This is a genomic window from Mesorhizobium loti (assembly GCF_003148495.1).
GTDB classification, from domain to species: domain Bacteria; phylum Pseudomonadota; class Alphaproteobacteria; order Rhizobiales; family Rhizobiaceae; genus Mesorhizobium; species Mesorhizobium loti.
The window spans coordinates 375805-491147 of the sequence record NZ_QGGH01000001.1; the positions used below are offsets into that span (position 1 = coordinate 375805).

Sequence of the window (115343 nt, forward strand, 5' to 3'; positions counted from 1 at the left end):
GATCTACATCGACCCGGTGGCGGATTTCGCGGCGGTTGTCCTGTCGAGCTGGCCGGAATTCGTCAGCTCGACGAGGATGCGGACAGCGCTGGCGGCGGTCAGGGCTATCCGAGGGGCGCTGTCGTCGTAGCGAGCGGGCTATTCCCCGTTCGGGTCCGCAGCCGCGCTGGCTGCCCGGGATCGTCCAGACGCGGAGCGTGTGACATGGGACACGCCGATGTGGTCGGCCATGGCCAGTTCGTGCTGGCGCGGCTGAGGGATCGACCCCATCAAGCGAAAGAAAGCTGCCGAAAAGCGGCAAATTGAACTCGAGCAGCCTCCCAAGGCGCCGATGCTCTAGCTTGATGACTGTTCACGCGACTATGGGTAATCATTGTCACCTGCTCTAGATGACCACCTTCAGGTGACTCGATAGCACCAAACCTGCCGCCCCTCGCAGTGCCGTGTGGCCCTCGCCAATACCGTTCACTGTGATGGAAATTTCCTGGTTTGGTCTCATCATCACCAGTTGTTCGACGTGCTGCCTGACACGCTCTGCAGCCATTTGGCCGCCGCCCGCGACGTCGCCATGAAGGACATAGGAGTTAAGAGATAGCGTCTGCTGCAGGTTGACGATTCCGAAAGCCACATTTCGAGTGTAGCGGTCGAGGAGGGCATCTGCCGCCTTCGACCCGTCGTCCGCCTCTTTCACAAGACGCGCGCATGTAATGTTGCCCGGATCCCGCAACCCCAGTCGGCCAGCCTCTCGTCGTAGCCAAGGCAAGGCAGCCACCGTTTCCCAGCAGCCGCGTTTACCGCAATTGCAGGCCTCGCCATCGATTTGAACGACGGAATGGCCAAGTTCGCCGCCAGAGCCGGCAAGCCCACGATAGACCTTCCCCTCGATATAGAACGCTCCTCCCAGAACCTCCCCGGTGTAGATCGCCGCGAAGGTCTGCAGTCCGCGCCCAGGTCCAAACCATCGGTCGCCGACAAGCAAGGCCCGGGGGTGGTGATCAATGACGACTGGTAGCGAGAAATGTTCCTGCAACAGGTCTACCAGGGGCAGTCCCGTCAAAACAGGCGCGAGATTTACGGCAAGGATAACGCCATTGTCACTGTCGATCATTCCCGCCGAGGCAACACCAATCCCAAACGGTGCCTGAGGGGCTTGAGAAAGCGTCGACGAAAGCGTTTCCCTCATTACCGACAGGAAGGCATCCCTGTCGCCAAGCGGATCGAATTCGGTTTTCATATGCGCCTTGATTTCCCCGGTCAGCGTTACAAGGCACGTCTGGATCTTACCGGGAAGAAGGAGCACCGCTCCGAGCATGGGAGCATCAGGATTGAAGAAAAGCGGGCGGGCAGGCTTGCCCCCTTTGACGTCCGAAGGGGCTGCGTCCCCTTCTACCAGGAGTTTCTCCTCAATCATCGGCTGAACGATGCCGGTTATCGTCGTACGGTTCACCCCCGCGAGGCGCGCCAGGTCCACGCGGCTTTTGGGCCCATTGTCATACAAAGCCTGCAACACGCGCCCGCGATTGATGGCACCGAGAGTCAATTGCGAGATAAGGGTCACGTTGGTGCCAGCCTCGCCAGGCGCAACGTCTTTGGTGGAGAGCGTGCGGCGGCCTAACGAGTAGGAGGGCTGGTTCTCGAATTTCAACTTACATCTCCAGTTTGGCCCGTTGGACTTTGTACGCTGCGGCGTTGTGCCCGACCAGTATACCCTATGGGCTCTGGGGGGCGCGCTTTCCAACTTCGACGCCAAATTGCGTCCTGCTAATTTTCATCATGACGGCTTCTTGACAGTATCATAGGTTTGTGCGAAGTACAAACTAACTGCTGAAAAGGCAGATCGAGGGACGACCGCAAGCTCCTGGCACAAGCATGTGCAGGGCCGGATCGGATTAAAAGCAACTGGAGGAGTGTCCAATGCCCATTGATATCGCAAACATTTCGCGCCGCAACATGCTGAAAACCGTATCCGCCGCGGCTCTCGTGGCCGGCGTCGGGACCCTGTCTGCTCCCCGGCGCGCCGCCGCACAAGACGCCAACTCGGTTCGCGTCCTGTCGGTTGAAGACCCGTTCTTCTTTGCAATGAAGGCGATGGTTCCCGAATACGAGAAGGAAACCGGCATCAAGGTCGAATTGGAAAGTCTTTCCTATGACGCGCTGCAGTCGCGTCTTGTGTCCTCCTTTGTTGCCAAAACTTCCGATGCCGACGTCATTGTCGTCGATCAGATGTGGCTTGGGCAGTATCTGGACAACGGTTGGATCGTGTCGCTCAGCGATTTCATCGCCAAGGATGGCGATATCGACCTTTCGGACTTCATCCCCGAGGTCCTCTATTCGTGCAACATGTGGCGCGGCCAGATCGGGACTTTGCCGATCGCGGCGTATGCGCAGGGCGTCATGTACCGCAAGGACATGTTCGACGAGTTTGGGCTTGCCGCACCGCCGACGCAGACGTCGGAAGACTGGACCTGGACGAAATACGTCGAGACCTTGCAGTCGCTGGAAGGCAAGTCCTTCGGCGGGCAACCGGTTTTTCCGACAGTGGTTTGCGGCTCGCAACCTTCGCCGATTGTGCACATGTTTACCCAGCTCTCTGTGAGCCACGGTGCGAACTGGTTCAAATCATTCCCGGCCGCTCCATGGGACTTTGCTCCGCAACTGACGGACCAGGCCTGGATCAAATCCGTCGATATCTACCGTCAGCTCTACAAGCTCTCGCCGCCTGAGGCGATCAATTACGTGTGGTTCGACGCCGGAACCCGCTTCGCCAAGGGCGATGTAGGCATGTTCTACTGGTGGACCCCATATTTCTACCTGATCAAGAACTCCGGCTACATGACTGGCAAGAAGTCCGACGTCATGGGCAAGTATGCGACGGCGGCCCTGCCGAAGGCCGAGGGTGTGCCTCAGACTGTCAGCGTAGGCGGCTACAGCCTCGGTATTCCTTCCAGCTCTGAGCGGCAGGACGCAGGCTTCGCTTTCATCAAGTGGGCAACGTCGAAGGCGACCCAGAAGAAGATGGCTCTTTGGCCTGATCTCAATTACCAGTTCTCCGACTTCGCCCGTGCTTCACTCTACCAGGATAAGGAGGTGAAGGCTGTTTATCCCTACCTCGATGTCCAGTACGCAATGATGAAGCAAGGCAACGGCAAGATCACGCGCCCGCCCGTCCCTGGTTACACGGCCATTGAAAGCGTACTGGGGCTCACGTTGAACCAACTCCTCACCGGGACGGAGGATCCAAAGACTGCCCTTGAGCGGACCAACAGCCTGTTCGAGAGCATCCTGAAGGGCAATCTCATGATCCCTTATCAAAAGGAAAGCTTCGCCGACTCCTTGGATGGTGCCAAGGCCCTGATCGGCAAGCTTGGCAAGAAGTAATACAGTTCTCCTCGTGCCGGCGCGACAGTGCTCGCGCCGGCGAAACGGGTGAAAAAGAACTGGATCTGGCAATGCCCTTTACGACCGTTCGCTCGCCGCATGCCCTCGGACTTGGCAGGAAGAGCTTTGTCCGCAAAAATCTGCCGTACCTGCTCATTGCGCCTTCGGTCGTAATGCTGCTTGCGCTGATCGCTTACCCCTTGCTGTTCGCGCTGAGGTCGAGCTTTTACTTCTGGAACCTGCAGATCGGGCCGCAGCCGCTCGCCTTCGTCGGCGTCGAAAACTATGTTCAGGCCTTCAATGCCTTCGATTTCCGCGCTTCGCTTGGCAACACGCTGATCTTGTCAACAATGGGAACGGCAATTGAGTTTGGACTTGGGCTGACGATCGCGTTGATCCTGCTCAAGGCCCTGCCTGGCATGAACGTCGTGCGTGCCTTGCTGATCCTGCCGACGACAATTGCCCCAATCGTCGTCGGCTTTCTGTTCCGCTATCTCTACGATCCCGGTGGCGGCCTGCTGGTCTGGGTGCTGCAGTCTTTGTGGCTACCCGTCCCGGCGCAAGGAATACTCGGGTCACCGTCCACGGCGCTCGCCGCCATTCTTTTCGTCGACATCTGGCAGTGGACACCCTTCTTTGCCATCGTGCTCTACGCCAGCCTGCTGGCTGTCCCCGACGAGATCATCGAGGCCGCGCGGCTGGATCGCGCGTCACCCTGGACGATCCTGTTTCGGATCAAGCTGCCGCTCATCAAGCGCACCGCGATTATCATCGTCATGCTGCGCTTCATGCAGATATTCAACACCTTCGACACGGTGCTCGTGCTGACACGCGGCGGACCGGGCACATCCACGCGCACCCTCGGTTATTCGCTCTACGAGCAGGGTCTCGTGAATTTCAACATCGGTCTCGTCAGTGCAATGACGTGGATCACGGTGCTGATCGTCAACATCATTGTCGCCCTCTATGTCTTCGTCGCCTTTCGCCATGAGGAGTGGTGAGATGTCCCGTCGCCGAACCAGTTTCTACACAGCAGCAACCTACGCTGCCGGCCTTCTCTTCCTGGCGATTTTTGTCGGGCCGATTTTGTGGTTTATCGCTCTTGCGATCCGCCCTGCCGAGACCGCCTTCACAATGCCGCCTTCACTATCCTTCGAGCCAAATCTCGACGCGTTCCGGCATATTCTCGTCGATCCAGGCACCAACGCGCCTCAACTGGCGAATAGCCTGATCGTCGCCATTGGCGCGGTGTTGCTCAATCTGCCTTTCTCGGTTCCGGCCGCCTATGCACTGTCCCGTTTCAAGCTGCGCGGCAAGAAGAACATCATGTTGTGGTACCTCGGCCTTCTGATGGCCCCGCCGATTGCGTTCTTGATTCCGTATTTCATCTTGATCACGCGTATCGGTCTCCAGGGCTCCTACTTCTCCATGGTTTTGGTTCTGCAGACGCTGACGATCCCGTTTTCCGTGTGGCTGATGAAAAGCTTCATTGATGAGGTACCGGCGGAATTGGAAGAAGCTGCCCGCGTAGACGGCGCCCGCTGGTACACGATCATGTGGCGCATTACGCTCCCCATCGTTCGTCCCGGGATCATTGTCACGTCCATGTTTGCATTCGTGTTTGCATGGAACAATGCCGCGTTTCCGCTGGTCCTGAGTTCGCGCTCGACCGCCACCCTTCCGATCGGAACACTTGGCTACTTCGCCACCAGCGGCGTGACATGGAATTACATCGCCGCCGCTGCCGTGCTGGCAATGATCCCGCCGATGATAATCTTCCTGGTTTTCGATCGATATGTCGTACGAGGCCTCACCTTTGGCTCGGTGAAAGGCTGACCTTCCCTTGTTTGAATGGAGTAAATGGAAATGAGCAAATTGCGCATGGGCGTCATCGGCGCGGGCCTTTGGGGCAACAATCACGCTCACACTTTCAAGGTGTTGCCGGAAACCGAGCTGATCGGCGTCTGCGACCTCGACGAGGGCAGGGCTCTCAAAATGAAGGACACTTTCGGGGCGGCCCGGGCGTTCACCGATTACATGAAGCTGATTTCCAGTGACGATATCGATGCGATATCGGTAGCAACACCGGATTTTACCCATGCGCCGATCGTTCTCGCAGCACTCAAGGCCGGCAAGCATGTTCTCAGCGAAAAGCCACTGGCCACGACCGTGAAGGAAGCAGAGGAAATCGCCGAGGCTGCCGCCAGGTCCTCGGGCAAGCTGATGGTGGACTTTCACAACCGTGTAAATCCCATCCTCACCCAAGTTCGCGACATGATCCAGGACGGCCAAATCGGTCTTGCGAAACATGGAAACGCGCGTCTTTCCAACACGACGTTTGTGCCCTTTGAAATGCTGAGCTGGGCTGCGAAGTCTTCCGCGCTGTGGTTCCTGGGCAGCCATCTCGTCGATGTCTTGCGCTTCATTCTCGCTGACGAAGTCGTGCGCGTCTATTCGGTTGCTCGCTCAGGCACGCTGTCTGGCCGCGGCGTGGACACGAAGGATTTCCATGTATCGATCCTCGAGTTCTCCAAGGGGACGGTCGTGACCATGGAAAACAGCTGGATCCTGTCGCGAGACAATCCTTCCCTGGTTGACTTCAAGATCGAGTTTGTCGGTGAAAAGGGCCAGATCCAGGCCGATCCCACCCACAATGGCGGCCTGCGTCGCATTGGGGAGGGAGGTTTGAAGTACAACGACTATATCGGCATAACCCCGACCGGCGAGACCCGCATCGGTGGCTTTGTTCTCGAATCCATTGCCCGCTTCGTCGACAGCGTGGTGCGCGGTGCTCCATTGCTGGCCGATGCGCAGGACGGTCTGGCAAACACCAGGATCTTGGCGGCGATCGAGGAGTCTGTCGCCAGCGGCAAGGCTGTAGACATCGCCAGCGCCGGAGCCTGAACACACAGGGGCTTGCTGTCCCACGGGGACGGCTGGCCTCGCCCACTGATGCTGCGGAGTAGTTTTATGGCGTCTATGACCTTTGACGGAGTTGGCAAGACGTACCCGGACGGGACCGTTGCCGTCGCCAATGTGAGCTTTGCGATCGCCGACGGAGAATTCGTGGTCTTGGTCGGCCCGTCGGGTTGCGGCAAGTCAACCTTGCTGAGAATGGCGGCGGGCCTCGAAACGCTGAATAGCGGCCGACTGCTGATGGGTGACAACGATGTCACCGAAAACGACCCGCAGGATCGGGATATAGCCATGGTGTTCCAAAACTATGCGCTGTATCCGCATATGACCGTTTATGAAAACATGGCTTTCGGCTTGCAACAGCGCAAAATGCCAAAGCAAGAGATCGACAAGCTTGTGCGGGTTGCCGCCGAAATGCTCGATCTAACCCGCCACCTGGGGCGCAAGCCAGGCGCCTTGTCCGGCGGCCAGCGCCAACGTGTCGCCATGGGCCGTGCTATTGTTCGCCATCCGATGGCCTTCCTTATGGATGAGCCTTTGTCCAATCTTGATGCGAAGCTTCGCGTGCAAATGCGAGGTGAGCTCAAGCTACTCAATCAGCGTCTGGGTGTCACGACGCTCTATGTAACGCATGATCAGGTCGAGGCCATGACCATGGGAGACCGCGTTGCGGTGCTCAAGCCGGTGCGCAATGGCCTGGAAAGCAATCTTCAGCAGCTCGACACACCGCAAATGCTGTACGACAAACCAGTCAATCTGTTTGTCGCCGGATTTATCGGCTCCCCGGCCATGAACTTCGTGCGCATCGAGCTCGGGGGAGAAGCCGGTTCCCCGATCGCCACAATAGTGGGGACAAGCATATCCTTTCCTGTGTCCGCTGGGCCGGCACTTTCCCGCTGTATCGGCCGACAGGTTATTGCTGGAATTCGCCCCGAAATGTTCCAGGTTTGTGCGGAACATGAGGCGTTGTTCAACGAGAAGATCCCGGTTGCGGAAGCACTTGGGGCCGATACGTTCATTTTTTTCGACATCACGTCCCCACCGGTGAACGTCAACGATGCGGAAGACACCGAAGACTTCCCGCACAAGGGCAAGAACCGCCTTGTGGCGCGGATCCCTCCGGCCCTGACTCCAGCTCCTAATCAGCGCCTGGCTCTGACTGTCGACAAGGAGAAGCTGCATTGGTTCGACCCGGTAACGGGAGCCGCAATCCGTGACTGATAGCGCACGCAACACATATCCCAGCTAGGGGATCTAACCCTTTCTCTTGCCCTCCCAGGCACCTTGGCTGTCGTCGAACACGATTTCGGCGGCAGCCATTTTTTCAAAAGCAGGACATCGAACGATCTCAACCTGAACACCCATGTCCCGAGAGCAATGGCTTGGAGGAGTGGCTTGCGAAACGCGTTTCCGTTGTCGGCAAGTTCATTGCCGTCATGGCTGTCTTTGGCGCCTCGAGAGCTTGTTGAGGAAGCCAGGCGATTTTCCGAGGTCGCGTGCTGCTCTCCTTAATCTGTGCGCAGAGGATCGACAGTCCGCCGCCCCTCCTTCAGACCCCCACAATGAGACAATGAAACGCCGCGAAAAATCAGTCTTCCCACGAGCGGGGTCCGTCGTATTCAGGCTTGTAAATGTCGCAAAACTTGTACAAACGTTCCGTCGTCAACGCGACCCAGGAATAGCCTGAGCAGGGAATGGATATGGTCTTTCGGTTGAAACAGCGCATCGGCAGGAAATTCGAAGAAGAGATTCAATTCTTCAGGGGCTGGCAAAAGGATAAGAAAAGAGTGGGCGCGCTCATGCCAACGTCCGCTCATGCCGCGCGCCGCATGGCAAGTGTGATTAATCCGGCGTCCGGCATGCCAGTTCTTGAACTCGGTGCAGGAACCGGCGTCATCACCAAGGCCATCCTGGAAAGAGGCATCGAGCCGCAGCAGCTGATTTCGGTCGAATATTCGAAGGATTTTTATGATCGACTGACGCGACGTTTTCCGGATGTGGATTTTCGTTTGGGCGATGCATTTGCGCTGGGTGATGTCCTGGCGGAGCGGTCCCGCGAACAGTTCGACTGTGTTATAAGCGCCGTGCCGCTGTTGAGTTTTCCAATGGTGCAACGCGTGGCCTTGCTTGAGGATTTGCTGGCCCGAATTCCTGCTGGAAGACCCGTGATGCAAATCACCTATGGGCCCTTGTCACCAGTGGTCAAAATGCCGGACCGCTACATCGTCTCTCATTATGATTTCGTCGTCCGCAACATTCCGCCTGCACAGCTGTGGACCTACACACGGGCACTCTGACGAGGCAGGAAGAAGGGGTTTTGGCAAGTCGGGCTGAAGCGGCAAATGCCAGCGCCAGCGAGCTTGTTCCCTTGAATCATGGCTGCTGGCCGGGTGGCTCTCCATGGGATACGGCTTTCCGAAACGAGGGCTGAGTGTATGGGGAGGCACGAATGAACTTTGAGGTTTTCAGCAGCCCCATTTTCGTGAAGCGAGCGACCTATCTGGTGCAAGAGATTGCCAGCCTTGCGGACGCTATCGACTTTCTTGATGGGTGGCCCGAAGATCGCAGGGACCAGGCCCATGAAACCGCCCTTCGGGCATGCCATGACGCCTATGGTGGGCATGCATCGGTAAGCGCTGCCTGCAATGCCCTTATCGGCTTTGCGAAGCGAGCCTCGGTATTGGAGGATCCAACCGCCGCTATGCAATGGATTGCTGCAATGTAAAACAGGCAGTGGATAAATGTAGGCGTAGGCTTTCATGAAGTATGCGATACCACCAGAGGCGTCATTGAGTTCTATAGCGGGCCACATCCCACACTAGCAAACATGAGCGAGACAGCGCAGATCGTGATCGCCTGGGCAGCGATCACGTTTGGGCGGGACCCGGCCGAAATTTCGGCTGCAGACATCAGTGCGGGCAAAGGCCTGTCGCCAGCGCTGGAGGGGGAGTGATGATGGGCTTGAACAGATTTGAGAGGCCAGTCGTTGTCCAGGTCAGCCGTCATGGCGCGGAGCGTATTGTGGTCGACGTCAATGATGCGGCCACTATCCTGCTGCGGGATCTCCATCGTCAGACCGAGAAGCGCAAGGTGGCAATGGACGCCTGTCTGCAGGTGTTGCGAGGTGAGGCCCATCCACCGGCCGCTCGGCGGGCTTTTGTCGCAGCCGCGCTCGAAGCAAAGATTCTACGCAGCGATTGAAGGCCAGGGCGGCCGCCAAAAGGGCAGATTTGGGATGGGCGATTTTTGATCACCCATAGATAGCTGCTGTTTGAGCCATGCAGCCGACGAGAAAGGTGGTGGATATTCTTTCGAGAGCGGATCCTTAAAGCGTAGCTTGCGCATTCCGCCCGCCCGGAGTGGAAAAATCTCGCAGACAGGCGGCGTCAGGCTCGACGTTCAAGGCTCACGACAGTCGAGCCCGATATCAAGGATTGGTGCGCTATGGGTCAACCAACCGATGGAAATCAGATCAACGCCTGTCGCAGCCACGGCCGGTGCCGTCGTCAGGGTTATCCTACCCGACGCCTCGGTGACCGCCCGGCCGGCAACCGTAGCCACCGCCTGACGTAGCTCGTCGAGCGACATATTGTCGAGCAGCACGGCGTCTGGGGCGAGGGCCAGGACCACTTCCAACTGGGCCAGCGTATCGACCTCGACTTCGATCTTGACGAGATGGCCGACGCTCATTCTGGCCCGCTCGATGGCCGGGCGAATTCCACCGGCGATGGCGATGTGGTTGTCCTTGATCAGGATGGCATCGTCGAGGCCGAAGCGGTGGTTGGAGCCACCACCGGCGCGCACGGCGTATTTTTCGATCGCCCGCAAACCAGGTGTCGTCTTGCGCGTGCAGACGATCCTTGCGCCGTGGCCGCGGACCGCCGCGACGACCGATGCCGTCGCCGTGGCGATGCCGCTCAGATGACAGAGAAAATTGAGCGCCGTCCGCTCCGCGGTGAGGATGGCCCGGGCCGGACCGCTCATCGAGGCAATGATCTCGCCTTGCGCGACGTCGCTGCCGTCCGGCCGATGCACGGTCATTTCGACTGTCTGGTCGATGAGGCGGAAGGCGAGCATCGCCAGGTCGAGGCCGGCAACTATTCCCGCTTGGCGTGCCGACAGCACGGTCGTTGTCCGAAGGTCCTTCGGCACGATGGCGTCGGTGGTCAGGTCGCCGGCCCTGCCGAGGTCCTCAAGCAGAGCTGCACGCACCAGAGGCTCGAGCATGATCGCAGGAGGTGGTGACAGGTTCATCAGATGACGCCTTCCAACTCGGGGGAGGATGCGAGTTCCCGCGCGGCGGCAATGGCCGCTTCGAGGGTGATTTGGGAGCGGCGAGCGAGGGTTGCATGATGCGGAAAGTCGGTCCGGAAATGAGCCCCGCGGCTTTCCCGGCGCCGCAAGGCGGCTATCGCAATCATCAGCCCGACGGCGGCGGGATCGGATGCCGCATCGTGCCGCTGCGACAGCGGCAGCAAGGCCTGTGCAGCTTCTTTCAACCCTTCGCCATCTCTTGTGACGCCGAGGGCACGCGACAGGAGAGGGCGCACAGGTCCTGGATCTGGCGCGGGTAGGTGAGGTACCATGGCTAGCTTTCCGCCGCCGTCAGGCGAACCGGCTACACTCTCGGCGGCCCAGCGCGCGCAGGCGACGGCCTCGGTCAGCGAGTTGCTGGCGAGCCGGTTGGCGCCGTGCAACCCGGTCGAGGCGACTTCGCCGCAAGCCCAAAGTCCCGGAACGGAAGTGCGCCCGTCCCGATCCACGGCGACGCCACCCATGTGATAGTGCTGGGCAGGGCGAATGGGAATGAGATCACGCGTCGGATCGATGCCGGCCCTGGCGCAGGCCGATGCAATCGTCGGGAACTGGCGCGCGAATGCCGAGCCGGGCTTTTCCCGCACATCGAGAAAGACGCCATGGCCGTTTGCCAGGTGCCTCCAGACGGCGCGCGCGACGATGTCACGTGGTGCGAGTTCCGCGCCTTGCAAGCCGTCGAGGAAACGTCGGCCCGTCTCGTCGACGATCACAGCGCCTTCGCCGCGAACCGCCTCGCTGATGAGCGTCATGGGGCGGTTCGATCCATCGAACGCGGTCGGGTGGAACTGGATGAATTCCATATCGGCAAGGACAGCCCCCGCGCGGGCCGCGAGCGCCAAGCCCTGTCCGCAACTGCCCAGAGGATTGGTGCTGTCGACAAACAACCCGCCGATCCCGCCGGTGGCGAGGACGGCCCGTCCCGTGGTGAAGAACGCTGGGCCTTTCGGACCGCTCGCCAGAACACCGGCGATCTTGCCGTCCACCACCGCGAGCCGGCGCGCTTCGAACCCCTCGACGACCTCTATTGTCGGCGTCGAACGGATGGCCGCGACCAAGGCACGCATGATTTCGCGCCCGCTGCCGTCGCCGCCGGCATGAACGATGCGGCGCCGGCTGTGCGCGGCCTCCAGTCCGAGACGCACCGTCCCATCCGGCATGCGGTCGAAGCGGACCCCGAAGCCCGCCAATGTCTCGATCGCGCCCGGCGCCGCATTGAGGATCCGGCTCGCCATCTCCCTGTCGCAAAGGCCATCGCCTGCGGCGAGCGTGTCGGCAAGGTGGAGTGCTGGATCGTCGTCGTCGCCGAGGCTTGCGGCGAGGCCGCCCTGTGCCCAGGTGCTGGAGGCGTCAGCACCCAATGGCGTCCTGGACAGGAGAAGCACCGGCTCGGGCGCCAGATGCAGCGCGGTCATCAGCCCGGCTATGCCGCCGCCGATGATCACCGGCCGGCCGGCGAGATGGTGGACGTCCATGCTCATACGGCCAGCATCCGCTCGACGGACAGCCGCGCGCGACCGGCGATTTCGGGTGCGATGGTCACGACATGGCGGTTCTGCTCGAGCGCCGTACGGATGTTGGCTAGCGTTATCCGCTTCATGTGCGGGCACAAATTGCAGGGGCGGATGAACTCGACCTCGGGATGCTCCACCGCGACATTGTCGCTCATCGAGCACTCGGTCATCAGCACGACGCGCGGCGGCTTTTGCCTTCCGACATAATCCGACATGGCGGCAGTCGAACCGGAAAAGTCAGCTTCCGCAACCACTTCCGGCGGGCACTCGGGATGCGCCAGCACCGTCACCCCGGGATGGCTTTCGCGCAACTCGCGGATGTCGGCAGGCGTGAAGCGTTCATGCACCTCGCAATGCCCTTTCCAGGCGATGATCTCCACCTCGGTCTGGGCGGCGATGTTCTGGGCCAGGTATTCGTCGGGCAGCATGATCACCCGGGGGACGCCGAGGGACTCGACGACCGCCTTGGCATTGCCGGAGGTACAGCAGATGTCGGACTCGGCTTTTACTTCGGCCGATGTGTTGACGTAGGTGACGACCGGCACGCCCGGATAGCGTTGCCGCAGCAGACGGATGTCCACGGCGGTGATCGAATCCGCCAGCGAACAGCCTGCGCGCAAGTCAGGGATGAGTACCGTCTTCTGCGGGTTGAGCAGCTTTGCCGTCTCGGCCATGAAGTGGACGCCGGCCAGCACAATGACATCCGCGTCGACGGTCATCGCCTTGCGGGCGAGCGCCAGGCTGTCGCCGACGATGTCGGCAACACAGTGGAAGATCTCCGGCGTCTGGTAGTTGTGCGCCAGGATGACGGCATTTCGCTGCCGCTTCAGATCGAGGATGGCCTCGATATCGCCGGCGAAGGCTGGCCACTCGATGGACGGGATGACCCGCCTTACTCGGTCATAGAGAGCGGCTGTGGGCGTGGAGGCGTTGAACATGCCTTACCTTCATTATGCTCGTATTGAGTATAATAGAGGTATATGCTTAACTTGAGCATATTGAATGTCAAGCGCGTGAAAGTGGCAATTTCGTCCCTGCGACAGTTCGTTCCGCCTGAACCGTTTGGCGGAAGCGGAAGCGTTTGGCCGGAGGCCCTCGTGTTTCAGACACGGTCTCGCCTGTTTCCTCGACCAGATCCTGCTGTTCGATGAGACGCCGGAAATTCTGCTTGTGCACGAGCCGGCCGGCGAGCGCCTCAACGGTGCGCTGCAACTGCAGCAGCGTGAATGCCGGCGGCATCAGTTCGAACACGACGGGTCGGTACTTGATCTTGGTCCGCAATCTGGCGATCCCGGTCGCCAGAATGCGGCGATGGTCGGCGATCATCGACCGGCCAGCAATGGACAGCGGATTGCCTTTGTCCCAACTGCGCGTGGCCTCGGCCACCAACGCGGCTTCATAGAGCAGTTCGTATCGCTGCAGGGCGAGTTCCTCGTTCCAGCCACGGTCATCCAGGCCAAAGGCGAATTCCACGCGCAGACCGCGATCGCGGCGGATGTTCGGGTCTTCTGCCTCTTCAGCCCAAGCCAAAAGTCCTGGCACGACGGTATCAGGCAGTATAGCCGGTACGCCGGCACGGTGATCTTCCCACGGAAAATAGTCGTACCAGCTCCGCCAGCCGTGCGCCGACCTGTCGGACTGCTCTTCGCGCGCAAGGCCGAGATAGCTGATCGAAATCTGCACGCGCTCGTCGGCGGTTCGGTCGCGGTCGGCAAACGTATAGAGCTGTTCGATATAACCGAGCGGGTGACCGGTCTGGCGCTCTACCCACGCCCTCAGACCGGACTGGAGGGATCGATGGCCAAGTTCAAAGGGACCGGACGGCAAGGCTTGGGCCTCCCCGATGGTCAAGACGCGCGGCTCGCCGTCGGTCACGGCTATCACTACGGCGATCAGGTCGGCATCAACAACGTGGCGTTGGCCGTTTCTACCAGCTGATCTCCTGGCCTGTGTTGATTTGACTTCCATAGGCTTTGACTGATTTCCGGAGAATGAGGAACCCGATCTGGGCAACCCGGGCGAAAGTGAGCTGCAGTTCTCCGCTCGTCAACGCTCCCCAGGACGGTGCAATCGATAACCTCATGGTCTTTGCCCTCCGCAACTTCACAAATCTATGCCAAATGCGACAGCTAGCGCGAGGAAACGCTCGGGCGCCACGAGTGTGGTTGGATGGCTTCTGCTTGTTGCAGCGGGCGCGAGCCATACTTCGGTCCATGCCACTGACACGCAGCGCGGCGATGCACTGCGCGCGCAACTGCCGCGACATCCCGTTCGTCCAACCACTGTGGCGTCACGCAGGAGCCGACCCAGAGATCACTTGTGTGCCACCTGGCGCGGGGCAGCGCTTTTGGAGCCTAGATCAAACGTTTCTCAGCGACAGAACCCTCTCGAGCACCGTCTGGCCGTCGGCGTCATGCCCTGCTTTTGCCCATTAAGACCCGGTTCGATCGGGCAGCGACGGCCGCCGTCTTTCTCTTCGCAGACCAATGCCTCGTCTGCCCCGGTTGTTTTCGGGGCAGGTGCTCGGCCTTCAAGATCAATTCACACGCGCTTGAAATCATGCGACAGCCGTCGTATCTTAGGCGACACGTGACACAGAAGGTGCGCATGACAGCCACAGCGGATAAGGCCCCTATGGAAGCGGGAGGCAGTGATCTCCAGAGGGTGGAGGCACTGCTCGGCGGATCTCGGGTCTTGTCGCGTCGATTGACCAGTGCCCTTGATGCGCATGAACTGCTTCTACTCGGCCTGCCGGCCTCGGCGCTAAATCACCTCGTCGGACAACTGGTCTTCATCAACAAGACGGCGTCGCTCGAAAAGGCCGTTGGTATGAGCCTGCGAACCTGGCAGCGCCGCAAAGACGCTCCCTCCAAGCCCCTTAGCCAGGAGCAGAGCGGACGGACTTGGAAATTCGCAGAGATCCTGGCGAAGGCGACGGATGTGCTCGGCACGCAGGCGGAAGCTGAACAATGGTTGGAGCGCCCGGCGATCGGTCTCGACCAGCGCCGTCCGATCGATCTGCTGGGCACTCCCGCCGGCGTGGAACTGGTCGAAGACTATCTGGAGCGGCTTGCATACGGCGTCTATGCATGACGCCTCTGCCGATGGCGCTCGGAGGAACGGAACTCATTGCGTGGCGGCTCGACCAGGCCGTCCATGCCGCGATATGGAATAGCGGCGAAGGTGCCTATCGGGTCGGCGGCCGCTGGAACAGCAAGGGCGTAAGAGCTGTGTACTGCTCGGTCGATCCCGCCACGGCCATCCTTGAGGTCGCCGTGCATAAGGGTTTTCGCGCCCTCGACACAGTTGCCCACACATTAACAGCCGCTGTCCTCAGCGATCCATCGGCTATCCATGTCGTCGATCCTGCAAGCGTGCCCAATCCGAACTGGCTGCGCCCCGGCATACCAAGCGCGGGTCAGCAGGCATTCGGGGATGACCTCCTGATGAAACATCCCATCATAGCTATGCCAAGCGCGGTCTCTTCATATAGCTGGAACATCATCTTCGTGGCGAGCGTAGCGGCATCTTCCTACACGCTTAAGTTCCAGGAAGCTTTTGCCCTCGACACAAGGCTGCATCCCCCGGTCAGCAAATAACATAGGGGTGGGTGCAATCTTCACAGGCCTCCCGCCCGACCAGTTGGTGAAGCTAGGTACTGGCTCATTCTGAGCATGTCGTGTCCCCGCTACATTGCAGGCGCGCAGCAGGGCGTCACCAGCACACGGTAATCTGCCTGGTTTTGTTGCAACCGCTCAAGGAAGCGCAGAGAGGTCTGACGCAAGGCCATCACGCGGCAACGATTTTGAACCGCTCGGACGGGGATGGATCCGGATTGAAGGCGAAACTCACCTGTTGCTTGCGCATCATGTGAACCATTTCGATGCCATTTAGGATGATTGCGGCTGCACGCAAGGCAGGATCAACGACCGGTCGAATTGGCGGCCCTTGAACGTCCAATCCTTCGAAAATGTCGCCATAGCGCTGGTAGTCAAAACGTTGCAACACATCGCTTACAGCCGGGCTCGAATGAAAGCGATGCTGTTGGCGAGCGCGCGTGCGGGGTCATCGAGTTCATGGACGGCCGGCGAGAATGGCTCGAAGGAGAGGGGGCCGGCGTAGCCCGCGCTTTGCAATGCACGAATCTGGCCGATATTGTCGAGTCGGTCTTTCTCATCCACCAGCACGCGATGCGGGTCGCGCATGTCGTCGATCCCCACTTCCTTATCGGCGACACCCGATATGTGGACGAGGCCGGTCATCTCCGCAAACAGCGCCGGCTCTCCAGCGAGGAAATGATGAAATGTGTCGTGCACCAGCCCGAAGGCGCCCACGCCATCGATGTCCGCGATGGCGTCTGCCGCCTCTCGTTTGGAGCGCAGGGAGCAGATGGCGAAGCCCAGCGGCTCGACCAGGCCAACCACGCCGCGGTCACTCAGGATCGGCTTCAGGCCGCGAAGGGCAGTCCTTGCGTTCTTCTGACGTTCCCCGTCCGCCCGTCCCGAGCCATCGTTGACCGGAACGAGGACCAGCGCTGCCGCGCCTGCGGCCTGCGCATAGTCGGCGAGGGCGATCGCCTCGGCTTCGCGGGCCGGCGTCCATTCGTTGAAGCGCTGCAGCGCGTTGATGCTGATCAGGGACACTCCCGCATTGCGGGCTTGACTGCCGATTTCGACCGCGGGCGTGCCGTCCATGATGGCGTTGCCTGCAAGATCGTTGCGGATTTCCGCCTGCGCCACACCCACCTTGCGGCAGAGCGCGAAGAACGCGTCCGAGCGCAGCGAGGGCGCTACCATATGGTTGAGTGCGAACGACGGCAATCGAGCAACTGGCATCCGATATTCCCTCCCGTTGATGCCGGTCATTTCCCCGGCGCGGCTGCCGATCCCATCATCTGGCGGCAGGATACAGTCAACTCGTCGTGATGAGTTTCTATCATCCATGATAGATTCTATTGCAGAGGCGCCTAGATATTTTCCGGCACGTGGATGTCGAAGGGCAGGAAGGTCTGTCCCGGGGCGTTGGCGGCGCCGTCCTTGATGGCATGCGCCATGAGATTGACGAGATCGCTGCTCAGCCGCGCCAGTGGCGTTGCGAACACCATGGTGATGATGTTGTTGGCGAGTGCGGCGCGTGACTCCGGCGTTATCTCGTTGCAGATCAAGACTGGGGGATGGGCAGGCATGGCCGCTCTCAACGCAGTGATAGCGCCTTCCATGCCGCCGCCAGCTACATAGCATCCGACGAGATCGGTATGCCTCTCGAGCAGGTCGAGCATCGCATGGTGGGTTAGATCGGCCGTTTCGAGATTGACCAGCGTCTCAAGCACAGTGAATTCCGGTGCGTGCTCCCGGAAATAGGCGCGCACGCCGATCTCGCGTAGCTCTTGGCCGTGAAAGCGGTGACTGCCGACAAAGACCGCGACCTTGCCAGGCCGGCTGGCGCACTGCGCGATCATCCACGCGGCGGTGCGTCCTACCTTGCGGTTGTTGAGGCCTACATAGCCTTCCCGTACGCCGGGAGCGAAATCCGACAGAAGCGAAAACACCGGAATACTGCGGGCTTTCAAGCTCTCCACGGCGACCGTGATCGTCGGATGATCGGGGCTAACCAAGGCAATGGCATTCGTTTTTGCTGCCAGTTTCTCCAGATGGACGACGATGTCCTCGGGAGCCTGGCTCGACCAGAAATCGACAACCGGAATTCCGCGGAACCGCGGCGCATTGGTCGCCGCGGCCTCCAATTCGCGCGCGAACTCCTGGTAGAAATGCTGCTCGGGCTTCTGCAGAAGAAAGCCCAGCCGGTATTCCGGGAGATCTTGCCGGATCCGCTGCTTGATCAGGGTCACGGCGTGGTAGCCGATGACGGTCGCCGCCTCATAGACCCGCTGCGCTGTTTCCTCGCGCACCGGCAGGCGGTTGTTCAAAACCCTGTCGACCGTCGCCACGCTAACCCCGGATGCCCGGGCCAAATCCGAAACCGTTGGGCGCTTGGCCAAGGCAGTCTCCTTTTGAGGACTTCGAAGGAATGATAGTATATGATAGAAAAATTGCAAGTGGCGTTGATGGAAATGAATGAATTTGGTAGTTCTCTTGCAGGAAAGCTTATCAGTGTTGGTTCCAGCCGGAAAAGGAAGGTCATGCTCAGCGCAGCCGCCGCAGCCGAAGACTATAGGCCGAAGAAACGACACTGCATTCTGATAGGGCGCGAAGCGCAGCGCGCCGGTGAGCACCACACGGTCCCGATGGGGTCGTGCCATACGCTGCCGAAGCTGAACTGTCTGATCAAACGCGACCAGCCGTCGCCGTCGGTCCCGACCGGCTGCCGCGAAATAATACCGGCCTTCCTGCGCCAGTTGCGCAACGAAGACTGCTTCATCAAGCGCGATATGCCGCCGATGGCGCGGTCGTATCGCGAACAGTTCCACCCCGAAACCAACGTTGCCTCGGACCACCAGCCTCCCAAGGCTACGGAGGCGGCGGTCCGCCGCCGCCTCCGAACGTCGACCCACACAAGATCCGCTCAGGCGAAGGTGACCGATTGGATCGAGGCCTGCGGCGCAGGCGCCGGACGGACATCTGCCTTCGGCGAACGGCATCGCCCCCGGCCACGCCGTGGCCCGCGACATTCGCTTGGAATCAGGCAGGCGGCCGGGCCTTCGGAACTGACCTCGCTCTCGTGAAAACGAAGGCGTTGCTGGCGGCATGATTACGCAAAATGGGAGGGGCAGCCGATGAGCAGGAAGAGACCGACAGTAGCGGATATCCGCGCCATGAAAGGCAAATACCAGTTCACGATGATCCGCGTGGAGACGCTGGAAGAATTGGAGGCTGCCGAGAAAGCCGGCGTCGACATGGTCTCGGTGCCGCCGCAGATGATGGTTCTTCCCCATTTCCGCGAGGTTGCGCCAAGCCTGTTTGCGGTGCCGGGCGTCAATTTCTTCGAAGTCGGCACGGCGGACGATTTTGTGCACTGGGCTTTCGCGCTCTACAAGGCGAGCGCCGACGCCGTCTATTGCAGCGCCAGCCTGGCCACCGTGAAGCGGCTCGCTGACGAAGCCATACCTGTAATCGGCCATGTCGGGCTGATCCCGTCGCGGGCCACCTGGACAGGCGGCTTCAAGGCGGTCGGCAAGTCGGCCGAAAGCGCTCTCAAAATATTCGACGCGGTAAAGGCATACGAAGCGGCCGGCGCCTTTGGCGCGGAAATCGAGGTCGTCCCGGCCGAGGTCGCGGCCGCCATCAGCGAACGCACGTCGCTGTTCATGGTTTCCATGGGTGCTGGAACCGGCTGCGACTGCCAATATCTTTTTGGCGACGACCTATTGGGCCAAAATCGCGGCCACGTGCCAAGGCACGCCAAGGCCTATCGCAACTTCGCAGCCGAGTTAGACCGCCTCCAGCGCGAGCGCATCGCGGCGTTCTCCGAGTTCGCCGCCGACGTGCGCAGCGGCATCTACCCTGAGCAGCGCCACGTCGTCGGTATCGAAGCGGGCGAACTGCGCCGCTTCCTCGATGGCCTGCCTGTCTCATGAACGCTCACAGCGAAGAACCGCCCCACAGGGGCCACACCGTGGCGGACAAGATCCACGTCCTCAGCCTGTCGTGCGATGACCGCCCCGGCATCGTGGCCGCCGTCACCACCGAACTTGCGGCAATGGGCGCCAACATCGCCGAGAGCAACCAGTTCTGGGACCGCCAGACAAACCGCTTCTTCATGCGGATCGCCTTCGCGGCACCGGTCGGTGCGGTCAAGGATGATATCGAACGGGCGCTGAAATCGCCTGTCGAACGCTTCGGCATGAAGGCCAGTCTGATCGATCAGCGCCGTCGGCTAAAGATCATCGTCATGGTCTCGAAGTTTGACCACGCGCTGCTGCACATCCTCTACCAGATCAAGGTCGGATGGCTGAACGCTGAGGTTGCGGCGATCGTATCCAATCATGAAGACAGCCGCTGTAACGCCGAGTTGGCCGGCATCCCCTATCATTGCTGGCCGATTTCGAAGAACGACAAGACAAAGCAGGAGGAAAAGCTGCTCGAGTTGGTTCGCGAAACGGACGCCGAACTGGTCATCCTCGCCCGCTACATGCAGGTCTTTTCGGACGCTCTCTCCAAGCGCCTCTACGGCCGGGCGATCAACATTCACCACTCGTTCCTGCCGAGCTTCAAGGGCGCCAAGCCCTACCACCAAGCATTCGAGCGGGGCGTCAAGCTGATCGGCGCGACCGCCCATTATGTCACGCCCGACCTCGACGAGGGGCCGATCATCGACCAGGAGACCGAACGCGTGACGCATTCGATGAGCGCGGAAGATTTCGTGGCGGTCGGCCGCGACATCGAAAGCAGGGTGCTCGCGCGTGCGGTCAAGCTGCATCTCGAGACCCGCGTCATGCTCAACGGCCACAAGACGATCGTCTTCTGACCTTGGAGGCGCGGGTGAACATGGAATTCGTCACGGCAACGCTGTCACCGAGGCCTTGGCGCTGAGGCACTTGCCGTTTCGATACGACCCCCGAACCGGGGGAGTTCCGGGAGGATCGGGCGCACCGGACGCCTTAAAATGGAGGAACTGACATGAAGAAACTGATTCTGGGCGCCGCAATCTCGGCGCTGATGACAACCTCGGCACTGGCCGAGAACATCGGCGTGTCGATGGCGCAGTTCGACGACAACTTCCTGACCGTTCTGCGCAACGGCATGATCGATTATGCCAAGACGCTTAATGGCGTGACGCTACAGGTCGAGGACGCACAAAACGACGTCGCCAAGCAGCAGAGCCAGATCCAGAACTTCATCGCTTCTGGCGTAAGCGCGATCATTGTCAATCCGGTGGATACGGACGCGACAACCGCGATGTCGAAGATCGCGGCCGATGCTGGCATTCCTCTGGTCTATGTCAATCGCCAGCCGGTCAACGTCGACAAACTGCCGGAGAAGCAGGCGTTCGTCGCGTCGAACGAGGTCGAGTCGGGCACTTTGGAAACGAAGGAAATCTGCCGCCTGCTCAAGGAAGCCGGCAAGACCGAAGCCAAAATCGTGGTGATGATGGGCGAACTGTCGAACCAGGCGGCCCGCCAGCGCACGCAGGACGTCCACGACGTGATCGCGACGCCGGACTGCTCGTTCATGAAGATCGTCGAGGAGCAGACCGCCAACTGGTCGCGCACCCAGGGCACCGACCTTGTCAGCAACTGGCTGTCGGCCGGCATCCAGTTCGACGCCGTCGTCGCCAACAATGACGAGATGGCGATCGGCGCCATCCAGGCGATGAAGGCGGCCGGCATCGACATGAAGTCGATGCTGGTCGGCGGGGTCGACGCAACCGGAGATGCGCTCGCCGCAATGGCTGCCGGCGACCTCGACGTCACCGTGTTCCAAAACGCCTCCGGCCAAGGCGTTGGTTCGGTCGACGCGGCGCTGAAGCTCGCCAAGGGCGAGAAGGTCGACCAGAAGGTCTTCGTGCCGTTCGAGCTGGTGACGCCGGCCAATCTGGCGACCTACCAGAGCAAGAACTGAACTTGCTTGGTTGAGGCTAGCTGGGCGCGCATCCGCGCGCCCAGCCGAAAATCACCCTAGGAGGAGGAGCACGCCATGAGCAGTGCATCGATACCGGCCGCCGCCCGCGACAGGGCTTCGGCCGCAGGTTCCGAATATCTGTTGACCATCGAGAACGCCCGCAAGGAATTTCCTGGCGTCGTTGCACTCGACGACGTGTCGTTCAGGCTGCGGCCCGGAACGGTTCATGCGCTGATGGGCGAGAACGGTGCGGGCAAGTCCACGCTGATGAAGATCATCGCCGGCATCTATCATCCCGACCGCGGCGAGCTGCATCTGCGCGGCAAGCCTATCCAGTTGAAGTCGCCGCTGGACGCACTCGAGAACGGCATCGCCATGATCCATCAGGAACTGAACCTGATGCCCTACATGACGGTGGCGGAGAACATCTGGATCAGGCGCGAGCCGCTGAACCGCTTCGGCCTCGTCGACCATACCACAATGAACAAGATGACGGCGGATCTGTTCCGGCGGCTCAACATCAACATCCATCCGCAGGTGCAGGTGCGCGATCTCACCGTCGCCAACCGGCAGATGGTCGAGATCGCCAAGGCTGTCTCCTACGAATCTGACGTGCTGATTATGGACGAACCGACATCGGCGCTGACCGAGCGCGAGGTCTCCCACCTGTTCACCATCATCCGCGACCTGAAAGCGCAGGGCAAAGGCATTATCTACATCACCCACAAGATGAACGAGCTGTTCGAGATCGCCGACGAGTTTTCGGTGTTTCGCGACGGCCGATACATCGGCACCCACCTTTCGAGTGATGTGACCCGTGACGACATCATCCGCATGATGGTCGGACGCGAGATCACACAGATGTTTCCGAAAGAGGAAGTTCCGATCGGCGACGTCGTGCTGTCGGTGAAGAACCTGACGCTCGACGGGGTCTTCCGCGACGTCTCCTTCGACATCCGTGCCGGCGAAATCCTGGGCGTCGCCGGGCTGGTGGGTTCCGGCCGCTCCAACGTCGCCGAAGCGATCTTCGGTGTGACGCCGGCTAGTTCGGGCTCCATAGAGATCCACGGCAAGCCGGTGACCATCTCGTCGCCGAACGTCGCTATTCGTCACCGCATGGCGCTGCTGACCGAGGACCGCAAGGAAACCGGTTGCCTGCTCATCCTCGATATCCTCGAGAACATGCAGATCGCCGTGTTGCAGCAAGACTACGTGTCACGCGGCTTCGTGGCCGAAAAGGGCATCACCAGCGCCTGCACGCTGATGAGCGAAACGCTGCGCGTCAAAACGCCAAATCTCGCGCAACGCATCGAAAACCTGTCCGGCGGCAACCAGCAGAAGGTGCTGATTGGGCGCTGGCTCCTGACCAAGCCGAGGATTCTCATCCTCGACGAGCCGACGCGCGGCATCGACGTTGGGGCCAAGGCCGAAATACATCGCTTGGTCACGGAACTCGCGCGCGATGGCGTGGCGGTGATGATGATCTCGTCGGAAATGCCCGAGGTGCTCGGCATGAGTGACCGCATCCTGGTCATGCACGAAGGACACGTCACGGGGATTCTCGATCGGGCAGAGGCGACACAGGTCAAGATCATGGAACTGGCTTCGAAATAGGACCCAAACACAACTAGGGAGGATACAACATGTCAACGAACAGCACATTGCCGGGACCCGCCGTTTTCACTGGGATCGGGGCCAACAGGCGCCGACTGCCGGTCGAAGCCAACATCCTTCTCATCTTGCTTGGAATTGCACTGGTGTTCGAACTGCTCGGCTGGATCTTTGTCGGCCAGAGCTTCCTGATGAATGCGCAACGCCTGAAGATCATGATCCTGCAGGTCTCGGTCATCGGCATCATTGCGGTGGGCGTCACCCAAGTCATCATCACCGGCGGCATCGACCTGTCGTCGGGTTCCATGGTTGGCCTGACGGCCATGATCGCGGCCAGCCTGGCGCAATCGTCGGCCTGGACCAAAGCACTCTATCCCTCGCTCACCGACTTGCCGTTTGTCATCCCGATCCTGGTCGGACTGGCAGTCGGCCTGCTCGCTGGCGTGTTCAACGGAGCGCTGATCGCCTACACCAAGATCCCGCCCTTCATCGCGACGCTGGGCACGATGGTATCCGCGCGGGGCTTGTGCAAGTGGTACACCAAGGGTCAACCGGTGTCGGGACTGACCGACCAGTTCACCTTCATCGGCTCGGGCATCTGGCCGGTGGTGGTTTTTCTGGTGGTCGCCGTGATCTTCCACGTGGCGCTGCGCTATACGCGCTATGGCAAGTTCACCTACGCCATCGGCGCCAATGTGCAGGCCGCACGTGTCTCCGGCATCGACGTCGAGCGCCACCTGATCAAGGTCTATGCCGTCGCCGGTCTGCTCGCGGGCGTCGCCGGCATTGTCACCGCATCGCGCGCGCAAACTGCGCAGGCCGGAATGGGTGTGATGTACGAACTTGACGCGATTGCCGCAGCCGTGATCGGCGGCACCTCGCTGACCGGCGGCGTCGGCCGCATCACAGGCACGGTGATCGGCACGATTATTCTCGGCACGATGATGTCGGGCTTCACCTTCCTGCGCGTCGATGCTTTCTATCAGGAGATCATCAAGGGCCTGATCATTATCGCCGCCGTGATTGCCGACGTCTATCGCCAGAAGAGCCGCAAGACCTGATGCAGGAGGCTGCGCAGCCGCGGCTGTGCAGCCGCCGCCCGTTTCTCATTGTGGCGAGGAGAGTTGGACATGACATACGAACCGGCGATCGGGATCGAACGACTGGGAACCATCAAGGAAATTGCCGCGGCGGCGAGCGTCGGCGTCGGTACGGTGCATCGCGTCCTGAAGGGGCAATCAAACGTCTCATCATCCGCTTCGCGGACAGTCATGGATGCGGTCCGCACGATCAATGAACAGAAGATAACCCTCGCACGGATGGGCGATCGCAGCTGACAGGAATTTTTGGCAGGCGTGCTGCAGATCCTCTATCTGTTACTTGATCCCTATGTTCGCGGCCGCTTAAACGACGCCAAATCCTACGCCAAGCCGGTCAAGATCGATGGGTCATGGACGGCGGCACCGTGGCGCGCGTCGTCAGATCTCGCCGTGCGGAATTTGCCGAAGGGGACATCGTGCTCTCCCATTCGGGATGGCAGAGTTTTGCGCTGTCCGTTGGTGTCGGACCGCGCAAGCTCGACCCCGTCGCAGCGCCCGTTACGACGGCGCTCGGCGTACTCTGTATGCCGTGCTTCACCGCCTATGCCGGCTTGCTCACCATCGGATAGACAAAGCCGGGTGAGACGGTGGTTGTCGCGGCGGCCAGCGGTGCGGTCGGATCAGCCGGGCAGGTGTCGCAAATACCCACTCCAGCCCACATGGCGCGCGCTGACACCTGACGGGTTTCTCACGTCAAATCCTTATAATTAGACCCCTTTAGGGGTTGAAAACTGCGCTAGTTACGATTATTGATACCACTTAAAGGGTCTGTAATCATATGAAACTTACTATTGAGACATTCTGGAAAGGGGAGTGGCGTCAGAGCGCCTTCCTCGAAATAGATGATGAAAACCATGGCTACCGAGGCCAATCGGTTGTCGAGTATGACGTGGACTATTTCATGGAGCATGCAGCGGCGGACCGGAATGCCCACGGTGATGTCACTGACGCACGTGCTCTGTCGGTTCGGTATCCTGTCGATCTAGAAAATCGATATCTTCCAACCTGGCCTCCGTTTCTACTCGATCTGATGCCACAGGGCCATGCTAGGCGAAAGCTCGCGGAACATATGAAAATCGACGTGGAGTCCCGTTCCTCGGACTTGCCACTTCTAATTCGCGCCGCTGGCAACCCGGTTGGGAATATCCGTATTCGCGAGGCTGCCGCTGCCGAGCAGGATAGGCTTGCGAACGTTACACGCGTCGGGGTGACCGAGAATGACATATTGGGACGGAGCGATCTCTTCATTGAGGTCGTCGACCGATTTGGCTTGCTGGCATCGGGTTCAAGCGGACTACAGGGCGAATGGCCGAAGGTCGCTTTGACGCTGGCACACGACGGTCTTTATTATCCTGACGCATTTGTGCGGGATGACGAAGCCGTTGGTCATTTCATAGTCAAACTGTTGAGGAGCAAAGACGAACGGGACCGGCTAATCCTCCAGGCCGAGGCCGGTTACTCTGCGCTTGCTCGCGAAATTGGTCTCAATGTCTATAAACCGTCGGTCTATGCCGAAGGCGTTCTGATCATCCCGCGCTTTGACCGCGAGGTCCGACATGACGCAACCGTGGTGCGCGTTGGTCAAGAAAGCATGGTATCGGCAATCGGCGTGGCCGATTTCGGACATCTTGCGAGCCACGAGGACTATATCGATGTTCTAAAACTGTATTCCAATGATCCCTACATGGACATCGTTGAATATGTGAAGCGTGACATCGCTAATCGGGCGTTCGGCAATCCTGACAATCATGGGCGAAATACCGCCATGTCGAAGGGACCTAATGGGGGCGCAACACTCGCACCGTTGTTCGATTTTGCTCCAATGCAGCTTGCTACCGAGGGCATCGTGAAGTCGACTCGTTGGGCCTCCATGAGGGATACTCATCGCGACACCTCTCCCGATTGGGCCGAAGTTTGCAGGGGAATTTTCCCGGATAATCAAGAAAACGCCAACCGTCTGCTAGGCGACATCTGCGGGTTCGCGGAGCGCCTGCCGGAGTGGCGCAACCGTGCGGCCGAGTTCAACATTCCGCAAGAGGTGATCGATTTAGCAATGATCCGATGCGATGAGGTCGCCAGCAATGTCCTGGCTGCGTCTTCCGACGAGATCACAGCGCCAGCTACATAAGGGCAGACGAGGATGCCAAGATGGAAGAAGCCAAGTAAGGCAGAGATCAGCACTCTACGCGCCCTCCTTCGTGAAAAAGCCGAAGCAGGCGAGTTGCGATTTCCTGATGCAGTGGCGGAAATCCGGAGGTCACTTGGCCTGACGCAGGAGCAATTCGCCGAGATCACAGGGACTACGAAACGTCAGGTCGCCGAGATTGAGACAGGCAAGGCTAATCCGACGGTGGAGACGCTACAGAGGATTGCCGGGTTGTTCGGATTCAGCCTTGGCTTTGTTCCGCGCAAATCTTCGGAAATGCAGGCGCCCAAGATGTAATCCCTGTGCGTTGTCATGTTGTTTGAAATTGGCCGCGTGAGGCCAACACCGCGCTTTTCAGGCAGGCCGTGCACTCACGGCTTCCCACGCGGCCATGGCCTGGCGTCGATGGGTTCGAATTTGGGCTGCGGAGCGGTTGGTCTGGGATGGGACGAAAAGGTATCGGACGGCGGAAAAGATCGACACGAAATGCTGCAATGAGCCGATCGACCGGAAACCCTGTCGCGTTCGATCCCGCTTTCGAAACGGCAGGTGCGAATTCTCCGCCCGGTTCAGTATCGCTCCTGCGCAGTCGGGCGGTGAATGCTGGTCGCTTCTCGTGGTGCCACCATGACAACCGGCGACGCGAAGACGGGCGAGCTTTCAGGCCCACGCCCCTTGACGGTCGTTGCGAAGCTTCGGGAGCCGCCTCAACGCGGCGCTTGCTCCGCCTTGCTCTTCGTCGGGGCAATTGCGATGTCGAGCGGGGACTTGAACCCGGGCTGTGCTGAAGACCGTAGGGCCAAAATCCGCACCTGCTGATCCAAGGAACGGCTCGAACGCGCAAACTCAATCCCCCTGCCGGCTCTGTTTTGAAATCCTCTCGCTCATTTAATTCTACAAAATCGCTAGGCTTAATGCACATCGAATGCTTTGCGAGGAGCCCAAAATGTCGAGAAAGCTGGTGGTAGGAGTATCGGGCAACCTGACCCGTCCATCAAAGACCAGGACGTTCATCAGCCACATCACGGGCGAACTGGCGAACGGAATCGGCGCCACTGAAACCGTTTTCGATATTGAGGATCTCGGTCCGTCTTTGCCGCTGGCCAGGCGCATTGGTGATCTGGATCCATCGGCCCGCAACATTGTCGAGCAAGTGACGGGCGCCGACGTGCTGGTGATCGGTTCCCCGACTTTCAAAGGCAGCTACACCGGGTTGTTCAAGCATTTCTTCGACCTGCTCGACCCGTCCTCGCTGCGCGGCAAGCCGGTCATCTTGGCTGCCACCGGTGGCGGCGAGCGTCACTCGCTGATCGTCGAGCACCAGCTGCGGCCCTTGTTCGGCTTCTTCGAGGCGCTGACCATGCCGACCGCGATCTACGCTTCCGACAAGGACTTCACGGATGGCCTGCTGGTGTCGCAAGCCATCCACGCTCGCGCCCGCCAAGCAGTGGCCGAGGCATGCCGGGTGCTCGCAGCGCCCTTCAGCGTCAACCGCGCCGCCTGAAGCGCGCGACCGACATTCACATTCCCTTCCCCTATAGCCCAGAAGGAAACCGCAATGACCAGATCCAGCAAGTCCAGGCAGGCCCGTCAGATCAAACTTGGTGCTTTCCTGCCCGGCGGCGGCCAGCACATTGCCGCCTGGCGCCATCCCGATGCGCCGGCCGACGGTGCCACAAATTTCGAGTTCCACAAGCAGCTTGCGCTGACCGCCGAGCGCGGCCTGTTCGACGCCTTTTTCCTGGCCGACAGCCTGACCGTCGGCCTCGGCGCCCGCGAAGGCGGCAATGCCAAGATCGCCGGCTTCGAGCCGGTGACCCTGTTTGCGGCTTTGGCGCCGCTGACCACGCATCTGGGCTTCATTGCCACGGCCTCCACCACCTATGAAGAGCCCTATACGCTGGCGCGCAAATTCGCGTCGCTCGATCTGTTGTCGAATGGCCGCGCGGGCTGGAATGTCGTGACCTCGGCCGGCGACGAGACCGCCCAGAACTTCAACCGAGATGTCCAGCCCAACCATGCCGACCGCTATGCACGGGCGCATGAACATGTCGAGACGGTCAAGGCGCTGTGGGACAGCTGGGAGGACGACGCCTTCATCCGCGACAAGCAGTCGGGCCGCTTCTACGACAAGGACAAATTGCACGACATCAATCATAAGGGTGAGCATTTCAGCGTCAAGGGTCCGCTCAACGTGCCGCGCCCGGTACAAGGCCATCCGGTGGTGGTGCAGGCCGGACAGTCCGAGGATGGACGCGGGCTCGCCGCGCATTCGGCAGAGGTGATCTTCACCGCTCATCAGAAGCTCGAAACCGCGCAGGAATTCTACCGCGACATCAAGGCGCGCGTGGCTTCCGTCGGCCGTGATCCCGACCAGGTGCTGATCATGCCCGGCGTGGCGCCCTTCGTCGGCCGCACAACGGAAGAAGCGCGCGCCAAATATCAGCAGCTGAACGACCTGATCCTGCCCGAGGATGGCGTGGCCCTACTCAATAGCCTGGCCGGCCAGACGCTCGACATCAGGGGCTATCCGATCGACGGCCCACTGCCGCCGAGCAAGGAAACCGAAGGCATGAAGAGCCGCCAGGCGTTGATCCGGCAGATCGCAGACGAGCACAACTTCACCATCCGCCAGCTCTACCAATGGGTGGCGACGGCGCGCGGCCACTACACCATCGTTGGAAGCGCCACGGAAGTCGCCGACCAGCTGGAGGAATGGTTCACCAGCGACGCCGCCGACGGCTTCAACATCCTGCCGCCCTGGCTGCCCGGTGCGCTCGACGACTTCGTCGACCTGGTCATCCCCGAGCTGCAGCGGCGCGGTTTGTTTCGCACCGCTTACGAGGGCCGCACACTGCGCGAGAATCTCGGTCTCAGGCGGCCGGAAAACCCATGGACCGCTGCGCGTTCCACCGTGCTGGCCGCCGAATAATTCCCCGACGCGCCAACAATCTTCCAAGGAAAGGGCATGACGATGACTTTGCAGCACATCGAGCGGCCGGCCATCATCGGCACGCATGGCAACGGAACCAGGCTCGCCGCGGATTTCCTACGCTGGAATGGCCGAGCCGCCGTCCGCTTCCTGTCGCGCTACGGGGTCCTTGTAGGGTTCCTGGTTCTCTGGCAGCTGGCGAGCAGTGTGGGATGGGTCAATGCATCCGTGCTGCCGCCCGTTGACAAGATTGTCGCCGCCCTGTGGAAAGGGCTTATCGGCGGCGCCCTGCTCGGCGACATCTCCATCAGCCTGCAGCGAGCCGGCATTGCCTTTGCGGCAGCTGTCGCCGTCGCCATCCCGCTTGGCCTGTTCATGGGCCAGGTCCGCGCCGTCGAAACCGCCTTCGATCCGATCCTGCAGGTCTTCCGGCAGACCTCGGCGCTGGCGCTCTACCCGGTGTTCATTCTGCTCTTGGGGCTGGGCGAAACCTCCAAGATTTTCGTCATCTTCTGGGCGACCCTGTTTCCGCTGCTGCTCAACACCACCAGCGGCGTCAAGGAAGTCGATCCGAAGCTGCTCGAAATGGCGCGCGTCTATGGTGCGAGCCGGCTCACCATATTCCGCCGCGTCGTGCTGCCGGGCGCCGTGCCGTCGATCTTCGTCGGCTTGCGGCTGAGCGCCACCACCGCGCTGCTGCTGCTGATCGCGTCCGAAATGATCGGCGCCAACAAGGGCATCGGCTTCCAGGTGATGAACGCGCAGTACAATTTCCAGATCCCGCTGATGTTTGCGGCAATCGTCATCCTCGCCGGCCTCGGCCTGATCGCCAACCAGGCGCTGGTTGTCCTGCAGCGGCGGCTGTGCCGCTGGAGCAATCCCGTCAACTGACCAACCCTCTCAATCTAGGCCCGCCGCTCTCAATCCAGGAAAGACCCGATCATGAAAATCACTCGTCGTTCCCTGCTTGCCGGTGCACCCATTGCCGCCGGCATTATCGCCGCCGGGCTGCCCCGCTTCGCCTTTGCGCAAGGCGCACCCGTCAAGTTCCGCTACCTCGCCAGCCGTGGCAGCATTTCTCCGCATGAGCTCGCCGACGAGCTCGGTTACTACAAGGGCCTCGGTGTTGAATTGGAAAATGCCGGCTACGCGGGCGGCGGGCCGGAATCGCTGTTTGCGCTGGCGTCTGGCAGCGTCGACATTGGCGGCGCCGCGACCGCCGCCGTGATCAATTCGATCTCCGGCGGCAACGACTTCGTCGCCGTTTATCCGAGCAATGGCATCAACAAGGACGTGAAAAGCGTTTTCTACGTGCTCGAGGACAGCCCAATCAAATCGATCGCGGACATTGCCGGCAAGACCATCTCGGTCAACACGCTCGGCGCCCATCTCGACTACACGGTGCGCGAGGCGCTGCACAGCGTCGGTCTACCGCCGGAGGCAGCCAACCTCGTGGTGGTGCCCGGTCCGCAGCTGGAGCAGACCTTGCGCTCGCGCCAAGTCGATATAGCCGGGCTCGGCTACTGGCAGGCAACCTTTGCCGGCGAGCTGGTCGCCAATGGCGGCGTGCGCGGCGTGTTCGACGATACCCAGGTGCTCGGCGAACTCGCCGGCGGCTTCGTCGTGCTGCGGCGCGACTTCATTGCCGCCAATCCGGATGCGGCGCGCAACTTCGTCGAACAGTCGGCGCGCGCTTCAGACTGGTCGCGCCAGAACCCGGATGAAGCCCGCAAGGTTTTGGCCACTATCCTCAACAAACGCGGTGAAAACGGCGATCTCGCCCGCTACTGGACCGGCTTTGGTCTGCGAGAAGGTGCGCAGGCGACGAACCGCGACATAGATTTCTGGGTTGCCGTGCTGGAGCGCGACGGCCGCCTGGCCAAGGGCAAGCTGAAAGCTGCCGACATTCTGTACCGGCCCGGCGAAACCAAGACCAACTAAGCTCTGAAACAACTGAGAGATGAGATGACCGGTTCCAATCGTGGCGGAGAGGTCTCGATCCGCGACCTCTCCAAATCCTTCAGCCTCGGCGGGCGCCAGCTCGCCGTGCTGCGGACGCTCAACCTCGACATTCGTTCGGGGGAATGCCTGGTCATTGTCGGCGCCAGCGGCTCTGGCAAGACCACGCTGCTGCGCATTCTTGCTGGGCTGGAGGCGGCCGACAGCGGCGGCGTCGCCATCGACGGCAAGCCGGTGCATGGCGTCGGCGCCGAGCGCGCGGTGATCTTCCAGGAACCGCGCCTGCTGCCCTGGCTGACCGTACTCGGCAATGTCGCTTTTGGCCTTGAAGTCCGCGGCGTGCCCAAGAAGCAAGCCGAGGAACGCGCACGCTTCTACGTCGGGCTGGTCGGCCTTGCCGAATTCGCCGACGCCTTTCCGAACCAGCTTTCCGGCGGTATGGCGCAGCGCGTCGGCATCGCCCGGGCACTCACCGTCCAGCCCGAAATTCTTCTGCTCGACGAGCCGCTGGGAGCGCTGGACGCCATGACCAAGATCGGCATGCAGGAGGAACTGGCGCGCATCTGGAGCGAAGAGAACGTCACCATGGTGATGGTCACCCACGATCTGGAAGAGGCGATCTATCTGGCGGACCGCGTGCTGATCCTGCCCAAGGAGAAAGGCGGCGCGGCGCGGCTGATCGACATCGACGTGCCACGCCCGCGCGAGCGCAGCGAAAGCCGCTTCGTGCACTATCGCGAAGAATTGCTGCGCGAATTCGGTCTGCACTGATCGAGGCAGAGGTTAATTGGCCATGATCTCGGCTCGAACCGAGCGTGCAAAGAAGCCAAACGTTCGGCATCAACAACCAGCGCGTCCCGCAGCGACCTTGGGATTTCAATGTTCATGGCACTTCGTCTTATTCGGATGGGGTGATACAAAATAATAAACTGGCTTGATCTTTCGGCCAGTCGCATTGCGATCGACCAACACCCAGCCAAGATGGTCGGCGAACGACAATCGGGTCGTGAGCAAGACAGCGCCATTGGCCCCTGACATTGCGATTCGCATATATCCGAAGATCCGCGAACGTGGCACGGAACCGTACTTTTCGTTCCCTTATTTTCGTGCGCGGTTTCGCGGGCTGAGACCTGAAGAAACGCGAGAGGTAAACAGCGAATTGGTGAGGGCTGCCGAGAAGATGGTGTTCTACAACGACGATGCAGAATGGCTACTCCCGTTTTTACGCAAAAATCGCAACTATAGGGTAGAGGCACTTGTCGATCGTATTCCAGCACCGGGCGGCGGCAAAATGGTGGTCGCTACGCAGGGGGTCGTGCCCTACCAACGCCCGCCTTTGCTGTAGAGAAAGTTGCAGACGGTTTTTAGGCCCTAGCCATCTGGTCGGGGAGTTACCCACTCACCGCAAAGCATGAACGGAAACATGCCCCTCCGATGGTCTGCTCAGGGCGTTCCGTTGGGGCTGCCGCCGCCTATCGCGCGGGTAAAAAACTGCATGATGAAAGACAGAACTTCACCCACGATTACTCACACCGCTCAGGTATGGACCATACAGAGATTGTCGCGCCTGACCTGGCGCCTTCCTGGGTGTTCGACCGCGAGAAGCATCCAGCTCCGTCAAATTGACCGTTTCCTCGGTTTCCTTTCTGACTTGGTGCAGGACCGGCGTGTTCGATCGGAACAAGGGCCGACGCACCGGTGGCCTGTGGCAGTTGCGGCGCCAATTCTGCATCGGCAAGCTATATCCCTCGCACGGTTGGCGTCTCACGGGTACGCGTGGGGAAAATGATCAATGCCGATATCAAGAAAATTGGCCGCCACGTCGGCTATCGCATCGCGGCGATGCAAAAAGGGGCAACTCGCGCGGCTTGCCTGACGCACCTGCTGCAGTCATGAGATGCGCGAATTTCCGCAGCCCAGTGAAGTCCGCAGTGCGATACCGAGGCGAAACGATGCAAATGTGCATCATTTTGATGCGGCGGTGCACACAAGTGTCCATCCTGAACCATTTTAATTGCCGTATAAGCGAATTTAGCATTGCCTTCGTTGTCCCCTGTGGCTGGATCATCGCGTTTCCGAATTCAGCCGCTGTGGGACATGCGCCCTCTTTCCCTCAGCAGGATCACAAGATGAAGACGTCCAAGCCATCAATCGCCGATCTAGGCTTCCTCATGATCGACTGGATCGATGAGGAGGGGCGCATATCAGAAGTCAACGATTTCGAGGCCCGTGAACTTGGGATCGAAGCCAGGGAAGTGGGCGGTCTGCCGCTCGAGCGCGTCTACAGCAGCACGTCCGCGCAGTTGCTGAGGGCAATCGCCAAAGGACAGCATATTGCGGATGCCACGTTTCCGATCTGGGTAAACACGCCCTCCTACAGCGAGGTGCCGATGGTTGCGAGCGCCATTCCAGACGCGCCGCGTGGCCTCGCCATCATCAAGCAGGCCCTTTCACCTGCCACGTTGGGCATCGGCCCCGAACTGGTGGAGCGCGTTGAAATCCTCTCTCAGATGATCGGTGCGGCGACAGAAGCGTGCTGGTGCATCGAATTCCTCGACCCAGTCGATACCTCACTTGCCGAAGAGGAGATCGTCAAACGGGTATTTTCCAATGAGAGCCGCTGGCGCGCCTGCAATGAGGCGATGGCACGGCTTTACCGGGTGCCGGAAGGCCTCGACTTCAATTTGCAGGCCGTGTCGAGATATTTCCCCGACACCGAGGTCAACCGCCAGATGGTGAGAGATCTCGTACGATCGAACTACCGACTTGATCATGCCGCCGCCATTGACCGCAGGCATGACGGCAGCGAGATGCTCGTTGAGAACGACTTCCGTGCCGCCATCAAGGACGGACGTCTGATCCGTCTTTGGGGAACGACACGGGATATTGGTCCACACAAGAGGCGCGAACAACAACTGTCCGATCGAGCCGACACGATGCTCGACATATTGAGCGCAACTCCCGATCCAATCCTGGTCATTTCCGAACAGGGCGCGGTTCTTGCAGCCAATCCGGCCGCTGAGGCCGCCTGGGCTCGCCCTGCCGACCAGATTCTCGGACGTTCGATCCAGCACTTCATCGAAACGCGCAATGCCGTCGAAAAGCTTCGCCGAGCGGCTTCAGATGGCGAGGATGGCGAATGCGACCTTGGGGTCATTTCGGCAGATGACAGCCGTGACACATGGCGCTTTCGTTCCGCTCGCATGGAGGGCGAGGTTCGACGTTACGTCCTGACAGCACGGCGCAGAGCCAAACGCCGCACTCGCCTCCTCGCAGAGGAGGCCTTGTGATGAAGTTCTACGCCAACGACGTCACCAACCTTGCCAACCGCCGGCTGCGGCCGTCTTTCATTGACGATGCACAATTTGGTTCCTTTCTGGAAGCTCTTCCCGATGGAGCGGCGCTCCTTGAAGTCGATGGCAAGATCAAACTCGTCAACAGCAAGCTCGAGCTCCTGCTCAATCTGGCCGGCGGCGACCTTGTCGGCTCCGAACTGGCAAAGCACGCCAAGACGGCAGGCCCTGTCGTACAGAAACTCTCCGCTGCCCTTCAGCAGCTCAAGCGCGTCGAAGTGGCCGGCCTCCTCAACTCGCAGCGAAGCGTCGTCGCATCACTGAGCATCCTGCGCACCGCCGATGGCGGAGCCTATGGCGCGCTTTTGACGATGAGGGAGGCCGGCCGGCACGGCCGAAGCGCCGACGTGTCGGATAATTTCCGCTTCGAGGCAGAGGCGTGGGGGAGCGCAAGGACGCGTCTGGTCCGGCTACCTCCGATCGAGGCCATCGCAAAGCAGGCAAGGACCGCCCTCGAGCGGGGGGCGAACGTGCTGTTCACGGGAGAGACGGGAACCGGAAAGACTGAACTCGCCCTGGCGGCGGGAAGGGCAGGGGACCCTGAGGCGCCGCCGTTCATCCATGTCAGATGCGGCATGCTTTCCGACGACCAGTTCGAGGGGGAAATGTTCGGCATCGAGCCAGGCTCGCCGATGGACACTTCGACACGCGGCAAGCTCGGCTATCTGGAGGCTGCCGACGGCGGCATTCTCTTCCTCGACCAGGTCACCGATCTATCCGCGTCCTCGCAGTCGAAGCTCGTCGCCGTTCTGGAGACGCAAACCTTCAGCCGGCTCGGCTCCGCACAGCGGCGGCAGGCGAGGGTACGGGTCATCGCGGCAACCAGTGAGAACCTGTCGGATCAGGTGGCCAGCGGTGCGTTCAGGGGCGATCTGTATTACCGCATCGCCGTCATGGCTTTCGAGCTTCCGCCCCTGAGAAACCAGACAGGCTTGGTGGAGGCGTTGGCCGATCATCATCTTCGCCGCCTCAATCTTGGGCGCAAGCCGCAACTCAGGCTCTCGCCCGAGTTCATGGATAGACTTAAGGCGCATGGATATCCCGGCAACATACGGGAGCTCGTCAACATTCTCGAGCGCGCCGCCGCGGCCGCCGACCAGGTGGCGCTTGCAGAGCACTTCATTGTGCCGACCCCGACGGCCGTCTCCATTCCAAGGCACGCCGACCCCATCGACGCGGCTCCCTCTGCCAACCTCAAGGACATGGTTCGGGAGTTCGAGGCTTGGGTCATTGAAAAATCCATCGCCGGAAATCGAAGCAAACGCAGCGCCGCCAAGTCGCTCGGCATCGATATCGCGACCCTCGTTAGGAAAACCAAACAGAGACAATGAGCTTTGAAAAAGGAAAGGGGAATGAGAATGAGAACACTCAAGACACCAATGATCGCCGCGTTCGCGGCCGTTGCCATCACTGCACAGACGTTGGCCGCCACAGCTGCAGAACTCAATATCCTCACATGGGAGGGCTACGCAGCCGACAAGTTCATCTCCAAGTTCCAGACCGAATCCGGATGCAAGGTGACAGCTTCCTACGTCGGCTCGAATGACGATTTCGCGGCCAAGCTGGCGGCCGGTGGCGGTGTGTACGACATCATCACACCATCCCTCGACACGGTGCCGATGATGCGGCTTGCGGGCTTCGTACAGGCGATCGACACGGCCAAGGTCCAAGGCCATGACAGCATCTATCCGGAATTCTCAAAAAACAGCGACTTCGTGGCGGAGGGTGCAACCTGGGCCGTGCCCCTCGTTTGGGGGTCGGTGTCACTGATCTACAGGCCTGACAAGTTCACCACCAAACCGGACTCGATCTCGGTTCTCTTCGACCCGGCGTACAAGGGCAAGATTTCGTTGTGGGACGACAAGTCAGCGATCTACTGGACAGCTCGCTATCTGGGCTACAACAACGTCTTCGACCTGACCGACGAGCAGCTGGACGCTGTCAAGGCGAAGCTGATCGAACAAAAGCCACTGATCCGCAAATACTGGGCGTCGGCCGGCGAATTGACCGAGTTGATGGCCAACCAGGAGGTGTACGTCTCCAACGCCTGGACCGGGCTTACGAGCAAGGACGTCAACAACCTCAAGAAGGGCTTCGAGGTCGTCGAGTTCACGCCGAAGGAAAAGGCCGAGGGCTGGATGGACTCAATGATGCTGGTCAAGGACACGCCCAACCAGGACTGCGCCTACAAGTTCATGTCCTTCATGCAGTCCGCGGACGGCCAGTGCGGCATCGCCGAATCCACTGGCTACTTCCCGGTCAATCCCAAGGCAGTGGAAAGCTGCATGAGCGACGAGCTCAAGAAGGAGCGCCAGGTCAACAATATCGAGTTCGTCAAGAGCCTCGTCATGTGGCAGCAGCCGAAACGCCTCGACAAGTATCTGGAAGTCTGGAACGCCGTGAAGGCCGCCCCCTGATCGAGCCGACAGCGTGGCCCGACCGCGGCCACGCTCGCCACTTACGAAACAATAAAAAGTCTGGGGAACCAATGACTTCCAAATCGATCGTGGCGCTTGAAGGCGTTGCGAAAACCTATGGCGCCTTCACCGCCCTGCATCCGACCGACCTCGCCATCGCGGAAGGCGAGTTCGTCACGCTGCTCGGCCCCTCCGGTTGCGGCAAGACGACGACCCTGAGGCTGATTGGCGGCTTTGAACAGGCGAGCGCCGGCCGCATCTCGATCTCCGGCCAGGATGTCACCGAGCGCGCGCCCTATCATCGTCCCGTCAACACGGTTTTCCAGGACTATGCGCTGTTTCCCAACATGAGCGTGTCCGACAACATCGGCTATGGCCTCTCCGTCAAATCGAACAATGTCCCCAAGGCGGAGCGGGCAAAGCGTGTCGGCGAAGCCGTGACTTTGGTAGGCTTGGAGGGGATGGCGCATCGCCGCCCCGGTGAACTGTCGGGTGGCCAACGTCAGCGCGTCGCAATGGCGAGAGCGATCGTGCGCCGGCCCCGAGTGCTGCTGCTGGACGAGCCGCTTTCGGCGCTCGACGTCAAGCTGCGCGAGGGCATGCAAGTCGAGCTCAAGCGCCTTCACCGCGAGCTTGGCATCACCTTCCTGATGGTAACCCATGACCAGACCGAGGCGCTCGCGCTTTCCGATCGCATCGTCGTCATGAACCAGGGGCGCATCTCCCAGATCGGCTCGCCGATCGAGCTCTATGACAATCCGGCCAATCCTTACGTGGCGGATTTCATTGGCGGGGCCAACCTCGTCCCGGCCGAACTGATCGGACGCGACGGCGACACGGCCGCGTTTCGCATCGGCAATGGCATGGTGGTGCGCTCCCGTCGGGCGACCGCGATGCGGGAACCTGGCAGAAGGATCACCCTTGGAATTCGACCGGAGCGCTTTGTCGCCGCGACGTCCGGAGCCACCAATTCGCTGGAATGCGTGATCAGGGAAAGCCTCTTCCATGGGGACCGCCTGCGTCTCGAACTGGGTCTGGACGGAATCACCATGCCTCTCTTCGCCGAGCTGCCCCGGACGGCCGTTTCATCTCCATCGGGGGTTGAACCTGGCAGCCACATTACCCTGCTGGTCGACCCGGACGACGTCATGGTCTTCAACGCGAAGGAAGACCAGGAATGACGTTGACGCGCCGCACGCTTGCAAGCTTCCTTGCCCTGTTCTCGCTGCCACTGGCATGGGTTCTTCTCCTTCTTGTGGTTCCCTATGCCATCATGATTTCCGTCGGTTTCTGGACCCGGCAATTTCCTCTCTTCCATCCGGATTTTCAGTTCGGCAACTACGTGCAGATCTTCTCCGACCCGCAATACACGACTGTGATTGTGAGGACGCTGAAGATCGCGACCTTCGTCACCTTGGGCGCCGTCATCCTGGGGTATCCGCTTGCTTATTTCCTGGTGTTCACCGTGAGATCGGCGGCACTTCGCAACCTTCTCTACATGTCGGTAATCGTGCCGCTCTGGGTGTCGTACCTGCTGCGCGCCTACACATGGAAGATCATTCTCGGCACTGACGGGGCGCTGAACTCGCTGCTGGTTTCAACTGGCATCGTCGATGCCCCACTCGACATCTTCCTCTATAATCAGACCGCCATGGTGATCACGCTGGTCTACATTTTCGTGCCTTTCATGGTGATGCCGCTGTTTACGGTTCTGGACAACATTCCAAGACGTCTGATCGAGGCATCAGAGGATCTGGGCGTCGGTCCCTTCATGACCTTCTGGAAGGTGATCTTTCCACTTTCTCTGGGCGGCGTCATCGCTGGCGCCACGATGACGTTTTGCCTGGCCTTCGGCGACTTCGTTGCCCCTGTCCTCGTGGGCGGTCCCAATGGAACGATGGTTGCCAACTTGCTCCAGACGCAGTTCGGGACGGCCCTCAACTGGCCGCTCGGATCCGCGCTGGCCACTGTGGTCCTGGCCCTTGTTTTGGTCCTTCTGCAGCTTTCGATGCGACTTGACCGTGCCGGTCGCGTCGATCTGGCATGAGGAGGCCGACGTGAATGCACTAAGATGGTGGCAAAAGGGCATGGTGGGCGTCAGCCTCGCGGTGCTCGCCTTTCTGTATCTGCCGATCGTCATCCTGGTCGTCTTTTCCTTCAACGACAGCAAGGTCACGTCCTTTCCCCTGGCTGGCTTCACGCTTCACTGGTACGAGGCGTTCCTCTCCAACGAACAGATGCTGCGCGCGCTGTCGAACAGCCTCGTGGTCGCCTCGTTCGCGACGGCGCTCAGCGTCGTCATCGGCGTGGCCGCCGCGCTCGCGCTCGACCGCTACGAGTTCCCCGGCAAGCGGCTTTTTCAGAACGCAATCCTGCTGCCGCTCAGCCTTCCAGGCATCGTCACGGGCATCGCCATGCTGAACTTCTACAAGCAGATCGGTATCCCACAAAGCCTGACGGCGGTGGTGATCGGTCACGCCACGGCGCTACTCGGCGTTGTCGTCTCACAAGTGATGGCGCGTCTCGCCAAGCTTAATCGCCGGCAGCTCGAGGCGTCCGCCGACCTGGGGGCGACCTCTGTCGAGACCTTCCGGCGCGTGACCCTCCCAGCCATCAGAAGTTCGATCTTCGGCTCCGCGCTGCTGTGCTTCACCCTGTCCTTCGACGAGATACCCGTCACCTATTTCTTGACCGGGCGCGAGGTCACGCTGCCGATCTACATCTATTCGACGCTGCGGCGCGGCATCACGCCCGAGATCAACGCCGTCGGAACAGTGATCGTCGCTGTGTCCTTCGTCCTCATCATCCTCTCGGTCACGCTGCTGCGCGACCGCCGTGAATCATAGTCCATTGAAGGGAGATCAGCATGGATGCCTCGACCTATACCCACGACTTCTGGCGGACCAAGGCCGGGTCGCTTGAATTCCGCACGCAGCACTTCATCGATGGAGCCTATGTTGGCTCCGTCGACGGACGAACCTTCCCGACGATCAACCCGGCGACCGGCGAGACGATCGCGGACGTCGCCCGCGGTGGCGAGGCCGAGATCGACCGTGCGGTGATCGCGGCTCGCAAGGCGTTCAAGTCAGGTGTGTGGTCGCGTATGGACCCACGCGGTCGGATGGCGGTACTTGAGAAATTCTCTGGCCTCATCGCATCCAATGCCGAGGAGTTCGCGATCCTTGACAGTCTCGACATGGGCAAACCCGTGATGGACATGATAAACATCGACATCCCCGGATCGGTCATGTCCCTGAAGTTCTTCTCCGAAACGATCGACAAGATCGAAGGCGCGGTGACCGCGACGACGGCCAGCGCGTTGCACTACATCCTCAGGCAGCCCCTGGGCGTGGTCGGCTTGATCGTGCCTTGGAACTATCCATTGATGATGGCGGCCTGGAAACTCGGCCCGGCCCTGGCGACCGGTAACTCCGTCGTTCTGAAGCCGGCTGAACAATCCCCATTGTCGGCAAACCTGCTTGCAGAACTCTTCATCGAAGCGGGCGGTCCTCCAGGCGTTCTCAATGTGGTCCACGGTCTTGGCGAGGAAGCGGGAAAGGCGCTCGCTCTTCACAACGACGTCGACAAGATCGGCTTCACGGGCTCCACGGAAGTCGGCAAGCTGCTGATGATCTACTCTGGACAGTCGAACATGAAGCGGGTCAGCACCGAATGTGGCGGCAAGACCCCGCAAATCATCCTCGGCGACTTCGACGATCTCGACACCGCCGTTACCTATGCCGTCAACGGTATCTATGGCAACCAGGGCGAGGTCTGCAACGCCGGATCGCGCATCCTGGTCGACAGGAGCATCCACGACGATTTCGTCGAACGGTTTGCCGCCCGCACCAAGCAGAGCTTCGTGCTCGGCGATCCGCTCGATCCATCGACCACCATTGGGCCACTCGTCACCGCATCGCACCAGAAGCGGGTGCTGAGCTACATCGACATCGGCCGGCAGGAAGGGGCTTCGCTGAGGTTCGGCGGGGGCACGCTGGCGTCCGCGCCATCGGGAGCCTATGTCGAGCCGACGCTGTTCACGGGCGTCAACAACAACATGCGGATCGCGCGCGAGGAAATCTTCGGGCCCGTAGCGACCATCATTCCCGTAGACGGGGCCGAGGACGCAATCGCAATCGCCAACGATTCCATCTACGGCCTGGCGGCATCCATATGGACACGCGACATTTCGAAAGCCCACACGTTCGCTCGTGACATCGAAGCCGGCGTCGTCTGGGTCAACTGCTTCGACCATGGCGACATGACTTCGATCTGGGGTGGGTACAAGCAGACCGGCAACGGGCGCGACAAGTGCCTCGAAGCGCTGTCACAGTACACGCAGACCAAGTCGGTGTGGGTAAACCTGGGCTGAGATATCGAAAGGCCGCCGTCGCCTGCGGGACGGAGCGGCCTTCTCGCCTTGGCTGAAATCGCAACGACTGAATGAAAACTGCCAACCGCGATCGTTTGTGGGCTGACCCAGACGGGGCGCTCAGGAACTCATGTACCAGCCGCCATTGATGTTGATCGTCTGCCCGGTGATGTAGCCGTTCCGTGCAAGGTTGACGGCAACCGAGGCGACTTCGTCCGGCTGGCCGAAACGACCAACGGGGATCAGCGTTGGTTTGATTGCAGGATTGTTCGTGATCATGTCCGTCTCGATCAACGCCGGAGCAAGGACATTGGCGGTGATGCCTTCCTTGGCAAGGGCGTTGGCGTAGTAGTGAGCGAGACCGATGAGACCAGCCTTGCTGGCGGCATAGTGGGGACCGATGATGCCGCCGGTTTGCGCAGCGATCGAAGAGATAAAGATGAGGCGGCCCCACTTGCGCCGCCGCATCTCCGGCAGCGCCGTTTGGGTGGTGTGGAAAGCGGGACTCAGGTTGACCTGAAGGGATCGCTCCCAATCTTGCCCTGATACCTGGTCGATCGTCCTGGAGGGATTGATCCCCGCATTGTTGACGAGCACGTCGATCGATCCCAGGGAAGCCCCCACCATCCGCACGAGTTCCGCGGCCCGCGCTGGATCGGAAAGATCGGCGCCGATGGCCACGGCCCTGCGGCCTTTGGCCTTTATCTCATCGACGACAGCGTCGGCGGATTGTTTGTCGGCATTGAAGTGAACTGCGACGTCGCACCCTTCATTGGCCAGACCAAGGGCGATTTCCCGGCCAAGGCCCCGCGAGCCGCCGGTAACAAGTGCGACCTTGGAAGTTAGATTGTCCATGCTGCTGCCTCAACCAATCAACAAATCTGCGAACCGCTCGGGCGGGTTCATGACACGCTCCACCAACATGTCCTCGGTGACGTGCTCTGCTGCAAGATCGCCGGTCACCTCGCCTTGGTAGATGGTGACGATCCTGTGGCTCAAACCAATGATCTCGGGCATTTCGGAGGAAATGAGGATGACCGCGAGGCCGCTCTCGGCGAGTTCGCCGATCAGGGCATGCACTTCTGCTTTCGCATTGACATCAATGCCCCGGGTCGGCTCGTCGAGGATCAGAAGCTTGGGCGCCGTCGCCATCCATTTGGCAAGAACGATCTTCTGCTGGTTTCCACCACTGAGCGTTCCGACACGGGTCTTGGCGGTAGACACTTTGATCTCGAGACGTTCGCGATACTTCTCGAAGATCGACTGTTCTTTGATCGTATCCATGAAGCCGAAGCGGACCAGCCGGCGCAACGACGCCATGCTGGTGTTGTCGCGCGCTCCCAATCCAAGGACCAAGCCCTGTTCCTTGCGGTCTTCCGGTACGAAGCCGATGCCAAGCCGCACGGCATCTTTGGGAGAGCTGATTTCCCGCAATTGGCCGCACCATGACAATTTGCCCGAAGTGATTTTGCGCAAGCCGAAAACCGCTTCCATGAGCTCTGATCGTCCGGCCCCGACGAGCCCGTACAAACCGACTATTTCTCCAGCGCGGATACTGAGATCGACGGTCTTTGCGGAGCCGCCCACACCGAAGCCCTCAAGGCGGAGAACTTCTTCGCCGATCCGGCGCCGCGCGCGATGAAAATAGCTGTCGAGCGAGCGACCGATCATGAGGCGCGTGATCTCGCGCTCTGTGATCTTTTCGCCAGATAGCGTGCCGGTGACCTTTCCGTCACGCAGGACCGTCACCCTGTCGGCAAGCGTCAGCACCTCTTTCATCTTGTGCGATATGTAGACGATGCCGACACCGCGCTTTTTCAAGCGGTCGATCGTGACGAAAAGTGCCTCGGCCTCCTGGTTGGTGAGCGCCCCTGTCGGTTCGTCGAAAATGACGACCGAGCAATTGAACGCCGTAGCCCTCGCGATCTCGACCATTTGCTGGCGCGCGAGCGACAGGTCGCCCACAATGGCATGCGCATCGAGATCGTACCCACAATCTTCAAGAACGTGTTCGGCATCGCGGTAGAGTTTTTTCGTATCGAGGCGGCCGCCCCGCAGCTTCGGGAAATCGCCGAGGAAGATATTTTCGGCAACGCTCAATTCCGGGACAAGCGAAATTTCTTGGTGGATGAGAAGGATGCCGCGACGCTTGGCATCCATGGGGCTGGCGAAAGTCACCGTTTCGCCGCGATAGCTTATCGTACCGCTGTCTTGCGGGAAACTTCCGGCCATGACGCGCATGAGCGTACTTTTACCGGCGCCGTTTTCGCCGCATAGTGCATGCACTTCGCCCGGCAGCACGTCGAACGTGACGTCCGAAAGCGCAATCACGCCCGGAAATGTCCTTCCGACGCCTTCGAGTGAAATGATCGCCCCCTGCGTTGCTTCGGGCTGCGATTGCAATGGTTGCGGCGCAATCGACATCTGAGAGCCTCCCTTGATTGGCGCGAGCGTCATTCGGCTGTCTTGCTTGCACGGTTGAGCTGTCTGTCCAGAACGAGCGCTGCGATCAGCGCCAACCCCATGATGCCCGGGATGTAGAAGGGGGCAACGTGAAGCATGTTGAGGCCGTTGCGCAGGATGGCCAGTGCCAGCACCGCCGCGAATGTTCCGATCAGGTCGCCCTTGCCGCCGCGCAGACGGGTGCCGCCGAGGACGACAGCGATCACTGCCCACAACTCATAATCCTTGCCGTAGCTGGGCGTGGCCGCTCCCAGGTTGGCCGCCATGGCGACCCCACATATCGCCGCCATCAATCCGCAGATGATGAAGTTGATCACGACATGCCGCGACACGGGAATCCCGGCATTTGTCGATGCCGATCGGCTTCCGCCAATGGCGTAGGTATTCCTGCCGTGCACGGTACGCCGAAGCATCCATTGGAAACACAACACGGCAGTCAGAAATATAAAGGGGATCAGCGTGACCGGGCCGACATGCAACATGGTGAGGTCGTACAGCTGTTCGTCGATCGCCGACAAGGAGGTGTCGCCGGCGTACAGGAACGCCAAACCCCTCGTGCCAATCATCCCAGCGAGCGTTATGATGAACGAGCTGACACCCAGGCGCTCAACGGCGAGCCCGTTCAGGAGGCCAAGACAGAGGCCGCTACCTAACGCTACGGCAATCGCGCCTGCCAACCCGATCTGCTCTTGCATGCCGATGACGAGACAAGACGAGAGGCCGACGACCGCCCCGACGCTGAGGTCGATGTTTCCACTGATGATGACGGGAGTGAGGCCGGTGGCAAGCAGACCGACCAGCGCGCACTGGAAGAGCACATTCGACAGGTTGTAGGCCGTCAGAAAGTGTGAGGTGGTCACGGAAAAGAAAATGAAGAGCCCCAGACCGAGCAGCCAGACGGGGTTTCGGGCCAGGTATCTCACGGATTCCACGAGCCTCATTCCTGCATGAGGGCCGTGCGCTGCCTCTTGCCGGCTGCTTGCCATTTTGATGTCCCCGATGCTCATGCGAGAACCCTACCGCGCCGGGAGGCTACGTCCGCCCATACGACACCGATAATCACGACCCACGAAACCAGCCACTGCACGTAATAAGGCAGGCCGATGAGCAGGAGCGCGTTTTGTATAAATCCCAACAGGACCACGCCAATAATGGTGCGGCCGATACCGCCGTCACCGCCGGCCAGGCTTGTCCCTCCGAGGATAACCGCCGACAGCACCTGCAGCTCGAGGCCTGAACCAGAGTTGTTTTGCGCTGCCATCACCCGTGAGCTGAAGACGATGGCCGCCATCCCCGTCAACGTGCCGGAAATCATATAGCAAGTGAAAAGCACCTGCCTGGCGGCTATGGATGAGAAGCGACTGGCGATCTCGTTGCCACCGACGGAGAAGACCTCCCTGCCGAACCGGGTCATTCCAAGCAGGATTGCGGTCAATGCCGCAAGCAGGAGAAAGATCAGCACCGGGATCGGGACGTCGAGCAGGTAGCCGCGGCCGATCACCGCGAACCACGTAGCCTCAGGCCGATCGATGAGGGCATTCTGTCCGCTCGTCCAAACGAGGGCGACCGCCTGGAGAACCGAAAGCATGCCAAGAGTGGCAATCAATGAGTTCAGCCGAAGGATCGCGACGAGGAACCCATTTATGCACCCGACCACCAAGCCGATGATGATCGGGACAGTGACCGCGGCGACGGGCGATATCTCGTCGTGAAGTGTGATTGCCACCACGGCGCAAAGCGACAGAAGCGAACCCACGGTCAGGTCCAGGCGGCCGGCTATGACCACGAATGTCACGCCAAGGGCAATTATCCCCGTCACGGATATCTGCCTCAGCATCTGGGTGATGTTGTCGAAGCTGAACAGGCCCGGCACCGTCGCGCCACCCGTCAGGAGGACCAGCACGGCTGCCGCGATCAGCAGCTGGCGCGCGGATGGCCGACCGATGTCTTTCATATGCTTCTCCCCGGCGACCGCGTCCCTTCAAGGTCCAAGCTGTTACATGTTATCACAGCATAAGGCAGTCGAATACGAGCCGCTATGTCGTTAGACGTTCAGTTTGTAGGTCTCGATGGCATTGTCGCGGTACAGCGCCCGCAGTTCAGAACCGCCGAGCTTCGACATGACCTGATCGACGGCATGGACCCAGCCCACATAGGACACGGCGTTGGTCGCCACGGGCCAGTCGCCGGCGAACATCAGACGCTTAGGCCCAAAGGCCTCCAGCGCGGTTGTCATGAACGGCTCGATATCCCTGACTGTCCAGTGCTCATGGTCCGCCTCCGTTGCAACGCCCGACAGTTTGCAAACGACGTTCCCGGATCGAGCAAGTTCCTTCATCTGGTCGGCCCATGGCCGAAAGCGCTGCTCCCGAATACCTGGCTTGCCGATGTGGTCGAGGACAAATCGCATCTCGGGAAACCGTCGCACCAACTTGATGGTGCTTTCCATCTGCCGGTAGGTGATGCAGATATCGAACGACCATCCGAATTCCGACAGCGCCTTTAGTCCGTCGATGAAATCGGGTCTCAGCGCGAAATCCGCGTCGGCTTCCTGCTGAAGCAGCCTTCGTACGCCCCGCACCAGTACGATGTCGCGCAACTTCTCTAGGTGGCTCCGAACGGCGTCTCCCTTGTGTATCGGCGCATGCGCGACGATCGCCCTGATGCGGTGGTCCTGCTGGGCGACGTCCGCCACCCATCTGGCTTCCGCCAGGGTGGCGGTTTCATCCACATCGCACTCCACGAACACCATTGCCTCGACCTCGACGTCCGCCCTTGCTTCGTCGAAGTCCTGCAAAGTGAAGCCTCGATTGAGTTTTCCCGCCGACTTCAACCATGACATATCGAGCAGGTCAGGGCGCCAGATGTGCAGGTGGCTGTCGATAATCGGAAACGAGGGCATGGCGATCCTCGACCTCAGGTGAGCCGGTTTTGTTGAAGGATATAGTCGCTGGCGCTGCGCAGGTCGGCGGCGAGGGCCGCTTTTGCCGAGTCTGCATCACGAACCTTCAGCGCAGCGATCATGGCTTCATGATGTTTGGTCGGGGTCTTGCTGGTGATCCTCTCGGATCCGGAGCGAACGTCCAGATTCAGGACCGGACCGATCTGCGTCCACAAACCCTCGATGATCTGGAGCAATGCTGGAAGTCGCGATGCCCTGTATAATGTGAAATGCAGGTTCTTGTTCAAGACAATCAACTTTGCCGGATCCGGTTGATGCAGGTCACATTCGGCATTGAACGCCGCGGAGAAGGCAGCGGCTTCCCCAAGTTCGGCTGCGGAAATTCGTTCGGCCGCATATTCGATAGCCATGCCTTCCATGCGGATGCGGATCTCGCGCAGTTCGATGAAGCGGCTTTTGCTCATCAACGGAACGCGGAACACACGATTGGGGAGGAGTTCGATGGCCTGATCGACCATCAGCTGGCGCAGTGCGTCCCTGACGGGCATCGGGCTCGTTCCAATCGCTGCCGCCAGCGTTCGAAGGGTCAGTTTCTCTCCAGGTGCGAACTGGCCCGCGATAAGCATCTCGCGCAGCTGGAGATAGACGCGCACCCCAAGCGTTTCGGTTTCAATCGGCACGATCGCTGAAAGTCCGCTCATGTCTTGCCTCTCCTGCTATTTCGGCTGTTCGACGTTATCACAGCGACTAGCCGCAGGGCATCCGCACTCCGCGTCAGTCCCCGCCGGTGCCTGTGCGAAAATCGAAACCGACGGTCAAGCCGCCATCAACGACCATGTTGGCGCCGGTGACGCCGGATGCCTCGTCGGACACGAGATAGACAATTGTGGACGCGACCTCGTCCGGGTCGAGTAAGCGTCCAATGGGATTGCGCTGCTCGCGAGCGCGCAAAAACATATCCGGGTTGCTGGCCGTCGCCAGATGGCGACGGAAAAAGGGGGTGTCGGTAACACCCGGCGACACGCAATTTGCGCGGATGCCCTGGCGGGCGTGGTCCATGGCAAGTGCCCGGGTAAACTGTAAAATCGCACCTTTGCTGGAGCAATAGGAAACCAGCCCTTGTTCGGCCATATAGGAATCGATGCTGCCGATCGTCACCACGCTGCCTCGCCCACGCTCTATCATTGCCGGAAGCACGCTGCGGACGGCGAAGACAAGGCCCATCAAGTTGACGCCGATCGTCTTCGCCCATGCGTCGTCCGAAAGCTCCAGGACGTTTCCGACTTCAAGATACGCAGCCGCCGTCACGAGAGCGGAAGGTTGCCAGTCCCGTCTTCTCAGCGTCTCGCCGACCCCTTGCCATGTCGAAGCCGCCGATACATCGCCCGATACCCATCCCAGGTTCTCGGTCTCCTGCGCGCCCGACATATCGACGCCAAGCACCTTGTAGCCCTTGCCGACCAGGCGACGCACCGTTGCTGCACCAATCCCGGAAGCCGCGCCCGTCACCACCGCAACATTACTCATGCTTTCCTCCAATTGCCCCGTGGGACCCTTTGCGAACCCGTTGGGAAGGTCCCCTCAAAATGTGGGACGCGGATACTGATCGATATTCTTTTGCGTAATCGAAGGCGATGCGAAGAACACCTGCTTGGGGACCTGCTTGCCCTCCACGATCTGGATCGCTGCCTGGATGGCGGCCTGCGCATCGGCGCTCGGCGATTGCAGGACCGATCCGTAATAGTTGCCGGCCTTGATCTCGTCATAGGCGGTGGCAAACAGCGTGCAATCGGTGAACTTGATCTTGCCCGGCTTGATCTTGCCTTCGGCGATCGCGGCTTTGACGGCGGCAAGCGCCCCGACGCCCATGTCGGAGTTGGCCGAATAAACCCCGTCGATCTTGTCCCCGTATTTGACCAGATAGGCTTCCATCACCGACTGGGCTTTCTCGCGCGACCAATCGCCCGGCTGTACGTCCAGGACCTTGATGACGGGATGCTGCTTGATGACGTCTAGAAAACCCTTCTCGCGCTCCTGGGTTACGGAGTAGCCCGGGAGGCCGTCGATGATCACGACGTTGCCCTTGCCGCCGATTGCCTCGACCATCATCTCGCCGGCGGCGTTTGCCTGTTTGACATCGTCGGGGCCGGAGAAGGTGTTGAAGTAATCGGCCGCCGACGGATCGGCCTGCGAGTTCGTGACGACGACAGGAATGCCGGCCTCCTTGGCCTTGCGCAGAGCAGGCACGATCGCCTTGCCGTTCACCGGCCACACGATCATGACGTCCGCCTGCTGCGCGATGAGATCCTGAACCTGGTCTGACTGCTTGACCGGGTCGATCTGCGCGTCGAGCACGATGGTCTTGACGCCGAGTTGCTTGGTGTAGGCGTTGAAGGTATCGAGATATGTCGCGACATAGCCGTTCACGCCCGAGCCCAGATTGGCGAAGCCGATTGTGATTTCACCGAGTGGCTTTGGAAGCGGGGAGGGAAGCCAATCCTGTTTGTCCTGCGCTGACGCGGCGCCGACAAGCATGGCCGACAGGGCGAAGCCAGTCGCGAGTGTTTTCAATGGTTTCATATCTTCCCTCCTGCTCTTGGCATAGCGGCAGACCATTCGTGCGCTGTGTCGATTGCCCCGGGACCCTTTGGAGATCCCGGGGGAGATCCACTCAAAACGTGGGACGCGGATAGTCAGCGATGTTCTTCTGCGTGATCGAAGGTGAAGCGAAGAAGAGCTGCTTGGGCAATTCCTTGCCCTCCGCGATCTGGATCGCGGCCTGGATGGCGGCCTGTGCATCGACGACTGGCGATTGCAAGACCGATCCGTAATAGTTGCCGGCCTTGATCTCGTCATAGGCGGCGGCAAACAGCGTGCAATCGGTGAACTTGATCTTGCCCGGCTTGATCTTGCCTTCGGCGATCGCGGCTTTGACGGCGGCAAGCGCCCCGACACCCATGTCGGAATCGGCGGAATAGACCCCGTCGATCTTGTCACCGTATTTGACCAGATAGGCTTCCATCACCGACTGGGCTTTTTCCCGCGACCAGTCGCCGGGCTGGATGTCCAGGACCTTGATGTCGGGATGCTGCTTGATGACGTCGAGAAAACCCTTTTCGCGTTCCTGGGCGACCGAGTAGCCCGGAAGGCCATCGATGACGACCACATTGCCCTTGCCTCCGAGCGCCTCGACCATCATCTCGCCGGCAGAGTTTGCCTGCTTGATATTGTCGGGACCGGAAAAGGTGTTGAAGTAATCGGCCGCCGACGGATCGGCCTGCGAGTTCGTGACGACGACAGGAATGCCGGCCTCCTTGGCCTTGCGCAGGGCGGGAACGATCGCCTTGCCGTTCACCGGCCACACGATCATGACGTCCGCCTGCTGCGCGATCAGATCCTGCACCTGGTCGGACTGCTTGGCGGGATCGACCTGAGCGTCGAGCACGATGGTCTTGACGCCGAGTTGCTTGGTGTAGGTGTTGAAGGTATCGAGATATGTCGCGACATAGCTGTTCACCCCGGAGCCGAGGTTGGCGAAACCGATGGTGATTTCACCGAGCGGCTTTGGAAGCGGCGAGGGAAGCCAATCCTGTTTGTCCTGCGCTGATGCGGCGCCCGCAAGCATGGCCGACAGGGCCAAACCTGCCGCGAGTGTTTTCAATAGATTCATGTCTTCCTCCTGTTTTGGTTGTTGGCTGCACGTGTTCGGGTCGAACTCGCTGGCTCCTCCCAGCCTCTCGCCGTCTCAGGACGTCCCCGCGGGTCCCGGTACGGTCACCGTCATTCCCCCGTCGAGCACGAGCGTCTGGCCGGTCAGGTAGGCGGATGCCTTGGAGGCAAGAAACACCATGGTGCCCCCAAGCTCCTCGGCTTCCGCCCAACGTCGCAGCGGTGTCCTGGAAATGACGGATTGGTAGAAATCCTGGTCGTCCAGGATCTGCCTGTTCATTTCGGTGAAGAAATATCCCGGGGCCACGGCGTTACTCGTGATGCCCTGCGGGCCGAATTCGGCAGCCAGCGACTTCGTCAGGCCGACAACGCCGTGTTTCGCAGCCACGTAAGTGGCTTGGCCGGCCCTGCCTATGGTCCCCATGATCGACGATAGGTTGATGATGCGGCCGTACCCGTTCTTCGCCATCACGGGAGCCACCGCTCCAGCCAGCAGCAGCATCGATACAAGGTCGACATTCAACAGCCTGCGGAATTCGTCACCGGTCGTGTCGACCAGCGGCTTGCGCAGTATCATCCCGGCGTTGTTGACGAGGATATCTATCCGCTCATGACGTGCGGCAATGTCCTTGACCAGAGATCGGATGCCCGGCTCGTCGGTGACATCCAGAAGCGCGGCCTCGGCCTTCAGCCCGTTCTCGAGGAATTTCGCGACTACGGCCTGGGTCACGGGGAGGTCAATGTCCGTCGCCACGACATGTGCTCCCGCGCTGGCGAGCGCTCGGGCGGTGGCGAGACCGAGGCCCCGCGATGCGCCGGTAACAAGCGCCACCCGACCAGTGAGATCGAAATCCTCGTTCATTGGCCAACCTTCTGCGTCAGCGCGATCGCCTGGTCGAAGCGCCAGGAAGGCGGCTGCATGAGCTCCAGCGTGTAGCCGTCGGGATCATGGAGGTAGCAGGTGAAGCCGCCCTTATTGATCCCGGCGGTGATCGCCACCGGTTCAGAGACGAACTCCACGCCGGCAGCCGACATCTTCTCGTACATCGCGTGAACGTCACGCGTTCCGAAGGCGAAGTGGGCGGCGCCGATGTTGCAGGGCTTGGTGTCGATCTTGACCCCCTTCGGCTGGATATACTCCATGAGTTCGATGATGTGCCCGGAGAGCCCGGCATCCAGTTCCGGCACCTTCAGAAGCACGGCCTTGAGGATCGCGCCTTCGATGCCGACCAGCTTCCTCGTGTATTCGTTGTCCTGGATCTGCGTGTGGATGACTTCGAGCCCCAAAAGGTCGGTATAGAAGGGCAACGTTCTTTCCATACTCTCCACCGTCCAGGAGGCGTGCCACATGGAACATACGGTCATGGTGATTTCACTCGCTTTCGCTTTGCACGGCGTTCGGCATCTAGGCGGCCGGCGCCGCGCTGAACCGGTATTCGATGGTTCGGGGACTGGCGGGATCCAGTTCCACCGTCGTCGCCACGCCGCGCCTGTTGATGGGATTGGAAGCCAGGCTCGCCCGTGTTCCAAGGTCGAACGCCCCGGTGAGCGGCTCGACGCCCACGCAGACATTCCTGCCGTTCCACGGCGCGTATGCGCGGCCGCGATTGCTCATCCAAAGAAGAAGCGAATTGAAATCGCCGGGATCCCAGGACAACCGGTATAAGACAGCCCTGCTTGCGTCGATGAGCTCCACCCGCCCGTCGATGCCGCAAAGTTCTACGATTTCCTCTGTGTCATGGGCGAACGGAAGCTGATCGAATGCTGCGGTGCCGCCTGCCGATAGGGGGACGCTGGCGAGGTCGTCGAAAACGGCACCCGGCAAGGCTCGCGACACTCCCGGCTCTGGACCCGCCGCATGCACGATGCCGAACTTGAATGCCCCGGGCTTGATCCGAAAAGCGCCTGACAGCTGAGGCAAGGCAAAATTGGGATGCAGGCCAATAGGGCGGGCGACGGCCCTGCGGGTCTCGATGGTCAGCGAGAAAGTCAGGTTCGGGCCGTTCCTGTCGGCGGTGACCTTGCGCACCAACCGCCGGATGGCGGAGGTCTGGGGATACTCCACCTCGATTTCGACGCTTTCTTCATCGCGGTGAACCAGGCGCCAATTCGCGACCGTGCAGTAGCCGTGCAGGAGGAAGTCGGTCGTATCGAGTTGGGCATCTGCCTCGGAGCGGCGCAGGCTCGGCTTCCATTCCTCCGTCACGCTCTCCTGCGGGTAGTCCGCGCCGAAAGGAACGCACGCGAACTCGCTCCTGAGATTTTCCAAGATAGGCGGGTCGGCCTTTATGCCTGGCGCGATCCAGGGCGCCTCGTAGAATGGCGCTACATCTTGACCGCCGACTTTCAACTTGACGCCCGCCAGCATTCCGCCCTTGGCGTGGACGTCGAATTTCCCGTGCGGCCAGTTTACTGTCCAAACCGTCGTCATTTCAAACCTCTGGAATTGGGCGCCGAAAGCTACGCCGCGGCGTGGTCAGGTACGCGAGCGGCTGGCTGCGGACCGCTATCCGAGCAGCCGAGCACGGATTGGTCGTAGTCAACCAGCGACCCGGTCATGATCCCGGAGTCCGGAGACACCAAAAAAACCGCCGCGCGTGCGATCTCGGCCGGATCAAGCAGGCGTCCAAACGGCAGTTTCGCGCCGGCTTCGGCCAGGAACCTGTCCGAGCCCGGGCCGATAACGGAAGCCATCATCGCGCGCTCGCCCGGAGAGTCCGTCCAGCCGATGTTAAGCCCGTTCACCCGGATGCGGTCGGGCAGCAGGGAGAAAGCCACGTTCCTGGTCAAAGTGGCGAGGGCGCCTTTCGACGCGCAATAGGGTGTGATGAAGCTCTGGCCGCCATGACCAGACATGCTGATCACGTTCAAGATCGAACCGCTCGTCTTTTCCCGGCGCATGATCTCGACTGCTTTCTGGATCAAAAAGAACGGCGCGCGCACATTGACGGCGAACAGACGATCAAAAGTCTCGGGAGAGGTATCGAGAATGCTGCCGCGACTTGTGTCGCCTGCCGCATTTACGAGGATGTCGACCCGTCCAAAAGCTTTGTCGGCGGCGTCGATGATCCGGGCGGCCGCATCGACCTCGGCCAGATCCGCTTGCACGAAGTAAGCGCGACAGCCTTTGGCGGTAAGATCGGCAGCCACGGCCTTTCCTCTGTCGCGTTGCCGGCCTGTGATCAGACATCCTGCGATGCCGCGGTCGGCCAAAAGGCGCGCGGTCTGCTCGCCCACACCCTGTGTGCCTCCCGTGACGACGGCGAAGCTTTCCCCCAGCGGGTGAGCCGTGAACGACATTGAACCCTCCCAGTCAACTCATTGCCTTACCTGATACACATTATCTGTTATCACAGCAAGGCTAAAAGATCGTCATATTTATCAACATATGATGATGGCATCCATATTTGACATTTCCAGGCTATTCAGTCATTCCTCCGAACGGACCCTAAGAAGGAGCAGGAGATGAACGTTAGCGTTGGCGTTAGCCGTCAGCCCTTGAAAGAGTTGGACATGAACTTCGCGCGGGAGATGTTCGCAAGAACCGCATTCATCAGGGCGTTCGAGGCCAAGGCGTGGGCTCTAACCCAGACCAATCCGCCACGCGTCATGGGATCGATGCATTTCTGCGCCGGGCAGGAGGCGGTGCCTCTCGGGGCCGTTGCCGGCCTCCAGGAGGAGGATCAACTCATTGCAACCTACCGCGGTCATGGCTGGGCGTTGGCCGCGGGCTTGGACCCGCATTCGGTCATGGCCGAGATATGCCAAAAGGCCGAGGGCCTGAATGGTGGGCGCGCGGGTTCGCCATACTTTATGGCGCCCGATACCCGGTTCATTGGTGAGAACTCGATTGTGGGGGCGGGGACCACGATGGCGTGCGGGGTGGCCCTGGCAAACCTGTCGCTCGGCAACGGCAGGATTGTCGTCGTCTCCATTGGCGACGGTGCGATGAACCAGGGGGCTTCACACGAGGCGTTCGCCTTCGCCGCCGCCAAGAAGTTGCCGGTCATTTTCGTGGTGGAGAACAATGGCTGGTCAGAGTTGACCGCGACGTCCGACATGTTTCTGGTGGAACGCCTCGCTCAACGTGCCAACGGCTACGGCATCCCGGCGGCGACCATCAACGGAGCCGATCCGATGATCGTGCGCGACAGCATTGCGCTCGCTGCCGCTCGTGCCCGCGCGGGCCAGGGGCCAAGCCTGCTCGAATGCCGCGTCCCGAGGCTATGGGGTCACTACAACAGGGACATCGAACACTACCGATCCAAGTCGGACAAGGCAGAGGCTGAAGCCCGCGATCCGCTTACCGAGTTGCGGGGGCGCCTTCTGGCCAGCGGTGTGCCGGCCGAGGACCTCGACCGCATAGTGGCTCTTCAGGACAAGCAGGTCGAGCACCTGGTCGAGACGGTGATGTCCTCGCGGGACCCCGATCCCAACTCAGCTCGCAGCAATGTGATCGCACCCCTCCTGACGGCAGGGCGGAAAATACCCAAGGTCGTTGAGACCAGGGAGATGACCTATATCGAAGCTGTCAATGCCGCGCTGCGGGCAGAACTCGAAAACGAACCTCGAACGTTGGTCTACGGCGAAGACGTCGGCAAAGGCGGCGGCATATTCGGCGCCAGCCGATATCTCCAAAGGGACTTTGGCGCGGATAGGGTCTTCGATACGCCAATCGCCGAGAATGCCATCCTCGGTTCAGCGGTCGGCGCGGCTTTGGCCGGAATGAAGCCGATCGTCGAGATCATGTGGGCCGACTTCATTTTTGTCGCCTTGGATCAACTGGTGAACCAGGCAGCGAACATCCGCTACATAACGGGCGGTAAGTCGTCGGTGCCTATGGTGGTGCGGACCCAGCAAGGAGCGACACCGGGCTCTTGCGCTCAACATTCGCAATCCATCGAGGCCATGCTCGCCCACGTCCCGGGCCTCAAGGTAGCCTTGGCCGCCACTGCCTCGGATGTCTATTCGCTGCTGCGCTCCGCCGCGGCCGACCCGGATCCTTGTGTCGTCATCGAATCCCGTTCTCTCTATCAAACCAAGTCGATGGTGGAACTGACAGATGGCGCCGAGGCCGTCGGCACGGCAAGGAAGCGCCGCGACGGGAAAGACGCAGTCATCTTGACCTGGGGAACGATGGTTGGGCCCTCGCTGGCGGCAGCGGAGGCCCTGTCGGCCGGCAAACTCGATGTGGGCGTGCTTGACCTTCGTTGGTTGAACCCGCTGGACGAGAAGGCCGTCGTCGACGCCGTCACCACGGCAAACGGCAAGGTTCTCATCGTTCACGAAGCGGTGAGGACGGGGGGCTTCGCCGGGGAAATCGCCATGCGCATTCGCGAGCTCGTTCCAAAAATGGACGTCAGAATTTCGCGGTTGACGACCCCAGATGTCAGAATGCCGTCGAGTCCCGTTCTGCAAAAGGCACTCTTGCCGAATCCAGAGACAATTGCAGCGGCCGCGAAAACGTTGGCGTCCTGAGGCCTGGTCAAACAGGGCCGTCGAGGAACCTTTGACGTCAGCCGGATTTGGCCATGAAGAAGTCGGACATGGCTTCGATCTGGCCGATCAGCATGCTGTCTCCTCGATGGATAGGCACGCCGGCTCTCAGCGCGGCTTGCAGCAGGGGCGTCGTCTGCGGCGCCATGACCACCTCGCAGACGACGCCAGACCGCCGCAGCACGTCCTCGCTGAAAGGCAAAGGGTCATCCTTCCTCATCCCCAGGGAGGTCCCGTTGACGAGCAGATCAAACGTGTCGTCGAGGGCCTGCCCGCCCTCGGCCAATACGTTGGCATGCGGAAAGGCTCGCAAAAGCTGATCACGCAGTTCCTCGGCGGCCTGTCTGTTGCGATTTTGGATGGAAAGTGAGCCAGCTCCCCTCGCGACCATCTCGAACGCGATCGCTCTGGCGGCGCCGCCGGCCCCGGCCAGGGCAACCGATTTGCCTTGCCATTGTATGCCCGCTGCCTCGAGACCCCTTATGAAACCCGGACCGTCGAGCATGTCGCCCTCCATCCGACCGTCCTCAAGACGTCGAACGACATTGACAGCCCCGATCGCGTGAGCGCGTTGCGTCACGACATCGCAAAGAGGGGCGATGGCCGACTTGTGAGGGATGGTCACCAGGAAGCCCGCAATGGAGGCGACACTCCTACAGGTGGAAAACACACAAGCCAGACGATCTCGGGGGACCTGAAAGGGTACCACCACTGCGTCGTACCCGCGCTCGACAAACCGCGCATTGAGCAGTGCGGGCGCCCTGACGTGCAGGACCGGATCGGCCAAAATGGGATAAAGCCTGGTCGTGCCTGAAATAGCCAATTGACCCTCCCTGAGACCCCGCAGATAGAAGCGGAAGGGAAGGCTATGTCAACATGTTACACTCACATCATTAGTTGATATCAACCTACTTACCGCTTCGCAATATCCTTGAGACGATCGACATAGCGATCAAGGTTATCATTGAACCGTTCGGATGGGGCCGACAGCCCTAGTACCATTTGCGAGGGCATTTTCCCGATCGGAACCGCGAGACAGGACAGCCCCGGAGCATATTCCTCGTTCTCGAACGCAAAACCGCGCTCGCGCGTCTGGGCGAGTTCCCCTTTAAAGACCTCCACATCGATGATGGTGTTTTGCGTCCGCTTTCTGAGTTCGTGTTTGGACAGATACTGATCCCGTTCGGATGGATGGACCATGGACAGAAGCATTTTTCCGCTGGCTCGCGCATGGGCATCACCTGTCGTGCCTTGGGCGATCTCTCCCGCACGAATTGGTGCCGTTCCGGTGGCTGTTGCCATCACCACGATCTCGCCGTCGATCCATCCGACGATGTAGGCGGTTTCACCTGTTATTTTGGCGGCCTGTTCGGCCAGCTCCGCCATCATGCCGGGCGCGGCCAACTGGCGTTTGAAGCCATCGGCGATGGAGGCGACACCGAAGCCCAGCGCATACGAGCTCCCACCAATCTTTCTCAGCATATCGGTTTCCACCAGTGTGTGGATCAAATGGTAGACTACCTGGCGGGGGATCGAGAGATCGTCACTTATCTGCTTCGCCGAGATGCCCGGGCCTCGTTGACGGGCAACGTGTTTCAAAATCTGCACGGTGCGCGCCGCCGTCTGCACACGCGGTTTGCCTGAGCGGGTGTAATTCGTATCCATGGTCGTCTGATCCTCGCAGCCTCGACATAGAGCTTATCACGGACGGCGCTCTCTTTGACAAACGGGGCAGTTCGGCCAGGGTTCGATCAAAGTCGAGGGTAATCGATTGTTCGACAACAGCGCCAGAAAGCGTGCAGCGGCGGCCCCAGCTTAATTTGGGGGTTCTGTGGCGGGGCGGAATCTGCAACGGCCGATGGTACGGGAAGCTGGTTGGGGTGCTCGACCAAGCCGCTGCCAAGGCTGACATGTGCATCGAGAAATGCTGCAACGCACAATTTCAATGCCAGACCGTAGCCGGTCAGAATTTTTGCATAGGGATTGACGCAAGCCAAACCAAGTGCTTCTATTCTCGATATTCAATAATGATTCTCAATAATCGAGAACGATGGAATGGGAGAAGGGCCTTCAGCCATGGTTCACCACCCGATGCATGTCGGCATGACCGGCATATCCAAAACCTATGATGGCCATAGCTTCGTGGTTCGCGATCTCAACCTTGAGATCACGAAGGGCGAATTCCTGACGCTTCTGGGTCCTTCGGGATCGGGCAAGACGACGACGCTGATGATGCTCGCCGGCTTCGAATATCCGTCAGGCGGTGAAATCACGCTCGACGGGCGGCCGATCCAGGACAAGCCGCCGGAAAAGCGGAACATCGGCATGGTGTTCCAGAACTATGCCCTCTTCCCGCATATGACGGTCGCCGAGAATGTTGGTTATTCGTTGCGGGTGCGCGGCTCCTCCAGGCAGCAGATCGCCACGCGCGTCGGCGACGCGCTGGCGATAGTCCAACTTTCGGACCTGGCGCAACGCAAGCCCACGGCCTTGTCGGGCGGTCAGCAACAAAGGGTCGCGCTGGCTCGAGCGCTCGTCTTCGAACCCAGCCTGGTGCTGATGGATGAGCCGCTCGGCGCCTTGGACAAGAAGCTGCGCGAGGATTTGCAGCTCGAAATCCGCCGGATCGCCGATCGGCTTGACCTGACAGTCGTCTATGTGACGCACGATCAGCACGAAGCGCTGACGATGTCCGACAGGATCGCCATTTTCAACGACGGCCGCATCCAGCAGATCGGTTCGGCGCAAGATATCTACGGCCATCCCGCGAGCCGCTTCGTGGCGGAGTTCGTTGGCGACAACAACTGCCTTGACGCGAAGGTCGTCTCGATCGAAGGCGACCTGGCGCGTGCAAGGCTTGCCGGCGGCCAGGAAATTTGGGCGCGCAGCAGCGTTCACACGAAGGTTGATCAACAGGCGACGATCGCCATCAGGCCGGAGAGCGTCCGCATCACCGGGCAGGACCGCGCCGCAACGCTCAGCGGGCAGGTCAGCGACATCATTTACTGCGGCGACCAGTTCCGGATCCACGTCGAACTGCCGGGCGGGGAACGGTTGATTGCGAAGAGTTCATCATCGTTGGGACTCCAGATGGAGATGGGCAGTCCCGTCCTTCTCGACTGGGAGCCCCGCGATGCCTGGGCGCTTGACGGCAGATAACACAACCGAAAATCCAGAGAGGACATCACATGCCACGAGCACGTTCATTCAAACAATCGTTCCTTGCCGGACTTGTCTTGATCGCGGTCAGTTTTCCAGCCCTGGCAGACGGCCTGACCGTCGTTTCCTGGGGTGGGGCTCTGCAGGAGGCACAGACAAAGGCATTTCTCGATCCTTATGCAAAAGCCAACAACATCACCGTCTCCCAGGACACCTGGAGCGGCGAACTGGCCAAGCTGCGCGCCATGGTCGATAGCGGCAATGTCGCCTGGGACGTCATCGACGTCGATCCGCAAACAGGGGCGACCGCCTGCGACCAGGGATTGCTTGAGAAGATTGGTGCTGACGCGGCCTTCAAGTCCGCGGGTCTCGTTGATGGCGCCCTTACCGATTGCGCGGTGGGAACGAGCGTCTACGCCACGATCCTGGCGTTTCAGAAACAGGCGTTCCCGCAGGCCCCTACCAAATTGACCGACATTTTCGACACCAAAACCTTCCCCGGCAAACGCGGTGTGCGCAAGAGTCCGGTGGACACGCTCGAACTCGCCCTGCTCGCCGACGGTGTCGCGGCGTCGGACGTCTATACCACGCTCGCAACGCCCGCCGGCGTTGACAGAGCCTTCAAGAAGCTCGACACGATCAAGAAGGACATCGTCTGGTGGGAGGCCGGCGCCCAACCGCCGCAGTTGCTCAAATCCGGCGAGGTGAAGATGGCGCTGGCCTGGAACGGCCGCATCGCGGACGCCAACGCCAAGGAAAATGCCGATCTTGGGATCGCCTGGACCAATCAGATCCGTGGCTTTGACATGTGGGTTATCCCATCCGGGTCGAAGAACCTTGCAGCCGCCAAGCAGTTCGTGGCCTTCAGCGTCAAGCCGGATGTCAACGCCACCTTGAGCACCTACATCGCATACGGTCCGACCGTAAAGGCGGCCAGCGCTCTGGTTGCCAAGGACGTGCTGCCGAACTTGCCGTCTGCCCCGCAAAACAGCGAGGGCGCCTTGGCCCAGGACGGCGCATTTTGGGCCAAAAACGGTGACGCGCTGAACGCCCGCTTCTCCAGCTGGATTTCCCAGTAAGTCGAGTGGTGGGAGTTCTCGCATGACACTACCGTACGGTGACGTGGGCCTGATGATGACGCAGAATGATACCCCTGCTGCCAAGGCCGCGGCACCGTCGGTTCGGGTCGTTCGCTCATCGATCAGGAGCGACAGCCACCGAAGGGCAGTTCGGGCTGCGCTTCCGGCGGCGCCGCTCCTGATTTTTCTGCTTGTGTTCCTGGTGATCCCGATAGGTTCGATCGTTCATACGGCGGTATCGGATGGGGAAATCGCCAGAGCCCTGCCGCTGACAACGCAGGCGCTTCAGGCCTGGGACGGAGATGATGTGCCGCTCAGCGCCGTCTACATGACATTTGGTCAGGAGCTCGAGGCCGCGGGACATGCTGGGTCAGTACGCCCGCTAAGCCGTCGGGTGGGTTACGAATTGTCGCGCGGGGCGAACATCATCCTTGGTGCCCAGCGGATACTCTCCGAGGATTTCGACCGCGCCGACCCACAGGCCTGGAAGGCCCAGTTGATCAAGGCGGACCCGGCCTGGGGACAGAGCGGTGTCTGGAGCATCTTCAAGCACTATAATGGTCGCTACAGCGCCTTCTATTTGCGCTGGGCGACAGGCTTTCCTGTAAAGATCGAAGCCGATGGTCGGTTGTCTCAGGAAACGAGTTATGATTTCCGGTCGATCTATCTAAGGACGATCCTGATTAGCCTTGTTGTGACGGGGCTTACGATCTTGATCGGATACCCAGTCGCCTATGTCATAGCCAATGCCAGTGGGCGCACAGCCGCAGTCCTCCTGTTCTTCATTCTCCTGCCGTTCTGGACCTCGCTGCTCGTGCGAACAATGTCGTGGATCGTCTTCCTTCAGACCAACGGCGTTCTCAACGCCACGCTGGCTGGAACGGGACTAATATCAGAGCCGCTGCCCCTCCTTTACACGCGCCTGGCGACCATTATCGCGATGATCCAGATCCAGTTGCCGTTCACGGTCTTGCCCATGATCAGCGTGATGCGGGCGATCCCGACGAACCAGGTCAAGGCCGCTCGGAACCTTGGGGCAGGGCCACTCCGGGCCCATGCAACTATTTTTCTGCCGCAGGCGGTTCCAGGCATTGCCGCCGGCGGACTTCTCACCTTCGTACTGTGCCTTGGCTTTTATCTGACGCCCGCATTGGTGGGTGGACCGTCCGATCAGATGGTGAGCTTCTTCATTGCCAGGTTTACCAATGAGGATCTGAATTGGGGGCTTGCCTCGGCCCTTAGCGTCATACTCATCTTGGGGGCCGGCCTCGTTGCTCTGCCCCTTGCGCGACATGTCGCGCGTCACTCATCGGATCGGATATGAACATGGGCCGCCGCGTCTACACTGAGTTTCCCGCCTACATTCGTATGCCGCTTTATGGATTTGTTGGGATCGCACTTCTCTTGCTGATGCTGCCGCTGGCGGTCGCTCTCCCAATTTCGCTCAATGCCGATCCCTGGTTTACATACCCATTCCGTGCGTTGTCTCTTCGCTGGTTCGCGGAGCTTTTTTCCTCGCCCTTGTGGACCGGAGCAATGGTCAACAGCCTGGTGATTGCAATTTCGACCACGGTGGTCGCCACGACTCTGGGCACGCTCGCGGCGATCGGGCTTGTCAATCCACGGTTCCCTTTCCGCACCGCCGTGATGGCGCTTGCGATTTCACCGATGATCGTTCCTGTCGTCGTGCTGGGCCTTGGGCTGTTCATCTTCTTTTCGCCGCTCGGTCTCAACTATTCCTACGCCGGTGTCGTTATTGCACACACGATTTTGGCTTCGCCCTTTGTTGTCATCACCGTGACGGCCACGCTGACGCGCTTCGACTTCAACCTGATGCGGGCCGCGGCAGGTCTCGGCGCCGGCCGCCTGACGGCATTTCGAACCGTGATGCTTCCAATCATCGCGCCGGGCGTCGCGGCGGGCGCGGTCTTCGCCTTCGCCTCGTCATTCGACGAAGTGGTAATGGTCTTGTTTATTGCCGGACCTGAGCAGCGCACGCTTCCAAAGCAAATGTTCACGGGACTGCGTGAACAGCTCGATCCGACGATCCTCGCCGCCGCCACGGTGATGATCGTACTGACGAGTTGCCTGATGGCTATTGCCTACAACGTCAATAAGAATAGGTAACGTAATGCTGCACATCATGTCGCAAGACACAGGCAAGATCGGTGCGTTGCAGACCGGATTGTTCGCGAACGATTATCGCGAGGAACCCTATTGGTGGTCGGCGGCGCCGCTGCCTTCGGCCGACGAAAACAACGAACCGGCCGGCCTTGGCGGTAGGGCTGATGTCGTCATCGTTGGCGGCGGCATCACGGGCCTAGTGGCAGCGATTTATCTGGCGCGCGCGGGTTGTGACGTTGCTGTTGTCGATGCGCAGAGGATCGGCGAGGGCGCTGCACGCCGCAATGCCGGCTTTGTTGGCCGCACGCTGAAGCGGTCCGTCGAATGGCTGGCGCAAAAGTCGGGGCGCGAGCACGCGTTGAAAGTTTATCGTGAGCTTGACGCCGCCATGCGTGGTGTTCAGGCCTTCGTCGAGCGCGAGGGCATCGAATGCCACTACCAGACCTGCGGCCGCTTCATTGCCGCCAATTCGACGGCTCATTTTCGAGCCTTGATCGCCGAACTTGAACAGACCCGACAGGCCGTCGGGTTCGATTATTCCGTGGTCGAGAAACATGACGTTCATGCAGAAATCGCCTCCGACAGCTACCATGGCGGCGCGGTCATTCCAGATCTCGGTTCAATTCATCCCGGGCTTTATCACGCGGGCCTTGTCCGCAAGGCGCTCGATGCTGGTGTCAGGCTGTATCCTCTCACCAATGTCGTGGGCATCGATCACACTGCGAATGAGAAGACCGTTCGAACGTCAAGAGGCGACATTGCTGCCCCTCATGTCATTGTCGCCACCAATGGATATACGAGCCGCGACCTCAGGTGGCTTGCAAGGCGGGTAATTCCTTTCCGTGGTTTTGTCATTGCAACCGAGCTGTTGCCACCTGAAACAATCGACAAGGTGATACCGCGCCGCCGCACCTATCTCGACACCAGGATGAACATCGATTTTATTCGCACCGCACCTGATTCGAGCCGCATTCTGTTTGGCGGCATGACTGGTACAGCGAGCCCGACGGCGACGCCGCTCGCAGGCGCGCTCCGCGATCGCCTTGTGAGAATCCTGCCTGACCTCAAGGGTGTCCGCCTCAGCCGTGCATGGACCGGGCACTGCGCGGGAACTTTCGATTTCATGCCCCATATCGGCACGAAGGACGGCGTGCACTTTGCCCTCGGCTACAACTTTGCCGGCATTCCTCTTGGAACACATTTTGGGGAGAAGCTTGCTGCCCGAATTCTTCAACGGGGAGACATGTCTTCGGCCTTCGACGTCGAAAAATTTCCTACGGTGCCATTCTTTAACGGCTCGCCGTGGTTCGTGCCCTTGGCTATGCGCTATTTCGACTGGCATGATGATCGAATCGCAAAGGGCTAGAGCGCAGGCATCATGGACAAGAGCACATCGGGCAAAGCGGCTACTGAAAAGCCTCTGGAGCGCTATGTGCGTATTCTCGAGATCGTCGCCGGCTTTCCAGGCGGCATCTCGGGAACCGCCGTCGGCGAGATGCTCGATCTGCCGAAAGCCTCGGCCTACAGGCTGATGAAGAGCTTGGCTGATGTTGAACTGATCGAGCAGAGCGGCCCAAGCGCGGCCAATTTCAAGCTTGGGCGACGGTTGGAAAGACTGCTCTTTTCAGGTGCGAGCGACGACTGGTTCAAGGTCGTTGCGCGTCCGACGTTGCAAGAGCTTTCAGAAAAAACCGGCCAGGCCTGCTTCATCGCGCGACTGTCGGGCGACAGCGTGCGCAGCCTCGACATGGTCGCGCCCGGCGATCTGGTCAGGGCCTATATTGTCCCGGGGCACGAAATCCCGGCGCACGCCGGCGCCTCGGCCAAGGCAATCCTCGCCTTTCAGGATCCGAACTTCATCGCTTCGGTGCTCGACAAGCCGCTCAAGCGGTTCACGGCTGCGACCAAAGTCGACTTCGACGTCCTCGTGGAAGAACTGCAACTCGTGCGCAAAACCGGTGTGGCCTATTGCATCGGTGAAGATGTCGACGGATTTGCAGCGATCGCCGCGCCGATCAGGATCGATGGGCAGCGCACGCAGCATAGCCTGTGTGTCACGGGCACGATCCAGGGAATTATCGACACCAACCGAGAAACTAACGTCGCAGTGGTCAAGCGTCTGGCGGAGAAACTGTCTAAGATCCTGGAAAAACAATTCCGGCATACGTTAAAAAGTACAGCCTGAGTCCAGAAAATCCTTGCCTGCTCGGCAGCGTTCGGTAGTAACCGAAGCGCTCTATTTGCACGTATTATTATAAAAGTTGTGTTTTTCGCGCAACGTTTGAGGGTATTTTCGCAAGAAATATCTGACGAACGTCGTCGATGGCGCTCGTCTTTTGAGAAATCATTGCGGAACATTGCGATATTGTGTTGACAGCCAGCGACCGAAAGGTCTAATTTCTCATTAATTGACTGCAGGTATCGATTATCGAGAAAGGTAGCTTCCATGAGTGCGATCGACTGGCGTCAAGCCGCGTCCAATCTCAATCTCCGCAAACAGGCATTCATTGGCGGAAAATTCGTCGACGCGGTGTCGGGTGGGGTGTTCGACGCGATCAATCCCTCCAATGGAACAACGCTTGCCCAGATAGCGTCGTGCGACGCGACGGATGTCGACCTGGCGGTGCGCTCCGCGCGCGGCGCCTTCGAGTCTGGCTCCTGGTCGCGGCGCTCACCGAGCGATCGCAAGAAAGTGCTGCAGCGCTTCGCCGAGCTGATGCATCAGCACGGTGATGAGCTCGCCCTGCTCGAGACCTTGAATATGGGCAAGCCGATCTCGGACGCGCGCTCAATCGACGTTCCGGCATCTGCCAATACGATCGCCTGGTACGCCGAGGCGATCGACAAGATCTACGACGAGATTGCTCCGACCGGCAGCGGTGCTCTGGGCATGATTACGCGTGAGCCTGTCGGCGTCGTGGCGGCGGTCGTCCCATGGAACTTTCCTTTGCTGATGGCATGCTGGAAACTCGGGCCAGCGCTCGCAGCGGGCAACTCGGTCATTCTCAAGCCTGCCGAGCAGTCACCGCTCTCGGCGATCAGGCTTGCCGAACTCGCGGCGGAAGCCGGTATTCCCGATGGCGTGTTCAACGTGGTCACCGGCCTTGGCGAGACCGCGGGCAAGGCGCTTGGCCTGCACATGGATGTCGATGCGGTGACGTTCACGGGTTCGACTGAAGTCGGCAAGCTCTTCATGAGCTATTCCGCCCAGTCGAACATGAAACGCGTGGCACTCGAATGCGGCGGCAAAACCCCGCATATCGTCATGGCCGATTGCGGCAACCTCGACGAAGCCGCGACGGCGGCGGCTTACGGCATCTTCTTCAACCAGGGTGAGGTCTGCAACGCCGGCTCACGTCTTCTCGTGGACGCCAAGATCAAGGACGCGTTTCTCGAGAAGGTGATTGCTGTCGGGAAAACGCTGACCGTTGGCGACCCTCTCGATGCGGCCACGAAGCTGGGCGCCATGGTCAGTCAGGTTCAAATGGATCGTGTGCTCGACTACATCGATATCGGCGCCAGGGAAGGGGCCGAGCTCAAGTCCGGCGGCAAGCGTGTCCTCAGCGAGACCGGCGGCTACTACATCGAGCCGACCGTTTTCGACAATGTCAGCAACAAGATGCGGATTGCGCAAGAGGAGATCTTCGGCCCCGTCCTTGCCACCATCTCCTTTTCCGGGGCGGAGGAGGCGGTCGCGCTTGCCAACGACACCATCTATGGCCTGGCCGCAGCTGTTTGGACCGACAACATCGACGTCGCGCTGTCCACCGCTCGCCGGCTTAGAGCGGGCTCTGTCTGGATCAACAACTTTGATGAGAGCAACATTACAATGCCCTTTGGCGGCTACAAGCAGTCGGGCTTCGGACGGGACAAATCGCTGCATGCGATCGACAAATACACCGAGCTGAAGGCAACCTGGATCAAGATCCGCGCCTAGCGGTCGTACTGGCTTCATCCCCTGACAAAGCACGCCCTTCGTCCTTCTTTGAGGCGAAGACACAGAAAGAGCCATGCATGCGCGATCCACGCTTCGATATCCTGTTCGAGCCGGTGCGGATCGGACCTGTTGTCGCTCGCAATCGGTTCTACCAGGCACCTCACTGCAACGGCATGGGCAATTTGCGACCGCAAGCCCATGCCGCCATGCGCGGTATCAAGGCCGAGGGCGGATGGGCGGTGGTCAACACCGAGCATTGTTCGGTTCATCCCTCAGGCGACCTCATGCCGGAGGTTCTGCAGATGCTGTGGGATGACGGCGACATTCCACCGCTCGCTTTGATGGTCGAAGCGGTCCACGAGCACGGCTCGCTGGCCGGCGTGCAACTCGCCTATCCCGCCTACTACAACGCCAATCGCATGACCCGCGACGTGCCGCTCGGCCCGATGGACCGACCCGTCAGCGGACACCATCCGGTCCAGGTTCGCGCCATGGACAAGTCCGACATCAAGGCACTGCTGGGATGGTGGAAGGCGGCGGCGCAGCGGGCGCGCAAGGCCGGCTTCGACATTCTCAATGTCGACGGCAATTTCTCCACCATCGCCTTCCAATTCATTTCGCCCCGCAATCAGCGCACCGACGAATATGGCGGCTCGCTGAAAAACCGGGTTCGCCTTCTCAAGGAATTGATCGAGGCAACGCGAGAGGGTGGCGGCGATGCCTGCGCGGTGAGCGTACGTCTGATCATCGATGAACTGTTTGGCCCCGAAGGACTTCGCGCCGCGGACGAAGGGATAGAGGCCATAGGCTTGCTCGCCGAACTGCCGGACCTGTGGGATCTCGTCGTTGGAACCTGGGCCGACGATTCGCCGACCTCCCGCTTCGCACCCGAGAACGACCACGAGCCGTTCATGACCGGGATCAAGGGCGTCACCACCAAGCCGGTCGTCGGTGTCGGGCGCTTCACTTCGCCCGACACGATGGCAAGCCTGATCCGTCGCGGCGTGCTTGACATGATTGGCGCCGCGCGCCCCTCGATCGCCGATCCCTTCTTGCCGAAGAAGATCGAGGAGGGGCGCTACGAAGATATCCGCGAGTGCATTGGCTGCAACATCTGCGTGTCCAGCCACTTTGCCATGACGAACCTGCGCTGCACGCAAAACCCGACCATGGGCGAAGAATGGCGTCGCGGCTGGCATCCCGAACGAATTTCCACCAAATCAAGCGATGCGACCGTGCTCGTGGTTGGCGGTGGGCCAGCGGGTCTCGAATGCGCCCGGGCGCTCGGTCAGCGCGGCTACCAGGTAACCTTGGCCGAGCGTCAAAGCCGTCTCGGTGGCCGCGTGACCCTTGAGGGCGAGCTGCCGGGTCTGCGTGAGTGGCTGAGGGTCCGCGACTGGCGCGTCACTCAGCTCGACAAACTCTCGAATGTCGGTGTCTATCTCGAAAGCGATCTCGGATTGGCCGATGTTCTCGAGTTTGACGCCGATGAGGTCGTGCTCGCGACTGGATCGCAATGGCGCGCCGATGGCGTGGGGCGCGCGGCGTTCAAGCCGCTTGCATTGTCAGCCAGCGTGCCCGTGTTCACACCGGACGACATCATGGGCGGCAATATCCCTTCGGGCCGCATTATCGTCTATGACGACGACCACTACTACATGGGCGCCGTGATCGCTGAAAAGCTGGCGCTGATGGGCAATAATGTGACGTTGGTCACGCCAGCGGCCGACGTCTCCTCCTTCACGATCAACACGCTTGAAAACATTCGAACAGCAAAGCGGCTATATGAGCGTGGCGTTGGAATGGTTACGCACATGGCGCTCGCCGGTGCGCATGAAGGCCAGGCCCTCTTCGTCGATGCGCGAACAGGCGCAACGAGCCACCGGGAGACCGACGCCCTTGTCCTCGTCACAGCGCGGCTACCTCGCAACGAACTGTTTGAAGCGCTGAGCGCCCGTCTTGACAGGGGTGACGCAGGCCGACTGCGCCGTGTCTCGCGCATCGGGGATTGCGAAGCGCCGGCCGCCATCTATGCCGCCGTCTATTCGGGGCACCGTTTTGCTCAAGAATTCGACAACGGCCATCCGACCTTGCGTCGCGAGCGGATCAATCTTGCCACGTAGAACCAAGTGATGAGCGACCTTATGTCAGCACCAGCGACACCAAATTCCGAAAACCTCTATGCCCGTGCCCGCGAGGTCATGCCTGGCGGGAACACGCGCACGACCGTCTATCGCAAGCCGCATCAAATCTATGCCTGGCGCGGCGATGGCTGCCGGATCACCGATGTCGATTGCCATGTCCGGATCGACGCCTTGGGGAACTTCACCTCTCTGATTCATGGCTATGGCAATCGCCAGATCCTCGAGGCTGCCACACGGCAGCTCGAGGCCGGCACATGTTTCGGCATGCCCACCGAGAGTGAGATCCGGCTGTCGGAAATCCTGTGCGACCGTCTGCCGTCCGTCGAGCAGCTTCGTTACACCAATTCCGGCACTGAAGCGGTGATGAACGCGATCAAGGCGGCGCGCGCCTATACCGGCCGACCGAAGATTGCAAAATGCGAGGGCGCCTACCACGGGACCTACGATCCAGCCGAGACAAGCCAGGACGCCACCCCCGCCACCTGGGGCGACATCGACAGGCCGGGATCCGTGCCGACCGCCAAGGGGACACCCCAGGGCGTGCTCGACGATGTCGTCGTCATTCCCTTCAACAACACGCCTGTAGCCGAGGCAATCCTTCGCGCCAGCGGCAACAGCCTGGCGGCCGTGCTCGTCGATGTCATGCCCAATCGCGCAGGGCTGGTGCCGGCTAAGCCCGAATATCTGGCGATGCTGCGGCGGGTTACGCGCGAGCTTGGGGCGCTGCTGATCCTCGACGAGGTCATCACCTTTCGCCTTGGCTACAATGGTGCGCAGGGCCGTTTCGACATCGATCCGGATTTCACCACGCTGGGCAAGATTATCGGTGGCGGCTTCGCCATCGGCGCCATCGGCGGCCGCGCGGAGGTGATGTCGGTGTTCGATCCGAGCAAGGGTCCGCCCGCGGTGCCGCATGGCGGCACATTCAGCGCCAATCCCATGTCCATGTCGGCAGGGATAGCCGCTCTGGAGGAATTGACCCCTGCCGCATTCGAGAAGCTCGAGGCGCTCGGTGATCGATTCGACCAGGGTATTGGTGCCTGTTTTGCCCGACACGGGATCAAGGGGCAGGTTGCCGGACTGGGTTCGCTGCGGCGTGTCCACCTGACGGACGCACCGCTGAGCGACTACCGCTCCACATTCGCCGCAGATGGCGCCGCGCGGGTATCGGCCCTCGCCAAGGCGTTGTTCGACGAAGGCGTGATCATTGCAGGCAATGGATTGATGGCGTTCTCCACTGCCATGGAAGATGCCGATATCGACGAAATAGTGCGGGCCTTCGACCGGGCATTGCTGCCTTTCGCATCATGATAGCGGCAGGAAACTCCAGGGCAGCCAAGGAGTGGCACATGAAAAGGGCCAGGGTCGACGTGAACAACAAGTGGGGCGCGGCTATCGGTTATTCCCGGGCGGTGCGCGCCGGAAACATCATTGTTGTATCGGGCACTTCCGCCTCTGGACCCGATGGGGCACTTCACCCCGGCGATGCGGAACAACAAACCATCGTGGTTCTGCAGCGCATCGGTGCTGCGTTGCACGAACTCGACGCCTCGATCGACGATATTGTCGAGACGCGCATTTTCTTGCGCAACATGAGCGACTGGGAGGCCGTCGGCAAAGCCCACGGCTCCGTTTTCGGCGCCATTCGACCCGCAACGACGATGGTGCAGGCGGGAGCACTAATCGACGAGAGCCTTCTCGTCGAGATCGCCGCCACTGCCATCCTTGCAAGCTGAGAGGGTAGTCTGATGTCGAAGGACACCATCATCACCTGCGCCGTGACCGGTAGCCTGACAAGGCCGCAAGACAACGCAAATCTGCCGGTCACGCCGGAGCAGATCGCTGTCTCGGCGCTTGAGGCCGCCGATGCAGGGGCGTCCATCCTGCATCTTCACGTTCGCCATCCCGACGGTCGGCCGTCGATGGAACTCGATCACTACCGCGAGCTCGTTCGTTTGATCCGCGCCAAGAATACGGAGGTGATCCTGAATATCACCACCGGACCTGGTGGCCGGTTCCAGCCCGGTGAGGAGGACCCCAAGATTGCCGGCCCCCGGACCAATTTCGTGACCGCTGAACGCCGCGTCGAGCATATCCGCGATCTGCGGCCCGACATCTGCACCTTGGATCTCAACACGATGACGTTCGGCAGCGAGGTCGTCATCAACACGCCCCCCAACGTCAAGAAGATGGCGGAGATCATCTATGACTGTGGGGTCCGGCCCGAGTTCGAGCTTTTCGACAGCGGAGACATCAATCTCCTCAACGACTTTCTCGCAAGCGGCGTGTTTCGCGGTCCGCCGCTCGCAAGTCTTGTGCTTGGTGTGAAATACGGCTTCGCGACGACGCCTGAGACCATGATGTTCGCTCGCAACATGCTGCCCCGGGAAGCGATCTGGACAGGCTTTGGCATCGGCCGCGCCGCTTACCCGATGTTGATGCAATCCTACCTGCTTGGCGGCCATGTACGGATCGGGATGGAGGACACGATCCGCATGTCGAAGACCGAGCTTGTGAAGAGCAATGCCGAACTGGTCGAGAAAGCGAAATGGCTTCTGGAAAGGCTTGGCGCCACGATCGCCAGCCCTGCTTCAGCGCGATCTCAGCTCGCTTTGAAGGCTTAGAAGTCCTGAAGACGATGCCAATAGCGGGAATTTGGGAGAACTGAAATGAGAGCGAGATTTGCATTTGTGGCACTTGGGATCGTCTCGTTGGCCATTACCGGCACTGCCAGTGATCTAAAGGCCTCACCAATTTCGGTTCAAGACGTAAAATCCAGCGCAACGCTGCAGCTACGCTCCAACGACGACTTTGTTTCCTCAAAGGATGCTTCGCACGCCACCAAGCCGTTCAGCGGACATCTGGCTTTTGCCGGGGCAAGTATGGTGAGCACCGACAAGCTTGCGCCGGTAAATGGCAAGGACCTGCATGCATTTCCTGCTTTCGAAATCAGCTTCACGACGGTCGGAAGCACCCTCGTCCCCTCTTCACAAGAAATCCTGGGTGACTTCAAACCCACGGGAGCTGGGACCTACTGGCAGATATTGGTACAGCCCGGAAAAGTTTGGTCGGAACCGCATGATCCGCCGGGCTGGACGCGCGCGTCGTTCCCATTTGCACTTATGAATCCCGTGGAAGGCGGCGAGAGCCATAACGGCGTCGCTCTGTTTATGTACAAAGATGCGGATATCACGCCCTTGCATATTCAAATAACCACCGGAACCACGCCCTTCCAGGCTGGCGCGGTTTTCAAGGCAACCGCAACGTCCGTTTCGACGATGAAACCGATTTCGACAGAGGACGTCCATGCCATTGAAAAGGCGTTTAGTGTGCGAGAGGCCAGCCGCCTGCCGGTAACATCGTGGGACAACCTGCCGGTCGGCCTGACCACGGCTCAAAGCACTGAGTTCGGCGGCCGTATGCGTGAGGACTGGAAAGTCGTGACCGCGGTCTTTGCTGACGGCACCATTTATATGAAGAGTTGCCAAACGTCGGACGGTCCGCTGCCTTACTGCGACCGACAGCGCTTCGGCGTATGGTCTGCGACAAAATCCGCCGTCGCGCGCATGGCCATGCTTGAGATGGCAGCCAAATACGGGGATCAAATCTTCACGATGAAGATTGACGATCTGATACCGGAAGCGAAACACTTTCCGGCTTGGAAGGACGTGACGCTAGGCAGCGCCCTCAACATGGCGACCGGTGTCGGAAACGGGGCAGGGAAGCCTGAAGTGAACATCGGTGACGAGCCGTATGATGATTCCTACATGGCATTTTACAACGACGGCGATTTCGCTTCGAAACTGGACAAGGCGCTCGCACGCCCCAGGTCCTATGGCTGGGGTGTCGACAGGTTTGTTCGCTATCGAGACGAGGATTACTTCGTGCTTGTCGCGGCCTTGGACAGCCTGCTTAAACAGAAGGAAGGCGCCGACAAAGACATCGTATCGATGCTACGACGGGAGGTGTACGAAAAAATCGGGATCTACGACCTGCCTGTGGCAACCACGTTTGGTGTAAAAAGGCAGCCTCTTGCGTTCGAGGGGCTGTATGCGACCGTTGATGATCTCGTCAAGATCGCCGAGCTCTTTCAAAACAATGGCGCAGTTTCAGGGGACCAAGTTCTTAGCCAACAGAAAACCCAAGAGGGTTTGACGAACCATCACAAGTGGGGCCTGGACACAGGCCGACCAACCGGTCTGGGCCAGAGATACTTTAGTTCTTTCTGGATCGATGACTTCTCCTTTGATGGGTGCAGCGGAAATTTCGCACGGTTCATGGGTTACGGCGGACAGGTGGTTGCAATGCTGCCAAATAAGCTGCTCGCCGTGCGACTTTCATCGGCGCCGACGGACGACGAGAGCGTGAGTGATTTTTCCGGCCTGGTTCAGGCCTCCAATGCAATCAAAAAAGTCTGCAGCAACTGACAGAGTGCGAGGTGAGATTGCCCGTTGCCTGATCGTCGATGCGCTCCTCTATATCCGGCTATCGGTCAGGGTCAGTGCCGAACCGGCTCCTGCCGGTCTCGACAGGATGCTATGGCCGGGCGGGATCCCTGTTCCGGATGCGATCGGACGCATCAAGTGACGATGGTAGATTTCAGTTGGCCGGCTTTAAATCACCAGCAGCAACCGCGATCATCCAGTGGGATCGAAACGATCCATGATGGGTCAAGTGACAGGCGAGGTTCGCCTTTAATCCGTGTCTACTCTTGGCCGCGCAGTTCGAAAATTCTCGCTCCGTGATCGACCCGGGCCTCTGTGCTTCGATTTTAGCCTTTGCAGCAGGTCGGGCCCAATCTCCGCTTGACAATGAGAACGTACTTTGAGATTCTCGAAAATAGAGATTATGTATCAATAATCGGAACTTTGGAAAAGGTCGCAAATTGAGCGACGCCTCTCGGCAGCCTCAGACCCCGGGGATCTCGGCCGATGCTCGGACACCCTTGCTTCTGAGAACGAGGATGAGCCCCTTCATGGTTGACATCAAACAGATGACAATGAAGTCCGTCGTTGGCGTGAGACGTTTCAGTTCATCTGGCACTGTGGCCCGCCCTTGTCCGGCGCGGCGTCTACAAGATCATGGTGTACGCGAACAAAACAAGTTGCTGCAGGACGCGATCCGCACAGGCCCGCGCATCGGGCGAGCGGCTCTTTCGATGTCAACGCAGACGTATCCGCTCGGTGGGCATGTCCGCGTTGGTAAGGAGGGCGCCATTCGCGCTGCGCTAGGTTTGTCGGTCGATTGCGATGCCTCACTAAGAAAACAGGCTCGTCGCCTGCCAGCTACTGTGCAGATTCAAAGCAGCATCGCTTTTCGTACTGAGCGGCCGTAACCGTATCGGTTGTGGCCTGGACGGTGGTCGCGTCCATCGAAAATTGTGGTGGCAACTCGGAGGCGTGAGCAATTCCGATGAACATTACTATTCGCCAGATCTCGTATTTTGTCGCGACGGCTGAGGAGGGGAGCATATCCGCGGCGGCAGCGGCAGTTGGTATCTCACAGTCGGCCATCACCGAGAGCGTGCGAATGCTTGAACTGCAGACTGGGGCCACCCTGTTCGACCGCCACTCCAAGGGTGTTGTGTTGACCTATCAGGGGCACCAGTTCCTGCGGCATTCGCGGCTGATCCTGGCGGCAGTGGCGGACGCTGGGAGGGCGGTCAGTATCACCAAGCCTCAATCGATCTCGGGCACGCTAACGCTCGGAGTTACGAGCCTTGTTGCTGGTTATTTCCTGGCGGATGTCCTGGCCCGACTGCGTCGGGTGTTCCCGAAGCTAGTGGTCAAAGTCACCGAGGAGGACCGGTCCTACATCGAACATCTGGTCGTCAACGGCGAGCTGCAGGTTGCCTTGATGCTGATCTCCAATTTGGCCAATCAAGATGCACTAGAGTCGGAAGTTCTGGTTCGTTCAAGCAATCGAGTTTGGCTATCGGCGGGTCATCCACTGGTAGCGTGCAAGCAGATCGCCTTGGCAGATATCGCGCGAGAGCCTGTAATCGGGCTGACGATTGATGAGATGGGACAAAACAGTGAGGGGATTTGGCGTCCGACCGGCCTCCATCCGAATATCGTTTTGCATACCTCGTCAGTCGAGGCGGTGCGCAGCCTGGTGGCGACCGGAGCAGGGATCGCGGTGTTGCCTGACATCGCCTTCCGCCAATGGTCTCTGGAAGGAGACCGCCTCGAAGTGCGAGCACTGGAGGACCCGATCCCGACTGTCGACGTCGGTGTCGTTTGGCGGCGGGGATCGATGCTGGCGGAGCCGGCCTCCGTGTTCCTTGCGTTGGCGCGAGGCTATCGAATGGTGCGCCACTTCACCGCCTAGTGGCCATCGATTTTTCCGATAGCTGCCGGCTTGTATTTTGAATTTTACGCAGCAGGCCCGGTTTCTATAGTCAAGTCGAAAGGGACTAGCACACGTTGCCAGAGGAAGCGTTATGGACCTGCCATCTTCACAGATCGAAACGCGGCTTTTCATCGACGGACAGCTTGTTGCTGGCCAGGGAGAGGTCGAGGCCATCGTTGATCCGGCTTCTGGCAGCGTCATCGCACAGGTCGCTGAAGCGTCGTTGGATCAACTTAATGCGGCGGTCGCCGCGGCCACGAAAGCCTTCGCGACGTGGTCAATCACGACACCCGCCTACCGTGCGGGATTGCTCTTCCGTATAGCTGACTTGATCGACAGGGACGCCGAAGCGTTCGCGGCCCTTGAGTCGCTCAACACCGGAAAACCCTATATCCGTATGTTGAAGGACGAGATGCCGGCCGTGGCCGAGCTCTTCCGTTTCATGGGGGGGGCGTCGCGTTGCATGGGGGGCAGCGCCGCCGGCGAGTATCTTCCCAATCATACCAGCATGACCCGACGCGATCCCGTGGGCGTTGTCGGTTTGATCGCTCCTTGGAACTACCCTTTGACGACCGCAGCCATGAAGCTCGCAGCGGCGCTGGCAGCGGGTAACACGGTGCTTCTGAAGCCCTCGGAGCAGACGCCGCTTTCGTCGTTGAAGCTTGCCGAGCTGTTGGCCGGGGTTCTTCCGCCAGGTGTGGTAAACATCCTGCCCGGTCGCGGCGAGACCATAGGTTCCGCGCTCGTAGCCCATCCAGACATCCGGCTTGTGTCACTCACAGGTGACACCGTGACGGGCCAAAAGGTACTGCAAACCGCGGCAAAGACGCTGAAGCGCACCCATCTGGAACTCGGCGGCAAGGCGCCCGTCATCGTCATGAACGACGCCGACCTCGAAGAGGTCGTGCGTTGCATCCGCTTTGCTGGTTTCTACAATGCAGGCCAGGATTGTACGGCCGCGTGTCGTATCTATGCGGCTCCAAAAATCCACGACAAGCTGGTCGCTGAGCTCGACGGCGCCCTCAAGTCGTTGTGTATTGGTTCGCCCGGCGAAGGGACGACCGAGTTGGGTCCTTTGATCAGCCAGCGTCAGCGCGAGCGGGTCGCCAGTTTCGTGGAGCGCGCGGCGCAGCAGAAGCACATCGAGGTCGTGACGGGGGGCCGTCCGTCAGATCGCGCCGGCTTTTTCTATGAGCCGACGCTGATTGTTGGAGCCCTGCAGTCGGACGAGATCGTCCGGCGCGAGGTGTTCGGACCGGTCGTTTCCGTCACGCGCGTCGAGGATGCTGACCAGGCCATCGCTTGGGCAAATGACAACGACTACGGGCTTGCCTCGTCGGTGTGGACCCGCGACGTCAAGACCGCGCTAAAGATCAGCGCGCGCTTACAATATGGCGTCGTATGGGTGAACCAACATCTGACTTTCGTGCATGAGATGCCTCATGGTGGCATGAAGATGTCAGGCTTCGGCAAGGAAATGTCGATGTATGGTCTCGAAGAATATACCATCGTCAGGCATGTCATGATGAACTTTGGTAGTGGCTCGACCGGCTTTAGTGGATGAAGTTATTGTTTGCTTTGTGACTACGAGTGGATGATTGAGGGTTGTTACTGAGGGAACTCTAAAAGGGAGGAAGAATAATGTTGAAACGTGCAATGTCTCGACGCGCCCTGCTCAGGGAGGCAGTTGCAACGGCAGCGCTTGTCGCGGCTCCGACGGCATGGGCTCAGCAGAAGGAAGAACCCGAAATATTATACGGAACAACTGGCGGGATTGTGGAGGAGGTGCAGCGAAAAACGATCTTCGATCCCTTTACCGCTGCCACGGGCATCAAAGTCGTGTCAGTTCCATATCCGAAGCTCGCCAAGGTCGAGGCAATGGTCTCAACAGACACTGTTGACCTTGATTTCTGGGAAATTGGTGCCACGGATATCGGCATTTTGGGCCGGCGAAACCTGCTTGAGCCCATCGACTACTCGGCACTGCGCTCCGGGCTGAAAGACGACCTAATCACCAACGGCGCACTTCAGTACGGTGTAGGCACGATCGTCTGGGGCGCGGGCATCGTATACAGCGCCACCGAGTTCAAAGAAGGGTCGCATCCGCGCAGCTGGGCGGATGTCTGGGACGTCAGCAAGTTCCCGGGTCCCAGGGCGCTGCCCGATCCGAGCTATTATGTAGGACCCATCGAAGCGGCGTTGGTCGCCGACGGCGTGCCGGTCGACAAATTGTACCCGCTGGACGTTGACCGCGCCTTTGCCTCCCTCGACAAGATCAAGCCGCATGTTGCCAAGTTCTGGTCAACCAGCCCTGAAGGCCTCAATTTGATGACGAGCGGCAATGCGGTGGTAGGCATGAACACGCTTGGCCGCATCATTGTGATGAAGCAGCAGGGGCAGGATCCGGGGATCAATATCGAATTCAATCAGGCGATGGCCAAGATCTCCTATTGGGGTATGCCCAAGAAGGCGCCGCACCCGAAGAATTTTCATCGCCTGTTGGATTACTATTTGGAGCCAAAAAATCACGCGGCCTTCCTGAATGCTTATCCAGCTTATGGCCTCACCGTGAAGTCAGCGCAGCAATACATGGACCCCAAAACGGCGGCCAGCCGGATCAATTCTCCTGAACACCTCGCCAGTCTCATAATGATCAATGACGACTGGTGGATGGAACAGGACAGCTCCGGCCGCAGCAATTTTGAAAAGGTCAACGAGCGCTGGGCAAGCTGGGTAAGCCAATAGCCGGTCCCGGGTTCAGTGCTAGAGGGATTGTTCGAATAGTGACGTCGCAGCACCCGCGGCTCAGAAAGGTTCTGAGCGCACGATGGAGAAATCATGCCTAAACTGCGGGGACCGGACACAGTCAACCGAGCAGCCGTGATGTTGTTGACGGGTCCGCTGTTGTTTCTTCTATGCTTCTTTTATGTGCCGCTCATCCAGACGCTCTGGATGAGCTTCTGGATAGACGGTGTCTTTACTTTCAGTAACTACGAGCGGGCGCTAAGTTCGGCACTGTACCTGAACGCCTTTGTCTGGACATTCGAGCTCGCCCTTTTTACCACCATCCTCAGCTTGGTCGTCGGCTATCCGGTCGCGTATGTCATGGCGACCGGCGGGTCGCGACTGCGACTTTTCATTCTGATCTGCATCATCATGCCGTTCTGGACGAGTGCGTTGGTGCGCACCTTTGCCTGGGTCGCCATCCTTGGCCGGGAGGGGATCGTCAATTCCAGCCTAATGTATCTTTCGATCGTATCCCGCCCGATGTCGTTGGTGTTCAACCGTATCGGGGTCTTCATTGGCACGGTCCACGTCATGCTGCCTTACATGGTATTGTGCCTCTACAGCTCCATGCACGGCATCGACCGCTCGCTTGTCCGAGCCGCCGAAACGCTTGGAGCGGGCCGGATGCGTTCGTTCTTTTTGATCTATGTTCCCCAGACAGCTCCAGGAATTATCTCGGGTTCGCTTCTGGTGTTCATCGTTTCGCTTGGCTTCTTTGTGACCCCGGCGGTTCTCGGCGGAAATCAAAGCCCCTCGGTTGTGGTTCTGGTGGAGCGCCATATGGGGGTGATGCTGAATTGGCCCATGGCCGCGACTTTGTCTTCCCTCTTGCTGGCGGCTACACTTTTGCTGTTTGCAGTGTTCAATCGCTACGTCCGTGCTGGACATGCGGCACCGGAAGGTCAAGGCGGCGAAGCGATCAGGCTCTACACGCTGATCGCGAAGCTGGATCAAGGATGGCGCCCTGTTCGCGCGCTGTGGAGACGCTTCTCGCCAAATCCACTGCGGCGTAGGCGGCGGTCAGCGAGATCGCAGCCCAGGCTGGCAACTCTGATGGCGGCGCTGATCGCGACCATAACCGCTTTCCCGATCCTCTTGATCGTTCTTATGGCGTTTTTCCCGTCGCCCTCTAGCGCTATCAGGCTCGGCAATTTCTCATTGCGTTGGTTCGCATTGTATTTCACGCGTGATGAGTGGATCAGTTCGACACTCACCAGCTTTCAAGTCGCGCTGGTGACAGCGGCCTTGGCGAGCACAATCGCACTTGTGACCGCCCTCGGGCTCCGTCGCTTGCCACCGGCGGTCCGGACGACCTTGGTGTCGATCAACTTGACCCCAATGATAGTGCCGGCGGTCGCATATGGTGTGTCGGCATACTTTCTCTTTGCACAAATTGGCCTAATTGGAACAAGGATAAGCCTGGTCTTGGGGCATACAATCCTTGCGATCCCTCCGACGGTGCTTGTTATGGTGGCGGCGGTCCAATCAATCGACAACCGTCTCGAGGATGCAGCCGCGTCTCTTGGCGCGTCTCCATGGCGTCGGCTTCGTCATATTATTCTACCGTTGCTGGCTCCGATGACGGCCGCCAGCGCGCTAATCGCCTTTCTGACATCCTTCGACGATCTCGCGATCGCGTTGTTTCTCACGAGCAGCAAGGCAAAGACGCTGCCGAAACAACTCTACGACAGCATGCTCAACGATAGTGATCCACGCGTTTTTGCTGCGTCTGCGGTTCTCGTGGGATTAACGATAGCGGCGCTGGTCATCATGCATCTGCTGCGATCGCGCTCGATGAGTGAGCGCGGATAAACCTTGTCGCCTTCACGACTTAGGACTGCCCGGCGAAAAAATGTTCAAGGAGAAAAAAATGGGTCAATTGAAGCTCAAGCATATAGGTTACGCCGATGTCCGCGGCGGTGGCCAGGTCAATGTGCAAGGGAACGTTTGCTTCGTGGGCCATATCTCGCCCCCCGAAGGAACCACCATTCTAGACATCTCCGATCCGGCAAAACCACGCTTCCTGTCGCATCTCACCATGCCATGGACAGCCCATAGTCATAAGGTTCGGGTGCATGGAGATCTGATGCTGATCAACAACGAAGCTTACCCTGAATTCAGCATAGCGCCGGAATTCCAGGGCGGCGTTCGTATATTCGACATCTCACGACCCGAACAGCCGAAGGAGATCCATTTCCTGCGTACCGGGGGTCGGGGCGTCCATCGCTTCGACTTTGACGGTCGTTACGCCTATCTGTCGACGGAGATTGAAGGCTATCAAGGCAATATCCTGGTGACCTACGACTTGGCCGATCCCACCCGGCCGAGGGAAGTCTCGCGCTGGTGGCTGCCGGGGCAGTGGACGGCTGGCGGTGAAACCCCCTCCTGGGAAGGAGGCGTACGCCATCGCGTTCACCACGGCTTGCGGCGGGGCAATTATATCTATGTCTCTCTCGTACACGCTGGCATGGCGATCGTCGACGTGACGGATATTACCAAACCCAAGACTGTTTGCCGCCATCCGCTGCACGGCCTGTTCACACACACGATCGTGCCAACACCCGGCGCGGTGACCAATGGCGACTTTGTGATCTCAGTCGATGAAGGCTGGTGGGATATGGAAGGGTGGGCCACAAGCCTCGATATTGCCGATCGGCACGCGCCGAAAATCGTCGACGAGTTCAAGCTGCCGCGCGGGAAAGAGATGGGCATTTGGGCAGCGCATCAGCCGCATGAGGAGATCGTTGACAACTTATTGTTCCTGGCCTGGTTCTCCCATGGCTTGCGCGTTCTTGATGTCAGCGATCCGAGGAAAATGGTCGAAATCGCCAGCTGGCTACCTCCGATGCGTTCGGAGTTCGGACCGCTGTCGAACGACGTCTTTGTCGATCGTGCGACGCAACGGATTTATCTGATCGATCGCGTGCGCGGGCTCGAGATCTTGGAATACAGCCTATGAAATCGGCAGTACCTGCCAGGCAGGCAGGCAGCCTGGAGCTGCGGTCATTGCGCAAGTCTTATGGCGGCGTCGTGGCCGTGGACGACGTCTCTCTTTCTGTGCGTGCCGGGGAGTTCCTGACGTTGCTGGGGCCGAGCGGCTCTGGGAAGTCCACCACCTTGATGATGATTGCCGGCTTTGTTCAGCCCGAGGCAGGGTCGATCCTTTTGGACAATACGGATCTGGTCGGTATTCCCACGCACAAGCGCTCAATCGGCGTTGTTTTCCAGAACTACGCCCTTTTTCCGCATATGAGCGTTGCACAAAACATCGGATTTCCATTGCGGATGCGTGACATGGAGGAAGCCGACACACGAGATCATATAGCCCGCGCCACGGCGCTCGTTCGATTGCACGGCCTTGAGGAGCGTTATGCTCGACAACTATCCGGAGGCCAACAACAGCGAGTGGCGCTCGCCCGCGCCTTGGTGTTCCAACCACCGCTATTGCTGCTTGATGAGCCGCTCGGCGCGTTGGATCGCATGTTGCGAGAGCAGATGAAGCATGAGTTACGGCGAGTGCATCAGGAACTGGGGACGACGCTGATCTATGTGACGCACGACCAAGACGAAGCGCTGGTCCTGTCTGATCGGATCGCGATTATGAAGAACGGTCGGGTGGAGCAGATTGCGCCGCCGCGTGAAATATACGAGCGGCCCGTCAATCAGTTTGTCGCCGGATTCATGGGGGAGAGCAACTTCCTCGGCGGTCGCGTCGTTGGCGAGCATGGCGGTACAGCAACCGTCAAGATCGGTGAACTCCTACTCCAGGGCGTACCGTCAAGCGGCATTCGCGCGGATCAAGACGTCGAAGTGTTTATTCGTCCCGAGAAGATCGTCTTCACAGCGCCTGGTGACGAAAAGGGATGGGCCGGGACCGTCAAGGATCTGATCTATAGCGGCGATTCCATTCGATATGTGATTTCGTTGGGATCGGCGCAGGTGATCGTCAAGCAGACTGTGCGGCAAGGCGTGTATTTGCCAGCTCGCGGGGATGCGGTTTCGTTGTCCTGGGATCCGCTCGACATCATTCTGTTTCCCTCTTAACGGGCGCGGTCGTGACGAGGGATGTTACCGTCAACGATTGGCTATGCGCTGCTGCCAATATTCAGCATTGAGGCCCCGCGCAGCTTTCAAACGAGGCCGGCACGGGCCGGGTTACACGAGTGGTATCGACGCCGAGTTCGCTCCGGCTGGTAGGCAACGCCAACGTGGCCGCGTGTAGGACATCCGGTAGCTGTCGCCTTCGACCGGGAGGCGGATGCCTGCGAACATAAAGGAGGATGGCTTGCCTAGCGACCTACACTTGACGATCAGGGACATACTGTCGCGCGCTGACGCCGAGGCCCCGGCGATCAGAGCACCCGACAAGGCGCCGCTAAGCTATGGGCAGTTGCTGCAGCATGCGGATGACGTCGCTTGCCGCCTTCGCGGCATGGGCATCGGACCGAATGACAGAGTGGCAATCGTACTTCCGAACGGTGCCGAGATGGCGGTGGCGTTTCTCGCTTCGACGCTGTGCGGCACGGCGGCGCCGCTCAATCCAGCCTATCGCAGGGAGGAGCTTGACTTCTACCTGAATGACCTCGATGCAAAGCTCATCATCGTGGACGCTGACGCATCCGGGCCGGCGATCGAGGCTGCTGTTGCCAGGGGAATGGCGGTCGTTCGCGTCACCTGCGGAACGCAAAAGACGGCTGGGCTCTTGGTATCCCCTGATCTCGATGCGGCGGTGCCGCAGACTGCCACGAGCAACATATCGCCGCAAAACACTGCCATGGTGCTGCACACCTCCGGCACCACGTCGCGGCCGAAGATCGTGCCGCTGTCGCATCGCAACCTCACCTCATCGGCCAACCATATCGCGGTCTCGCTGGCGTTGCGGCGCGACGACGTCTGCTTGAATATCATGCCCCTCTTCCATATCCACGGGCTGGTCGCGGCGGTCCTTGCATCCTTGCACGCCGGAGCCTCAGTGGTCTGCACCCCGGGCTTCAACGCGCTACGCTTCATGGCGTTGCTGAAAGGCGAGAGCCCTACATGGTACACTGCGGTACCGACAATGCATCAGGCGATCACCGAGCGGGCAGCGCGCCAACCGGACGAGGCCATGAAGAACCGCCTCCGCTTTGTTCGCTCGAGTTCGGCCTCCCTGCCGCCCTCGGTTCTGGCGGAGATCGAGAAGACTTTCGGCTGCACCGTGGTCGAAGCCTACGGAATGACCGAGGCGGCGCATCAAATGACGTCCAATCCACTGACAAAGGCAGAGCGCCGGCCAGGAACGGTTGGACGGGCGGCCGGCCCGATGGTGCGTGTCGCCGACGCATTCGGCAATTTCCTTCCGCCCAGCACCGAGGGCGAGATCGTCATCTGCGGACCCAATGTTGCCAGCGGCTATGAGAACAATCCCGGCGCCGATGCCACCGCGTTCTTCGAGGACGGCGATGCGAAGGCGCGATGGTTTCGCACCGGTGATCTCGGCCGCTTCGATCAAGAAGGTTATCTGACCGTCACCGGCCGCATTAAAGAATTGATCAACCGGGGGGGTGAAAAAGTCGCCCCGCGCGAGGTCGACGAAGTGCTGCTGCTGGCAAGCGGCGTGGCCCAGGCCGTCACCTTCGGCTATCCGCATCCAAAGCTTGGCGAAGAGGTGGCTGCAGCCGTCGTGCTTTCGCCGGGCAGCGGCGCCACAGCCGAGGGCATACGTGCTTTCGCCGCGGAGCGGCTTACGGCATTCAAAGTGCCCCGCAAGATATTCATCGTCGATGAGATTCCGAAGGGTGCAACAGGAAAGATTCAGCGCATTGGTCTTGCTGCGCTGTTGGGCATTAGCCGAACAGAAGGGCATGCATGAAGATCTGTATATACGGGGCCGGCGCGATTGGTGGATATCTCGGGGCCGCACTTGCCGAGGCGGGCTGCGAAGTCAGCCTGATCGCGCGCGGTGCGCACATGGAGGCCATCCGAAGAGATGGGCTTCGCATGGTCCAAGGCGAGCAGGAGACGGTCTATCGTCTCATCTGTACCGACCGGCCACAAGACCTGGCTGCACAGGACTATGTGATTGTCGCGCTCAAGGCTCATCAGGTGCCGGCGGCTGCCCAATCGATCGCTGCACTCCTGGCGCCGGAAGGCAGCGTGGTCACCGCAGTGAATGGCCTGCCATGGTGGTACTTTTTCAAGGCCGGAAACGAATTCGAGGGCAGGTGGCTCGAAAGTGTCGATCCAGGCGGTGTGCAATGGCGCACGATCGGGCCCGAGCGGGTGATCGGCTGCGTCGTCTATCCAGCCTGCGAGATCACCTATCCTGGCGTCGTGACGCTGATGGAGGGGGACCGGTTTTCCTTGGGCGAGCCATCCGGAGAGGCGACGCCGCGCGTATCAGCGCTCTCCGATGCGATGCGCAAGGGTGGCCTGAAAGCGCCGATCCGGGCACGCATTCGCGACGAGATCTGGATAAAACTATGGGGCAACCTGAGCTTCAATCCAATCTCGGCGCTGACACTGGCGACACTCGAAACGATCTGCCGTAATCCCGGGACACGGGGTGTGGCGCGATCAATGATGCTGGAGGCGCAACGCATTGCCGAGCATTTGGGTGTCAAGTTCCCGATTGATGTCGATCGCCGTATTGCGGGCGCGCAGGCCGTTGGCAAGCACAAGACTTCAATGTTGCAGGACCTGGAGCGCGGCCGCCCGATGGAGATTGAGTCGCTCGCCGGCTCCGTGCAGGAACTGGGACTTATGACGGGCATGAAAACACCGTCAATCGATCTTGTGCTGGCGCTGCTTCGTCTGAGGGCCAAAACACTGGCTGAAACGAACGCACCACACGCACCGCACGAACAGGTGGACCGCGCCTCGCCCAGTGTAAAATAGATTCTGGATGGAACCGACGTGACGCACTGGATTCGTTATTCTGTGAAAACAAGTTCAGGCTTCGGCATCCTTGTTGACGATACCATTCATGTCCATGAGGGCGACATGTTCGGAGCAAGCGAGCCAACCGGTGCCTTGCTTCCGCTCGAGTCGGTCCAGGTGGCCATGCCATGCGTTCCAAGCAAGATGATCGCACTGTGGAACAATTCCCGTACCGTCGCGGCCACGCAGGGTCTTGAAATTCCAAAAGACCCGATGTTCTTCATCAAGCCGGCCAATTCATATGCCGGTCAGAATTCGGTTGTCGAGCATTCAGCGGTTGTCGGGCGCATTCTCTTCGAGGGGGAACTGGGCATCATCATCGGCAGGCGGTGCCTTAATGCATCGATCGAAGTGGCTGAGGCGGCGATCTTTGGCTATACTTGCGTCAACGACCTGACGGCGCACGCATTTCTCCAAGCGGAATCTGGTTTTACCCACTGGACGCGCGCCAAGGGGCTGGATGGGTTCGCGCCATTCGGCCCGGTCATAGCGACTGACATCGATCCGGCCGGACTGACTATCCGTACGCGCGTCAACGGGCGCGAGCGCCAGTCATATTCGACATCGGATCTGATTTTCCAGCCGGCCAGGTTGATCAGTTTGATCTCGCGCGGATTGACCCTGCTCCCGGGCGATCTCATCGCCTGCGGCACATCGGCGGGCGTCGGCCCGCTGCCGAAGGAGGGCGCCGTGGAAGTCGAGATTGACGGCATCGGGATACTCACGACGCAATGCCGCCCACCGCAATAATCCCGCGACGAGCAGCCTCTGGAAATAACGACCAAACAGGGCAGGGCTGTTTTCTAATCTGCTTCCTGCCTGTTTCACTCATGGCCGAAACGTCCATGCCTTAGACGACGATGGAGTAGCTTAATGCCCGAAACACCAGGCCAATCCGCGATGCTTACCAGGAACATTCCTTCGAGCGGTGAGCCGCTGCCGGTCGTGGGATGCGGCACTTGGCAGACGTTCGATAGCGGCACATCCCCGACTGAACTCGAGGCACCGAGGCAGGTTCTCGAGCGTTTGTTCGCGGCTGGCGGTTCAGTCATTGACACGTCACCCATGTATGGTCGGGCCGAACAGGTCGCCGGCGAGGTCCTGGCCAGTTTGGCGCCCGGTTCCCCAAGATTCCTCGCAACCAAGGTCTGGACGACGGGTCGGCGGGCAGGCATCAAGCAGATGGAGCATTCCTTCAGGTTGCTGAAGTCCGACGTGATCGATCTGATGCAAATTCACAACCTCGTCGACTGGAGGACCCACCTTCCCGTCCTCAAAGAGTGGAAGGCCGCAGGGCGTCTCAGGTACATTGGCGTGACGCACTACACGGATAGCGCCCACGGGGATCTCGAAGCCGTCCTTCGGTCGGAGACGTTCGATTTTGTGCAGCTGAATTACTCGCTGCTTGATCGTGCGGCGGAGCGGCGGCTATTACCCGCGGCCCAGGACCTCGGCGTCGCCGTTCTTGTCAACCGGCCCTTGGGTGAAGGCACACTGATACGTCGCCTCAGCGACAGACCGCTTCCTGAGGTCGCCAGGGAGCTTGGCTGCGGAAGCTGGTCAGAGCTGGCACTGAAGTACATCGTGGCCCATCCTGCGGTGACATGCATTATCCCCGCCACGTCAGATCCCGAACACATGAAAAGCAACGCGCGGGCCGGGTTCGGAGACGTGGCAACGGATGAGCAGCGCCGCCGCATCTCGCAAGCACTGTAGGCTTCTCGACGTCGTCGAGTTCGGCAGCGCTCCAGGCCAAGTTCGGCAGATTTGTTTTAGACTGTGCAACGGTGGAACGGACGGCGCTTGCGCAGCTGATCGCAACCAAATGGGCGACCCTTGGCCGCGCTGCCCGTGTTGTCCTCCAAGCCGGCCGGCATCCGCATCGCCAAACCCGCCATCGGGCGGATACGCTTCGCACACCATCGGCGCATCAAGCGCCGAGTCGGCCGAGGCTCTGCTTCAAATCGACGGCCACTGCCTCCCACCATCTTGTCTGGCATCGAAAATTCACATGATGCGCGAGCGACAGGCGAGGTACGCCTTCAATGCGAATCCGTCCCTGGCCGAGAACCTCGCCGCCTGATTGACCTCGCAGCGGCCACTCGGCGTCCCTGTTCAGCCCTTGCAACAAAACCCGCAACAGGCCGCGAGGACTGCTCGATCGGCCAATCCCTTGGGTTGCCGGGCGACGGCCCGCTCGACAAAGTTGGCGATGTTCAAGCGTCCGTTCGCCGACCGCCGGACCTCCCTCCGGCACGCCGCAGTAGGCGGCTCACCTCGAGCGGCTGGTTCATCATCGACGTATAAGGGTTGAACTCGGCCGATGACCATGGCGTCGCCAGATTGCGTAGGATGAGATCGGCGCCGCTGAAGTCCTCGTGAGACGTAAACAGGCTGGCTGTGATGACCGTGCGCATGCCGACCGCACGAGCAGCCATAAGTCCGTTCCTGGAATCCTCGATGCAAAGACACTCGCAACCCTCCAGACCAAGGTCCGATAGCACCAGCCGATAGACTTCAGGATCGGGTTTTTTGGCGCGCACATCCTCGCCGGTACGGATGCTGGAAAACAGGTCCAAGGACCTTGGGCCGAGCGTCTGATGAAGGAGCGACACCACATTCGCCCTACTGGTGGTCGTTCCGATCGCGAGCATCAGCCCCTCCTGCGTGGCATGCTCAATCAGCTCCACCACGCCAGGCCTCAGGCTGATCAGACCCTCTTTGATCTTGAGGTTATAGATTTCTGTCTTTCGTGCGTGCAGAAGATCTGGGTCGACATTTTGCCCCGCCATCTGCGCATACGAAACAATGCGCTCCCGCCCACCCGTGGTGCCGAGCAACTCGGTGTACAGACTGTGGTCCCAGACCCAATTAAGCCCGTGCTCGGCAAAAGTCTGGTTGAAAGACTGACGGTGTAGCTCCTCGGTCTCCGCGAGCGTGCCGTCAACGTCGAAGACAAGCGCTCGAATAGCCATTGCACAGCCTTTTCTTACCTCAGGAAAACCGATTCCAGCTGGTCGAGCACGTCGATAACGCAGTCAGCGCCGAGAGCTTCGGCCGCCAGTTCGGTATACCCGCCGCGCACTATGATGCAGCGCATGCCCGCGGCCCTGGCGGCTCCGACGTCGGCCATGCTATCTCCCACCATAACCGCCTGAGCGCTGCTGCAACCGCACGCGTGACAGGCAGCCAGAAGCATATCGGGAGCAGGTTTTTTCGGATGGCCGGCATCGCCGCCGATGACGACATCGAGCTCATTCGACAGGCCGAAATGCGCCAGGACAATGCGTGAGAAGCCTCCCGGCTTGTTGGTGACGACGCCGGTCCGCATCCCAGCCTTGCGAGCCGCGGTCAGCGCCCTGTCCGCTCCGGGGCGCAGGGAGGTCAGTCGGGTGAGGTGGCGGCCATAGATCTCATTCATCCTCTCGCGGCTTGCGCTCTGATCTTCCAGGCCAAGCGCGACCGAATGCGCCGCGAAGGCTCGTTCGATGAGTTTCTCGACCCCATGGCCGATCATGCCACGCACTGCCTCAAGTGAGTGCGGCTCCAGGCCGTATTGCGCCATCAGTTCATTGACGGCGGCGGCCATATCAGGGGCCGAATCGACAAGCGTTCCATCAAGGTCGAAGAAGACCGCCCGCAGGGGCAGGTCCGCGAATGCTTGGCTCGCCTTCATGGCGCCCGTCTCACGAAGCCGCATCGGCTGATTGGCGAATGGCCGCGATGTTGGCCCCGTATGCCGCGGCCGTCCCGCCTTTGAAGATGGCCGAGCCCGCAACAAACACATTGGCACCGGCGGATGCTAGGAGGGGTGCGGTCTGCGAAGTCACCCCGCCGTCGATTTCGATATCGATCGGTCGATCACCGATCATCGCCTTCACGCGCTTTACCTTCTCGACCACCGACGGAATGAAGGCCTGGCCGCCGAACCCTGGATTGACCGTCATCAGGAGGACGAGATCCAGACGATCCAGCACGTATTCGATAACGTTCTCCGGCGTCGAGGGATTGATCGAAACGCCGGCTTTCTTGCCAAGGTCGCGGATGGCCTGGAGCGATCGGTCGAGGTGCACTCCAGCTTCTGCGTGGACCGTTATGATGTCGCAACCTGCATCGGCGAAGGCGGCGAGATAGGGATCAGCTGGCGTGATCATCAAGTGACAGTCGAACACCTTGTCTGTTCGGTTCCGGATTGCCTTGATCACGGCAGGACCGAAGGTAATGTTGGGCACGAAGTGGCCGTCCATAACATCGAGGTGGATCCAGTCCGCACCTGCTGCGGCGACGGCCTCGACTTCTTCGCCAAGACGCGAGAAGTCGGCCGAGAGGACCGATGGGGCAATGATCGTCTGCTTCACTTGGTGGGACCTTCCGCGGCTGTTGGCGTCAAGAACACTCGGCTGGCCCTGATGTCGTCGGCACGGATGGTCGACATCTCCTGCACGGTGACGGGGCCGACCGAGGTTTCGAAAAGACGATTGGCGTGACGCAGCCGGGCGCGGTCCAACGCATTGCGGATCGAGCGTGCATTGGCGAAGTGGGGCTGCGTGCGCCTCATGCGAATGTAGGCGGCCATCATCTGCGTCGCTTCATCGTCGAGCACATAATTCTGCTTGGCCAGCATCGTCTCGGCAATGGAAAGCAGCTCTGCGTCCTCATAGTCCGGGAAGTCGATGTGGTGTGCAATGCGCGATCGAAATCCCGGGTTGGACTGATAGAAGCGCTCCATCCGGTCCCCATAGCCGGCGAGGATGACGACGAGGTCGTCCCGCTGGTTCTCCATCACCTGCAGGAGGATTTCTATGGCTTCCTGGCCATAGTCGCGCTCGTTGTCGGGACGGTAGAGATAGTAGGCTTCGTCGATGAACAACACGCCCCCCATCGCCTTCTTCAGCACCTCCTTCGTCTTCGGCGCGGTATGGCCGATATACTGGCCGACGAGATCGTCGCGCGTTACCGAGACGAGATGGCCCTTGCGCACGTACCCAAGCCGATGGAGCAGATTTGCCATCCTGAGCGCCACCGTCGTCTTGCCGGTGCCTGGATTGCCGGTAAAGCTCATATGCAACGTCGGCGTATGGGTCGACAGGCCCAGGCGGCTGCGCGCGCGCTCGACCAGCAAGAGCGCCGCCGTCTCGCGGATACGCTGCTTGACCGGCTTGAGACCGGTCAGATCGCGATCAAGCTCCGCCAGGATCTCAGCCACCCCCGATTCACGGAAGTCGGCGGCCAGGTCCACGCTCGGCGTTGCCGTTTCGAATGTCTGCACGGCAGTCATGGATACGTCTCCAGGGCGTTAAAGTGCAGCCTTCATCGAATAGCGTTGGACACGGCTGTCCGTCTCGGTGCGGGTGAGGACGAACCTGGGCTCGACCTTCGGCCGATTGACGATGAAGGACAGCATCACGGTCTCGAAACCACGCGAGGAATCGAAGGCGTTGAGGCGGATATAGCTGTCCGATTGGGCAACGCGGCAGGCGCGTATCTCCATCATAACGCCAGCCGCATCCTTGAGGTCGAACATTGGGTTGCCCCACATCTCCCAGAATATGTTCCGGGGATGCGGGTCGTCAGTGTATTCAACACCGATCGACCATTCGTTGCGCAGGCAATATTCGACCTGCGCGGAAATCTGTTCGTCCGAGAGGTCCGGCAGAAAGGAAAAAGTTCCCTGTGTGATGCGCATTGATCAAGCTCCTTAAACGGCGACGGCGGGGGTGGGGACAAAGTCCGACGTGTCGGTGGACTGATAGTTGAAACTGATGTTGCCCCACACATCGAGGGCCGCTTCGAGGGGTTTGCACCATCTGGCGGCCGCGCGCAGGATTTCGGGGCCTTCAGCGGCAATGTCGCGGCCCTCATTGCGGGCAAGCACCATGGCTTCCAGCGCAACGCGGTTTGCGGTTGCGCCCGCCTGGATACCCATCGGATGACCGATCGTGCCACCGCCGAACTGCAGCACGACGTCGTCGCCGAACAAGTCAAGCAGTTGATGCATCTGCCCGGCATGGATGCCGCCAGAGGCAACCGGCATGACTTTCAACGTGTCGGCCCAGTCCTGCTCGAAGAAGATGCCGCGCGGAAGGTCCACCTCGTTTTTCAGTTCGCGGCAGACATTGTAGTAACCCTGGACCGTCATGGGATCGCCTTCGAGCTTGCCGACGGCCGTGCCGGCATGGATGTGATCGACGCCGGCAAGTCGCATCCACTTGGCGATGACGCGAAACGAGATGCCGTGGTTCTTCTGGCGGGTGTAAGTCCCATGTCCAGCGCGATGCAGATGCAGGATCATGTCGTTACGCCGGCACCATTCCGAGATCGACTGAATTGCCGTGTAGCCGATGATCAGGTCGATCATCACGATGCATGAGCCCAGTTCCTTGGCGAACTCGGCGCGCCGGTAGATCTCCTCCATCGTGCCGGCCGTGATGTTGAGGTAGTGGCCCTTGATCTCGCCGGTTTCGGCGGCTGCGCGATTGACGGCCTCCATGCAGTAGAGGAACCGGTCACGCCAGTGCATGAAGGGTTGCGAGTTGATGTTCTCGTCGTCCTTCATGAAGTCGAGGCCACCCTTCAGACCCTCGTAGACCACGCGGCCGTAATTCTTGCCTGAGAGCCCGAGTTTCGGCTTGGTGGTGGCCCCCAGCAGCGGCCGGCCGAACTTGTCCAGCCGCTCGCGTTCGACCACGATGCCGGTCGGCGGTCCCTTGAAGGTCTTCACATAGGCGACGGGCAACCGCATGTCTTCCAGCCGCGCCGCCATGAGCGGCTTGAACGAAAACACGTTGCCGATGATGGAGGCCGTCAGGTTGGCGATCGAGCCCGGCTCGAACAGGATCAGGTCGTAGGCGACGTAGCAGAAATATTCGCCCGGCCGCCCCGGTACCGGATCGACCCGATAGGCCTTTGCCCGGTACTGGTCGGCCGCCGTCAGCCTGTCGGTCCAGACCACCGTCCAGGTTGCGGTCGAGGATTCGCCGGCAACGGCGGCCGCGGCCTCGATCGGATCGACGCCGTCCTGGGGCGTGATGCGAAAAAGCGCGATCAGATCGGTGTCCTTGGGCACGTAGTCGCCGTTCCAGTACCCCATCTGCGCGTATTTGAGCACGCCAGCGCGATAGCGTTCCTTGCCCCTCAGTTCGGTCGGTTGCGCGGTCATCATCCAGATCCTTCCATCAAAAATTGGTGCTTCAGGCAGCCCTGCTGGCCGCCACTTGTGTGTCGAGCAGGCCCGTTGCGTAACGCCTGGCCATCTCGTCCAAGGGCATCACCTTGATCCGGCTGGCATTGCCCGCGCAGCCAAAGGCCTCGAAACGTTCGCGGCACAGGTCGCGCATGGCATCCATGGCAGGCTTGAGGAATTTGCGAGGGTCAAACTCGGCGCGATTGCTGACCGCGACCTTGCGGAATTGGGCGGCCATGGCCATGCGACAATCGGTGTCGATGTTGATCTTGCGCACGCCGTGGCGGATGCCGCGCACGATCTCTTCCACCGGCACGCCGAAGGTCTGCGGCATCTCTCCACCATAGCTGTTGATGATGTCCTGCAGTTCTTGCGGCACGGAGGAAGAGCCGTGCATCACCAGATGCGTGTTTGGCAGTTTCTGGTGGATGGCCTCGATGACATGCATGGCGAGGATGTCGCCGTCAGGGCGGCGCGAAAACTTGTAGGCGCCGTGGCTTGTGCCACAGGCGATCGCCAACGCGTCGACCTTCGTCTGCATGACGAAATCGACCGCTTGCTCGGGATCCGTCAACAATTGGTCGTGGGAAAGCGCGCCCTCCGCGCCATGCCCGTCTTCGGCCTCGCCATGGCCACTTTCCAGCGACCCAAGCACACCGAGCTCGCCTTCCACCGAGGCGCCGACCGCATGCGCCATCTCGGCAACACTTGCCGTCATCTCAACGTTGTAGTCATAGCTCGCCGGCGTCTTGCCGTCGGCCAGGAGCGAGCCGTCCATCATGACCGAGGTGAAGCCGTGGCGGATCGCGGTCAGGCAGGTGGCCTCGTTGTTGCCGTGGTCCTGATGGACGCAAAGGGGAATGTCGGGATAGATCTCCGCCAGGGCATCCATCATCTTCGAGAGCATGATGTCATGGGCGTATGCGCGGGCGCCGCGCGAGGCCTGGATGATAACCGGCGCGTCGCAGGCCTTTGCCGCCTGCATGATGGCGAGACCTTGCTCCATATTGTTGATGTTGAAGGCTGGAACGCCATAGTCACGTTCAGCGGCATGGTCGAGCAGCTGTCGAAGTGTAATCTTGGCCATTTTAGACGGTCTCCGAATTTTCGACTCTTTTGCGCAGCACTTCGATGCCGGGTAAGTGGCAACCTTCCAGCCATTCCAGGAAGGCGCCGCCGGCGGTCGAAAGGTAGGTGATCTGGTCGGCGACGCCCGCCATCGACAGTGCGGCCGCCGTGTCGCCGCCGCCCGCGATGGTGGCGAGTTGTCCGGCCTTTGACAGTGCAGCTGCATGGCGCGCCACCGCGAAGGTGGCGTCTCCAAATGGCCGCATCTCGAAGGCCCCCAGCGGGCCATTCCACAACAGGGTGCGGCAGGCGTTCAGGACCTCCTTGATCTCGGCGACTGTCCTGGGGCCAACGTCGAGCGCCATTGCCTCGTCAGGGACAGCTGCCACGGGGACAGTTGTGGCCAGAGCCTCTGCCTCGAACATCCTGGCAACGGTCACGTCGCTGGGCAGAAGGATACGGCAACCGTTGGCGGCGGCGGTCTCCATGATATCGCGAGCGATCGAAACACACTCCGGCTCGTGGATTGACCGCCCCACCCGATATCCGCTTGCAGCCAGAAATGTGTTGCCCATGCCGCCACCGATGATCAGGTGGTCCATCCTGCCGATCAGGTGCTTCAGCACCCGTATCTTGGACGAGACCTTGGCACCCCCTACCAGGGCGGCCACCGGCCTTCTCGGCGCGTCGAGGGCGGCAGTCAGTGCGGCGACTTCGGCGAGCAGGGACGGCCCGGCGTAGGCGGGCATGATTTGCGCGATTGCGTGGGTCGAAGCATGCGCCCGATGAGCGCAGGAAAAGGCGTCGTTGACAAAGAGATCGCCGTTGACCGAGAGCCGCAATGCAAAATTGCGACTGTTGGCCTCCTCACCCTTGTGAAAACGAAGGTTTTCGAGCAGGAGAACCTTGCCGTCGTGATGATGCCTGGCAGCCTTCTCCGCAGTGGAACCGACACAATCTGGGACGAACACAACTTCGCGGCCGACTTCGCTGGACAGGGTGGCTGTTACCGGCCTCACTGAATAGATGGGATTGGCATCACCGTCGGGTCTGCCAAGATGCGTCATGACGACAACCTTGGCACCTCGCGCCAGGAGGTCCCTGACAGTCGGAGCAAAACGCACTATCCTGGTGGCATCGGCGACGATGCCATTCTTGAGGGGTACGTTGAGGTCGGCGCGAACGAGAACGGTCTTGCCGGCAATTTCAGCGGAGCGGATATCGGGGAGGGGTCTCAAAGCACGCCCCCAACAGCGACCGCGGTGTCGGCCATGCGGTTGGAGAAGCCCCATTCATTGTCGTACCAGGACAGCACCGAAACGAAGTTGCCGTCCATCACCTTGGTCTGGTCGAGCGCCAAGATCGACGAACGCGGATCATGGTTGAAATCGATCGAGACATTCGGGTGATGGGTGACGCCGAGAATGCCCTTGAGCTTGCCATTCGACGCGGCGATGACCGCTTCGTTGATTTCCTGCACCGAGGTGGCGCGCTTGGCGATGAACTTGAAGTCGACCACCGAGACGTTCGGGGTCGGCACGCGGATCGAGATGCCGTCGAGCTTGCCCTTGAGGTCGGGGAGCACAAGGCCGATCGCCTTGGCGGCACCGGTCGAGGTCGGAATCTGCGACAGGGCGGCGGCGCGGGCGCGGTAGAGATCCTTGTGCATGGTGTCCAGCGTCGGCTGGTCGCCCGTGTAGGAATGGATCGTCGTCATCATGCCCTTTTCGATGCCGACCGTCTCGTGCAGCACGGCGGCCAGCGGCGCCAGGCAATTGGTGGTGCAGGACGCGTTGGAGATGACGATGTGGTCCTTGGTCAGCTGGTCGTGGTTGATGCCGTAGACCACGGTCAGATCGGCGCCGTCGGCGGGTGCGGAGACCAGCACGCGCTTGGCGCCGGCGGTCAGGTGGGCGGCAGCCTTGTCGCGGGCGGTGAAGATGCCGGTGCATTCGAGCGCGATGTCGACGCCGAGTTCCTTCCACGGCAGCTGCGTCGGATCCTTGATCGCGGTGACCTTGAACTTTTCCTTGCCGACGGTGATCTGGTCGCCGGACACCGACACCTCATGCGGGAAGCGGCCGTGCACGCTGTCGTAGCGCAGCAGGTGCGCATTGGTCTCGACCGGGCCGAGATCGTTGACGGCGACGACGTCGATGTCCTTGCGGCCGGATTCATGGATGGCGCGCAGGATGTTGCGGCCAATGCGGCCGAATCCGTTGATGGCAACTCTGACGGTCAAGGCTTCAATCCTTCTGAACAACTGCACAAGCGGCATCGGCAATCGCCTCGGCGGTGATACCGAAATGCCTGTAAAGCTCCGCGGCCGGTGCGCTGGCGCCAAAGCCGGTCATTCCGATGAAGGCGCCACCTTCGCCAATCCAGCGGTCCCAACCAAGGCGCGCGGCCGCCTCGACGGCTATGCGCGGAGCTGTTCCGAGAACCTCGGCGCGATAGGCTTCGTCTTGTTCTTCAAAGAGTTCCCAGCAGGGCATGGAGACCAGGGCAACCCGTATATGATGGCGCTCCAGAAGCAGGTCGGCGGCCGCGCGGGCGATTTCCACTTCCGAACCGGTGGCGATCAGCGTCAAGTCACGCCGGCCGACGGGCTTGCGCATAAGGTAAGCCCCTTGGGCCGAGCGACTGGCTTCGGGAGCCTTCGTGCGGAGCATCGGCAGGTTCTGTCTCGACAGCACCAGCACGCTCGGCCGGTGCTTTGACCTCAGCGCCAGCTCCCAGCACTCAGCTGTCTCGATTATGTCGGCCGGACGAAAGACATTGAGATTTGGCGTGGCGCGCAGCATCGCCAAATGTTCGACAGGCTGGTGCGTGGGCCCATCTTCGCCAAGTCCGATGGAATCATGGGTCATCACATAGATGACGCGCTGGCCCATCAGCGCCGAGAGCCGCATTGCGCCGCGCGCATAATCGGCAAAGCACAGGAACGTCCCGCCATAAGGGACAAGCCCGCCATGCAGGGCCATCCCGTTCATAGCCGCCGCCATGGCGTGCTCGCGGATGCCATAGTGGATGTATCGTCCGGAAAAGTCGCCCGGTGAGACGCGAGCCATGCCCTTGGTGATGGTCAAGTTGGAATGAGTGAGATCCGCCGATCCACCGACAGTCTGTTCCGTCGCCTCGTTGATCACAGCGAGAGCCAGTTCCGAGGCCTTGCGGGTTGCGACGTTGGTCGCATTTTCGAAGTGTTGCTGGCGAAATGTCGACAGTGCCTCGAAGACGCCCTCGGGAAGGTCGCCAGCCACAGCACTTTCGAATTCCTGGCGGCGCGGCGAAGCGGCAAGTCTCGCCTCCCACGCCGCGCGCGCGGTTCGGCCGCGTGCTGGCGCGGTGCGCCAGGCGCGCAAAACTTCGCCGGGGATCTCGAAGGGTGGATGATCCCAACCGAGGTTTGTTCGCGTCGCGGCGATTTCGGCCGCGCCGAGCGGCGCGCCATGGGTTTTTTCCGAGCCGCCCAGGTTCGGCGCGCCCTTTCCGATTGTGGTCCGGCATGCGATCAACGTCGGCCGATCCGACGTCCGCGCCTCTTCCAGCGCCGCCGCGATTGCATCCAGGTCGTGGCCATCGATCGAAAGAACGCTCCAGCCGGCGGCCCGGAACCGCATCGGTTGGTCCATCGAGGTCGCCAACGAGGTCGGACCGTCAATCGAAATGCGATTGTCGTCCCAAAGCACGATCAATTTTGAAAGGCCAAGATGGCCGGCGAGGTCAATCGCCTCGTGGCTCATCCCCTCTTGCAGGCAGCCATCGCCGGCGATGGCATATGTGAAGTGGTCGACGAGGCCGTCACCAAACCGGGCGGCAAGCATGCGTTCGGCCAATGCCATGCCGACCGCTGTCGCAATGCCCTGGCCAAGTGGACCTGTCGTGGTTTCAATGCCAAGGGCATGGCCGTATTCGGGATGCCCGGCGGTGCGGCTGCCAAGTTGCCGGAAGCGCTGCAGCTCCTCGATCGGCATGTCTTCGTAGCCGAGCAGATAGTGCAGCGCGTATTGCAACATGGAGCCATGGCCCGCCGACAGGACGAAACGGTCACGGTCGGGCCAGTCGGGACGCGACGGATCGATTTGGAGGAAGCGATTGAACAGGATGGTGGCAACATCGGCCATGCCCATCGGCATGCCGGGATGGCCGGAGTTTGCCTTTTGAACCGCATCCATGGCGAGCGCCCTGATGGCGTTCGCCATCAGCTGCTCATCGGTCTTGGCAGGGGCGGGGCTCTCGATTGCGATCTGGTTCATCCTAGCTTCCTCAGTTGGCGCGGCGCTTGCGTTCGATCAGTTGCATGATCAGCGGTGTGAGGATCAGCTGCATGGCCAGGTCGAGCTTGTTGCCCGGCACGACGATCGAGTTGGCGCGCGACATGAACGAGTTGTGGATCATCGAAAGCAGGTAGGGGAAATCGATGCCGCGCGGGTTGGCGAAGCGGATGATCAGCATAGATTCGTCAGGTGTAGGGATCCAGCGAGCGACGAATGGATTGGATGTATCGACGATCGGCACGCGCTGGAAATTGATGTCGGTCTTTGAGAACTGCGGCACGATGTGGCGCACGTAATCGGGCATGCGCCGAAGGATCACGTCCACCACGGCTTCCGTCGAGTAGCCACGCGTGGAGCGGTCGCGGTGAATCTTCTGGATCCATTCAAGGTTGATGACCGGCACCACGCCAATCTTGAGGTCAGCGTGTTTGGCCAGATCGACCCTGTCGGTGACGGCACAACCATGCAGGCCCTCATAGAAGAGCAGATCACTGGGCGCGAACTCGCGCCACGGCGTGAAGGTGCCGAGATCGCAGCCATAGAGTTCAGCCTCCGCCTCATCGTGAACATAGGTTCGCGTGCGGCCAGCACCCCTCAGCCCATACGCCTCGAAGACTTCCTGGAGCGCATCGAGTTCGTTGGCCTCCGCGTTGAAATGGGTGAAGTAGGGGTTGCCGCCCTTCTCGTCCTCGGCAACCTTCACCTTCATCGCCGCGCGATCGTAGCGGTGGAATGCATCGCCCTCGATGAACGCCGCCTCGACGTTTTCGCGCCGGAAGATCTGCTCAAAGATGCGCTTGACCGAGGTGGTGCCAGCACCCGAGGAGCCGGTGATCGAGATGATGGGGTGCTTGGCCGACATCTTATGCCTCCCTGATCAGGCCCGAAACAGGCCGCGGTTGCCAAACAGCGGTGAACGCTCGGCTATTGCGCTTGGCTCGGTATGGTAGCGGGCGACGCGCTCGACCTCCCTGGCGGAGCCGAAGACAAGCGGGACGCGTTGGTGCAGGCCGGTCGGAACGATGTCGAGTATGCTGCAAAGCGCATTCGTCGCGCGTCCGCCGGCTTGCTCCACCAGCATCGCGATGGGATTGGCCTCGTAGACGAGCCGCAGCCGTCCGCTTGCGTAGCCGGCACGGCTGTCGCCGGGATAGAGAAAGACGCCACCGCGCATCAGGATGCGATAGACATCGGCGACAAGCGAGGCGATCCAGCGCATGTTGAAGTTCTTGCCGCGCGGACCTTCCTCGCCTTTCAGGCAATCATCCACATAGAGCCGCACGGCTTCTTCCCAATGGCGATAATTGGACGCGTTGATGGCGAATTCCTGGGTGCGTTCGGCCACCGCCACGCTCTCATGGGTCTGCACGAAGGTGTTAAGTTCAGGCGAGAAGACGAACGCGTGCGTGCCGAGGCCAAGCGTCAAAACGAGAACCAGCTGCGGTCCGTAGACAAAAAAGCCTGCCGCGAGCTGGCTGCTGCCTGGCTGAAGAAAAAAGGCGGCCGGGTCGATGCCGGGCGCGCCAGTCGCTGGGAGAAGCGAGAATATTGTGCCAATCGACACGTTGACGTCGATGTTGGACGAACCGTCCAAGGGGTCGATGGCTAGCGCGATGCGGCTCTCGGGGTCGAGTGCGACCGGTGCGACACGCTCTTCAGAGGCGACACACCGCACGGGAGCACGGCGCATGGCTTCCAGAAAGATATCATCGGCATAGATGTCCAGGTCCTTTTGGGTATCACCGTCCGCGTTGACCGTTCCATTGGTCCCGCCAAAGGCGGACCCAAGCCTACCAGAGCGGATGCCGTTGTTGATCGCGAGAGCCGCACCAGCCAGCGCCGCGACCGTTGCCAAGACGTCGCCATCATGCCCTTGCCGTTGGTGCGACGCCAAAAAGGCGTCGAGTGTCGGATTGCTCATTTTCCCCTCCCGATCTCGCGATAGGCCGCAGATCTGAAGACGGTTGGAACAGCCCGTCATGGATTAGTAAACTTTAATCTATTTACGACGGCGATAAGTTCTGCTTACTTCGATCGATGCGCAACATAACGCTCCGCCATCTTCGAATCATCTCGGCCATCCACACCGAGGGCAAAATCATCAACGCTGCCAAGGCCTTGGGACTAACCGGGCCGGCCGTGACGCTACAGCTCCAACAGGTTGAAGCAGAAGCGGGAATTCAGCTTTTCGAACGTGCTCCACATGGGATGCGTCCGACTGACGCAGGTTTTGCCTTCATCGAAGCGGCACACGCCATTGATGAGAGATTGGGGCTGCTCCAGGAGGAAATTGATGCGGTCAAGGGTCTCCGGAAGGGGCATTTGATCGTCGGCGCGGTCTCCACGGCGAAGTATTTCGCGCCTCAGATCATTGCTGGTTTCAAGAAGGAGTTCCCCGATATCGAACTGAAGCTGGTGATCGGCAACCGGGCCGAAACCATTGCGAAGCTGAAGGACCATGTCCTTGACATTGCACTGATGGGGCGACCGCCCCCGGATCTGCCGGTGGAGGCCAGAGTGTTCGGGGACCACCCCTTGATCATCGCGGCCGCCCCCGATCATCCCCTGGCACAGGCGCGCGACATAACCAAAGCCAGGATCGCGAAGGAACATTTCATCGTGCGCGAACCGGGTTCGGGCACGCGCATGTCATTCGAAAGGTTTCTTGGCGACATCCCCGGGCGATTGGAGCAACCCGGAACGGAGATGGATTCCAACGAAACGATCAAGCAGGCCGTGATGGCCGGGCTGGGCGTGGCCTTCATCTCCGCCCACACCATAGCCTTCGAGGTTCAGGCGGGACGGCTGTCGGTGCTCGATGTGATCGGTATGCCAATTCGCCGCCAATGGTTTTCGGTCGTGCGCAGCGACCGCGTCGTGACGCCAGCCATCGGTGCGTTCTGCGCCTTCCTGGCGCGTAAGGGAGCCGCTTTCCTGCCGATCTCGGGTAAGCTCTATCCCGAAACCCGCTGAGACCTGCGGCGGCGCCAACCTGTCCATGGTTCAAAAAGTAGCAGCTATTCAGGGCAATTGAAGCCGTCGCGCCGTTTTGCTAACAAGGTGCGCAAAATGGAAACCTACTTGTATGGATGAACCGGGCACCGTCGTCATCGTCTCGCGGCAGGGCAGCGACTGGACATGGCCGCTTCACGTGCTGGCCGAGCGCTACGCATATCGTGTTGTTCTGGCGCACTCCTTTTCTGAAGCCCTGACCACGATGGCCACCATCCACGTCGATCTGGCCATAGCGGAGGATCATGCGGGGGAAGATGCCGGTCTCACCTTCCTTACCGGCCTTCGGGTGTCTCATCCCGACATCACCCGCATCTATGTGACGTCGAATTCGGACTGCATCTCGGAGCCGGCATTGTCCCAGGCGGCAATCTACCAGTTTCTGCTGAAGCCCGTTGATGCTTCGCAATTGGGCCTGCTTGTCGAAAGAGCATTGGAGACCCGCGAACTTGCACGCCGCCATCGCATCCTGTCTCGGGAGTTCAAGATCTCGGGCGACGGACTGATCTTCGGTGAGCGCAAGAATGCCGCCTTCAGAGCGGAGAGCCAGCGTTTCGAAAAACTCGTCTATGTCAGCGCGAAAATGGCTGAATTGTGCGATCTGGCACGGCAAGCGGCCAAGACCGAGCTGCCGATTCTCATCGAAGGGGAGACGGGCACCGGCAAGGAACTGCTGGCCAGGGCCATCCATTACAACTCGATGCGCCGGGCAAGTCCTCTGCTGGTCCAGAACTGCGGAGGCGTGCCGGACGAATTGCTGCAATCGGAATTGTTTGGACACAAGCGCGGATCCTTTACCGGAGCTATTTCGGACCGGCTGGGTCTGTTTCGCGCCGCCGACGGCGGGACGGTTTTCCTGGATGAGATTTCCGAAGTGTCGCCGTCCTTTCAGGTTAGCTTGTTGCGATTTCTCCAGGAGGGCGAGGTCAAGCCCCTTGGCTCCGACAGGGTCACACACTGTAATGTTCGCATCATCGTGGCATCCAACCGGCGCCTGAAAAATCTGGTCGCGCGTGGCGAGTTCCGGCAGGATCTCTATTTCCGGCTGAAAGGCTTTGAGTTCGAAGTCCCTTCCCTGAGAGAACGCCCCGAAGACATTGGACCCCTGGCGGAGTTCTTTGCGGCAAAACATGCCGATGCCATTGGCCGCAAGATTCTGGGAATCACGGCCAACACCATCGAAAAGCTTTCAAGCGGCGAATTTCCAGGCAATGTCCGGGAACTGGAAAATGAAATCCGCCGCATGGTGGCTCTCGCCAAGGATGGCGAATATCTGACGACACGCAACATGTCAGCGACGCTCCTTGCTGCGTCGCCCCGGCGCAGTTCGGAAGCCGTTGCCTTTCTCCCGGAGGGCGTGACGTTGAAGGACCAGGTGGAAAGCCTCGAAAAGCAGATCGTCAGCAGGGCACTTGTTCGCAATCACTGGAACCAAAGCCGCACGGCAAACGAACTCGGGCTGTCGCGGGTTGGTCTGGCAAACAAGATCAAACGCTACAGCTTGAACGAACACGGCCAGCAACACCAATGACGGCGAAGCCGTAGCGACAGGCTCCTGCCGTTGGCAATCGGTGATGCTGGATGTTGCGACGCAGGCTTGGCGGCAGTTGGCTGCTTGAGCCGGGGTGACAAATCGGTCATGTCCGCCCTATGCTCAAGCTTCGAGCGCGGACGTTTAGGAGAGCGCCATGAACCAAGCCGACGAACCCTCATCACCGCCGCAACCAGACATAATTCCTTTTCCCCAGTCCCGGGTTCTGCCTTCAAGCCGACACAAGCCGATCAAATATCTGGGGCAGGGGGCAATGGCAAAAGCGATCGGCGCGCCTGAACGGCAGGCGACGGGCCACTGGTGCAGTCGCTGCCAAGGCATCTGGTATGGCTATCTGCTCGAAGTCACATGTCCCGCCTGCGGTAATCGTCACGGATAGCAAACAGGTTGTGACGTCTTTGGCGTCGGTCACAATCTAGTTTCCAACAGCAAAGTTAGTTTGCAGCCTGGGACCCGCGCCAATTCGGCGGCCAGATCCGCGCAAGACACGCCAACATACTGATAACAAACGAATTCCTGACCATCGCTGGCGGCTGGCACGGCGCTTGCTTCACACTAATCGGAGGCGTGCATACGGCAATGCTTCGTTACAGGCTGTGGAGGAGAGAATGGCCAATCTTTTGTGGCTCCAGGGTGGAGCATGCTCCGGCAACACGATGTCGTTTCTCAATGCCGAGGAACCGAGCGCGTGTGATCTGGTTACCGACTTTGGCATTAACGTGCTGTGGCATCCGTCGCTCGGGCTCGAGCTTGGCGAGAACCTGCAGAAGATGCTGAAGGCGCTGACCGCCGGCACGCTGGCGCTCGATATTTTCGTGTTCGAAGGCACCGTGGTGAATGCCCCCAACGGAACAGGCGAATGGAACCGCTTTGCGGGTCGTCCCATGCGCGACTGGGTAAGGGACCTGTGCAAGGTCGCCAATTTTGTCGTCGCCGTCGGCGACTGCGCGACGTGGGGCGGCATCCCCGCGACCGCGCCAAACCCGTCCGAAAGCGAAGGCCTGCAATTCCTCAAGCGCGGCCATGGCGGCTTCCTCGGCAAGGATTTCAAATCCAAGGCCGGCCTGCCAGTGATCAACATTCCAGGGTGTCCGGCTCACCCCGACTGGATCACGCAAATCGTGGTCGCCGTGGCGACCGGCCGTGGAGGGGATCTCACGCTGGACGAGTTCCAGCGTCCGAAGACCTTTTTTACGTCCTTCACGCAGACCGGCTGCACCCGCAACATGCACTTCGCCTACAAGGTTTCGGCGACCGAGTTTGGTCAGCGCAAAGGCTGCCTGTTCTACGACCTGGGCTGCCGCGGGCCGATGACGCATTCGCCGTGCAACCGCATTTTGTGGAACCGCCAATCGTCCAAGACGCGAGCGGGCATGCCGTGCATGGGCTGCACGGAGCCCGAGTTCCCGTTCTTCGATCTGGCTCCGGGAACTGTGTTCAAGACGCAGACCGTCATGGGTGTCCCAAAGGACATGCCGAGCGGGGTCGACAAGACCGGTTACATCAAGCTGACGGCCGCGGCCAAGGCTGCTTCGCCGCGCTGGGCTGAAGAAGACATCTTCGTCGTCTGAAGTCACCGATTGCTAGAATCCAATTTTCCAGGGAGGTCCGGAAGACCATGTCAGCTGCTGTTCAAACACTTGATATTTCTCCTGTCGGCCGTGTCGAGGGCGATCTCGACGTGCGCGTCGACATCCAAAATGGCGTTGTCGTCAACGCCTGGACGCAAGCCGAACTGTTCCGCGGGTTCGAGATTATCCTGCGCGACAAGGATCCGCAGGCGGGGCTGGTCGTCACGCCGCGCGCTTGCGGTATTTGCGGCGCCTCGCACCTGACCTGCGCGGCCTGGGCGCTCGATACCGCCTGGAAAGCCGAGGTTCCCCGCAACGCCATCCTTGCGCGCAATCTCGGGCAGATCGTCGAAAGCCTGCAGAGCTTGCCAAGACACCATTACGGCCTGTTCATGATCGACTACACGCACAAGAACTATTCGCATTCGAAATACTATGAGGAGGCGGTCAAGCGCTGGTCGCCATACACCGGCACCAACTATGAACTTGGCGTGACGATCTCTGGACGACCCGTTGAAATCTATGCCCTGCTGGGGGGCCAGTGGCCGCATTCCAGCTACATGGTGCCTGGCGGCGTGATGTGTGCGCCCACGCTTACTGACGTAACCCGGGCCTGGTCCATCCTCGAGCATTTCCGCCGCAACTGGATGGAGCCGGTTTGGCTGGGCTGCTCCTTCGAACGCTACGAGCAAATTCGTTCCTATGACGATTTCATGGCCTGGCTTGACGAGCGCCCCGAGCACGCGAACTCGGATCTGGGCATGTTTTGGCGCATGAGCGTGGACGTCGGTGTCGACAAGTATGGCAAAGGTCATGGGAAATACGTTTCGTGGGGCTACTTGCCGCATGAGGACAAGTACAATCGGCCGACGATCGAAAACCGCAACGCCTCGCTGCTGATGAAAAGCGGTGTCTATGACGGGGCGGCCGATACCCACAAGCTGATGGACCAGGTCCACACTAGAGAGGACGTCTTGCATGCCTGGTACGACGAGCCGAGCGGAAAGCATCCGTTCGATCGCACGACAAAGGCCGTCGGCAAGAATCCCGTCGAATACGATAATCAATACTCATGGTCGACCGCGGTGCGCCACGACAATAACGGTCGGCTCGAAGCTGGACCCTTGGCCCGCCAGCTTATCGCAGGTGGTAGCCACGGAGAAAGCTGGCAGCATCACGACCCGCTTGTTCTTGACATGTACAAGAAACTTGGCGGGGCCAGTGTCATGCTGCGTCACTTCGCCCGCATGCACGAGGGCGTTAAGCTCTATCGTCAGGCCGAGCATGCACTGCGCGAGTTTCGCCTCAATGACCCGTGGTACGTCAAGCCGACGGAGAAGGACGGCCGCGGCTGGGGAGCCACCGAAGCCATCCGCGGTGCGCTTTGTCATTGGATCGAGGTGCAAAACGGCAAGATCAAGAACTACCAGATCATCGCGCCGACCACTTGGAATGTCGGGCCAAGATCGGACGGTGGCGAGCTTGGCCCGATCGAGCAGGCGCTGATCGGCACGCCGATCGCGGATCCAAGTGATCCCGTCGAGGTCGGCCATGTCTGCCGCTCGTATGATTCCTGTCTTGTCTGTACCGTGCACGCCCATGATGCCAGCACCGGGACAGAACTCGCACGCTTCCGCACGGCTTGATTCGACGCGACGCGTCGAGCGCGCTCAGCCTCGATCGTCCGGCCGCGCGCCGGACGATCGGATCTGCTGCACACGAACCCGGGAGCGCAGGCAATGAATAGCGAGCAACAGCATGCTTTGCTGCGCAAGATGGCGCAATTGATGCAAGGCGGGCTAAAGACGCAGACCGAACCTTTTCCCGAAACGGAAAAGGAGTTTGCCGCGATTTTGACCGAACTGCGGCAGTTGAAGGCCGACGACATCGAGGGCAAGATGGTCATCAGCGGCTTCGTGGATCAACCCTACGGCCCTGACAAGCAGCGCTGCATGGAATGCATGTATTACCTCGTCCACCGAGAATGGTGCGACCTGCCGGAACTGGCCGTGCCGGTCGATGCCGATTGGTGGTGCAGGCTTTGGCGCATCTAGGCCCTTGCAACGACGTTGGGCCCGCGCGGTAGGAGGAGCCGGTGGCGAACGAAACCAACGACGAGAATGTGGCGGGCCAAATCCGCTCTTTGCTTGCTGGCGGCTTGAAGACCGAAGTTTTTCCACGTGCCGACGACCAGGACAGCGTGGCCGAAATCCTTGGCCGTTTGCGCGAGGCTGGCGGCGACATTTCGGCTGGACTGGTGATTGCGGGCTTCACCCTCCAGCCCGTGGAGCACGGCGGCATCGAGCAGGCCTGCGAGACCTGCATGTACTATCTGGTCCACCGGCGCTTCTGCGAGCTTCCCGAACTCGCCGTTCCCGTTGAACCGCAGTGGTCCTGCCGTCTCTGGCGCATATGAGTGCACTTCTATGATCATCGTCATCGGCTGCGGAAATCTGAACCGGCAAGACGATGGGGTGGGCATAGAGGTCATACGCGCGTTGCGGCACCGCAACCTCGAAGGACCGGATGTCAAATTGCTGGACGCCGGTACGGACGGCATGTCGGTCATGTTTGCCGCGCGCGGTTGCACGTCCTTGATCGTGGTCGATGCGTCAAAAACCGGGGTAACGCCAGGCGCCATTCACGAGGTGCCTGGCACTGTCCTTGAACGCCCCTATGTCCCCGGTCTCAACCTTCATGATTTCCGCTGGGACGCGGCCCTTTATGCCGGACGGCAGATTTTCCGCGAGGAGTTTCCCACCGACGTGACGGTCTTTTTGATAGAGGCGGCCGAACTTGGCTTCGGCATAGGGTTGTCGCACGATGTCGCTGCATCGGCTGAGCAGGTTTCACGGCGTATCGAGGTGCTCATCGGCGCAATGTTGGCCAACGTGCCCGCATGAACGCACCCCCCGCCAGTGTCCAGATCAGGCGCGGCGGGCTCTATCTGTCTTCGGCAACATGCGACCGATATTTCGCCGGCCTGGAGAGCGTCATTCTGCTGCGGCGCGACGACGACCTGGTGATCCTGCCGGTTCGTCACGCCGCATCTGGCGGCTATCTGCTGAAGCATCGCAACGGTGCAGGGGACCGCGTGGTCTTTGCGCCGGATTTCTTCCGGGAGCATGGGATTGATGATGAAACGGTGCGCGAATTTTTCGCGCAGTGGGACTCGGAGCAGGCCGCACTCGTAGCCAAAAATATGTTTTGTGTAAACTAGGTTACCAGTTGGTAATTTAAGTAGACAGCTTTGGAAAACTAGGCTAGCTTTTTGCCAAGATAATAAGCTGCGCCAAAAGCAGCCGTGGAGGAAGCCCAGTTGCAGAGCACTCGCGCCGAAGATGAGGTGCGCGCAGCAATTGCTGCGGCAGAAGACGAATCGGCGAGCCCCGCCGAGCGGGCCGAGATGCTCATGGAAATCGCCATGGGACTCCAGCAGCGCCCCAAGAGCGCTGAGCAGATCCTGGCAGCAGTCGACCTCTACGATCGCGCGCTCAGTGTCTGCCCGCAGGATGAACGCCTGCTCGCGGCCCGTATCTTTGCCCGCAAGGGCACGGCTCTTTTGATCCTTCCCGACGAAGGAACGGCAGCGTTGCAACAAGCGCGCGCCGCCTTCGAGGCCGCCATGCCATCCCTGGTCGATTTCGGTCGGCCAGAAGAACTGGCAGAGGCGGAAATGAACCTTGGTCTGGCGATCCAGAATCTGGCCGGCCAGCACAAGGCCCGCATCACCGACGCGATTTCGGCCTATCAGCGGGCGCTGCGCACGTTCGACAAGGCACACTTCCCAAAGGAATTCGCCATCCTGCAGAACAATCTGGCGACGGCGTTTCTCTCCATTCCGTTCACCGATGCCAGATCCAAGATGCGGGAGGCGCTGGCCGTGCAAGCCTTCGAAGAAGGGTTGAAGATCGTCAATCTGATCGATCATCCCACCGAATACGCTATGTTGCAGAACAACCTCGGCAATGCCCTGCAATACGCGTCCTCAAGCCATACGCTGGAGAACAACCTGCGCGCGCTCGACGCCTATGACGAAGCTCTGAAGGTTCGTCTGCGGGCCACCATGCCGCTCGAATATGCCAACACGGTCGCCAACAAGGCGAATTGCCTGTGGAATCTTCCCGACGACCCGGAACGGCCGGAGAACGGCAACCGCGCCAATGTGCGCGCGGCTCGGGAGTATTATCGCGAGAGCCGGGAGATTTTCAGCGCCAGCGGGCAGGCCGAGAAGGCCCGCACCGTTGCCGAGGCCCTCGAGCAGATCGAACGTGAACTGCTCTCGGCAGCCCCTGGCGATAGCGATCAACAAGGTGGCGGGGAACACCGACATCTCAACTGAACCGAACTCAAGGAGACTATGACGTGGCAGGAGTTGAACTGACGGCAGCTGGCGCGCTGGTTGCGCTCATCATCGGACTGGTCTGCTCCGGCATCGGCGGAGCGATCGGCGGTATCGCGATTGGCGGAAAATCATTGGGCAACGAACTTGCCGCCATGATGGGCAGTTTTTACGGACCGATCGCTGGCGTGCCGGGACTGGTCGCCGGACTGATAATTCTGGCGCTGATCGGCTGAGGGGCAATCATGTTGGAAATGGCAAAAAGCTCGATCACGCTCTTCTTTCGGGGAAAGCTCTTCTCCGAACCCGGCAAAGTCTATCGCCAGACAGCGATAGGCGCGACTATCACCGCCCTGCTTGTCATTGCCCTTGCCAAGGCCGGCCTGCCGTTGGCGGCCGCAGCGGCACTTGCCTGCCTCATTGGCGGTGGACTGCAGCCGTACCTGTTCAAGAACCTCAAGTACCGTTGATATGAACGCCATCGATCAGATCCCGACCAAACGCGAGGATCTCGCCGGTCTTGCCGGCGACATCGAGCGTGTCGAGGCGATCTTTTCGAGCTGGGACGAGACGCAGCGCAACGCGGTCGAGGCCTACCGTCGCGCCATAGAGGACCTGCATGGGGAGGCGTTGCGACGCCTGGTGCGGGCGTTGAAAGATGAACCGGCCGCGCTCACGGCGATGAAGCAGGCGGTTACCGACGAGGTCGTCTATGCGGTGCTGCGCCGTCACAACATCCTCAAGCCCAGCCTCAGTGAGCGGGTAGAGGCGGCGCTGGACGGCGTGCGCCCGATGCTTGCCTCGCATGGCGGCAATGTCGAGTTGGTCAACGTCAGGCCGCCGGCGATCGAGGTGCGGTTCGTCGGCGCATGCGACGGCTGTCCGGCCTCCGCTCTCACTTTCCATGCAGGCGTAAAGAAAGCAGTCGAGGAAGCCTGTCCCGAGATCACCGATATCGTTCAGATCAAGGGCATGAGCAACGCTGCCGACAATGATAGTGTCCGCTTCGTCAGTCCGTTCGCGCTCGGCGCCGTCGGCGGCTGGCATTTGGTGTGCCGCCTCGATGAGATCCCGCAGGGCGGCATCAGTGCCGTCGTGGTCGGTGGGCAAAATGTGATCCTGTCGCGTCAGGAGGGGGTCGTTTCCTGCTTCCAGAATGCCTGTGCGCACCTTGGCATGGAGCTCGACGGCGGTAGCATCGATGAAGGCATCATCACCTGTCCATATCATGGCTTCCGGTATGATCTTTCCAGCGGCGAGTGCCTGACCGCGCCCGAAGTGGCACTTCAGTCGCATGCCGTGCGCGTCATCGGCAATCGGGTCGAGGTGAGGCTGTCGTCATGATGCGCATCTCCCTGGCGCCCGATTACCGCCGTCCTCTCCCGGGCAGCGTCACACAACAGCTGCTCGATCCGCGCGGTGCGCGAACTGTTCTCGGTGACCAGATCGCTGCCAACGGAGTTCCAGATCCCATCAGGCCTCAACCGAATTCGCTGTTTGGGCCGCGTGGCGTCTGCTTCGCACCGCACGGTGGACCGTTCTTCGTTGCCGATACCGGCCATCATCGCCTGATGATCTGGAACAAGGTGCCGCAAGCAGACAATGCCGACGCGGACCTGCTGATCGGCCAGCCTGATTTTTACTCCGAAGGTCGCAACGCGCATGGGCCGGTTGGTCCCGCCACGTTGAACATGCCGACGGGACTGTCGAGCGATGGCAAGGTGCTCGCCATTGCCGACGCATGGAACCACCGTGTGCTGATCTGGCGCACACTGCCCGAGCATTCGAACCAGCCGGCGGACCTGGTGCTCGGGCAGGCGGATTTTTCCAGCGGCGCCGCCAACCGTGGCGCGGCAACTGCCGCGGCCGATACGCTGAACTGGTGCTATGGGGTCACAATCGCCGATGGCAGGGTGTTTGTTGCCGACACCGGAAACCGTCGGGTGCTGGTCTGGAACTCCATGCCGCGGCGTAACGGCCAGCCTGCCGATCTGGTGCTCGGCCAGGTTGATGCAACCACCCGCGATGACAATGCCTCCGGGGTTGGCGGCGCTGTCGGCATGCGCTGGCCGCATAGCGTGGCTGTCGAAAACAACAAGATTCTGGTGGCGGACGCCGGCAACAACCGCATCATGGTCTGGAATTCCATGCCCAATGCCGATGGCGCGCCCTGCAGCTTCGTGCTGGGTCAATCCGGCTTCGACGGCAATGACCACAACAGGGCCTCCTATCATCCAAACAATCGTGCACTCAACATGCCCTATGGCATGGCCGTACACGACGGCACCCTCGTGTGCGCCGACACCGCCAATTCCCGGTTGATCGGCTACCCGCTCGACGATCTCCGCATGGATGCTGCTGCTTGCGGTCTCGCCGCCCAGTCCGGATTTGCCGACAAGGGCGACAATCGCTGGCGCTTTGCCACCCGCGACAGCGTCTGCTGGCCGTTCGCATTGGCCGCGTCGGGGAAAACGTTGGCGATCGCCGATACGGGCAACAATCGCGTCCTGTTGTGGGAGGCGGTGTCATGAACACGCCGCTGCGGATGGCCGACGCGACGCGCAGTGTCGAGATAAGGGTCCGCGGCCGTGTGCAAGGTGTTGGTTTCCGGCCGACGGTGTGGCGGATCGCCAGCCGGCTGGGCCTCGACGGCGACGTGCTCAACGACAGCCAGGGCGTGTTGATCCGCGTGCGTGGCGTCTCGTCGACCATTGCAGCACTTGTCGAGGAGTTGCGGGCGTCGCCGCCGCCGCTGGCCGAAATCACGGCCATCGAGACCCGCCCTTGTGAGGGCGACTTGGCGTCCGGCTTCGTCATCGTCGACAGCGAGGCGGGTGTTCATGCCCGCACCGAAATATCGCCCGATGCCGCCATGTGTAGCGTCTGCGCGGCCGAAGTGCTCGATCCGTTCCTGCGGCGTTTCCGCTATCCCTTCACCAACTGCACCCATTGCGGGCCACGGCTGAGCATCGTTCGCGGCGTTCCTTACGACCGCGCCACCACGACCATGGCGCCGTTTCCGCTGTGCCAGGCCTGTGGCGCCGAATATCGTGATCCTGGCGACCGCCGCTTTCATGCCGAGGCGACGGCCTGCCATGTCTGCGGACCGACAGCAAGATTGATCCGCTTCGATGGCCGCGCCTTCTCCTTCGAGCAGCATTCAATGCTCGATGATGTGGACGCGGCATTGAGCCTGATCCAGAAAGGCGAGATCGTCGCCATCAAGGCACTTGGCGGCTATCAGCTTGCTTGCGATGCCACCCGGCCGGAGGCGGTGGCTTTGCTGCGTCAACGCAAGCGCCGCGACGCAAAACCCTTCGCGCTGATGGCGCGTGACCTCGATGTTGTTCGCCGCCACGCAACGGTCAGTGACGCGGAAGCGGCAGCCCTTGCAAGCCGCGAGGCGCCAATTGTCCTGCTTGCCGCCACCGGACCCGAAAAACTGCCCGCCGAGATCGCGCCCGGTCTGCAGACCCTGGGCTTCATGCTGCCTTCAACCCCTTTGCATCTGCTCTTGCTCAGGCGCATGGGCCGGCCGGTGGTCATGACCAGCGGCAACCTGTCCGATGAACCGCAGCTTGTCGATGACGCGGAGGCGGCAGCAAAACTGTCCTCGATCGCACCATACGCTTTGACCCACAATCGCGATATCGCCAACCGCATCGACGATTCCGTTGTGCGCCACATGGGCGCAAAACTGCGCGTGCTGCGCCGCGCGCGCGGCTATGCGCCGGCTTCGATCGAGCTTCCGCCAGGCTTCGAGGCGGCGCCAGAAATCCTGGCTTACGGTGCTGAACTGAAAGCGACCTTCTGTCTGATCAAGGACGCCCGGGCTGTGCTGTCGCAGCACCAGGGCGATCTCGAAGACGCACTGACCTACGACGACTATCGCAAGAACCTCGTCCTTTATCGCGATCTTTTCGATCATCGCCCGGTGGCCTTGGCCGCGGACCTGCATCCTGAATATCTGTCAGCGAAACTGGCGCGCGCCACCGCCAGGTCTGACAACCTGCCGCTTGTGGAGGTTCAGCATCATCATGCGCATGCCGCTGCCTGCCTCGCTGAAAACGGACGGTCATTGAACGCCGATCCTGTCCTGGCCATCGTGCTCGACGGGCTCGGCTACGGATCGGACGGTGCGATCTGGGGCGGCGAGTTCCTGCTCGCGGACTATCGCCGCTTCGAACGGCTTGGCACGTTCAAGCCGGTCGCCATGCCAGGGGGCGCTCAAGCCATACGCGAGCCGTGGCGCAACCTCCATGCCCATGTTTTGTCCGAGATGGGATGGCCGGCCTTCGCCATGAATTTTGGCGAACTGGACCTGTTTGCCGCGCTCACCGCCAAGCCGTTGGCGAGCGTCGAGGCCATGATCAAGGCGTCCCTCAATTCGCCCAACGCGTCATCTTGCGGTCGCCTGTTCGACGCAGTCGCTGCGGCTCTCGGAATCTGTTTCGACCGTCAGGCCTATGAGGGCGAGGCGGCCGCGCGGCTGGAGGCGATGGTCTCGGCCCGCTCGCTTGAAGAGGAGGGCGATGCTCTCGCCTATCCGTTACCGATCCCCAACCTGAAAGGTTCAGGCTTGCCATACATTGAACCGCTGGGCATGTGGAACGCTGTCTTTGGCGACCTGATCCTGAAAACGCCGGCGCCCCTCATCGCGGCGCGCTTCCACAAGGGTCTGGCGAAATCCATCGCCGCCATGGCTTTGAAGCTGGCGCGTCGCGACGAAGACGGCGCCCTGCCGCGTTTCGACACGGTGGTCCTGTCGGGCGGCTGCTTCCAGAACAAGGTGCTGTTCGAGCAGGTCCTCGGCCGGCTTGAGGACCTCGATTTCAACGTCCTGACGCATTCCCGCGTGCCTTCCAATGATGGCGGCGTCGCGTTCGGCCAGGCCGTGATCGCGGCAGCCCATCTCATCGACGCCGGCGGTGTCCGACAGAAAGCGAGCTGACAATGTGCCTTGGCATTCCTGGAAAGATCCTCAAGATCGACGATCATGAAAAGAAGCTGGCGACCGTCGATGTCAGCGGCGTCAGGCGACAAATCAACATCGCCTGCATTGTCAACGAACACCATTCGGTCGACGACTGCGTCGGCGACTGGGTGCTGATCCATGTCGGTTTCGCCATGAGCCGCATCGACGAGCGTGAAGCAGCCGAAACCTTAAAAATCCTCACCGAACTCGGCGAAGCGCAAGCCGAGATGGAGTCCATGCGGCTGTCGGCGGTCCATTAGGAGGACGTGAAAATGTCCAGCGAAAGCGAACTGAAAGGGCTCTATCCATTCCTGCACGGCAAGGCGCAGAATCCGGAAAAGATGAATGCGGCGCTGCTGCATTCCGTTGCCGAAAAGGCCCGCGACACACGCGAAACCAATGAGCGCTTCTTTGGAGATCAGGCCGGCATCCTCGTCGCCGCCGCGCATGCGCTGGCGGATGTCTACCGCAACAACGGTCAGCTGTTCTCCATGGGCAATGGCGGCTCGAGCTGCGATGCGTCCCATGTCGCGGTCGAGTTCGTCCATCCCGTGACCGCCGGCCGGCCGGCGCTCGCCGCCACCAATCTCGTTGCCGATCTGGCGATGATTTCAGCCGTCGGCAACGATCTCGGCTTCGACCATGTCTTCGTGCGCCAACTGCTGGCGCACGGCCGCAAGGGCGATGCGCTGATCGGCATCTCGACCAGTGGCAATTCGCAAAACCTGGTCGCGGCCTTCGCCAAGGCCAAGGAGATGGGCGTCCATACCATCGGGCTCGCCGGCGGCGACGGGGGGCGCATGAAATCGTCAGGCACCGTCGAGCATTTGCTCGTCGTGCCGTCGACCTCGATCCACCGCATCCAGGAATGCCATGTCGCCGCTTACCACATCCTGTGGGACCTCGTGCACACGCTGCTCGCCGACGAACGCGGCTCCGCCGCCGCAAAAGGAAGCGCCCAATGAAATACACCGACGAATTCCGCGACGCGGAAAAGGCGAAAGTCTTGATCAAGGAAATCGACAAGCTTGTCGCCACCATCGAGATCGCAAAAACGCGCCCGATCAACATCATGGAGGTCTGCGGCGGCCACACCCATTCGATCTTCCGCTACGGGCTGGAAGGCATGCTGCCTGACGCCATCGAACTCGTGCACGGGCCGGGTTGTCCGGTCTGCGTGCTGCCGATGGGCAGGGTCGACGATTGCGTGTCGATCGCCGAGCGGCCGGAAGTGATCTTTACCACCTTCGGTGACGCCATGCGTGTGCCCGGCTCAAAGAAGAGCCTGCAGCAGGCAAAGGCCGATGGCGCCGATGTGCGCATGGTCTATTCGCCGATGGACGCGCTGTCGCTGGCGCGCAAGAACCCGGATCGAGAGGTGGTGTTCTTCGGCCTCGGCTTCGAAACCACAATGCCGTCCACGGCACTGACGGTGCTGCAGGCCGAAGCCGACGGCATCGAAAACTTCTCGGTGTTTTGCAACCACATCACCATCGTGCCGACGATCAAGGCGATCCTCGACAGCCCGGATCTGCATCTCGACGGCTTCCTGGGACCAGGCCATGTCTCTATGGTCATCGGGACCGCCCCTTACGAATTCATCGCCGACTTCTACAAGCGGCCCATGGTCGTCGCCGGCTTCGAACCCCTCGATGTCCTGCAATCGATCTGGATGGTGCTGAAGCAGATCAAGGATGGCCGCGCCGAGATCGAAAACCAGTATGCCCGCATCGTTCCTGAGGCGGGAAACAACGCCGCTCTCACTGCCGTGGGCAAGGTCTACGAACTGCGTGAATTCTTCGAATGGCGGGGGCTCGGCTCCATCGACCATTCCGGCGTCAAGGTGCGCGATGACTATGCCCGCTTTGATGCCGAGCGCAAGTTCGCCATCCCCGGCGTCAAGATAGCCGACCCCAAATCCTGCCAGTGCGGCGAGGTCCTGAAGGGCGTCATCAAGCCGTGGCAGTGCAAAGTGTTCGGCACCGCCTGCACCCCGGAGATGCCGCTCGGTGCCCTAATGGTTTCATCCGAGGGCGCTTGCGCTGCCTATTACCAGTATGGCGGCGTCAAGAAGCATACCACGGTCCGGTCCGGTAGCCAGCCGGTGAGCGTGTCATGAACATGCGGCCACCCCCACCCAAACGCGTGCTGGGACGGGTTTTCATCCCCACCGTGACGCTTGCCCATGGCGGCGGCGGCAAGGCGATGAAGGACCTGATCGACGATGTCTTCATCAGCGCCTTCGCCGATGGCGCACCTGAAGTGCTGGAAGACCAGGCGCGCTTCGATCTCGCAATGCTGGCAACGCATGGCGACCGGCTTGCCTTCACCACCGATTCCTTCGTTGTCGACCCGCTGTTCTTTCCCGGCGGGGATATCGGCAAGCTTGCTGTCTACGGCACTGTCAACGACCTGGCGGTCGGCGGTGCCAAGCCGCTCTATCTGTCCTGCGCCGTCGTCATCGAGGAAGGCATGAAGGTCGAGGTGCTGCGCCGGATCGCGCTCTCGATGGCGCAAGCGGCACGCGAAGCCGGCGTCACCATCGTGACGGGCGACACCAAGGTCGTTCAGCGCGGCGCATGCGACAAGATGTTTATAACGACCACCGGAATTGGGGTGATCCGGCCCGGACTTGAACTCGGCATCGACCATGTCAGGCCGGGTGACGCTATCCTGGTTAACGGCCTGTTGGGTGATCATGGCGCGGCGATCCTGTGCGCGCGCGGCGACATGGCGCTGGAAGCCTCGATCGAGAGCGATTGTGCGGCTCTGCATGAACTGATCGAGTTGCTGCTCGCCGC

The 115343-nt window shown here is 60.4% G+C and carries 110 protein-coding genes and 5 pseudogenes (1 of these 115 running past the window's edge); 79 read left to right on the forward strand and 36 right to left on the reverse strand.

Translation table 11 applies throughout. From position 1 onward, the window contains the following. Positions 1–385: 385 nt before the first annotated feature. Complete coding sequence (locus tag C8D77_RS02050; protein WP_109658922.1) at positions 386–1645, reverse strand: ROK family transcriptional regulator; 1260 nt, start codon at positions 1643–1645, stop codon at positions 386–388. Positions 1646–1914: 269 nt separating this feature from the next. Here C8D77_RS02050 and C8D77_RS02055 point away from each other — a divergent pair, with 269 nt between their 5' ends. The 8 genes from C8D77_RS02055 to C8D77_RS02090 all read left to right on the forward strand — a co-directional run bounded on the left by C8D77_RS02055 (position 1915) and on the right by C8D77_RS02090 (position 9495). Continuing rightward, on the forward strand, positions 1915–3378 hold the full coding sequence (locus C8D77_RS02055; protein ID WP_109658923.1) for an ABC transporter substrate-binding protein: 1464 nt from the start codon (positions 1915–1917) through the stop codon (positions 3376–3378). Positions 3379–3449: 71 nt separating this feature from the next. After that, complete coding sequence (locus C8D77_RS02060; protein ID WP_109658924.1) at positions 3450–4379, forward strand: carbohydrate ABC transporter permease; 930 nt, start codon at positions 3450–3452, stop codon at positions 4377–4379. A gap of 1 nt (position 4380) precedes the next feature. Beyond that, the gene (locus C8D77_RS02065) at positions 4381–5214 is read left to right on the forward strand and encodes a carbohydrate ABC transporter permease (RefSeq protein ID WP_109658925.1); all 834 of its coding nucleotides are present in this window, start codon (positions 4381–4383) and stop codon (positions 5212–5214) included. Between the two features lie 30 nt (positions 5215–5244). After that, positions 5245–6282 carry a Gfo/Idh/MocA family protein gene (locus C8D77_RS02070; RefSeq protein ID WP_109661160.1) on the forward strand — a complete coding sequence of 346 codons (1038 nt, stop codon included), beginning with the start codon at positions 5245–5247 and terminating at the stop codon, positions 6280–6282. A gap of 66 nt (positions 6283–6348) precedes the next feature. Continuing rightward, entirely contained in the window at positions 6349–7515 is a 1167-nt protein-coding gene (locus C8D77_RS02075) for an ABC transporter ATP-binding protein (RefSeq protein ID WP_109661162.1), read from the forward strand. Between the two features lie 473 nt (positions 7516–7988). Continuing rightward, entirely contained in the window at positions 7989–8591 is a 603-nt protein-coding gene (gene pmtA / locus C8D77_RS02080; RefSeq protein WP_172225036.1) for a phospholipid N-methyltransferase PmtA, read from the forward strand. A 152-nt stretch (positions 8592–8743) separates the two neighbouring features. Continuing rightward, a complete protein-coding gene (locus tag C8D77_RS02085) occupies positions 8744–9019 on the forward strand; it encodes a DUF982 domain-containing protein (protein ID WP_109658927.1) in 276 nt (91 codons plus the stop codon). Between the two features lie 227 nt (positions 9020–9246). Beyond that, the gene (locus C8D77_RS02090) at positions 9247–9495 is read left to right on the forward strand and encodes a DUF982 domain-containing protein (protein WP_109658928.1); all 249 of its coding nucleotides are present in this window, start codon (positions 9247–9249) and stop codon (positions 9493–9495) included. Positions 9496–9693: 198 nt separating this feature from the next. On the opposite strand, the gene nadC is transcribed toward C8D77_RS02090, so the two are convergent. From nadC to C8D77_RS02110, 4 genes are all read right to left on the reverse strand, one after another. Beyond that, complete coding sequence (gene nadC / locus C8D77_RS02095) at positions 9694–10548, reverse strand: carboxylating nicotinate-nucleotide diphosphorylase (protein ID WP_109658929.1); 855 nt, start codon at positions 10546–10548, stop codon at positions 9694–9696. Beyond that, positions 10548–12089 carry an L-aspartate oxidase gene (locus C8D77_RS02100; RefSeq protein WP_109658930.1) on the reverse strand — a complete coding sequence of 514 codons (1542 nt, stop codon included), beginning with the start codon at positions 12087–12089 and terminating at the stop codon, positions 10548–10550. The genes nadC and C8D77_RS02100 overlap by 1 nt, the downstream gene beginning before the upstream one ends. Next, a complete protein-coding gene (nadA, locus tag C8D77_RS02105) occupies positions 12086–13060 on the reverse strand; it encodes a quinolinate synthase NadA (RefSeq protein ID WP_109658931.1) in 975 nt (324 codons plus the stop codon). Before nadA ends, C8D77_RS02100 begins: the two co-directional genes overlap by 4 nt. Positions 13061–13127: 67 nt before the next feature. After that, positions 13128–13949 carry an NUDIX hydrolase gene (locus C8D77_RS02110; protein WP_245951604.1) on the reverse strand — a complete coding sequence of 274 codons (822 nt, stop codon included), beginning with the start codon at positions 13947–13949 and terminating at the stop codon, positions 13128–13130. Between C8D77_RS02110 and C8D77_RS38220 the strand changes: the two genes are divergently transcribed. The 3 genes from C8D77_RS38220 to C8D77_RS02120 all read left to right on the forward strand — a co-directional run bounded on the left by C8D77_RS38220 (position 13920) and on the right by C8D77_RS02120 (position 15721). After that, complete coding sequence (locus C8D77_RS38220) at positions 13920–14060, forward strand: hypothetical protein (RefSeq protein WP_245951606.1); 141 nt, start codon at positions 13920–13922, stop codon at positions 14058–14060. The genes C8D77_RS02110 and C8D77_RS38220 overlap by 30 nt on opposite strands. Positions 14061–14729: 669 nt before the next feature. Next, complete coding sequence (gene parS / locus C8D77_RS02115) at positions 14730–15215, forward strand: type II RES/Xre toxin-antitoxin system antitoxin (RefSeq protein ID WP_109661164.1); 486 nt, start codon at positions 14730–14732, stop codon at positions 15213–15215. After that, positions 15212–15721 carry an RES family NAD+ phosphorylase gene (locus C8D77_RS02120; RefSeq protein WP_109658933.1) on the forward strand — a complete coding sequence of 170 codons (510 nt, stop codon included), beginning with the start codon at positions 15212–15214 and terminating at the stop codon, positions 15719–15721. The genes parS and C8D77_RS02120 overlap by 4 nt, the downstream gene beginning before the upstream one ends. Positions 15722–15911: 190 nt before the next feature. Here the strand turns inward: C8D77_RS02120 and C8D77_RS02125 are convergent. From C8D77_RS02125 to C8D77_RS02135, 3 genes and pseudogenes are all read right to left on the reverse strand, one after another. Next, a pseudogene (locus C8D77_RS02125) lies at positions 15912–16031 on the reverse strand (IS6 family transposase); the annotation flags it as partial. A 104-nt stretch (positions 16032–16135) separates the two neighbouring features. After that, positions 16136–16987, reverse strand: a complete 852-nt coding sequence (locus C8D77_RS02130) for a TIM barrel protein (RefSeq protein ID WP_245951608.1) — start codon at positions 16985–16987, stop codon at positions 16136–16138. A gap of 101 nt (positions 16988–17088) precedes the next feature. Next, positions 17089–18120: a LacI family DNA-binding transcriptional regulator gene (locus C8D77_RS02135; RefSeq protein WP_109658934.1), complete on the reverse strand. Its 1032-nt coding sequence runs from the start codon at positions 18118–18120 to the stop codon at positions 17089–17091. Positions 18121–18348: 228 nt separating this feature from the next. On the opposite strand from C8D77_RS02135, the pseudogene C8D77_RS38225 reads away from it, so the two are divergent. The 10 genes and pseudogenes from C8D77_RS38225 to C8D77_RS02185 all read left to right on the forward strand — a co-directional run. After that, a pseudogene (locus C8D77_RS38225) lies at positions 18349–18555 on the forward strand (hypothetical protein); the annotation flags it as partial. Positions 18556–18855: 300 nt separating this feature from the next. Next, positions 18856–19656 carry a 3-methyl-2-oxobutanoate hydroxymethyltransferase gene (locus C8D77_RS02145; RefSeq protein WP_109658936.1) on the forward strand — a complete coding sequence of 267 codons (801 nt, stop codon included), beginning with the start codon at positions 18856–18858 and terminating at the stop codon, positions 19654–19656. Then, positions 19653–20546 (forward strand): formyltetrahydrofolate deformylase, encoded by an 894-nt coding sequence (gene purU, locus C8D77_RS02150; RefSeq protein ID WP_109658937.1) that lies wholly within the window; start codon positions 19653–19655, stop codon positions 20544–20546. The genes C8D77_RS02145 and purU overlap by 4 nt, the downstream gene beginning before the upstream one ends. Positions 20547–20698: 152 nt before the next feature. Beyond that, on the forward strand, positions 20699–21640 hold the full coding sequence (locus tag C8D77_RS02155) for a sugar ABC transporter substrate-binding protein (protein WP_109658938.1): 942 nt from the start codon (positions 20699–20701) through the stop codon (positions 21638–21640). A 75-nt stretch (positions 21641–21715) separates the two neighbouring features. Next, entirely contained in the window at positions 21716–23254 is a 1539-nt protein-coding gene (locus tag C8D77_RS02160) for a sugar ABC transporter ATP-binding protein (RefSeq protein ID WP_109658939.1), read from the forward strand. A gap of 29 nt (positions 23255–23283) precedes the next feature. Beyond that, positions 23284–24312: an ABC transporter permease gene (locus tag C8D77_RS02165; RefSeq protein WP_109658940.1), complete on the forward strand. Its 1029-nt coding sequence runs from the start codon at positions 23284–23286 to the stop codon at positions 24310–24312. A gap of 69 nt (positions 24313–24381) precedes the next feature. After that, positions 24382–24588, forward strand: a complete 207-nt coding sequence (locus tag C8D77_RS02170) for a LacI family DNA-binding transcriptional regulator (protein ID WP_109658941.1) — start codon at positions 24382–24384, stop codon at positions 24586–24588. 18 nt (positions 24589–24606) lie between these two features. Further along, a pseudogene (locus tag C8D77_RS02175) lies at positions 24607–24995 on the forward strand (NADP-dependent oxidoreductase); the annotation flags it as partial. A 134-nt stretch (positions 24996–25129) separates the two neighbouring features. Beyond that, positions 25130–26479 carry a type II toxin-antitoxin system HipA family toxin gene (locus C8D77_RS02180; protein ID WP_109658942.1) on the forward strand — a complete coding sequence of 450 codons (1350 nt, stop codon included), beginning with the start codon at positions 25130–25132 and terminating at the stop codon, positions 26477–26479. 12 nt (positions 26480–26491) lie between these two features. After that, positions 26492–26794 (forward strand): helix-turn-helix domain-containing protein, encoded by a 303-nt coding sequence (locus C8D77_RS02185; RefSeq protein WP_109658943.1) that lies wholly within the window; start codon positions 26492–26494, stop codon positions 26792–26794. A 57-nt stretch (positions 26795–26851) separates the two neighbouring features. On the opposite strand, the pseudogene C8D77_RS39040 reads toward C8D77_RS02185, so the two are convergent. Continuing rightward, a pseudogene (locus tag C8D77_RS39040) lies at positions 26852–27067 on the reverse strand (IS6 family transposase); the annotation flags it as partial. A gap of 376 nt (positions 27068–27443) precedes the next feature. On the opposite strand from C8D77_RS39040, the gene msuE reads away from it, so the two are divergent. The 14 genes from msuE (at position 27444) to C8D77_RS02255 (ending at position 41530) form a co-directional block, all read left to right on the forward strand. Further along, a complete protein-coding gene (msuE, locus tag C8D77_RS02190) occupies positions 27444–28001 on the forward strand; it encodes an FMN reductase (protein WP_109661168.1) in 558 nt (185 codons plus the stop codon). 54 nt (positions 28002–28055) lie between these two features. Further along, on the forward strand, positions 28056–29429 hold the full coding sequence (locus C8D77_RS02195) for an LLM class flavin-dependent oxidoreductase (RefSeq protein WP_109658944.1): 1374 nt from the start codon (positions 28056–28058) through the stop codon (positions 29427–29429). Between the two features lie 42 nt (positions 29430–29471). After that, positions 29472–30320, forward strand: coding sequence for an ABC transporter permease (locus C8D77_RS02200; RefSeq protein ID WP_109661170.1), 849 nt, complete (start codon positions 29472–29474; stop codon positions 30318–30320). 51 nt (positions 30321–30371) lie between these two features. Next, positions 30372–31370 (forward strand): ABC transporter substrate-binding protein, encoded by a 999-nt coding sequence (locus tag C8D77_RS02205; protein ID WP_109658945.1) that lies wholly within the window; start codon positions 30372–30374, stop codon positions 31368–31370. A 24-nt stretch (positions 31371–31394) separates the two neighbouring features. Then, positions 31395–32159, forward strand: coding sequence for an ABC transporter ATP-binding protein (locus tag C8D77_RS02210; protein WP_109658946.1), 765 nt, complete (start codon positions 31395–31397; stop codon positions 32157–32159). A 235-nt stretch (positions 32160–32394) separates the two neighbouring features. Continuing rightward, positions 32395–32733 (forward strand): hypothetical protein, encoded by a 339-nt coding sequence (locus tag C8D77_RS02215; protein ID WP_146211760.1) that lies wholly within the window; start codon positions 32395–32397, stop codon positions 32731–32733. Between the two features lie 89 nt (positions 32734–32822). After that, the gene (locus C8D77_RS39045; protein WP_109658948.1) at positions 32823–33014 is read left to right on the forward strand and encodes a MobA/MobL family protein; all 192 of its coding nucleotides are present in this window, start codon (positions 32823–32825) and stop codon (positions 33012–33014) included. Positions 33015–33379: 365 nt separating this feature from the next. Next, positions 33380–34678, forward strand: a complete 1299-nt coding sequence (locus C8D77_RS02225; RefSeq protein ID WP_170136653.1) for a PAS domain-containing protein — start codon at positions 33380–33382, stop codon at positions 34676–34678. Beyond that, on the forward strand, positions 34678–36072 hold the full coding sequence (locus C8D77_RS02230) for a sigma 54-interacting transcriptional regulator (protein ID WP_170136654.1): 1395 nt from the start codon (positions 34678–34680) through the stop codon (positions 36070–36072). The genes C8D77_RS02225 and C8D77_RS02230 overlap by 1 nt, the downstream gene beginning before the upstream one ends. Before the next feature lie 27 nt (positions 36073–36099). Continuing rightward, positions 36100–37158 carry an ABC transporter substrate-binding protein gene (locus C8D77_RS02235; RefSeq protein WP_245951610.1) on the forward strand — a complete coding sequence of 353 codons (1059 nt, stop codon included), beginning with the start codon at positions 36100–36102 and terminating at the stop codon, positions 37156–37158. 71 nt (positions 37159–37229) lie between these two features. Next, positions 37230–38339 carry an ABC transporter ATP-binding protein gene (locus C8D77_RS02240; RefSeq protein WP_109658951.1) on the forward strand — a complete coding sequence of 370 codons (1110 nt, stop codon included), beginning with the start codon at positions 37230–37232 and terminating at the stop codon, positions 38337–38339. A 2-nt stretch (positions 38340–38341) separates the two neighbouring features. Continuing rightward, positions 38342–39205 (forward strand): ABC transporter permease, encoded by an 864-nt coding sequence (locus C8D77_RS02245; RefSeq protein ID WP_245951612.1) that lies wholly within the window; start codon positions 38342–38344, stop codon positions 39203–39205. A gap of 10 nt (positions 39206–39215) precedes the next feature. Continuing rightward, the gene (locus tag C8D77_RS02250) at positions 39216–40004 is read left to right on the forward strand and encodes an ABC transporter permease (protein ID WP_109661174.1); all 789 of its coding nucleotides are present in this window, start codon (positions 39216–39218) and stop codon (positions 40002–40004) included. A 20-nt stretch (positions 40005–40024) separates the two neighbouring features. After that, a complete protein-coding gene (locus C8D77_RS02255) occupies positions 40025–41530 on the forward strand; it encodes an aldehyde dehydrogenase (RefSeq protein WP_109658953.1) in 1506 nt (501 codons plus the stop codon). Positions 41531–41650: 120 nt separating this feature from the next. Here C8D77_RS02255 and C8D77_RS02260 read toward each other — a convergent pair whose 3' ends face one another. The 13 genes from C8D77_RS02260 to C8D77_RS02320 form a co-directional block, all read right to left on the reverse strand. Beyond that, positions 41651–42385 carry an SDR family NAD(P)-dependent oxidoreductase gene (locus C8D77_RS02260; RefSeq protein WP_109658954.1) on the reverse strand — a complete coding sequence of 245 codons (735 nt, stop codon included), beginning with the start codon at positions 42383–42385 and terminating at the stop codon, positions 41651–41653. A gap of 9 nt (positions 42386–42394) precedes the next feature. Further along, positions 42395–43954 (reverse strand): sugar ABC transporter ATP-binding protein, encoded by a 1560-nt coding sequence (locus C8D77_RS02265; protein WP_109658955.1) that lies wholly within the window; start codon positions 43952–43954, stop codon positions 42395–42397. Positions 43955–43983: 29 nt separating this feature from the next. Next, positions 43984–45000, reverse strand: coding sequence for an ABC transporter permease (locus C8D77_RS02270; protein WP_210266355.1), 1017 nt, complete (start codon positions 44998–45000; stop codon positions 43984–43986). Continuing rightward, positions 44997–45947, reverse strand: coding sequence for an ABC transporter permease (locus C8D77_RS02275; protein WP_109658956.1), 951 nt, complete (start codon positions 45945–45947; stop codon positions 44997–44999). The genes C8D77_RS02270 and C8D77_RS02275 overlap by 4 nt, the downstream gene beginning before the upstream one ends. A gap of 90 nt (positions 45948–46037) precedes the next feature. After that, positions 46038–46895, reverse strand: a complete 858-nt coding sequence (locus tag C8D77_RS02280; protein ID WP_109658957.1) for an amidohydrolase family protein — start codon at positions 46893–46895, stop codon at positions 46038–46040. A gap of 14 nt (positions 46896–46909) precedes the next feature. Beyond that, positions 46910–47596: a GntR family transcriptional regulator gene (locus C8D77_RS02285; protein ID WP_109658958.1), complete on the reverse strand. Its 687-nt coding sequence runs from the start codon at positions 47594–47596 to the stop codon at positions 46910–46912. A gap of 73 nt (positions 47597–47669) precedes the next feature. Next, complete coding sequence (locus C8D77_RS02290) at positions 47670–48422, reverse strand: SDR family NAD(P)-dependent oxidoreductase (RefSeq protein ID WP_109658959.1); 753 nt, start codon at positions 48420–48422, stop codon at positions 47670–47672. Positions 48423–48476: 54 nt separating this feature from the next. Further along, on the reverse strand, positions 48477–49475 hold the full coding sequence (locus C8D77_RS02295) for a sugar ABC transporter substrate-binding protein (RefSeq protein WP_170136655.1): 999 nt from the start codon (positions 49473–49475) through the stop codon (positions 48477–48479). 91 nt (positions 49476–49566) lie between these two features. Beyond that, complete coding sequence (locus tag C8D77_RS02300; RefSeq protein ID WP_109658961.1) at positions 49567–50565, reverse strand: sugar ABC transporter substrate-binding protein; 999 nt, start codon at positions 50563–50565, stop codon at positions 49567–49569. Between the two features lie 75 nt (positions 50566–50640). Beyond that, positions 50641–51426, reverse strand: a complete 786-nt coding sequence (locus tag C8D77_RS02305; RefSeq protein ID WP_109658962.1) for an SDR family NAD(P)-dependent oxidoreductase — start codon at positions 51424–51426, stop codon at positions 50641–50643. Continuing rightward, complete coding sequence (locus C8D77_RS02310) at positions 51423–51929, reverse strand: VOC family protein (protein ID WP_109658963.1); 507 nt, start codon at positions 51927–51929, stop codon at positions 51423–51425. Before C8D77_RS02310 ends, C8D77_RS02305 begins: the two co-directional genes overlap by 4 nt. A gap of 40 nt (positions 51930–51969) precedes the next feature. Then, positions 51970–52995, reverse strand: coding sequence for an aldose epimerase family protein (locus C8D77_RS02315; RefSeq protein WP_109658964.1), 1026 nt, complete (start codon positions 52993–52995; stop codon positions 51970–51972). Between the two features lie 29 nt (positions 52996–53024). After that, positions 53025–53864 (reverse strand): SDR family oxidoreductase, encoded by an 840-nt coding sequence (locus tag C8D77_RS02320; RefSeq protein ID WP_109658965.1) that lies wholly within the window; start codon positions 53862–53864, stop codon positions 53025–53027. 165 nt (positions 53865–54029) lie between these two features. Between C8D77_RS02320 and C8D77_RS02325 the strand changes: the two genes are divergently transcribed. After that, a complete protein-coding gene (locus C8D77_RS02325; RefSeq protein WP_210266356.1) occupies positions 54030–56042 on the forward strand; it encodes an alpha-ketoacid dehydrogenase subunit alpha/beta in 2013 nt (670 codons plus the stop codon). A 37-nt stretch (positions 56043–56079) separates the two neighbouring features. On the opposite strand, the gene C8D77_RS02330 is transcribed toward C8D77_RS02325, so the two are convergent. Further along, complete coding sequence (locus C8D77_RS02330; RefSeq protein ID WP_109658966.1) at positions 56080–56883, reverse strand: shikimate dehydrogenase family protein; 804 nt, start codon at positions 56881–56883, stop codon at positions 56080–56082. Positions 56884–56972: 89 nt separating this feature from the next. After that, entirely contained in the window at positions 56973–57725 is a 753-nt protein-coding gene (locus tag C8D77_RS02335) for an IclR family transcriptional regulator (RefSeq protein ID WP_109658967.1), read from the reverse strand. A gap of 411 nt (positions 57726–58136) precedes the next feature. Here C8D77_RS02335 and C8D77_RS02340 point away from each other — a divergent pair, with 411 nt between their 5' ends. The 24 genes and pseudogenes from C8D77_RS02340 to C8D77_RS39050 form a co-directional block, all read left to right on the forward strand. Then, entirely contained in the window at positions 58137–59219 is a 1083-nt protein-coding gene (locus C8D77_RS02340) for an ABC transporter ATP-binding protein (protein ID WP_170136657.1), read from the forward strand. Positions 59220–59248: 29 nt separating this feature from the next. Next, positions 59249–60298, forward strand: a complete 1050-nt coding sequence (locus tag C8D77_RS02345; protein ID WP_109658969.1) for an ABC transporter substrate-binding protein — start codon at positions 59249–59251, stop codon at positions 60296–60298. 22 nt (positions 60299–60320) lie between these two features. Further along, positions 60321–61622, forward strand: a complete 1302-nt coding sequence (locus tag C8D77_RS02350) for an ABC transporter permease (protein ID WP_109658970.1) — start codon at positions 60321–60323, stop codon at positions 61620–61622. Positions 61623–61624: 2 nt separating this feature from the next. Next, entirely contained in the window at positions 61625–62425 is an 801-nt protein-coding gene (locus C8D77_RS02355; RefSeq protein WP_109658971.1) for an ABC transporter permease, read from the forward strand. 4 nt (positions 62426–62429) lie between these two features. Next, complete coding sequence (locus tag C8D77_RS02360) at positions 62430–63788, forward strand: NAD(P)/FAD-dependent oxidoreductase (protein ID WP_109658972.1); 1359 nt, start codon at positions 62430–62432, stop codon at positions 63786–63788. A gap of 12 nt (positions 63789–63800) precedes the next feature. Continuing rightward, complete coding sequence (locus C8D77_RS02365; RefSeq protein ID WP_109658973.1) at positions 63801–64607, forward strand: IclR family transcriptional regulator; 807 nt, start codon at positions 63801–63803, stop codon at positions 64605–64607. 261 nt (positions 64608–64868) lie between these two features. Next, positions 64869–66359: an aldehyde dehydrogenase gene (locus tag C8D77_RS02370; RefSeq protein ID WP_109658974.1), complete on the forward strand. Its 1491-nt coding sequence runs from the start codon at positions 64869–64871 to the stop codon at positions 66357–66359. A gap of 77 nt (positions 66360–66436) precedes the next feature. Beyond that, positions 66437–68482 (forward strand): oxidoreductase, encoded by a 2046-nt coding sequence (locus tag C8D77_RS02375; protein ID WP_109658975.1) that lies wholly within the window; start codon positions 66437–66439, stop codon positions 68480–68482. A gap of 9 nt (positions 68483–68491) precedes the next feature. Then, positions 68492–69814, forward strand: a complete 1323-nt coding sequence (locus C8D77_RS02380) for an aspartate aminotransferase family protein (RefSeq protein ID WP_245951616.1) — start codon at positions 68492–68494, stop codon at positions 69812–69814. A gap of 38 nt (positions 69815–69852) precedes the next feature. Continuing rightward, positions 69853–70239: a RidA family protein gene (locus tag C8D77_RS02385; RefSeq protein ID WP_109661182.1), complete on the forward strand. Its 387-nt coding sequence runs from the start codon at positions 69853–69855 to the stop codon at positions 70237–70239. 12 nt (positions 70240–70251) lie between these two features. Next, complete coding sequence (locus C8D77_RS02390) at positions 70252–71127, forward strand: beta-keto acid cleavage family enzyme (RefSeq protein ID WP_109658976.1); 876 nt, start codon at positions 70252–70254, stop codon at positions 71125–71127. A 45-nt stretch (positions 71128–71172) separates the two neighbouring features. After that, positions 71173–72930, forward strand: coding sequence for a serine hydrolase domain-containing protein (locus tag C8D77_RS02395; RefSeq protein ID WP_109658977.1), 1758 nt, complete (start codon positions 71173–71175; stop codon positions 72928–72930). Positions 72931–73478: 548 nt separating this feature from the next. Beyond that, positions 73479–73838 (forward strand): 3-keto-5-aminohexanoate cleavage protein, encoded by a 360-nt coding sequence (locus tag C8D77_RS37255; RefSeq protein WP_146211762.1) that lies wholly within the window; start codon positions 73479–73481, stop codon positions 73836–73838. Positions 73839–73915: 77 nt separating this feature from the next. Next, entirely contained in the window at positions 73916–74833 is a 918-nt protein-coding gene (locus tag C8D77_RS02400) for a LysR family transcriptional regulator (protein ID WP_109658978.1), read from the forward strand. Between the two features lie 133 nt (positions 74834–74966). Further along, the gene (locus C8D77_RS02405) at positions 74967–76418 is read left to right on the forward strand and encodes a gamma-aminobutyraldehyde dehydrogenase (RefSeq protein ID WP_425453704.1); all 1452 of its coding nucleotides are present in this window, start codon (positions 74967–74969) and stop codon (positions 76416–76418) included. A 77-nt stretch (positions 76419–76495) separates the two neighbouring features. After that, positions 76496–77599, forward strand: a complete 1104-nt coding sequence (locus tag C8D77_RS02410; RefSeq protein ID WP_109658980.1) for an ABC transporter substrate-binding protein — start codon at positions 76496–76498, stop codon at positions 77597–77599. Between the two features lie 93 nt (positions 77600–77692). After that, positions 77693–79453, forward strand: a complete 1761-nt coding sequence (locus C8D77_RS02415; protein ID WP_109658981.1) for an ABC transporter permease subunit — start codon at positions 77693–77695, stop codon at positions 79451–79453. Positions 79454–79493: 40 nt separating this feature from the next. Beyond that, complete coding sequence (locus tag C8D77_RS02420) at positions 79494–80600, forward strand: LVIVD repeat-containing protein (RefSeq protein WP_109658982.1); 1107 nt, start codon at positions 79494–79496, stop codon at positions 80598–80600. After that, positions 80597–81685, forward strand: a complete 1089-nt coding sequence (locus C8D77_RS02425; RefSeq protein ID WP_109658985.1) for an ABC transporter ATP-binding protein — start codon at positions 80597–80599, stop codon at positions 81683–81685. Before C8D77_RS02420 ends, C8D77_RS02425 begins: the two co-directional genes overlap by 4 nt. A gap of 214 nt (positions 81686–81899) precedes the next feature. Beyond that, positions 81900–83492 (forward strand): acyl--CoA ligase, encoded by a 1593-nt coding sequence (locus C8D77_RS02430; RefSeq protein ID WP_109658987.1) that lies wholly within the window; start codon positions 81900–81902, stop codon positions 83490–83492. Continuing rightward, complete coding sequence (locus tag C8D77_RS02435) at positions 83489–84517, forward strand: 2-dehydropantoate 2-reductase (RefSeq protein ID WP_109658989.1); 1029 nt, start codon at positions 83489–83491, stop codon at positions 84515–84517. Before C8D77_RS02430 ends, C8D77_RS02435 begins: the two co-directional genes overlap by 4 nt. An 18-nt stretch (positions 84518–84535) precedes the next feature. Further along, positions 84536–85309: a fumarylacetoacetate hydrolase family protein gene (locus C8D77_RS02440; protein ID WP_109658991.1), complete on the forward strand. Its 774-nt coding sequence runs from the start codon at positions 84536–84538 to the stop codon at positions 85307–85309. Between the two features lie 123 nt (positions 85310–85432). Further along, positions 85433–86275: an aldo/keto reductase gene (locus tag C8D77_RS02445; RefSeq protein WP_245951618.1), complete on the forward strand. Its 843-nt coding sequence runs from the start codon at positions 85433–85435 to the stop codon at positions 86273–86275. Between the two features lie 147 nt (positions 86276–86422). Beyond that, a pseudogene (locus C8D77_RS39050) lies at positions 86423–86642 on the forward strand (IS6 family transposase); the annotation flags it as partial. A gap of 133 nt (positions 86643–86775) precedes the next feature. On the opposite strand, the gene C8D77_RS02455 reads toward C8D77_RS39050, so the two are convergent. The 12 genes from C8D77_RS02455 to C8D77_RS02510 are packed head-to-tail and all read right to left on the reverse strand — an operon-like array spanning position 86776 to position 99011. After that, on the reverse strand, positions 86776–87534 hold the full coding sequence (locus C8D77_RS02455; protein WP_109658995.1) for an HAD-IA family hydrolase: 759 nt from the start codon (positions 87532–87534) through the stop codon (positions 86776–86778). A 14-nt stretch (positions 87535–87548) separates the two neighbouring features. Next, the gene (gene gph, locus C8D77_RS02460; protein ID WP_342770027.1) at positions 87549–88259 is read right to left on the reverse strand and encodes a phosphoglycolate phosphatase; all 711 of its coding nucleotides are present in this window, start codon (positions 88257–88259) and stop codon (positions 87549–87551) included. Next, positions 88246–88917 carry a ribulose-phosphate 3-epimerase gene (rpe, locus tag C8D77_RS02465; RefSeq protein WP_109658998.1) on the reverse strand — a complete coding sequence of 224 codons (672 nt, stop codon included), beginning with the start codon at positions 88915–88917 and terminating at the stop codon, positions 88246–88248. The genes gph and rpe overlap by 14 nt, the downstream gene beginning before the upstream one ends. Then, the gene (gene cbbX / locus C8D77_RS02470) at positions 88914–89837 is read right to left on the reverse strand and encodes a CbbX protein (RefSeq protein ID WP_109659000.1); all 924 of its coding nucleotides are present in this window, start codon (positions 89835–89837) and stop codon (positions 88914–88916) included. Before cbbX ends, rpe begins: the two co-directional genes overlap by 4 nt. Before the next feature lie 18 nt (positions 89838–89855). After that, a complete protein-coding gene (locus C8D77_RS02475; RefSeq protein WP_109659002.1) occupies positions 89856–90245 on the reverse strand; it encodes a ribulose bisphosphate carboxylase small subunit in 390 nt (129 codons plus the stop codon). A gap of 12 nt (positions 90246–90257) precedes the next feature. Further along, a complete protein-coding gene (locus C8D77_RS02480; RefSeq protein WP_210266357.1) occupies positions 90258–91721 on the reverse strand; it encodes a form I ribulose bisphosphate carboxylase large subunit in 1464 nt (487 codons plus the stop codon). A gap of 28 nt (positions 91722–91749) precedes the next feature. After that, a complete protein-coding gene (gene fba / locus C8D77_RS02485; protein WP_109659004.1) occupies positions 91750–92829 on the reverse strand; it encodes a class II fructose-bisphosphate aldolase in 1080 nt (359 codons plus the stop codon). Between the two features lies 1 nt (position 92830). Beyond that, positions 92831–94102, reverse strand: coding sequence for a phosphoglycerate kinase (locus tag C8D77_RS02490; RefSeq protein ID WP_425453685.1), 1272 nt, complete (start codon positions 94100–94102; stop codon positions 92831–92833). Next, positions 94045–95052: a type I glyceraldehyde-3-phosphate dehydrogenase gene (gene gap, locus C8D77_RS02495; protein WP_109661188.1), complete on the reverse strand. Its 1008-nt coding sequence runs from the start codon at positions 95050–95052 to the stop codon at positions 94045–94047. Before gap ends, C8D77_RS02490 begins: the two co-directional genes overlap by 58 nt. Before the next feature lie 4 nt (positions 95053–95056). After that, positions 95057–97069: a transketolase gene (gene tkt, locus C8D77_RS02500; protein WP_109659008.1), complete on the reverse strand. Its 2013-nt coding sequence runs from the start codon at positions 97067–97069 to the stop codon at positions 95057–95059. A gap of 10 nt (positions 97070–97079) precedes the next feature. After that, the gene (locus C8D77_RS02505; RefSeq protein WP_109659010.1) at positions 97080–97952 is read right to left on the reverse strand and encodes a phosphoribulokinase; all 873 of its coding nucleotides are present in this window, start codon (positions 97950–97952) and stop codon (positions 97080–97082) included. A gap of 15 nt (positions 97953–97967) precedes the next feature. Continuing rightward, positions 97968–99011, reverse strand: a complete 1044-nt coding sequence (locus tag C8D77_RS02510) for a class 1 fructose-bisphosphatase (protein WP_109659012.1) — start codon at positions 99009–99011, stop codon at positions 97968–97970. A 116-nt stretch (positions 99012–99127) separates the two neighbouring features. Here C8D77_RS02510 and C8D77_RS02515 point away from each other — a divergent pair, with 116 nt between their 5' ends. The 19 genes from C8D77_RS02515 to hypE all read left to right on the forward strand — a co-directional run. Beyond that, on the forward strand, positions 99128–100063 hold the full coding sequence (locus tag C8D77_RS02515; protein WP_109659014.1) for a LysR family transcriptional regulator: 936 nt from the start codon (positions 99128–99130) through the stop codon (positions 100061–100063). 112 nt (positions 100064–100175) lie between these two features. Continuing rightward, positions 100176–101633: a sigma-54 dependent transcriptional regulator gene (locus C8D77_RS02520; protein ID WP_109659016.1), complete on the forward strand. Its 1458-nt coding sequence runs from the start codon at positions 100176–100178 to the stop codon at positions 101631–101633. 157 nt (positions 101634–101790) lie between these two features. Continuing rightward, positions 101791–102033 carry a hypothetical protein gene (locus tag C8D77_RS02525; protein WP_109659018.1) on the forward strand — a complete coding sequence of 81 codons (243 nt, stop codon included), beginning with the start codon at positions 101791–101793 and terminating at the stop codon, positions 102031–102033. 229 nt (positions 102034–102262) lie between these two features. Continuing rightward, complete coding sequence (locus tag C8D77_RS02530; RefSeq protein WP_013896581.1) at positions 102263–103225, forward strand: NADH-quinone oxidoreductase subunit B family protein; 963 nt, start codon at positions 102263–102265, stop codon at positions 103223–103225. Between the two features lie 47 nt (positions 103226–103272). Further along, the gene (locus C8D77_RS02535) at positions 103273–104871 is read left to right on the forward strand and encodes a nickel-dependent hydrogenase large subunit (RefSeq protein WP_109659020.1); all 1599 of its coding nucleotides are present in this window, start codon (positions 103273–103275) and stop codon (positions 104869–104871) included. A 93-nt stretch (positions 104872–104964) separates the two neighbouring features. Beyond that, positions 104965–105279 (forward strand): hypothetical protein, encoded by a 315-nt coding sequence (locus C8D77_RS02540; protein ID WP_013896579.1) that lies wholly within the window; start codon positions 104965–104967, stop codon positions 105277–105279. A gap of 41 nt (positions 105280–105320) precedes the next feature. Beyond that, complete coding sequence (locus C8D77_RS02545) at positions 105321–105641, forward strand: hypothetical protein (protein WP_109659022.1); 321 nt, start codon at positions 105321–105323, stop codon at positions 105639–105641. A 10-nt stretch (positions 105642–105651) separates the two neighbouring features. Next, positions 105652–106128 carry a hydrogenase maturation protease gene (locus C8D77_RS02550; RefSeq protein ID WP_109659024.1) on the forward strand — a complete coding sequence of 159 codons (477 nt, stop codon included), beginning with the start codon at positions 105652–105654 and terminating at the stop codon, positions 106126–106128. Beyond that, complete coding sequence (locus C8D77_RS02555) at positions 106125–106445, forward strand: hypothetical protein (RefSeq protein ID WP_109659026.1); 321 nt, start codon at positions 106125–106127, stop codon at positions 106443–106445. The genes C8D77_RS02550 and C8D77_RS02555 overlap by 4 nt, the downstream gene beginning before the upstream one ends. A gap of 84 nt (positions 106446–106529) precedes the next feature. Continuing rightward, positions 106530–107567 carry a hypothetical protein gene (locus tag C8D77_RS02560; protein ID WP_245951622.1) on the forward strand — a complete coding sequence of 346 codons (1038 nt, stop codon included), beginning with the start codon at positions 106530–106532 and terminating at the stop codon, positions 107565–107567. 23 nt (positions 107568–107590) lie between these two features. Continuing rightward, positions 107591–107803 carry a hypothetical protein gene (locus C8D77_RS02565; protein ID WP_109659028.1) on the forward strand — a complete coding sequence of 71 codons (213 nt, stop codon included), beginning with the start codon at positions 107591–107593 and terminating at the stop codon, positions 107801–107803. Between the two features lie 9 nt (positions 107804–107812). Next, positions 107813–108037: a hypothetical protein gene (locus tag C8D77_RS02570; protein WP_109659030.1), complete on the forward strand. Its 225-nt coding sequence runs from the start codon at positions 107813–107815 to the stop codon at positions 108035–108037. A gap of 1 nt (position 108038) precedes the next feature. After that, on the forward strand, positions 108039–108911 hold the full coding sequence (locus tag C8D77_RS02575) for a NifU family protein (protein WP_109659032.1): 873 nt from the start codon (positions 108039–108041) through the stop codon (positions 108909–108911). Continuing rightward, a complete protein-coding gene (locus C8D77_RS02580; protein ID WP_109659034.1) occupies positions 108908–110098 on the forward strand; it encodes an NHL repeat-containing protein in 1191 nt (396 codons plus the stop codon). The genes C8D77_RS02575 and C8D77_RS02580 overlap by 4 nt, the downstream gene beginning before the upstream one ends. Then, complete coding sequence (gene hypF, locus C8D77_RS02585) at positions 110095–112518, forward strand: carbamoyltransferase HypF (RefSeq protein ID WP_109659036.1); 2424 nt, start codon at positions 110095–110097, stop codon at positions 112516–112518. Before C8D77_RS02580 ends, hypF begins: the two co-directional genes overlap by 4 nt. Before the next feature lie 2 nt (positions 112519–112520). Further along, the gene (locus C8D77_RS02590) at positions 112521–112802 is read left to right on the forward strand and encodes a HypC/HybG/HupF family hydrogenase formation chaperone (protein WP_109659038.1); all 282 of its coding nucleotides are present in this window, start codon (positions 112521–112523) and stop codon (positions 112800–112802) included. Between the two features lie 12 nt (positions 112803–112814). Next, entirely contained in the window at positions 112815–113507 is a 693-nt protein-coding gene (locus C8D77_RS02595) for a D-sedoheptulose-7-phosphate isomerase (RefSeq protein ID WP_109659040.1), read from the forward strand. Next, positions 113504–114661, forward strand: a complete 1158-nt coding sequence (hypD, locus tag C8D77_RS02600; RefSeq protein WP_109659042.1) for a hydrogenase formation protein HypD — start codon at positions 113504–113506, stop codon at positions 114659–114661. Before C8D77_RS02595 ends, hypD begins: the two co-directional genes overlap by 4 nt. Next, positions 114658–115343, forward strand: the 5' portion of a protein-coding gene (gene hypE, locus C8D77_RS02605; RefSeq protein ID WP_109659044.1) for a hydrogenase expression/formation protein HypE. 382 nt of this gene lie beyond the right edge of the window; only the first 686 of its 1068 coding nucleotides appear in the window; its start codon is at positions 114658–114660; its stop codon lies off the right edge, out of view. The genes hypD and hypE overlap by 4 nt, the downstream gene beginning before the upstream one ends.

Coding starts and splice junctions, on each gene's coding strand:
- C8D77_RS02055 (WP_109658923.1), top strand. CDS start 1,915: ATGCCCATTGATATCGCAAACATTTCGCGCCGCAACATGCTGAAAACC.
- C8D77_RS02060 (WP_109658924.1), top strand. CDS start 3,450: ATGCCCTTTACGACCGTTCGCTCGCCGCATGCCCTCGGACTTGGCAGG.
- C8D77_RS02065 (WP_109658925.1), top strand. CDS start 4,381: ATGTCCCGTCGCCGAACCAGTTTCTACACAGCAGCAACCTACGCTGCC.
- C8D77_RS02070 (WP_109661160.1), top strand. CDS start 5,245: ATGAGCAAATTGCGCATGGGCGTCATCGGCGCGGGCCTTTGGGGCAAC.
- C8D77_RS02075 (WP_109661162.1), top strand. CDS start 6,349: ATGGCGTCTATGACCTTTGACGGAGTTGGCAAGACGTACCCGGACGGG.
- pmtA (WP_172225036.1), top strand. CDS start 7,989: ATGGATATGGTCTTTCGGTTGAAACAGCGCATCGGCAGGAAATTCGAA.
- C8D77_RS02085 (WP_109658927.1), top strand. CDS start 8,744: ATGAACTTTGAGGTTTTCAGCAGCCCCATTTTCGTGAAGCGAGCGACC.
- C8D77_RS02090 (WP_109658928.1), top strand. CDS start 9,247: ATGATGGGCTTGAACAGATTTGAGAGGCCAGTCGTTGTCCAGGTCAGC.
- nadC (WP_109658929.1), bottom strand. CDS start 10,548: ATGAACCTGTCACCACCTCCTGCGATCATGCTCGAGCCTCTGGTGCGT.
- C8D77_RS02100 (WP_109658930.1), bottom strand. CDS start 12,089: ATGAGCATGGACGTCCACCATCTCGCCGGCCGGCCGGTGATCATCGGC.
- nadA (WP_109658931.1), bottom strand. CDS start 13,060: ATGTTCAACGCCTCCACGCCCACAGCCGCTCTCTATGACCGAGTAAGG.
- C8D77_RS38220 (WP_245951606.1), top strand. CDS start 13,920: ATGGCCAAGTTCAAAGGGACCGGACGGCAAGGCTTGGGCCTCCCCGAT.
- parS (WP_109661164.1), top strand. CDS start 14,730: ATGACAGCCACAGCGGATAAGGCCCCTATGGAAGCGGGAGGCAGTGAT.
- C8D77_RS02120 (WP_109658933.1), top strand. CDS start 15,212: ATGACGCCTCTGCCGATGGCGCTCGGAGGAACGGAACTCATTGCGTGG.
- C8D77_RS02130 (WP_245951608.1), bottom strand. CDS start 16,987: ATGACCGGCATCAACGGGAGGGAATATCGGATGCCAGTTGCTCGATTG.
- C8D77_RS02145 (WP_109658936.1), top strand. CDS start 18,856: ATGAGCAGGAAGAGACCGACAGTAGCGGATATCCGCGCCATGAAAGGC.
- purU (WP_109658937.1), top strand. CDS start 19,653: ATGAACGCTCACAGCGAAGAACCGCCCCACAGGGGCCACACCGTGGCG.
- C8D77_RS02155 (WP_109658938.1), top strand. CDS start 20,699: ATGAAGAAACTGATTCTGGGCGCCGCAATCTCGGCGCTGATGACAACC.
- C8D77_RS02160 (WP_109658939.1), top strand. CDS start 21,716: ATGAGCAGTGCATCGATACCGGCCGCCGCCCGCGACAGGGCTTCGGCC.
- C8D77_RS02165 (WP_109658940.1), top strand. CDS start 23,284: ATGTCAACGAACAGCACATTGCCGGGACCCGCCGTTTTCACTGGGATC.
- C8D77_RS02170 (WP_109658941.1), top strand. CDS start 24,382: ATGACATACGAACCGGCGATCGGGATCGAACGACTGGGAACCATCAAG.
- C8D77_RS02180 (WP_109658942.1), top strand. CDS start 25,130: ATGAAACTTACTATTGAGACATTCTGGAAAGGGGAGTGGCGTCAGAGC.
- C8D77_RS02185 (WP_109658943.1), top strand. CDS start 26,492: ATGCCAAGATGGAAGAAGCCAAGTAAGGCAGAGATCAGCACTCTACGC.
- msuE (WP_109661168.1), top strand. CDS start 27,444: ATGTCGAGAAAGCTGGTGGTAGGAGTATCGGGCAACCTGACCCGTCCA.
- C8D77_RS02195 (WP_109658944.1), top strand. CDS start 28,056: ATGACCAGATCCAGCAAGTCCAGGCAGGCCCGTCAGATCAAACTTGGT.
- C8D77_RS02200 (WP_109661170.1), top strand. CDS start 29,472: ATGACTTTGCAGCACATCGAGCGGCCGGCCATCATCGGCACGCATGGC.
- C8D77_RS02205 (WP_109658945.1), top strand. CDS start 30,372: ATGAAAATCACTCGTCGTTCCCTGCTTGCCGGTGCACCCATTGCCGCC.
- C8D77_RS02210 (WP_109658946.1), top strand. CDS start 31,395: ATGACCGGTTCCAATCGTGGCGGAGAGGTCTCGATCCGCGACCTCTCC.
- C8D77_RS39045 (WP_109658948.1), top strand. CDS start 32,823: ATGGTCTGCTCAGGGCGTTCCGTTGGGGCTGCCGCCGCCTATCGCGCG.
- C8D77_RS02230 (WP_170136654.1), top strand. CDS start 34,678: ATGAAGTTCTACGCCAACGACGTCACCAACCTTGCCAACCGCCGGCTG.
- C8D77_RS02235 (WP_245951610.1), top strand. CDS start 36,100: ATGAGAACACTCAAGACACCAATGATCGCCGCGTTCGCGGCCGTTGCC.
- C8D77_RS02240 (WP_109658951.1), top strand. CDS start 37,230: ATGACTTCCAAATCGATCGTGGCGCTTGAAGGCGTTGCGAAAACCTAT.
- C8D77_RS02255 (WP_109658953.1), top strand. CDS start 40,025: ATGGATGCCTCGACCTATACCCACGACTTCTGGCGGACCAAGGCCGGG.
- C8D77_RS02260 (WP_109658954.1), bottom strand. CDS start 42,385: ATGGACAATCTAACTTCCAAGGTCGCACTTGTTACCGGCGGCTCGCGG.
- C8D77_RS02265 (WP_109658955.1), bottom strand. CDS start 43,954: ATGTCGATTGCGCCGCAACCATTGCAATCGCAGCCCGAAGCAACGCAG.
- C8D77_RS02270 (WP_210266355.1), bottom strand. CDS start 45,000: ATGAGCATCGGGGACATCAAAATGGCAAGCAGCCGGCAAGAGGCAGCG.
- C8D77_RS02275 (WP_109658956.1), bottom strand. CDS start 45,947: ATGAAAGACATCGGTCGGCCATCCGCGCGCCAGCTGCTGATCGCGGCA.
- C8D77_RS02280 (WP_109658957.1), bottom strand. CDS start 46,895: ATGCCCTCGTTTCCGATTATCGACAGCCACCTGCACATCTGGCGCCCT.
- C8D77_RS02285 (WP_109658958.1), bottom strand. CDS start 47,596: ATGAGCGGACTTTCAGCGATCGTGCCGATTGAAACCGAAACGCTTGGG.
- C8D77_RS02290 (WP_109658959.1), bottom strand. CDS start 48,422: ATGAGTAATGTTGCGGTGGTGACGGGCGCGGCTTCCGGGATTGGTGCA.
- C8D77_RS02295 (WP_170136655.1), bottom strand. CDS start 49,475: ATGAAACCATTGAAAACACTCGCGACTGGCTTCGCCCTGTCGGCCATG.
- C8D77_RS02300 (WP_109658961.1), bottom strand. CDS start 50,565: ATGAATCTATTGAAAACACTCGCGGCAGGTTTGGCCCTGTCGGCCATG.
- C8D77_RS02305 (WP_109658962.1), bottom strand. CDS start 51,426: ATGAACGAGGATTTCGATCTCACTGGTCGGGTGGCGCTTGTTACCGGC.
- C8D77_RS02310 (WP_109658963.1), bottom strand. CDS start 51,929: ATGACCGTATGTTCCATGTGGCACGCCTCCTGGACGGTGGAGAGTATG.
- C8D77_RS02315 (WP_109658964.1), bottom strand. CDS start 52,995: ATGACGACGGTTTGGACAGTAAACTGGCCGCACGGGAAATTCGACGTC.
- C8D77_RS02320 (WP_109658965.1), bottom strand. CDS start 53,864: ATGTCGTTCACGGCTCACCCGCTGGGGGAAAGCTTCGCCGTCGTCACG.
- C8D77_RS02325 (WP_210266356.1), top strand. CDS start 54,030: ATGAACGTTAGCGTTGGCGTTAGCCGTCAGCCCTTGAAAGAGTTGGAC.
- C8D77_RS02335 (WP_109658967.1), bottom strand. CDS start 57,725: ATGGATACGAATTACACCCGCTCAGGCAAACCGCGTGTGCAGACGGCG.
- C8D77_RS02340 (WP_170136657.1), top strand. CDS start 58,137: ATGGTTCACCACCCGATGCATGTCGGCATGACCGGCATATCCAAAACC.
- C8D77_RS02345 (WP_109658969.1), top strand. CDS start 59,249: ATGCCACGAGCACGTTCATTCAAACAATCGTTCCTTGCCGGACTTGTC.
- C8D77_RS02350 (WP_109658970.1), top strand. CDS start 60,321: ATGACACTACCGTACGGTGACGTGGGCCTGATGATGACGCAGAATGAT.
- C8D77_RS02355 (WP_109658971.1), top strand. CDS start 61,625: ATGGGCCGCCGCGTCTACACTGAGTTTCCCGCCTACATTCGTATGCCG.
- C8D77_RS02360 (WP_109658972.1), top strand. CDS start 62,430: ATGCTGCACATCATGTCGCAAGACACAGGCAAGATCGGTGCGTTGCAG.
- C8D77_RS02365 (WP_109658973.1), top strand. CDS start 63,801: ATGGACAAGAGCACATCGGGCAAAGCGGCTACTGAAAAGCCTCTGGAG.
- C8D77_RS02370 (WP_109658974.1), top strand. CDS start 64,869: ATGAGTGCGATCGACTGGCGTCAAGCCGCGTCCAATCTCAATCTCCGC.
- C8D77_RS02375 (WP_109658975.1), top strand. CDS start 66,437: ATGCGCGATCCACGCTTCGATATCCTGTTCGAGCCGGTGCGGATCGGA.
- C8D77_RS02380 (WP_245951616.1), top strand. CDS start 68,492: ATGAGCGACCTTATGTCAGCACCAGCGACACCAAATTCCGAAAACCTC.
- C8D77_RS02385 (WP_109661182.1), top strand. CDS start 69,853: ATGAAAAGGGCCAGGGTCGACGTGAACAACAAGTGGGGCGCGGCTATC.
- C8D77_RS02390 (WP_109658976.1), top strand. CDS start 70,252: ATGTCGAAGGACACCATCATCACCTGCGCCGTGACCGGTAGCCTGACA.
- C8D77_RS02395 (WP_109658977.1), top strand. CDS start 71,173: ATGAGAGCGAGATTTGCATTTGTGGCACTTGGGATCGTCTCGTTGGCC.
- C8D77_RS37255 (WP_146211762.1), top strand. CDS start 73,479: ATGGTTGACATCAAACAGATGACAATGAAGTCCGTCGTTGGCGTGAGA.
- C8D77_RS02400 (WP_109658978.1), top strand. CDS start 73,916: ATGAACATTACTATTCGCCAGATCTCGTATTTTGTCGCGACGGCTGAG.
- C8D77_RS02410 (WP_109658980.1), top strand. CDS start 76,496: ATGTTGAAACGTGCAATGTCTCGACGCGCCCTGCTCAGGGAGGCAGTT.
- C8D77_RS02415 (WP_109658981.1), top strand. CDS start 77,693: ATGCCTAAACTGCGGGGACCGGACACAGTCAACCGAGCAGCCGTGATG.
- C8D77_RS02420 (WP_109658982.1), top strand. CDS start 79,494: ATGTTCAAGGAGAAAAAAATGGGTCAATTGAAGCTCAAGCATATAGGT.
- C8D77_RS02425 (WP_109658985.1), top strand. CDS start 80,597: ATGAAATCGGCAGTACCTGCCAGGCAGGCAGGCAGCCTGGAGCTGCGG.
- C8D77_RS02430 (WP_109658987.1), top strand. CDS start 81,900: ATGCCTGCGAACATAAAGGAGGATGGCTTGCCTAGCGACCTACACTTG.
- C8D77_RS02435 (WP_109658989.1), top strand. CDS start 83,489: ATGAAGATCTGTATATACGGGGCCGGCGCGATTGGTGGATATCTCGGG.
- C8D77_RS02445 (WP_245951618.1), top strand. CDS start 85,433: ATGCCCGAAACACCAGGCCAATCCGCGATGCTTACCAGGAACATTCCT.
- C8D77_RS02455 (WP_109658995.1), bottom strand. CDS start 87,534: ATGGCTATTCGAGCGCTTGTCTTCGACGTTGACGGCACGCTCGCGGAG.
- gph (WP_342770027.1), bottom strand. CDS start 88,259: ATGCGGCTTCGTGAGACGGGCGCCATGAAGGCGAGCCAAGCATTCGCG.
- cbbX (WP_109659000.1), bottom strand. CDS start 89,837: ATGACTGCCGTGCAGACATTCGAAACGGCAACGCCGAGCGTGGACCTG.
- C8D77_RS02475 (WP_109659002.1), bottom strand. CDS start 90,245: ATGCGCATCACACAGGGAACTTTTTCCTTTCTGCCGGACCTCTCGGAC.
- C8D77_RS02480 (WP_210266357.1), bottom strand. CDS start 91,721: ATGATGACCGCGCAACCGACCGAACTGAGGGGCAAGGAACGCTATCGC.
- fba (WP_109659004.1), bottom strand. CDS start 92,829: ATGGCCAAGATTACACTTCGACAGCTGCTCGACCATGCCGCTGAACGT.
- C8D77_RS02490 (WP_425453685.1), bottom strand. CDS start 94,102: ATGGGGCTTCTCCAACCGCATGGCCGACACCGCGGTCGCTGTTGGGGG.
- tkt (WP_109659008.1), bottom strand. CDS start 97,069: ATGAACCAGATCGCAATCGAGAGCCCCGCCCCTGCCAAGACCGATGAG.
- C8D77_RS02505 (WP_109659010.1), bottom strand. CDS start 97,952: ATGTCGGCCAAGCACCCCATCATCTCGATCACCGGCTCCTCGGGTGCT.
- C8D77_RS02510 (WP_109659012.1), bottom strand. CDS start 99,011: ATGAGCAATCCGACACTCGACGCCTTTTTGGCGTCGCACCAACGGCAA.
- C8D77_RS02515 (WP_109659014.1), top strand. CDS start 99,128: ATGCGCAACATAACGCTCCGCCATCTTCGAATCATCTCGGCCATCCAC.
- C8D77_RS02520 (WP_109659016.1), top strand. CDS start 100,176: ATGGATGAACCGGGCACCGTCGTCATCGTCTCGCGGCAGGGCAGCGAC.
- C8D77_RS02525 (WP_109659018.1), top strand. CDS start 101,791: ATGAACCAAGCCGACGAACCCTCATCACCGCCGCAACCAGACATAATT.
- C8D77_RS02530 (WP_013896581.1), top strand. CDS start 102,263: ATGGCCAATCTTTTGTGGCTCCAGGGTGGAGCATGCTCCGGCAACACG.
- C8D77_RS02535 (WP_109659020.1), top strand. CDS start 103,273: ATGTCAGCTGCTGTTCAAACACTTGATATTTCTCCTGTCGGCCGTGTC.
- C8D77_RS02540 (WP_013896579.1), top strand. CDS start 104,965: ATGAATAGCGAGCAACAGCATGCTTTGCTGCGCAAGATGGCGCAATTG.
- C8D77_RS02550 (WP_109659024.1), top strand. CDS start 105,652: ATGATCATCGTCATCGGCTGCGGAAATCTGAACCGGCAAGACGATGGG.
- C8D77_RS02555 (WP_109659026.1), top strand. CDS start 106,125: ATGAACGCACCCCCCGCCAGTGTCCAGATCAGGCGCGGCGGGCTCTAT.
- C8D77_RS02570 (WP_109659030.1), top strand. CDS start 107,813: ATGTTGGAAATGGCAAAAAGCTCGATCACGCTCTTCTTTCGGGGAAAG.
- C8D77_RS02575 (WP_109659032.1), top strand. CDS start 108,039: ATGAACGCCATCGATCAGATCCCGACCAAACGCGAGGATCTCGCCGGT.
- C8D77_RS02580 (WP_109659034.1), top strand. CDS start 108,908: ATGATGCGCATCTCCCTGGCGCCCGATTACCGCCGTCCTCTCCCGGGC.
- hypF (WP_109659036.1), top strand. CDS start 110,095: ATGAACACGCCGCTGCGGATGGCCGACGCGACGCGCAGTGTCGAGATA.
- C8D77_RS02590 (WP_109659038.1), top strand. CDS start 112,521: ATGTGCCTTGGCATTCCTGGAAAGATCCTCAAGATCGACGATCATGAA.
- C8D77_RS02595 (WP_109659040.1), top strand. CDS start 112,815: ATGTCCAGCGAAAGCGAACTGAAAGGGCTCTATCCATTCCTGCACGGC.
- hypD (WP_109659042.1), top strand. CDS start 113,504: ATGAAATACACCGACGAATTCCGCGACGCGGAAAAGGCGAAAGTCTTG.